The following is a 113,700-nucleotide window of genomic DNA, read 5'->3' on the forward strand; positions in this document are numbered from 1 at the left end:
TGAAGAAATAGAAAAGTAGCGGAAGCCCTGATAAACACTGGGTTTCCGCTACTTTACATTCATGAGCGTGCGGGGGCTCGAACCCCGGACAACTTGATTAAAAGTCAAGTGCTCTACCACCTGAGCTACACGCCCGCATCTTATAAAACTGGGCTAGTTGGATTCGAACCAACGAATGCAGGAGTCAAAGTCCTGTGCCTTACCGCTTGGCGATAGCCCAACAGCCCTGATGGGCGAAGGTGGATACAGGGATTCGAACCCTGGGCCTCCAGAGCCACAATCTGGCGCGCTAACCAACTGCGCTATACCCACCGTAAAACTATCTGTTACCGGGCCTTCACAAGGCACTATAGACTGACCCGCCGCAGACAGATGACATGTCCGCTGTGAACGTGTCAAACGAGCCTGGGGGGATTCGAACCCTCGACCTACGGCTTAGAAGGCCGTTGCTCTATCCAGCTGAGCTACAGACTCATTTCTCTTCCCCGGCCATCTGCGCGATGGCTCACGGAAAAGCGGGTGATGGGAATCGAACCCACGTATCCAGCTTGGAAGGCTGGTGTTCTACCATTGAACTACACCCGCACGATCGATCGGGGTGACAGGATTCGAACCTGCGGCCTCCTGGTCCCAAACCAGGCGCTCTAGCCAAGCTGAGCCACACCCCGGCAACCTCGATTTTTCATGCACACTCACGTGGCACGACAATAATTATATCCGAACCATTCTGCAATGTCAACAAGTTTTTCATTTTTTTGAAACGCCCCTACGGCAGGTACCGGATCTCATAGGCGGCCCGTCCGTCCGCGTCCATGTCCATCACGATGTAGCTGGGCCGGCGCCCCGTCTGCCTCGGGTAGGAGATGCTGCCCGGATTGAGCGTCACCAGGTCCGGCTCGATCGTCAGCGCCGGCTTGTGGGTGTGTCCGTACATGACGATGTCCGCTCCCCGCCCTCTGGCCTCCGCCTTCAGCCGCTCCTCATCCATGCCCACAAAGTACCCGTGGCCGTGGGTGATAAACACATGGTGCTCCCCGATCAGGAACTCCTCCTCCCAGGGGAGGTCGGAGAAAAAGTCATTGTTCCCGCTGACGATATGGACCGGGCACCCGGCCAGCGCCTCCACGTAGTCTTCCTTCCCTTCCACATCCCCCAGATGGATCAGCATATCGATCTGTCCCTCCAGCTCCAGGGCCCTCTCCAGGTTCCCGTGGGCCTTGTGGGTGTCGCTCACGATCAGTATCTTCATTTGCGTCCGCCAAGCCTCTCTTCCATGATCCTGCGCATCTTCCGAAGTCCCTCGCCCCGGTGGCTCAGGGCGTTCTTCACCTCCGGCGCAAGCTGCGCGCTCGTGCACCCGTACGCCGGGAGAAAGAAGATGGGGTCGTAGCCGAAGCCGTTGTCCCCGACGATCTCGTGTCCGATCTGGCCCTCCATGGTCCCCCGCACGACTTCCTCGCTGCCGTCCGGGAACTCCGCCGCGATGGCGCAGACGAACCGGGCCGTCCGCTCCTCGTCCGGCACCCCGGCAAGCCGCTCCAGAAGCGCGTTGTTCTTGATGTCGTAGGACGTGTCCGTCCCCATGTAGCGGGCGGAATAGATCCCCGGCTCCCCGTTCAGGTGATCGATCTCCAGTCCCGAGTCGTCCGCGATGACGACCGCGTCACGGTACGCCTCCATGCCGGCGGCAATGGCGCGCACGGCCCGGGCCTTGATCAGCGCGTTCTCCTCAAAGCTGGCCCCGTTCTCCTCCGGGTCCGCCTCGATGCCCGCCTCCTTCTGGGACAGGATCTCCATGCCCAGATCCGAGAGGATCTGCCGGATCTCCACCATCTTGTTCGCGTTGCCTGTGGCAAATATGATCTTCTTCATACTACTTACCGCTTCCTTCTGTCTTATTTTTCCGCGGCGGCTTCGGACCCGGGAACTGGTAGAAATAGGTCTTCAGCATGCCGTTGTATATCTTCCGGTTCTTCTGTGCCTTCCGCCCGAAATACCGCTGGGCATCCTCATAGCTGGTGATCATGTAGGCGGACCAGCTGTCCAGCCCGGCAAAACTCTCCCCGAACGCCCGGTACAGCTCCGGCAGGTCTTTTTTGTCCTCCAGCCGTTCCCCGTAAGGCGGGTTTGTGATGATAAACCCGTACTTCTTCGGGTGGCGCAGGTCCCGCACATCCCGCTCCTGGAAATGGATGAGATGGTCCACGCCTGCCTCCCTGGCGTTCCGCCTCGCCACCTTGATGACGTCCCCGTCGATGTCATAGCCCTGGATATCCGTCTCCACATCGGTCCGCACCCGGGAGGACGCCTCGTCCACCGCGTCGTACCAGGCCCGGCGGGGAAGCAGGTTCGTCCACGCCTCCGCCGTAAAGGAGCGGTTCATGCCGGGCGCGATGTCCGCCGCCATCATGGCCGCCTCGATGGGAAAGGTCCCGCTGCCGCAGAAGGGATCCACCAGGATCCGGTCCCTGTTCCAGGGCGTCAGCAGGATGAGGGCTGCCGCCAGCGTCTCCGTGATGGGCGCCTTGCCGGCCACCTCCCGGTAGCCCCGCTTGTGGAGGGACACGCCGGACGTGTCGATGCCCACGGTGACCACATCGTTCTTCAGGAACACCCGCAGCGGGTAGGCCGCCCCGTCCTCCGGAAACCACTCCCTGTGGTAGTGGTCCTGGAGCCGGCGCACCATCGCTTTTTTCATGATGGACTGGATGTCCGAGGGGCTGAACAGCCGGCTCCTTACGGACGCCGCCTTGGCCACCCAGAATTTCCCGTCCTCCGGTATGTAGTCTTCCCAGGGGATCTGCCTCGTCCCCTCGAAGAGTTCGTCAAATGTCCGTGCCGTGAATTCCCCGGCCTTCAGAAGCACCCTCTCTGCTGTGCGCAGGAAGATGTTCGCCCGGCTGATGCCGGCAGCATCCGCATAAAAGGACACCCTGCCGTCCTCGGTCCCGGCGATCTCATATCCCAGATCCAGGATCTCCCGCTTCAGGACAGCCTCCAGCCCAAAGTGGCAGGGCGCGATCAGTTCTATCGTCTTTTCCATGTATCTTCTCCATCCGCCCCGGCCGGCGCGCGTCCGAAGGGCCGTTTCTTCCACTAACATCTTAGGGTCAAACGCAGCTTTTGTCAATGCAGAAAAAAGGGAGGCCTCCCCTGCGGAAGCCTCCTGTTTTCTCCTAGTACCTGTCTGCCGTGTCCGAGCAGCCGCTCTCGGATGCCCTGTTCCCGGATGTGTTCTTTGCGGTGTTCTTCGCGGACGCGTTTCTGTCGTAGGCGCTCTTCGCCGCGTTCCTGTTGTACGCATTCTTTTTGGACTCGTAGGCGTTCTCAGCATTTGCCGTGTTCTTTGTGTTGCTGTAATTCTTTGCCATATTCCATTCCTCCTGTTCATTTGGTACAGCTTTAGTGTGTCCCGGAGGATGGCATTGTATGTATGGGAGTACACATTAAGAAATTTTTAATTTTTTCCTTGCTTTTTCCAGCTCCCTATATTATACTAAGTCATGTAGAAAGGACACTTTCTACAACCCCTTATTAATTATTTATACTCCCCTCAAAAGACCGATGGCTCCCCCATCGGTCTTTTACCGTTTCCGGGGGAGCCATCTTACATCTGTATCTTTTCTTTTTTCAATAACGGCCGGTCCGGCCGCACTCTCACCGTCTCGTCCCGCCCAGCAGCCGGAAGATGAGCACGATCAGAAGGAGCGGCACCAAAATGGGCATCAGCAGGCTGAAGATCCCGCCGATCACCGCGATCACGAGAAGGAAGATCCCGATCACGCCAAGCACGAGAAGGAGCTTCTTCCACCAGGTGTCGAAGCCAAAGACATGGACCGTTCCGCCGCTGCGGGCAGCGTCCTCATCCCTGGCGCCGTCACCCCGGCCGGATGTGCGGGGACCATCCTGATCCTGCCCGCGCTCTGCAGCCATGCTGATGATCGACCGGGCGATGACCCAGGGATCGCCCAGCTCGGCCGTCACATCCGCCTCTGTCCGTCCCTTTCCGGTCTCTTCTATAATATAGGAATCATAGTACGCCACATGCTCCTGCACAGTCCTCCGGTCCAGTTCGCCTTCCAGCGCCTCCCGCAGACCTGTCAGAAATTCCTGTCTCGTCATCTCCTTCATCCTCCCTGCCCGGTCCTGCCTTCCCGGTTCTACACTTCAAAGAGCAGATCGCCGTAGGACGGCATGGGCCATGCCTCCTTGTCCACGATCATCTCCAGTCTGTCCACCGGCGCCCGCAAAGCTTCCATGGCCGGGAACACCTCCTCGTGGTAGTATCTGGCCTGGGCTTCGCCCTCGTCCATGCCGGCAGCCGTGTCCGCCACTTTCACAAGCACATCCAGCGCCCTCTTTGTCTCTGCCAGCAGGCTGCTGATCTCCCCTAAGAGAGCCGCCTGTACGGACGGGTCCGCGCCCGCCTCGCGCACGGCGTTGACCGTGTCGGCCAGCGTCTTCGTGTACTTGATGACAGCGGGGATGAACTGCTTGCTGGCCATGTCGATCATAGTCCTCGCCTCGATGTTGATGGCCTTGGCGTAGTTCTCATACTTGATCTCCGCGCGGGACACAAGCTCTGCCCGCGTAAAGACGTGATACTTCTCAAAGAGCTCCACCGTCCCTTCGTCCACAAGGGCCGGGATGGCGTCCACCATGGAGCGGATGTTCGGAAGGCCTCTGCGGGCCGCCTCCTCCACCCACTCATCGGAGTAGCCGTTGCCGTTGAACACGATGCGGTAGTGCTCTGTAGCGTACTGCTTGATCAGGTCGTGGACTGCCTTTGGGAAATCATCCGCCTGCTCCAGAATGTCGCAGGCCCCGGCAAAGGCGTCCGCCACGATGGTGTTCAGCACGATGTTGGAGGCAGCCACGGAATCCCGGGAGCCCACCATGCGGAACTCGAATTTATTGCCCGTGAAGGCAAAGGGCGAGGTCCGGTTCCTGTCCGATGTGTCTTTCGCCAGATCCGGCAGGGTCCGCACGCCCGTCTGGAGTTTGCCAGTATTCAGGCTGTGGGTCGCCTCGCCTGTCGTGACAAGCTGCTCCAGCACATCCTCAAGCTGCTCGCCCAGGAATACGGAGATGATGGCCGGCGGCGCCTCGTTGGCCCCCAGCCGGTGGTCGTTGCCCGGGTCTGCCGCGGACTCCCGCAGGAGCGCCGCATGCTCGTCCACTGCCTTGAGGATGCAGGTGAGCACGAGGAGGAACTGGATGTTCTCGTGGGGCGTCTTGCCCGGATCCAGCAGGTTCTTTCCCTCGTCCGTTGTGAGGGACCAGTTGTTGTGCTTGCCGGAGCCGTTGACACCCGCGAAGGGTTTCTCGTGGAGCAGGCACTTCATGCCGTGCTCGGAGGCGATCCGCTTCAGGGTCTGCATCACGATCTGGTTGTGGTCCACCGCCACGTTGGCTTTGGCATAGATGGGAGCCAGCTCGTGCTGGGCCGGCGCCACCTCATTGTGCTGCGTCTTGGCCGTCACGCCCATCTTCCACAGCTCCTCGTTGACATCCTTCATAAAGGAAGCGATCCGCTGCCGGATCGTCCCGAAGTAGTGGTCGTCCAGCTCCTGCCCCTTTGGCGGCATGGCGCCGAACAGGGTGCGGCCTGTGTAGATCAGGTCTTTTCTCTCATGGAACTTCTTTGCGTCCACCAGGAAGTACTCCTGCTCCGCGCCCACGGAAGGCGTGACTTTCCGCGCCGTCGTGTTGCCGAACAGGCGGATCAGGCGCAGGGACTGCTCGCTGATGGCCTCCATGGAACGCAGGAGAGGCGTCTTCTGATCCAGCGCCTCGCCGGTGTAGGAGCAGAAGGCCGTGGGGATGCACAAGGTGGCTCCCGCCGCGTCTTTGCGCACAAAGGCCGGGGACGTGCAGTCCCAGGCTGTATAGCCCCTCGCCTCAAAGGTGGCCCGCAGGCCGCCGGAGGGGAAGGAGGAGGCGTCCGGCTCCCCCTTGATCAGCTCCTTGCCGGAAAAGCTCATCAGGACTTTCCCGTTCTCCATGGGGGCTGAGATAAAGGAGTCATGCTTCTCCGCCGTGGTCCCCGTCAGGGGCTGGAACCAGTGGGTATAGTGGGTCGCTCCCTTCTCGATAGCCCACTCCTTCATCTCGTGGGCGATGACGTCCGCAGTGGCAAGGTCAAGCTCCTTGCCCTCCTCGATCATCTTCTTCAGGTCCTTGTACACTTTCTTGGGCAGGCGCTCCTGCATGGTGGCGTCGTCGAAGACATTCTCGCCGAAGATCTCTGAAATGTTCACTAATTTCTCGCTCATAGACAATCCTTTCCTCCTCGTATTCTGGCCATAGGCATGCGGGAAACCCGTGTTTCGCACATGACTATGACCAGAAATAAAAAGGTACTCCGGCCCTCGCGGGCCGGAATGCCTTTCTTCCTGTGTCAGTGTATTGTTTTCTTAGGCTTTTCCTACAGAGCCGAACAGCTCCATCTTCTCCTTTACAGTCGCCATGATAGCGTCTGCGCCGGGTTTCAGGAGTTTACGCGGATCGTAGCCCTTGCCCTCGAGATCCTTGCCGGCCTCGATGTACTTGCGTGTCGCGTCCGCAAAGGAGAGCTGGCACTCTGTGTTCACGTTGATCTTGGCAACGCCGAGGCTGATCGCCTTCTTGATCATATCCTCCGGGATGCCTGTGCCGCCGTGAAGCACGAGAGGCATCTTGCCTGTCAGCTTCTGGATGGCGTCCAGCGTCTCGAAGCTCAGTCCCTGCCAGTTGGCCGGATACTTGCCGTGGATGTTGCCGATGCCTGCTGCCAGCATGGTCACGCCGAGGTCAGCGATCATCTTGCACTCGTTCGGGTCCGCGCACTCGCCCATGCCGATCACGCCGTCTTCCTCGCCGCCGATGGAGCCAACCTCAGCCTCAAGGGACAGGCCCTTCTCTGCGCAGACTGCGATGAGCTCTTTTGTCTTGGCAACGTTCTCCTCGATCGGATAGTGGGATCCGTCGAACATGATGGATGAGAAGCCGGCCTCGATGCACTTGTAGCATCCGTCGTATGTACCGTGATCCAGGTGGAGCGCTACCGGAACGGTGATGTTCAGCTCCTCGATCATGGCCTTCACCATAGCGGCAACGGTCTTGAAGCCTGTCATATATTTGCCGGCGCCCTCAGACACGCCCAGGATAACCGGTGACTGCAGCTCCTGCGCTGTCAGAAGGATGGACTTTGTCCACTCCAGGTTGTTGATGTTGAACTGGCCTACCGCATAGTGGCCCTCCACTGCCTTTTCAAGCATTTCTTTTGCTGATACTAACATGATTGTCTCCTCCAATTCTTATTTTGCCCCGCCCGCAGGCGCCCCCGCGGATACGGCGCAGACTTCGCTTTTTTCATTATAGCTCATCCGTAAAAAAATAACAATCTTTTTGTTAGCAGCACTGATGCGTTTAGGATTTCAATAATAGATCCCGCAAACCTCCCGTATTTCATCCATAGTTTTCATAATCGATATGCTTGCCTGGACCGGCATGATGGAATTGCTTTTCTCGCCATGTATATACGATTTCTGAAATGCTTCCGCCTCATATTGATAGCCATTCCCCTCAATGGACGATATATAGGTTTTCTTCAGATAATCTTTCATGGCTTCCCTGTCTTTTTTTACCCAAAACATCGTATCGGGTCTCCAGAAATACGGGATGACAAGTTCTCCACTATCTGTTATGATTCTGACACAGTTTGACAGTTTCTTTTCGATTGATACTGTCAGATCCACATCACATCCATTCGGATAATGCAAGGTCACAAATGTAGTTAGATCTATTCCATCTTCATTTTTCCTTGACCAACCATGTACCTCATCCGCATTTTCCCCCAATATCCACTGGGCAAAATTAACGCCATATACTCCGACATCCATCAGGGCTCCGCCGCCAAGCGCTTTTTGATATAGTCTCTTCTTGGTATAATCTGCTTTTTCGCCGAATGAAATCTGCATGTAATGCACTTTCCCGAATTCCCCTTTCCGCAGCTTCTCCTGCAGTTCGCAATTAAGCGGAATAAAGCGCATCCACATAGCTTCCATCAGCAGAACATTCTTCTCCCTTGCCTTCTCCTCCAAACAGCATAATTCCTTATAATTCATGGTGATCGGCTTCTCGCACAGAACCGCTTTCCCATTTTCAAGAGCCATTGCTATATTGCGAAAGTGCATGGTATGTATTGTACCTACATAAATGGCTTCAATGGCATCATCTTTTACCAATTCCTCATAACTATTATAGTATTTCCCAGCTTTAATTCCATATTTATTTCCGGACGCCGATGCAACCGCCCCGACTAATGCATCCGGAGTATTTTCTATTCCTTTAGCAAACTGCGAGGAAATAAACCCTCCTCCCATAATTCCCCATGTAAATTTCTCTCCCATGATACGCCTTCTCTCCTATATTGACTTGGTGTCATATCATACCAGATCTTAAAAAGCCGCGTAAAATAATTTTGATCTCTATACCCGGTCCTGCTCGCAATGTCACCAATGCTCATATTTGTGTAAATAAGTAATTTTTTCGCCTGAGCCATCCTTACTTTGTTTAAATATTCCATAAAAGTAATTTTCATATATCTCTTAAACATTTTACAGAAATAGGAATAACTTAGAAAAACATATTCCGCCGCATCTTCTGTCGTAATCGGATACATATAGTTCTTATTCACATATTCAAAAACGCGTTTCATACGTTCTTCATCATTTTGGTTCCCTTCAACGCTCCTGTCCAGATCCGCCTCAAATTCCTCGGTTTTTCTGTAATACCACACGATCACCTTATAGAAATCCGCCTTAAGCATCATTTCATAGCCGCTTTTTTTCTCCTCTGCCTCATTTAATAATTCATGCAGGATAGAAATAAGATAGTCTTCTTCCCGGACATCTATGTACGTTGGATATTGTATCTTATGGTTAAGCAGAGCCGAAATATATTTCATTTCATGGCCGATCCCTCCAAGAGTATATAAAATATCTGCATCAAACTGGATGCACAATATTTTATGTTTTTCATGATTAATAAAATCCGTATAATGCTCCTCTCCCATATTAATAAAAATTAATGTTCCCGGCTCTGCAATTCTCTCCTGTCCATTTATAGAAACACGGACCCGTCCTTCCAAAATATACAAAATTTCCAAATATCTGTGCCAATGCAAAGGAGAAGAATATTCGTGCACAAAAATTTTAAATGACCCACTGTTATTTTCATTAAACACCAGACGTTCCTCAAATCCTTTTGGCATATATCTTCTCCTTATCAACCTCTCAAACTATAGTATTTTTTTCATTACACGCTCAATATAGCTCTTGGCTTCTCCTATCGTTTTTTCCGGTTCCAGATAATGGCTGAGTTCGAAGGAAACCGTCCCGTCAAAACCTGCTTGCTTCAACGACCGGAAAGTCGCCTCCCAGTTATTCACTCCCTTCCCCGGCGGCAGCGCATAATTAAACATGCCATCCCCATCTCTCATATGTACATGGAAAACCCGTTTCCCAAGTTTTTGAATGACAAGGGGCACATATTCCCTTTGAATCATGTGCCATGCAACGTCAACATTAATCCCAAAATCTTCATCCGGAATGTAATCGAACATCCTCATCATGGCGTCAGAGTTTCCAACTATAACATTCGCGTGTCCTTCGATATTAAATCTCATACCGTAATCCCGGCATATCTCCAGACACTTTTTTAATGTTTTCATGTACTGTTCCCATATTTTTTCACCATCATACTGTTCGGGCAGCTTCATATTCTGTGTCGCTTCCGCAAATGGCGCCCCTCCTGCAAACGGCGCCCAGTAATTCGGCACATAGGACACCTGACATCTAAAGCCGTTAATCCAATTCGAAACCATGTTGATCATAGGTGCACCTAACCGGTATCCGATTTTTACCATTTTTTCAAAGTCCGCAATACTTTTCCTCCTGACTGACTCTTCCATACTTGCAAGTCCCTGCGTCAATTCTGTATAAATTGCAAATTGGGAAATTTCCATATTGTATGACTGGATCAGGTCCTTCAGACCGCGGATTGTATCATCCGTATAATATTGCTGTACGTCATAAATATTATGTGCGATCAGTTCTATCGCGTCAAAGCCCATCCTTCCTATTATGCGTACAGCATCTTCATAGGGTGCCTGATACTGTGGAGCCGTAAAGCACCACGCGGCACATCCGATTTTCATATCTGACACACCTCCTATAATACCTGTCTCTCGCCAGTTGAAGCACTTTTATAAGCAGCAAGGATCGTCTCTACAGACTTTATACCATCATAACCGTTTGTTACCGGTTGAAGGTTCTCCAATACACAATCTGCAAAATGCTTTTGCATCGCATAAAAGCCGTCTATTTCTTCATAAGGGTAGTCCTTCCACTGTGTTTCCCCTTTACGCACAATCTGAAATCTGGGTGCCGCATCCTTAGCCCAGGTAACAAAAATCGTCCCCTCATCGCCATAGAGCTCAAATTTGTCATAGCATACTCCTTCCGGGGCAATCGTGGAAAACGACCAATGTCCTTGCGCCATCACACCATTATGATATGTAATATTTACGATTGCGTTTTTTTCCGGACCCGATCCCACTTCCACATCTACCTGCGCGTCTATCGCCTTCACTTCCGAGCCGGCAAGCCATCTCATCAGGTCTAAATGGTGTACTCCCAGATCAGCCAGCGCTCCCCCTCCTGCAAGAGAAATATCGCCAAACCATTCTGTTTTGGGATGATAAAAATCTCCTATCCCAGAGTGAGACATCTGTGCTTTCATCATTTTTAAAGTTCCGATATACCCTTCATCTACACAGCGCTTCATAGCCTGACAATATCCACGGAACCTTTCAAAAAAGCCCGATTGCATAATAACGCCGTTTTCCTCAACCGCTTTACACATCTCTTTTGCATCTTCCATCGTTATTGCAAAAGGCTTCTGAGTCAGAATATGTTTGCCTGCTTTCGCCGCGTCTACAACAATCTGCTTGTGCATATAATTGGGAGTGCAATTATAGATCGCATCAATATCTTCCTGCTGCAGCAAAAGTTTGTAATCTGTAAACACTCTTGGTACATTATATTTTTCCGCAAAGCTGTTAACATTGTCCTCAACGCGGTCGCATACCGCTACTAACTGTGTATTTTTCAATTGACTCGCCGCCATTGCCTGGCTTTCTGCAATCGTTCCGCACCCTATAATTCCTACACGTAATTTTCTCATTTTTTACCTCTCACTCTTTAATCGCTCCCATGGTCAGTCCCTGGGTTATATTTTTTTGAAATGCTATAGAAATAAATACAGGTATCACTGTCGCTATGCAACCTGCTGCCATCATCATCCCGTAATCAATTCCAAATTTGGAAGTAAACTCTGACAGGGCTACTGTGATCGTTTTATTGGATTGAGAATTCATAAAAATCAGCGAATACATAAATTCATCCCACGCCATCAGAAATGCCAGGATGCCGACAGCCGTCAACCCAGGCTTTGCCACCGGTATAATCACCCGGACATAAGCTCCAAACCTGGAACAGCCGTCCACCATCGCTGCCGCCTCCAGATCTCTGGATATAGAGCGGAAATATCCACTCATAACCCATATGGTATATGTCAACGTAAAGGACACATACACCAACACAAGGCATATAAGGTGATCGATCACTCCCATTTTTCTAAACATAATATACAATGGTATTAACAACGAGATAGATGGTAATAACTGGAAAAACAAAATTAACATTAAAAGCTGGTCCCTGAATTTAAAAGCAAGCCGTGCAAATGCATATGCCGCCATACTTCCGACGACAAGCGAGACCGCTGTTGTAATACCGGAAACGATAATACTGTTAAAAAGCGCCCTTTTAAAGACTGCTGCCGGCGAAGAGACGATGGTGCCTTTATTGAGTATTGTCTCTGAAAACATAATATCTTTATATCGTTCCCAGGTTGGTTCATCCGGGAACCATGATGCTGACATATCCAGCAGATGACTCGTAGAGCTTATACTTGAAATAAACATCCAGATCAGCGGCAGCAGAGTCCACGCAAGAAAGACACAGCTTCCTAATATTAATAAAAGTTTTCTTATATTTTTCTTAGCAAAACTCTTCTTCATACCTCATCCTTCTCAGTAGATATTGTCTGCATTAAGTAGCTTTTTATAAATTATGGCAATTCCCAGTGTGATCAGCGTTACTACCATTGCCAGCGTTGAGCCGTATCCAAAATCCAGGGCGCTGAATGTCTGGTAGTATGTGTAATAACTGATGGTCATTGTGCTGTTGCTCGGACCGCCCTGCGTGAGAACATACACAATATCAAATACCCGGATCGCCTGCGCTGTTCTCATGATCAATACAACCAGCAGCATTGGTTTTAAAAGCGGGAATGTAATCTTACAGAAAGATTGCCAAAACGATGCTCCCTCCAATTTCGCAGCTTCATAATGTGACGGCGGAATAGACGACATGCCGGCAAGCAGCATAACCACAAATAATGGAAGCATTTTCCATGTGTCCGCTACGATAATTACATTGAGCGCCAGCTTAGGATCACCAAGCCATACAATTGGATCTTCTATCACCCCAATCCCAAGCAGAAGTTTATTCAGCGCCCCATAGCTGGCATTCAGGATCCAGTTCCACAACTGCGCGTTTACAACAGTTGGTACAGCCCACGGTGCAAGCATAACAGCCCGCAGGATCCGCTGACCTCTAAACGGGATATTTAAGAAGGTAGCCACGGCAAAACCCGCAATTGTCTGAAGTAAAAGCGAACCTGCCACAAAGTACATTGTCACTTTTATAGCATTCCAAAATTTCGGGTCTGAGAACACTTCGACATATTCCTGTACTCCGACAAATCCTTTGTTTATCCCGGTAAACACATTATAATCTACTAACGTCAGATAAACTGTATAAAGCAAAGGGTACAGCATCAGGCCAATAATTATAATCAGCGCCGGGGATATCATGAATATCCCCAGCCGCGCTTCTTTTGTCATCAATCTCCTTTTGTTCTTCATCCCGGCCTCCCCCGCAGTCTTTCCTTACTCCGTGATCTGACTTGTCACCTTCTGCTGCAGTTCCTCCATGACATCCTGCGGTTCTGCCCCATTCGCCATCACCTCATGCAGCGCTTCCTGCACCATGGTACTCCATTCCTGATACTGCACCAGGATCGGTCTGAAATGCGCAAATTCATACTGTGGATAAGCCATCTCCAGTATAGGGAACTCGCCAACCAGTTCTTCATCTGCATAGAGATCTTTAAGCGTAGGCATCTGCGAGACACCGCTCAGGAAATCTTTTTGTACATCCGGATCGCATAATAATTTCAAAAATTCAACTGCCCATTTTTCGCTTGCGGTAGTAGACACAACTGCAAATCCACCCCCGCCTGCAACACTTCCGCTGACAGCGTTTTCTGATCCGGGAAGCATCGTCATTCCAACTTTCCCTGCTACTGCGGATTCTTCCTCGCTGTTAGTTGTCGTCCAATAGGAAGACCAGCCTGTGACAAAGGCAACATCCCCAGCCATAAACGTATTCATTACATTTCTATCGGTATACGTGATAGATGCCGGATCCAAAACTCCGTTCTGCAGAGATTCTTTTAACCAGTTGACTGCCGCTACTGCGCTCTCCGAATCCAGTTGCCACTCTCCGCTCGCTTCAGCATCGTTTTCCCTGTATTGTCCTCCAAACCCGTACAAAAGGGAAGTAAAATCACATGTCAGACCTTCCGACTGGCTTGCTCCCAGTGCCAGTCCATATTTTACAAGGCCCTTTTCCTGCATATCCAGCGACATTTCTGTCAGTTCATCCCATGTACTTGGCGGCTCGCTGTATCCGGCTTCTTCCAGAATTTCTTTGTTGTAATACAACCATTTAGCATCATTTCCCGTCGGGATCCCGTATTGCTTGCCATCATACCTCAACTGATCCCATGCAATGTCTACAAACTGACTGCCAAAATCATCATCCAAATAATCGTCCAGCGGAAGGATCAATTCTGAGTTGGCAAATTCAGCCGGCCACACGGTATCAAGAGACACAATGTCCAACTGGCTGCCTCCAGCTACCATGGTCATGATTTTGTTATGCATATTGTCATACGCTTCGGAAAGGAGTTCAATCTCAATTCCCGTCTCCTCTTCAAAGGCAGCAACCGCATTTTCCATAGGACCTGTACCTTCAGAACTCATAAGAATCACCAGCTTGTCAGGCTTGTCATCAGGATCTTCTGTTTCCTGTGTATTGTCTGTCCCGCCGCATCCCATGCACATTCCGCATACAAATGACGATACTAAAAATACCGATATAATCCTCTTCTTCATACGCCTCTCCTTAACTTATAGAATCTTCTCTACTTGTTACAGCCTTATTTCATCTACTGACAATCCAGATGAAATAAGACATTAATTCAGAAAGCTTTCTTTATCTGCTTTTATTATAGCAATCGCGTTTTATGACTGTCTATTTACTTTCATATCCCTTATTAGCACTGTACTATCCTGTTTGTAGTTTTTTTCTCTTGCATTTTCATTGTTAATTATTTATTTTACTGTTTTTCGTCTTTTATTCATCGATATATTATTTTTTTTGTTTTTATCAGTTAATTCCAGCCATTATATTCCTAATTATTATCACTGTATTTTCTCACAAAAAAAACATCCTCTCCTGTGGCTAAAGAGCCACAGAAGAGGATGCATGAAAGAATCCGGTTATTCTCTTATCAGATTAGCTGTTGTATACGTTCAGATCGATCTCTTTCTCCTTCGCGTTTACGATGACGTTGGTCGCCGCGTCGCCGATTACGTTCAGCGGCAGGAGCGCCATCTCAACCGGCCGGTTGATGGCTACGACAAGGGCGTAGGCGATCATGCACAGGTCGGATGTCCAGCCCATACCGGAGAGGATGGTCACGATCAGGGTCGTGCCTGCGATCGGGATGGCCGGGCAGCCCATGGCCGCGCAGATGGAAAGGAAGGCCACAACGATCAGGTTGGCAGGCGTCACGTCGATGCCGGCGCTGGTCGCGATGAAGGTCACGGCAAACATATGCATGACTGTCGTACCGTTCATGTTGATGGTCATACCTGTCGGCAGAACAAAGCTTGTGATCTCCTCACTGCAGCCCAGCTCGTCCAGGTTTGTCCTCGTATTCAGGGGCAGGGTAGCCGCAGAGGAGTTTACAGAGAACCCAAATACGCCGACCTTGGCGATCTTCTTTAAGAACTTGATGGGGTTCAGTCTTGTGGTGAGCCAGATACCGATGGGGTACAGCGTCACAACGAGAACGAACAGGGTGATCATGGCGCCCACGATGTAAGCTGCCGCTGGTGCCAGGTACTCTGCGCCGTAGATGGCGAAGGTGCGGGATACAAGGCAGAAGATGGCAACCGGGCCCACCTTGTTGATGAGGAAGGTCAGGTAGAAGTTGATGACCTCGCTGCCGGCCTCCAGCACGTGTTTCAGGGGATCTGTCTTCTCCCCGAGCACGTTCATGCAAAGGCCGATCACGATCGCCACGACTACGACTGCCAGGATGCTGTTGTTGCTGCTCATGGACTCGATGATGTTGGACGGAACGGCTGTTATGATCGTTCCAAGCGGGTTGAACTGCTCGATGGTGGCCGCCTCGGTGACCGCCTCAGCAGGCAGCTCTACGTTGAAAAGTCCGGCCGTCTTCATAGCATAGGCCACAAGACCTCCGAAGAAAGCGCCCACAACGTAGAAGCAGACGAAGCCGAGTACCGTGCGCCCCGCGATCCGGCCCAGCTTTGTGGAGCTGGAGATGCTGCACATGGCAAGGCTCAGGGAGCACAGTACAAGCGGCACGATGGCTGCCTGCAGGCCCCGCATGAAGAGCTGGCCGATGATGTAGAAAAGTCCAAGGGCGGCAGTGCCGTCCGCTGCGGTGATATCCTGGAACAGGATCTTGTTGATGATGTCCCATGTCCCCTCATTGCCGGAAGCAAGCATGCTGCTTCGGATAAACATGAAGATAAATCCAACGATCAGTCCGCCGACCAGAGCGATCATCATCTTCTTGACAACGGACATCTGTTTCTTCTGTGTCTGTGTATTACTCATATTTTCTTCACTCCTTTACGATACGTAGTTTAGAGATGTCTGATCTCAATTCCCTCCTGCGCGAATCTCTCGCGGATCCTCTGTACAAACGCCAGGGCCTTCGGGCCGTCGCCGTGCACGCAGAGCGTGTCGCCCTTGATGTCCAGCTCTTTTCCGTTGATGGACGTCACTTTGCCCTCCTTGATCATGCGCACGCATCTGTCGATGGCGATGTTCTCGTCTGTGATCATGGAGCCCTCCATCTTCCTCGGAACCAAGGAGAGATCGTCCATGTAGGCCCGGTCCGCGAAGATCTCGGACGCGGTGCGAAGTCCCCTGCTCTCGGCGATCTGTCCCAGGACAGCGCCTGCGCAGTAGTACACGATGAGGTCCTTGTCCACCTCGCAGATGGCGTCCACGATGGCTGTGGATACCTCCTCGTCATACTGGCACTGGTTGCCCATGGAGCCGTGGGGCGCCACGTGCTGCAGCTTCATGCCGTAGGTCTTTGTGAATGCAGAGAGCGCGCCGATCTGATACTTCACGTAGTTCTTGATCTCAGCGGGCGCCAGCACCATTTTCCTGCGGCCGAATCCCATCAGATCCGGATAGCCCGGATGCGCGCCTACCATGACGCCTCTCTCGCTGGCCATGCGGACCGTCCTGTCCATGACCATGGGGTCGCCTGCGTGCCAGCCGCATGCCACGTTGGCAGTTGTCACGTACTTGATGATCTCTTCGTCTCCGCCCAGCTTGTACGCGCCGAAGCTCTCGCCCATGTCACTGTTCAAATCCACCTGATACATAGTTTTTCCACCCTTTCTTTTTGTGATTTTTGTGATTGATTTATGCATTGACCACGTTCTGTGGTTTGCCTTCTACATAGCATTTCAGATTGTCCACCGCAATGTTCATCAGCCTCTGCCTTGACTCCTTCGGGGCCCAGGAAATGTGGGGCGTGATGATCACATTCTTCGCGCCGATGAGCGGATTGTCCATCCGGATGGGCTCTGTGGAGACCACGTCCACCGCGGCTCCCGCCACTTTTCCGCTGTCCAGTGCGTCGCGCAGATCCTGCTCCACCACGAGCGGTCCTCTGGAGTTGTTGATGATCATGACGCCGTCCTTCATCTTTGCGATGGTGTCCTTGTTGATGATGCCTTCCGTATCCGGGAAGAGCGGGCAGTGCAGGGCGATCACGTCAGACTCTGCAAGGAGTGTGTCCAGATCCACGTAGTGGCATGTCTCTGTCTCCAGCTCCGGGCGTTTGAACGCGTCGTAAGCCAGCACCTTCATGCCAAGGGCCTGGGCGATCTTGCCCGTGTCCTGCCCGATGCGGCCGAAGCCGATGATGCCCATTGTCTTGCCGTCCAGCTCCACGAGAGGATATTTCCAGAAGCACCAGTCCGGATTGCTCGTCCACTCGCCTGCCTTCACCGCGTCGGAGTGCTCGCCGATGTGGTGGCACAGCTCCAGGAGAAGTCCGATGGCAAACTGGGAGACAGCCGCCGTCCCGTAGGTCGGGATGTTGGATACCGGGATGCCTTTTTCCTTGGCCGCCGCGATGTCCACGATGTTGTAGCCCGTGGCCAGCACGCCGATGAATTTCACATTCGGGCATGCGTCCAGCGTCTCTCTTGTGATGGGGGTCTTGTTCGTGTAGACAACCTCCGCGTCGCCGATGCGGGCCACCACGTCCTCGGCTTTTGTCCGGTCGTACACAGTCAGCTCTCCGAACGCCTCCATGCCCTCCCAGGAGATGTCTCCGGGATTTAATGTGTAGCCGTCTAATACTACGATCTTCATACTCATTTCTTCCTTTCTTCTTTCTGCTTGGTTGATGGGTGTCTGTATATAAAACTCACTACAGTTCATAGTGCCTGTCTATAAAATCCGTGCTGAACATGCCGCTCTGGAAATCCGGATGGTTGAGCACGTCGTAGAGGAAATCCAGGTTCGTCGTCACGCCCTTGATCCGCAGCTCGCCCAAGGTGCCGATCATCTTGCGGATGGCGCTCATGCGGTCCCTGTCGTAGGCGATGATCTTCACGATCATGGAGTCATAGTAGGGCGGGATGGTGTAGCCCGGATAGATGGCTGTATCCATTCGGATCCCCGCTCCTCCCGGCAGGTGCGCCTTCTCGATCTTTCCCGGGCAGGGCATGAATCCGTGGAGCGGATCCTCCGCGTTGATCCTGCACTCCAGGGCGTGTCCCCGGAAGACGATGTCCTCCTGCGAGACGCTTAAGGGAAGTCCTGCCGCCGCGCTGATCTGTTCCCGGATCAGGTCCACGCCGGAGACCAGCTCGCTGACCGGATGCTCCACCTGGATCCGGGTGTTCATCTCCATGAAGAAAAACTCGCCCGACTGGTCCAGCAGGAACTCGATGGTCCCGGCATTCTCATAGCCCACCGCCCTGGCCGCCGCCACGGCTGTGGCGCATATCTCCTCCCGCAGGGCCGGCGTGATGAAGGCGCAGGGCGACTCCTCGATCATCTTCTGGTGCCGTCTCTGGACGGAGCAGTCCCGCTCTCCTAAGTGCACCACATGTCCGAACCTGTCCGCCATGATCTGCACTTCGATATGTCTGGGGGACTGGACGTACCGCTCCAGGTACATGCTGCCGTCCCCGAAGGCGTTCACCGCCTCCTGCTTCGCCGCATGGAAGAGGCCCGGGAACTCCTGCCTGTTCCAGGCAAGACGCATGCCCTTTCCGCCGCCTCCGGCCGATGCCTTGATCATCACGGGAAAGCCGATCTTCTCCGCCTCCGCCAGGGCTTCCTCCTCCTCGTAGACCGGGAGGTCCGTCCCCGGCACCACCGGGATGCCGGCCGCCTTCATGGTCCGCCTGGCCTCGGATTTATTCCCCATCTTCTCGATCAGGGCGCCGGACGGACCGATAAAGGTAATGCCGTACTCCTCACATTTATCTGCAAACTGCGCGTTCTCAGAGAGAAAGCCAAACCCCGGATGGATGGCCTCCGCTTTTGTGGCAAGGGCCGTGCTGATCAGCCGGTCCATGTCGAGATAGCTGGCCGACGGGGCCGCCGCCCCGATACAGACGGCCTCATCCGCAAGCCTCACATGCATGGCGTCCGCGTCCGCCTCCGAGTACACTGCCACGGTCCGGATGCCCATCTCCCGGCAGGCCCGGATGACCCGCACGGCGATCTCTCCCCGGTTTGCAATCAGTATTTTCCGAAACATAGCCCGCTCCTTCTTATCCTTCGATCACGAAAAGCGGCTGCGCGTATTCCACCAGATCCCCGTCTCTGACCAGGATCTCCGACACAACGCCGTCGCATGCCGCCGCCACATCGTTCATCATCTTCATGGCCTCGATCGCGCCCAGCACCTGGCCCTGCTGCACCCTGCTCCCGACTGTCACGAGGGGCTCACTCCCCTCCTTGTCCGAAGCATGGAAGATGCCGACCAGCGGCGAGCGGATGATGGTTCCCTCCTGGATGGACACCTCTTCCCTCACCTGCGCGTCCTGTGCAGGCGCTTCTGCCTGCGCCGGCGCCGCCGGAAGGGGTGCGCCCGGGGCGGCCGCTTTCCGGATCGTCAGGCGGAAGGCGCCGTCCTGCACCTCGAGCTCCGTCACGCCGGATGCGTCCACTTCATGGAGGAGTTCTTTGATCTTTTCCAGTTTCATCGCTTCCCCCTCCTTTTCCTACTGTCCCAGGTACCGCTCCAGGCCCTTCAGCTCCTTCTGCTTCCGCAGGTACAGCTCCTGCGCCAGCTGGATGCCGACCCGCACAAAGTGAACCCTGTATCCGGGCTGCGCCTGTGCCAGCTTCGGCAGGTCCACAGAGATGACTGTGCCGATCTTCGTGTAGCCGCCCGTCGTCTGCCGGTCCGCCATCATAATGATGACCTGCCCGTTGGTGGGCACCTGGATGGAACCGAAGGCCACGCCGTCTGTCAGGATGTTGCCGTCCTTGATGTGATGCAGGGGCTCCTCCCGCTCCAGGCGGATGCCCATGCGGTCCGACTCATTGGTGACCGTGGCCCCGTACCAGAAAAATTTTCTCACTTCTTCTTCCGTAAATGCGCTGTCCTGGGGGCCCGTCACAACCCGGAGGGTGATCTCCTTCTCCGGGAATTTCTCCGGCTCCAGCCTGCGCAGCTCCATCTTCGGGAGGCTTGTCTTCGGGTTGCAGAAGCCGATCCGGTCTCCCTTCTCCAGCTTGCGTCCCTCTACGCCGCCCAGCTTATTGCGCATCAGCGTCGCCTTGCTGCCCATGACGACCGGCACGTCCAGGCCGCCGGTAAAGGCAATATAGGCGCGGCTTCCGCCGCTGGCTACGCCGAAGGCTAGGGTCGATCCCGCGCGGACCAGGACTGCCTGGTACATGGGGATGGGGGCGCCGTCCACGGTGGGGGATACGTCCGCTCCCGTGACAGCGATGATGTTATCTTTCTCAAACTTCAGCGAAGGCCCCATGAAGGTGATCTCCAGCGCGCTCTCGCCTCTCTTGTTTCCTGCCAGTATATTCGCCAGATAGAAGGACTGGGTGTCCATGGGCCCTGCCGGCGATACGCCGAACTGCTGGTACCCGAAGCGCCCCTCGTCCTGCACGGTGGTCTGTATGCCCGGATTTTCCACGATAATTCCCATACTATTTCACCGCCTTCTTCACATATGTCTCCAGTTTATAAGTTCCTTTCTCCACGTCCGCCCGGATCTGGTCGTACTCCTTCCGGCTGACCGGCTGGTACTTCACCCAGTCGCCTGCGTTCACAAGGAAGGGCTCCTCCTTGGAGTAGTCGCAGATGTTGCAGGGGGTGCCGGCCACGATGTTCCAGCCGCAGGGCTGATCGAAGGGGATCAGGTTGGACTGGTTCTCCGCCGCCACGATGGAGCGGCCGTTGATGTGCACCCTCGGCTCCGTCCTTCTCTTAAAGTGGAACGGCTCCTCAAATCTCGCCATGTATGCATGTCCGGGCGCCACGCCCAGCATGTATGCGTAATACTCATGGGAGGAATGCATGCGGATGAACTCCTCCACGGACACGTTCTCGAATGCCGCGCACTCGTCCAGATCCCACGCGAACTCCCTGTCGTAGCAGATGGGGAGCACCTTCACGATCTGGGATACTTCCTCCTTCTCCCCGCCCGTCTCACTGAGTCTCTTCTTTACCTCTTCCACCAACTGGCCGTAGAGGATCTTCTCCGGTCTGTAGTGGATCATCAGCGTAGCGTAGGTGGGAACCATCTCCGCGATGCCGTCCACGGGATCCGCCTCCAGTTTCTGCATCAGGCTTTTTACCCTTCCATTGACTTCCAGGCTGATCTCATCTCCAAGTTTTACATACAAAGACTCATCTCCGCCTGTCAGGAATTGTGCCTCCATGCCCTTCACTCCTTTCACTCATTTTGTTTTCTTTCGTTTTTGTGCGTTTTTACTATCTAACGCTCAAAAAATTTACGTTTCTTTATTGATTACAGCCAGTATAGCACACGGTTTTTTATGAGAAAAACAAATAATTTCTCTATCATATATTAACATTTTCTATTTTACGCCCCTGTTGTCAGGCAAATTCCCGGGACATATGCACAGCGCTCCCCTTTTCTCCTCTATTTGGACGATATCGTCCGCGTTTTCTATCATTTCTCCCAAAAACATGCCGCAGGCAAAAAAACAGCGCGCGGTTCCGCGCCCGCGCGCCTGCCATTTCCCGGTTATGAATTATTTCAGTAACAAATATTCATTGTTTCTATATCTTATATCTATCGCTTCCTCTTCTCCAGCTCGCCCCAGTTCCTCGCCTCCAGGTACTTCTCCAGCTTCTCCTCAAAGATCTGCACCGCCTTCTGGGTGGCCTCATTTGGATACCTGTGGCGTATCCGGTAGATTGTCCGCTCCGGCGGCGGGACGTCGTTCTCGATCCTGCTGATGTAGATCGGCTTCAACTGTGAGATCTGGTCTGCCACCGACGCCGGCATGATGGCCCACACGCCGTCCTCGTCCAGCATATTATAAAGAAGGGTAAAGCTGTCCACCCACACCTTGGGCTGCTCGCCCCGGCCGATCCTCTGGTCATGCCAGATGCGGAAGTTGCCGTCCCAGCTCAGGAAGATCTCCTCCGACGGGTCCAGCTCGTCCGTGTGGATCGAGAGCTTCTTGATCCTGGCGTCCCGGGGCTGTACGATGTACATCTTTTCCCGCAGCACCGGCTCCGCGATGATATTCTTGAAGTGGAGGTGGTGGTAGACAAACCCGATGTCGATCTCGTGGTTCTCCAGCATGCTGTACAGCTCATAGGAGTAGTGCGTCTCCGTGTGAAGGTTCATGGCCGGGTCGCTCTCCTTTAAGATCTGCCTGTACAGATCCATGAGGACCGCATTCATCGTATCCGTGCACCCGATCGTGAGGTAGAGCCTGTCCTCCCGGTGCTTCAGAAGCTGCATCTCCCTCCAGATGGAGACCCAGCGCTCCGCGATGGGGATGAACTCCTCTCCCTGGCTCGTGAGCTCGATCTGCTTGTAGCCTTTCTTCCTTGTGATGAGCTTGACGTCCAGCTCCTCCTCCAGGGATTTCAGACGGTGGCTCACCGTCGGCTGGGAGAGAAACAGGTTCTCCGCTGTCTTGCTTATGTTTTTTGTTTTTACGATCATCAAAAATGTCTCAATCTCTGCTATGTTCATCTGGTCTCCCATCGCCCTACCGGGCTTCTTTCTTATATTTTCTCTACTATATATGACGACACGGATTTCTCCGCGCTTCGCGCTCCCGAAATCCTGCGCCCTCCATCTATTTTTATATGATGACACGGATTTCTCCGCGCTTTGCGCTCCCGAAATCCTGAAAATATTCGAAATCCGCCCTGCCGGGCTTCTTTCTCATATTTTCGCGGTTGCCAAGGCCATGCGCTTTCATGTAAACATGAAGCGCACGGCTTTTGCAACCTGTCATCATATATAAAATATATTAATATTATACAATGAAATTCTTCATTTCACAATTTCTTCTGTGCATGTTATTATAAGGCCAAGCTAAAAACGATGGTAAATTCCTGACAGAAGGAGGAGAAACTTATGAACACAGAACATGGAATGTTATTCCCCGAGGAATATCAGAAACATCTGAAATCACAGTTCTGCTACGCGGACACGGACCCGCTCTACGGCCCCCGCCTCTTCTTTGAGAACTCCGGCGGATCTCTCCGGCTGCGCGCTGCCGTCGAGGCGAAAGCAGCCTGCGAGCAGTTCCCGGACTGCCCGGAGCGGAACTACGCGAGAGGCCTGAAGCTGGCCCACTACGTGTCCGAGGGCACAAAGGAGATCCTGGAGGTCATCTTTGGCGCAAAGAGCGGCGCTCTCGTGACAGAGCTCTCCGCTTCCCAGACAATGTTCCAGATCGTAGACGTGATCCTGGAGAATATCAAATGGGGTAAAAACGCCGTCACATCCTGCCTGGAGCATCCTTCCGCCCACGACGCGGTTGAGTACGCCTGCGCAAAGACAGGCAGGGAGTTCCGCGAGGTTCCGGCCAATCCGAAGACCGGCGGCATCGATGTAGACGAAGTCATGAAATACGTAGATAAGGATACCTGCCTTGTCAGCATCATGGCAGCTTCCAATATCTCCGGCAACATCATGGATATCAAAGAGCTTGTCCGCCGGGTAAAGGAAGTCAATCCCGAGATCTATGTGATCTCCGACGCAGTACAGCACGCCCCCCACGCAGTAGTGGACGTAGAGGACTGGGGCGTGGACGCTTCCAACATTGCCCCCTACAAGTTCTTCGGCGTGAGAGGATGCGGATTCGCCTATGTATCTGACCGCGTATCGACCATGATGCATCACAAACTGACCCTGAAAGACGCCAACGTATGGGCTCTGGGGACACCGACCCCCGGCAACTTTGCAGCCATGATGGCTGTCATCGACTATGTGTGCTCCATCGGCGAACATTTCATCCACAGCCAGGACAAGCGTGAACTGTTTGTGGAGGGCATGAACCGGATCCACATGCAGGAGAGAGCGCTCCTGTACCGCATGCTGGAAGGCACGCCGGAAGTACCGGGCCTGCGCCACATCCCTGGCGTGGAAGTGTACGCAGACATGGAGGATCTGACATGGAAGGATCTGATCATCGCCATGGGCATCAAGGGCATCGACTATCCGGAGTGCGTGATCGAATACATGAAGCGCGGCGTCACCGTCTTTGAGCGCGTGCGGAGCAGCATCTACTCCAAACGCATCGTAGATACACTCGGCATCCCGGGCGCGATCCGCGTATCCCCGCTCCACTGCCACGGCACAGAGGACATCGACAAGTTCCTGAAGATCACAAAGGAGATCTCCGAGGCAGTCGGAAACTAACATACGCTCCACTCTTTACTCATTTCATGATATACAAAAGGAAAAGCCGCAGGTGGGTGAAACCATCTGCGGCTTTTCCTTTTTATGTATTTTGCTTCTTAAATCTGTCTTACGCCTCTGCCTCTTCCGGAATCTCGGATGTGCAATGCGGGCAGCGCGTCGCTGCGATGTCGATCTCGCTCATGCAGAAGGGGCACTTCTTTGTCGTGGGAGCTGCGGGCTCCTCCTTCTTGCCAAGAGACACCAGCTTGTTCACACCTTTAAGCAGGCAGAACAGAACGAATGCCATGATAAAGAAGTTGAACAGGGATGAGATAAACGCGGAAGCGAATCCGGCCACATCCTGCAGGGTGTACATCTGTCCGCCTGTGCAGACATTCAGGAGCGGGTTGATAAAGTTATCTGTCAGCGATGAAACGATTCCGGAGAAAGCACCTCCGATAAGAACACCGACTGCCATGTCCATCATGTTGCCGCGCAGGGCAAAGGTCTTGAACTCTTCAATAAATTTCTTCATTTTTCTCCTCTTTCTTCCTTATATATTATACTAATTTGTCTATATTCCTTATGCGTATGTATACTCTCGCTCAGTCCGCATACCACTATACCGCAAAGTTGTTAAAAAAACAACATTTTTTTACATTATTAAGCATACAAAAATCAGCAAAATACAGACGCCTGCTTTTACAAATCTGTCAGAGTTTTTGTTGACTCTTTTATTTAATTATCATTGATGATACCTTCAGCATCTATCTCATCCACCGTATATGTCTTTCCGGATTTCAGAGATTCCATCCCTTTCATAAGTTCTGCATCCAGTTGCTCACGATTCATACCTCCGGCAGCCACGGGTTTTCCAGTCGGGAGACGCAAATCAAAGGGCATTCCATTTCTCAGGACAATCTGACTGTAAAGCATTTGGATAGCGCTGGACGGAGAAATTCCAAGCTTTGACAGGATCCCCTCCGCATTTTCTTTCAATTCTTTATCAATACGTGCGTAAATTGCAGATGTATTTGCCATATAAATCACACTCCTTTGAGTATATTATATATGTCATCGCTTGCAATTGCAAGCAAATGCAAGCATTTAGATCATATCAATTTTTTCCAGACCCTCTCCACCTTGCACATCCACCACGCCGTCACCCCGTTTATCACGATCAGCCCGCCGAGCAGAAACAGCATCTCCGGCACCGGCCAGTTAAATACAAAATATGAAAGCTTCTGCTCCATATAATACCGGACCGGCAGAAATGCCGCCATCCCCGCAGTCAACAGGAGCCCGGCCGTAAACAGACAGTAATAAGCGCCTTCATCCGCGATCAGCTTCCGTTTCTGTCTCTGCGTCATACCGATGCTTTCCATGATATCCAGTTCCCGTTTCCTGGCCAGGAAGCCTGTCACCATGATATTAAAATAATTGGTAAACCCGGCCAGCAGAAGCACGGCGCTGATGCTTCCCAGGATCATCCGGCTGCCCCGGATATAGGAAGACACCTCGCTCATCAGATCGGATTTACTGATGCAGAAGATCCCGGCTTCCCCGTTTTCTTCTTCCTCAAAGGATGTTTCCGTCATCCGGCTCCGTCTCTGATTCTCTTCCGAGATGATCCTCTGGACCGCAGCGTTTACCGCCGGCTCCTTTCCCGGATCAGCCGCCAGTTCCATGTACAGCGTTTTCTTTTCGGTCGGTATGTTCGCAAATCCTTTTTCGCTGATCAGAATATACAGGCTCCCTTCCGCTCCGTGCCAGGTCTGCCGGATATCCGGGAAACCATCCGCCCGGTTATCAAGATAGCCGCACAGGGAAAACTCTTCCGACTGCTTCATCGGAAAATCGCCTGTTTCCTCCTGCTCCGTCCGTTCCTTTGCTGTCATGCGGTTCCATCGGATCCGGTCTTCTCTCGACAGCATCGTCTCAAAGTAAATCGGCTCTCCCACGCTTTCCTGCGCCAGGTTTTCCTGCGCAGAGGACAATGCATGGTCATGGAGGATCAGGGCGCCCGTGCCGTTCTCAAAAGAATCCATATCAACCGCGAGATTCTTTTCCTCCACATAGTTTTTCAGGGACCGGATCTCCTCTTCTTTCAAAATCTGCACCACATCCGGCGACCACGTCTCGATCATTTCATGGTCATCTGCATTTTCGTGTGAGCTATCTTTTTCAAGGGGCCGGATCCCTTTTCTGGAAATCACCGGATAAAGGTAAGCACCCTCCATGATATAGGACTCTTCCGGCTTCACTCCATCCAGACTCATCAGTTCGTCTCTGACATCGGCGGAGATCGGCGAAAACTCGTCATAATCATTATCGTATAGGAGTTCAAGGCAGCTTCCTCCTGTCAGCATTGGATCCTGACCGGCGTCCCGCGTCTTATATTCTTCTCCGTATCCATTTTCGCGCCCCCAGGCACTGAACCGCCCGGCGATCAGGAAGTCCGGGCGCTGTTCGATCACATGGGAGTAATCGCTCCCTGAAGTGACCACATCCGCCCAGAGAAATGTTTCCAGCCCAAGGAAAAGGGAGAGCACAGTCAGGATGAACCGCTTCCTGTGACCGGCAATATTTCTCCCTGCCAGATAGCGCATTTCCCCGGCAGGGCTCCGTTTCTTTTTTATGAAGACAGGGTCTTTTTCCCGGTGTTTCCTGCTGTTCCGGACAGACGCATCTGTATATCCGACGCTCTCCCGGCAGGACATCCCTACCGTCCTTCTGATCACCCCGGCGGATGCCGCCAGAACGATCCCGTCCGTGAAAAGGATCGACAGCAGAAGGATCGCCGGATGGAAAATATGCAGTCCTTCCGCTCCCCCGGTCTTTTCCAGATATTCCCCGCCCAGAACTGCCGGGATGATCCCCGCCAACAAAACAGCGGACAGCGCCGCTCCGGCCGCAGAACCCGGAATTATGATCCGCCGGATCTGGCTGTAATAGATCTTTGAAAGCTGCTTCTGTGTCGCGCCGATCGTATGCAGAAGCCCTAGCTGCCGGATGTCGCCCGCCATGGAAATCTGCAGTACATTGTGGCACAGAAAGAAAATGCCGCACAAAACGATGACCGCTCCAAGGGCCGCCATCCCATAGCCGCCCACCATACCGGACACCGCCTGATGCGCCGCCGTGTCGCTTACTGTGATCTTCTGGCCCGGATCGCTCATTTGCAGATCTTCATACAGACGGGTTTCCGTTTCCTGCCAGTCCAGCCGGTCCGCCTGGCGGAAGATCAGGTCCGCCTCTTCATCGGGCCGGATCCCCCAGTCACTCAGTTTTTTCTCCGAAACATACCCCGGCACAACCTCCCCGCCGTGATCGGTAAACCATCCGCTCAGTCGGAATGTTTCTTCTGTGCTCTGAAAAAGACCATAATAAACCCGCAGAGAAATCTCCATTCCCTCCTCTGGATCTGTAATCCCCAGGGTTTTCAGCGCACGCCCGGACAGCATGATCTCCTGTACCTGCTCCGGGTAGTTTCCATGAATCTCCGTATAGGCCGGGCAAAGGAGCGTCTCCCAGGCGTCCGCATCCGCCCACCGGATCGAACACACCGTCTCTTCGGTCTCCGCCGGTCCCACGGTCACGCATCTTCCGGCCTGCCTGATATAGCCTGCCGCCTTAAGCGCTGCATACTGGGAAGCATTTCCGTCTTCCACGACTCCGGACGCCGCCGTCCCGGCTGTCCGGATGGCATTCAGTTCTTCTGACCGGATCTTCCCGCAGGTGATCCCAAACACCATCGTCAGGGCGACGATACACAGGATCACGGTCCCGAGAAGAATCCGGTTTCTCCCTCTGGCGGTTCCAGCATACCGAATGGAAAGAAGGCGGATTGCACTGCGGGTGTCATTGGGGGTAAATTCTCTTCTGCGCATCGTCTACCCCTCCTGTCCGGAATCCCCGCCGTCACTGCAGATACGCCCGTCCGAAATGCGGATGATCCGGTCCGCCATCTGCGCCACCGTCTCCTGATGCGTGACCGCGATCACCGTCTGACGGAACCGGGACGCACAGGATCGCAGAAGTCCGGTCACTTCCATCCCGGTAACCGAATCCAGGCTGCCGGTAAATTCATCGGCCAGCAGGACAGCCGGGCGTGGCAGCATGGCTCTTGCGATGGCCGCTCTCTGCTGCTGCCCGCCCGAGAGGGTGCCAGGCAGCCTGTCCAGCTTATCCGCAAGACCCAGAAGATGTGTGATCTCTTCAAAAAGTCCCTCATCCACACCCTGTCCGTCCAGCCTCAGCGGAAGGACAATATTTTCATACACAGAAAGAGACGGGATCAGATTGTACTGCTGAAAGACAAATCCGATATTCCGTCTCCGAAATACGGTACGCTCCTCCCGGTCCATATCCTTCAGACTGCTCCCCCGGATCCAGACCCCGCCGGAATCCGGCACGTCCAGGCCGCCCAGCATATTCAAAAGCGTGGTCTTGCCGCTGCCCGAAGTCCCGACCACCGCGAGGAATTCCCCTTCCTCTGCCGTCAGCGAGACGCCGTCCAGCGCGCGGACTTCATACGTATCCGTACTATAATATTTCTTCAGATTTACTGCCGTTACCATATCCATAGCTGATCTCCCCGTTCATGTTTTTTTCTCAGTATACACAGCAAATCTTACAAAGTACTGACAACATGGTGACTGTTCACCGTCCCTGACGCCGCGTGCTTCACAGAGGCAGATTCACTTCGATCAGAAGTCCCTGCTCCATCCGCTTTGCCGTCACAAAGCCTCCGTGGAGACGGATGATCTCCCTTGCAAGATACAGGCCGAGCCCGAAGCCCTCCTGGACAGTCACCCGTCTGCCCCGGTAAAACCTCCAGAAGATCTGGTTTTCTTCCCCCGCCTCGATGCCAAGGCCATGGTCACGCACCTGAAACTTCGTAAACATTTCGTTCTGCTGCAGGGTCACCTCGATACTGCCGCCCGGTTTGCTGTATTTCACCGCATTATCAAGGATATTAAAAAGCGCTTCCCCCAGCCAGTTCGGATCATGGGCGCAGACTGCCCGCTCCGGCATACGGATCTGGAACCGGATCCCTTTCTCCTCCGCCCGGTTCTGGATCTGTCCAAAGACGTTCTGAACCGTTTTCAGCAGATCCGTTTCATCTTTGCGGATCTGAATGATATGCTGTTCCAGACGGGCCATCTTCACAAAACTGTCCACCAGGAAATGAAGCTTCCTCTCACTTTCTTCCAGTGCGGCCAGGTACTGCTGCCGTTCCTGACCAGTCTTGTCAGGTTCATCTCCCGCTTCTGTATTTTCAGCCGCGTCTCGTAAAAGACAGGTGTAGCTTTCAATATTGGCCAGAGGCGTCCGCATCTGGTGGGCGATCTCCGAGATCAGCTTCTGGATCTCATCCCTGCTTTCCTCCGCCTCTTTTCTCCTGCCGTCCAGCATCTCCTGGATCCGCACAAGCTGATTTTCAATCCGCGCCAGCAGAAGCTCATCCCCCGGAGCTGACACGCACAGTTTCCTGTCCGCTAATATATCTTCCGTCATAGCCGCCGCTTTCCCGAGTTCCTCCATGCGCAGCTTCCGCTGCCGAAGATACAGGATGCTTCCGCCCACGGCAAGTCCGGTCAAAAATGCAATGCATGCTATTATATACATTTTCCTATTCTCCCATACGGTAGCCCAGACCGAAGACATTCTTAATATACGACTGTCTTTCGCCCAGCTTTTTCTTCAGCCGGCTGATGGTTACGCTCACGGTATTTTCTTCGATAAACGCCCCGTCAATCCCCCAGATCCTGTCCAGGATATTTTCCTTTGTCAGCACCTGATCCTGATTCTCCATAAACAGTTCCAGCAGTTGATATTCCTTTGCGGTCAGAGCGATCTCTTCATCCCCGGAAAGCACCTGCTTCTTCTCCGGATACAGCGTGATATCCCCGCAGGTAAGCATGCGGCCTTCCCTGTTCGTTTTCAGGATCCGCTCGATCCGCTTAAGCAGCACCTTCATGGAAAACGGCTTTACCACATAGTCCTCCGCTCCCATGTCAAAAGCCCGCAGCATATCCCGTTCCTCATCCCTTGCCGTCAGAAAAACAGCCGGGACCTTTCTCACAGCAGTCAGTTCCCGGTATAGATCAAGACCGTTCCCATCCGGAAGGCCGATATCAATGAGCCACAGATCCAGATGATCCGCGGCCGCAGCAAAAGCGTCCTTGCCGGAATGCGCGCAGACAGTGTCATAGCCATTGTCTGTCAGAAATTTATTTAATGCCTGGTTCAGAAGGCGGTCGTCTTCAATAATGCCTATTGTCATAGTAATGAACTCCTCGCTTTGTCTGTCAATCAGACTCATTATACTTCAGGTAAATACTTATTTTTCCAGTATCTGCGGATCAAGAAGGAAGTCATAAATGTTCACAGTCAGGATACCATACTCATCGTAATATGGCTGAACGATGTCTTTAGTAACAATGATTTTCTTGAAAGAATCATCAATTTTTCTGAACGGTCTGATTTCCTGAGTACGCTTCGCTTCATCTGGCAGCGAGTATGCTGACTGGATATAGTATCTGGCAGAACCAAGATTGCATACAAAATCAACTTCAAGTTGTTTGCGGATAACCTTACCGTCCTGATCGCGCTCTGCAATCGGTATTACACCTACATCCACGCTGTAGCCGCGCATGCGCAGTTCGTTATAAATTACATTCTCCACAGAATGGGTCTGCTCGAACTGACGGAAATTGATTCTGGCATTGCGAAGCCCAAGATCGGAAAAATAATATTTCTTAGGAGTTGCAATATATGCCTTCCCTTTAATGTCATATCTTTGCGCTGATTCAATCAGGAAAGAGTCCTCAAAATAATCCAGGTATTTTTTAATGGTAGCAGAAGTGATTCTGGATTTCTTTACAGTCCTGAAGGTATTCTTCAATTTTTCCGGATTGGTCAGCGAACCAATGGCAGAAGAAAGAATATTCAGCAGATCTTCCAGTTCCCCGATGTTCTTTACCCGGTTACGTTTCGTAATATCCCGAAGATAAATCTCATTGAACAGATTCTGCAATGTAACCGCCTTATCATTTGCTTCCTCACGAAGAACCACAAGAGGGATCCCGCCATATAGCATATATTCAGACAATCCCATGTACTTATCCCCGTTGTAAATGGTCATAAACTCGGAAAAACTCAGTGGATACATATGAACCTCGTCGCCACGACCGGCGAACTCAGTAGCTATATCTTTGGATAGAAGTTTTGCGTTGCTTCCGGTCACAAATACATCCATATTATCTTTACGGAGATAACCATTCAGAACAGCTTCAAAACAATCCAACATCTGAATTTCATCAAGCAGCAGATAATACATTCCTTCACCTGCGACTTTAGAACGGATATATGCCATGAATTTTTCAGGATCAACTCCACGCTTTTCCCTTTCCATCTGAATAAGGCTTTCGCCAATCAGATAAAGATCATCTGCCGAATCGAAAGCAAAGCGAATGATATGATCAGCATCGACTCCGCTTTCCAGCAAGTGATGATAAAACAGATTATTCAGTAAATAGGATTTACCACATCGGCGGATACCGGTAATTACCTTGATCAAACCATTGTTCTTTCTTTTTATCAGTTTATCCAAATAAAAATCTCTTCGTATCTCCATCATCAAACCTCTCTGCGAAAGATTTTTGCAACATGTTGCACTTTTCTATTCTATTATATTTAAATGAATTTCAAAAATCAATATATCGGAAGGATATTAAAATAGATTTTTGCAACATATTGCATTTTTCTATTTTACAATCATATTATACGCTTTAACAGCAAATATTATCCCGCATTGTAAACATCCCATTTATCAAAGTGAACTCACAGTCCCCTTGTATTTAAGCCGATTCTACTATGCGTTGAGTGACTAATTTGCTGTTTGGTGATACAATAACCTCAATCAGGAGAAAGGCGGTATGTATGGACAATCAGAAATTTGGACAATTCATTCTCTCACTTAGAAAAGAGAAAGGTTGGACACAACTTGAATTAGCTGAAAAGCTCAATGTAACCGATAAGGCAGTGTCAAAATGGGAACGCGGGGTATCACTTAGATAAAGATACCACACTAATCCCACGCTGACTTTTGCTCAACTGATACAGCCGGAGGGCTGGATAACAAGAAAAGGCGGTATGCGCCCCGTGGAGGGGTAGCGTACCGCCTTTTCTTGTGGGGGTTTCCAAAGGGGGCAACGCCCCCTTAGGCACACGACTTTGCTTGCAAAGTGTAGTGTGTTATACCTGCTGGCGTGGCTGGCGGGGGAAACGGGGTGCGGTGCTTCATGCGCCCCGTTTGCTCCGGCAGGAAAACAGGCTGAATTTTTGCGAATGGGAATGAGCAAAAAATCGGGCTGTTTTCAGAGAACGGCGGCAGGTATATGAAAGCCCCCGTCCCTCGTCCTTCGCTCCGACTTGTGGACAAAGTGTCCCGAAGTGTGGCCACACTCCCGGAAAAGTAGCAGGACAGCAGGCAACCGTCAAGGCTGAAATGAACGGGTTTACACCCGGCCTTGACCGCCGCCTGCCGTCCCGCTGAATGGGTGAACAAGGCGGCCAATCCCTCAAAGTGCTTGGCCGCTCTCTTTTTGATTTTGGAGCATTTCTTTTCCCAAAATTGAAATGGGCGGGGAAGCCATTTTAGGGCTTTCCCGCCTTGATTACCCTTTAGCAAAGACGGGCGGGGCTGTCAACGGCGGCGCATGAAATGCGCCGTTCATCTTGACCGTTGACTGGCTCGGCTGGCTTTGCTATTTTTATCGAATTGCATATTGGTAAATTGCATTGATATGTACTTGGGTTTCCGTCTACAAACGGATGATTTTTAACAAGTCCAAAACATAGTCTTGCTGCTTTCTGTTGTAGAGACGGATATACATCCTCCCCGCCAAACGTCTGAAACGGAGTATTTAATGCGGACTCCAACAGCCCCTCATCTCGAAGGCCTGATGCTCCGCCCGTCTCTTTTATGAGTTGTTTATGAATCATAATAACCTGTGCTTTGGATAATCGGATCATTTAGCAAGCACCTCATAAGCCTGACGGTTCTTTTCAATCAAACGTCTGGAGATATCCATGACATCCTCATCCGATGCCATCTGCTCTTCCTCTGCTAATGAAAATTCCACTATCATATAACGCGGCACATTATTCTTTAATATCACAACCGAACCCTTTTCATCTACAAGCCGGGCCACTTTGGAGAAATTCTGGTTTGCTTCTGTAATGGAAATCAAATTATTTGTATCAACAATCATATTAATCCCTCTTTTCTTAATATTCTAACTATATTATATGCAAAAATAGGATAAATACAACCTATTTTTTAATCTCTAATCATCTAACCGCAGGAGGTATGCCCTGATTGATTACAGTCCTTTCTGGGAAACATCAAAGAAATCAAACAAGTCAACATATACATTGATCAACAAGCATCATATCTCCAGTTCTACGATTGATAAGCTGCGGAAGAACAAACCGTTGAATACTACAACGCTGAATAATCTCTGCCGTATTCTGGATTGTGATATTCAGGAGATTTGCAGATATATTCCGAGCGATACAGACAAGTCATGATAAAATTCATTTTACCAGCAAAAGCCCTGACAGTTTTACTGCTCATCAATCTCTTTCCATGCTTCCTCTATCGTCTGCACTCTGCCAGCCTCCATATCATGAATGGCATCATCCAGTTTTGTAAGAAGAATATCCATTGTATCATCCAATGTATAATTTCCTCCTTAAGTATTTTTGATTCCTCAATATCCAAACATATGTTTGATACACCATTTGATACACTTTTGTTTTCCAGACACGAAAAAAGCCCGTAAAAACGGGCTTTTCAAGTGACTCCGAGGGGAATCGAACCCCTGATTCCAGCGTGAGAGGCTAGCGTCTTGACCTCTTGACCACGGAGCCATTTTTTCACTGCCTGATTATAATATCAGACATCCAATCAGATTGCAAGTGTTTTTTTTATTTTTTTCAACTTTTTTCCCGGACCGTCTCCGGCAGGGAAAAGGGAGTCCCTAGGACTCCCCCTCCGGTCCGCCGTTTTCTTCGGATGCTGCTTCCAGCTCGCCGATGTGCTTCCGCGGCACCATGATCTCCAGCCGTTTCTGCAGGTTGCGGATCTCCACCACATCGTGGTCCCCGCCGAACTCGCCGTCCAGTGTCCACGGGATCTCCTCCAGCGACTCGAATGTCAGGTGCCCGCTCTTAAAGGAGTACATGTGCTTGCTGTCCGTCTGCTCCATCATCAGGGCTGTGATGATCTCCTGCAGCTCGATCGGGTTCTTCGGCATCTTGATGAGCGTCACCTCGAAGACGCCGTCGTCAAAGGCCACATTCTTCCCGACCATGTTGCGGAAGCCGCCCACGGACCGGGAATTGGTCACCATGCCGTAGATGAACTCATCCTCGATCGTCTCCCCGTCATGGGTCACTTTAATGCGGTAGGACGGGATGTTGAAGAGGCGCTTCGCCCCCTCCAGCACGTAGGCCAGATGTCCCAGCACATTCTTGGCCGTCTGGTTGGTCTGGTAGGACACGTCCGTAAAAAGTCCGAACGCCGCAATGTATACGAAGATATCCTCGTTAAACTGTCCCACGTCGCAGGAGAACGGCACGCCGTTCACCGCGTTGTCCGCCGCCGCCAGGATATCCCGGGGGATGCGGAGGCTGTGGGCGAAATCGTTGGTCGTGCCCGTGGGGATATAGCCCACCGGCATCCGGTGCTCCCGCGCCATCATGCCGGTCACCACCTCGTCGATGGTCCCGTCGCCGCCGCTGCACACCACCAGGTCATAGTCTTCTGTAAATTCCCGGATCTTCCGGTAGGCGTCGTGGTACGCCTGGGTCGGGTAGGCAGTCACCTCGTACCCGGCTTTTACGAAGATGTCAAGGATGTCGGACACCTTTGGCTTCAGGGCCCCCTTCCCCGCGTGGGGGTTGTACACAAACAGAAGTTTCTTCATCTGATCTTCTCCTCCTCACTCTTTCTTTATACGCATGATTTTATCTATAAAAAGAGGGCATCCTGCAATGCCCTCCCGTGTTACCTGTGTATGTATCTATGCCTGCTCTGAGAGAAATCTCTCCACACCGGCCACGGCTTCCGCCTCGTCCTCGCCCTCCGCAACAACTGTGAACTCTTCGCCTTCACCCATGCTCAGGCTCATCATGCCCATAATGCTCTTGGCGTTTACCTTCTTGTCAGCCACCTCAATGTATACACGGCTGGCATACTGGCTGGCTTCCTGCACAAGCAGCGCGATCGGTCTTGCGTCAAGACCGTCTCTCAGTTTCACGGTTACTGGTTTCTTGATCATAATGGTACCTCCTTGCCTTCCCTTAACTTGTCTGCCATTTCACTCAGCTTCCTGAGCCGGTGATTGACTCCGGATTTGCCGACCGGCTCCTCCAGGAGCTCTCCCAGCTCCTTCAATGACGCGTCAGGGTATGCGAGGCGTGTAAGGGCAACGTCGCGCAGGCCCTCAGGCAGTCCTGAAAGTCCCACCGTGTCGCGGATGTACGCAATGTCATCCCGCTGTCTGACCGCGGCGGAAACTGTCTTGTTAATATTGGCTGTCTCACAGTTCACCTTCCGGTTCACATTGTTGCGCATGTCCTTGAGAATGCGGACATTCTCAAGCTCCATCAGGGCAAGGGGCGCGTCCATCACATTCAGCACATCGACGATGCGGTCGCCCTCCTTGAGATATACGATGATATTCTTTTTTCTCCTGACGATGCGGGCGTCCAGTTCAAAGTCCTGCATCAGCCCGCACAGATACTGCGCGCGTTCCAGCGTATTACAGACAATCTCAAAGTGATAGGATTTCCCGGGGTCGCTCATGGAGCCCGATGCCAGGAAAGCGCCTCTGAGAAACGCTCTCTTGCAGCAGACCGCCTGCACGTTCGCATGGCGGACGGCCCGCAGACAGTCCCCGGACGCATACAGGAAGTATGCGCTGCTGTCCCGGTGCAGATTTCGGCGCACTGCTGTCCGGACAGCGATTTCATTTCCTATATTAAATGTTTTTTCGAGCAATGTAAAGCATTTTCTCACAACGGCAATATTTTCCGAGCGGACGCAGACGCGCGAAACGCCGTCCTCCCGGGTCTCCCACTCCCCGCTCATGTCCATGACCGCGGCCAGTTCCGCCAGCCGGCAGTGCCTGGCAGGCGGGCATGTCCTTGCCAGTTCTTCCTTTACTTTACCTGAAAACGACATAGCTATCTCCCTTTTGTCACTGCATCCTTGCCGATATCCCGGTGTTCGATCCGGATCCCGTAGTCCTTCTCCTCCTTGGCCAGCTCACCGTAGAGGGCGTTAGCCAGCGTGACGGACCGGTGCTTGCCGCCCGTGCAGCCGATGGCGATGACGAGCTGGGTCTTCCCCTCCGACACATAGTTGGGGATCAGGAAGCGGATCATGTCCGTCAGCTTCTCAAGAAACTGCCGGGCCGTGTCATTTGCCATGACATAGTCCCTGACCTCCGGGTCATTGCCGCTCTTCGGGCGCAATTCTTCTATATAGTAAGGGTTGGGCAGGAAGCGCACGTCAAAGACGAGGTCCGCATCCCCCGGGATCCCGTACTTGAACCCAAAGGAAAGCACCGTGATGTAGAGGTTTTTGAAGGCCTGGTTCTCCACAAAGATCTTGTGCAGTTCCGCCCGCAGTTCCCGGGTGAGCATCCGGCTCGTGTCCACAAGGTAGTCCGCCCTCTTCTTCAGGAAGGCCATCTGCTCCCGCTCCCGGCGGATCCCGTCGTCCACGCGGCCGCTGGCTGCAAGCGGATGGCTGCGCCTCGTCTCCTTGTACCGCTTGACCAGCGTCTCATCCGAGGCTTCCAGGAACAGCACCTCATACTTGATCCCCATCTGATCCAGCGCATCCAGGGACTGCTTCAGGTCCTCGATCCCCTGCCCGCTCCGGATGTCCATGCCAAGCGCGATCTTATTCAGTTCCGTGCCGGGCACCACGAGCAGTTCGCCCAGCTTCGGCACAAGCAGCGCCGGCAGGTTGTCCACGCAGAAATACCCCGCATCTTCCAGCATCTTCAGGGCTGTGCTCTTGCCCGCTCCCGACATTCCGGTCACAACGATACATCTCATGTCTAAAATTCTCCCAGTCTTCTCACTTCCGGCTCCAGTGTTATGCCAAAGTCCTCCCGTACTTTCTCCTGCACCAGGCGGATCAGTCCGTCCACATCCGCCGCCGTGGCGTTCCCGCAGTTGACGACAAAGCCGCTGTGCTTCTCGGACACCATGGCGTCCCCCACGCGCAGACCTTGCAGGCCCGCGTCCTGGATCAGCTTGCCTGCAAAGTATCCCTCCGGGCGCTTGAACGTGCTGCCCGCGCTCGGGTACTCCAGCGGCTGCTTGTCTGTCCTGCGCTGCTTTAAGTCCTCCATCTTTGCCCGGATCTCCTTCCCGTCCCCGCGCGCCAGCTCAATGGCCGCTCCCAGGACAATCCAGCCCTCCCGGGACGCACGGCTCGTCCGGTATCCCATATCCAGTTCCTCCCTGGGGATCTCGCGGATCTCCCCGTCCTTCGTCAGCACAGTGACAGCAAGGAGCACATCCTTCATCTCGCCGCCGTAAGCCCCGGCGTTCATGATGCAGGCGCCTCCCAGCGTGCCCGGGATCCCGGCCGCGAACTCAAACCCGGCCAGCCCGGCCCGCAGCGCCTCCGCTGCGATCTTCGCAAGAGATGCCCCCGCCTGGGCACGGATGCGCGTTCCTTCTATATTAATATCACTGAATTCTTTAAAGAGCTGGATCACTACGCCCCGGTATCCTTTGTCGGAGACAAGGAGGTTGCTCCCGTTTCCGATGATATAGTAAGGCGCCCCCTCGCTCCGGCACAGGCGCACCGCCGCGGCCGCCTCCTCCTGGGTGCGGGGGATCACGAAAAACTGCGCGGGCCCGCCGATGCGGAACGTGGTGTGGAGCCGCATGGGCTCCTCCCTTAAGATCTGCTCTTTCCCCAGTATCTGTTCTAATTTATATGCAAATTCCTGACTCATCATACAATACCTTCCCTGTGTCTTTCTGTTCTCTACTGCCCGTCCTCAGGCTCCTCGCCCGCCAGCTTCAGGATGTCCCGGATCTCATCCTCGGTCAGTCCCATCCTGCCGGCCACCTCTTCTACGTCCACCTTGCGCCCCAGCTCGTCCGTCATCTGCCGGATCGTCTCGTCCAGACGGGATACCTGCTCCACCATCCGGCGGTCCCTGCGCTTCATCTCGATCTGGGACGTGAGAAGCGCCTGCATGGCGCCGCGCGCTGCTTCCACCGCCCGGTCTTCCCCCTCCCGGGATCCGGCCATCACCTCCGCGAGAGCTGCATTCCCCTCCTGGATCAGGTCGCCCAGAAAGACCTCCGCCCGGTGCATCCGCACCGCCTCGTCGGCCACAAGCTGCAGGCAGCGCGCAAAGCGCTCCTCCTCCGGCGTCTCTGTGCGCATCTGCCTGACCTGGGCCAGGTAGCCGTCCAGATACGTCCGCTCCTCTTCATCCAGCTCGTCCTGCTGCCGCGGGGCCTGCTGCGCGGTCCCTTTCTCCGCCTCCCGGATGACACCGGGCCGCCTTACATAGCCCTGCACAGCCACCTTCTGGGAGAGGAGATAGTCAAAGACCAGGTCCATCTGCTCTTCGGAGAGATGATCCTCCGCAAAAAACGCTCTTGTCTCCCCGGCCGTCAGCCGCATGCCGCGCTCCTTTGCCAGCTTCATGATGCCGGCCAGCTTCTGCTGAAACCCTGTCCTGTCTGCCATATCCCGTCTCCTTCCAGATCTGCGGTGTCATGTCCGCTTCGTGGACATGATACCACAAATCTGCGGGAAATGCCAGCTTTACGAGACGATCACCGTCGGGTACCCGGCCCGTTTCAGCCGTTTCTCCATCTCAGCCGCCTGATCCAGCGTCCCGAACTCCCCCACCTGGACACGCTGGAAACCGTCCCCCTCCCGGATGTAAGCCGGGAAATCCTGCTCCAGCAGTTCGTTCCGGAGCCGCTGCGCATAGGCCCCGCTCCGGAAGGCTCCGGCCTGGACCCGGTAGAGGGGCCGGGCGTTCTCCGGCGGCTCCTCCTCTTCGCCGTTTACGCGGGTCTCCTCCACCAATCCGTTCCGGATCAGGGTGTCCAGGATCCCCTCCGCGATGGCCAGGGCGATATCGTCAAAGTTCTGGTCAAACAGCGCATTGTCCGCATCCGAGTTGATGAAGCCGGCCTCCACGAGGACCGCCGGCATCTTTGTCCGTTTCAGCACGACCAGGTTGGGCCTCGCCTCCACCCCGAGATCCGCGAACCCCACCGTCGCCAGCTCTTCGTCGATGGCCTCCGCGATCTCCAGTTTCAGGCCGGACAGGTCATAGACAAGGGACTCCACGCCGGACACCTCGTTATCGGCAGGAAAAGAATTCCTGTGGATGGAGATAAAGAGGTCCGCCCCGGATGCATTGGCCTCCATGGCTTTCTCGTAGGGCGTCTCATAGATATCCGTGGTCCGCGTATACTCCACGTCCACGCCCCGCTCCTGCAGGATCTCCCCCACCGCCAGGGCAAGGCGGAGCGTGTCGTCCTTCTCCTGCCGGCCCTTGTAGACAGCGCCGGGATCCCGGCCGCCGTGGCCGCTGTCCATCATGATCGAATAAGGCATAAAAATACCTCCTGCGTATGCTTTTTTGTTCCAGCATATGCAGGAGGGCCGTCTCCTGTTACGCGATCACAAGAGGCACTTCCATCTCTTTGGCGATCGCCACATTTTCTTTCGTTACTTCCCGGTCTGTGATGATCCTGTGCACTGCGTTGATGGGACAGATGACGGAGAGGTAGCCGCCGCCGAACTTGCTGCTGTCCGCCAGCACGTAGACTTCCTTGGAAGCCCGCAGGATGGCTTTCTTCACCTCCATCTGCGGTGTGGCGATGGACGTGAGCCCCGCCTCAAAGTTGATGCCGTGAACGCCGATGAAGCCTTTGTCCACATGGAAATGCTCCATATTCTCCACCGCGGTCTCCCCCATGCTGGCCGGCTGGTAGCCGCCCACATAGCCGCCGATCATGTACAGCTCCACATGGCCGAGACCCGCCAGCTCGTTGCCCACGAGCAGGGAGTTGGTCACCACCGCGATCCGCTTCTCCGGATGGCTCTTGATATGGAGCGCCAGGTAAAAGGTCGTGGAGGCGTCATCGATGATGATGGTGTCCCGGTCCTCGATGTAGCCGTAGGCTTTTCCCGCGATGGCCTTCTTGCGCTCCACATGGCGGTAGACGCCCTCGGCCCTGTACTTGCGGGCCATGTTCTGCTCCAGGCTGACCGCGCCGCCGTGGGTGCGTTTCAGCAGGCCCTCGATCCCCATATTTTTAATGTCGTTGCGGATCGTCACCTCCGAGTAGCCCAGCTCCCTGCTCAGATCCGCCACCCGGACTTTCCCCTTTTCTTCCAGTTCCCGCAGAATTGCCTGCCTGCGCTCTTCCATATCCTGTTACCCCCTTGCATGACATAGAATATATTTCCCCGGCTTTTTTACTGGGTCAGACGCACATTGTTGAGCCCGATGTGGCGCACCACCATGGTCATGACCGGCACGAACCGGCTGCCGAAGGCCTCCTTCGGGATGATAAACGCCTCGTCCTTCCCGTAGTAGATGCCGATGGTCTTGGGCGTAGTCACCGTGCGCTGGATCCGGCTCCAGTCATACTTTGTCTCCTGCTCGCCCTGCACCACGCGGATCCCCTCCTCCTCCGAGAAGATGTACTCTCTGGGATCCCGGTACTCCGGGTTGACTTTCATCTGCTTCTTTGCCCGGATCTTCAGCAGGATGGGCGTGTACACAAGAAAGGCCACGCCGGCGATCACGTAGAGGACGAACTGCGTGAAATTAATCCGTCCCGTGAACTGCATGACCGCGCCAACCACGATCACGCCCATGCCCAGCATGTTGACGAGAAAGCCGGACGCCTTTGAAAATGTATGATACAGAAGGAAGTCAAAGAGATGCTCCTTCGTCAACTGCACGTTCAGTTTTTCCATAAATACCTACCTCGTTTTTATTTTAAGAAAGTCCTCTTGATATGCACAATGCTATTGTATCATATCAGAGGACTTTTTTCACTTTTTTGTAACGAATTATGTGTGATTTTTTTCGTTTAGTTTCGTTTTTGCTTACTCTGCTGCCGGTGCCGGAACGCTGGAGTCAACTTTGTAGCGTGCCCAGCCCTCGGGTGAGTAGATACCCTTCTGCTTCTTCTGCATGTACTTGTCGAAGAAAGCTGTGATGAACGGGCAGAGGAACAGGGTTACAACAGAAGCTGTCGCGCACTGTGCGGTAGCCATGTCCACATACTGTGCCATAGTCGGATCTGCCTCGCCGACTGCCGCCGGTGTCATGGCGGAGTTCAGAGCTGTTGTTCCGATGGCTGCACCCATGGCGTTTCTCTCCTTCTTGGGAAGAAGCAGGTTGTTCGTGAAGAAGAAGATCACGGCTGTCGCTGCGGATACAAGGCCGAGAACGATGCCGGCCGCGCCCGCTGTGATGATGGTGTTCACGTCTGTCTTCGCGCCGATGGAGATCGTCATGAAGAAGGTGACGATGGGCTGTGCTGTCGCGCAGGCCTTCCGGAATCCGGCGTCTAAGTTACCCCAGATGAAACCGATGAGCAGCGGAACAAGCACTGCGATCAGGGAATCGAAGGGGATGGATGCAAGTCCTGTCGCTCCCAGGGCGATCAGTGTGAAGAACGGTCCGTCGTTCAGGGACAGGATGGAGATGGCTCCTGTGTCTGTCGCATTACCGAACTGGGCGGACAGGGAGATGTACAGGGATCCGTTGGAGTTCGTGATGGTTGCGATCCATACGAACGGGGCAATGCCCAGGAATCCTTCCGGTCCGCAGATCGCGCCTACTGCAAGGCCGATGATCACACCGAGGATAAACTTGGTGGCTGTCAGGGTCACGCCCTTATAGAGAGGCATGCCCACCTGCTTGATGTTGATGGCGGAACCGCAGACGATGAGGAAGAAGCCCATCATACAGGAGTTGCCTTCATAGAACAGGGCTGTCACATAGCCGCCGATCTGGTATGCCTGCGGGAAAAATGTGGCGATCAGCACCGCCAGCACCAGCGGGATGATGACAAGTCCGCCGGGGAGTTTTTTCATTTTGTTCAAAAGATCAAGATCTTTTGGCTTGTTTACTTCATTGTTTTCGCTCATAGCACTTTCCTCCAAACCTTACTTTTTTCTCATTTCCTTACTTTCTTGCCGCCTCCCGGAACAGACGGTCCACGATATCGCATGCCGTGTGGTCGTTTCCGGTGAGACCGCCCTTGCCGACGATCGGGAGCCCGTCGTAGCTGCCTACCAGCCTTCCGATGTCTGTCTGGGCAATCACATAATCCATTACTTCTATGCACTCTACACCAAGCTGGTAACACACATTGACCATGGTGTCGCCACCTGTTGTATAAAGTCCTGCGATCTTGTCTCTGCCGCAGATCTCCAGGATCCTGGAGATGATGCTTCCGAGTCCGGCATTGATCCGGTTGGCGCTCATGCCGCCCGCGTAATGCCGCTTGTTGTCCTCCTTGTCCAGGTTGAGGAGTTCGCCGTGGAGGGCTGTCTCAAAGAGGATGGCCCTGGGCTGGTCCGCGCTGTTCAGAAGCTCCACCGCTTTGCCCACTGCCTTCTCCACTTCTTCCACTGCGATGTCGCCGCCCTCGATCAGGCTGACCGGGTCTACGCTGACGCGCACATGCCGGGGATCCTGACAGAGCACCTCCATCTGCTTCTTCGTCACAGGCGTGGCGCTTCCGGCTGCGATGAGGACGGTCTTGCCCGTCTCGTCCGCCTCCGGCGGGATGTTGGGCTCCTCCTCCTGGATCAGGTTCCGGTAGTAGGCCAGCTTGGATGTGAACGGGCCGGGATCTACCGCCACCACATTCCACTTCAGTTCAATGCAGGCCTTGGCGATCTCTTCCACGTCCTCGATCGTGATGCCGTCCACGACGATAACCTCGCCGCCGGCTTCCCTCGCCTCTTTCAGGGCGTCCCGGATGGCCTCCTCGCCCTTCAGGACTTTGTCGAGGGTCACGAGTTTTACCTGGCGCCTCGTCTGTCCGGACAAAAGCCGCGGTATGTAGTTCTCCCTCACAGGCGTGCGCACATCCTGCGCCACCGGCGTATTGATGAGAGCCACGCCGTCAATGACGGAGTAGCCGCCCACCAGGATCCGCCTGGACTGGGGCATGGCCGGCACAACGACCGCCACGCAGTCATCGTCCACCACATCCATCATGGCGTCGATCTCCACGCCCACGCCGCCCCGGAGGGTGGTGTCGATCCGCTTGGAGAAGTATTTCACGCCCATGCGCTTCAGCGCGCTTGTGGCTGATCTCACTTTGTCATACGCCTCGTTTGCCGGAAGGGAGCGGCTGTTGCTGCTGATGAGGATGGCGTCCAGCTCATTGACTCCCTCTCCCTTTAAGGCTGCCTCTTCATTAAAAAATACTGCTGTCCTTGCTTTTGACCTTGCAAGAAGTACACCTGTTGTTGTCGCGCCCGTCAGGTCATCTGCCACTGCTCCGATTAATGGCATTATCTCTCTCCCCTTTCGTGCTGTTTTGCCGCGTACTCTGCTACAACCTTCGTGGACTCGATCAGGCTGACGCAGCCGGCAATGCCTTTTCCTGCGATGTCAAATGCCGTGCCATGGTCCACGGAACTGCGGATGAAGGGAAGTCCGAAGGTCAGTGTTACGGATTTCTCAAAATCAAGTGTCTTGCAGGCGATGTGTCCCTGGTCGTGGTAGAGGGACAAGATCGCGTCATACTTGCCGGATTTTCCGATGTGGAATACGGAGTCCGCCGGGCAGGGGCCCACACAGTTGATGCCTCTCTCCTTCGCAGCCTCGACGGCAGGTCCGATCTGCGTGATCTCCTCGGTTCCGAACAGGCCGTGATCCCCGTTGTGGGGGTTCAGGCCAGCCACCGCGATGAGCGGATTCTCAATGCCGACTTTCCGGAGTTCCTTGTCGATGTTGATCACATCCTCCAGGATCACATCCTTTGTCGCATAGTGGCAGGCGTCCACAAGAGACATGTGGCGGCTCACGAAGAACACGCGCAGCTTGTGGCAGGAGAACATGGTCAGCGCATACGGGGAATGGGTCGCATTCTGATAGATCTCCGTATGTCCGGGCTCTTTTACACCCACCAGCTTGATGGCGCCCTTGTGGATGGGAGCGGTGGACACGGCGTCTACTTTCTTCGCCATGCCGAGCTCGATGGACTTCATGATCCAGTCCACAGCCATCTGGCCGGCCAGCTTCTGCTCCTTGCCCCACTCGATGGAGTCTGTGTCGTAGTCGCCTGTCTCCAGGATATCCACTGTGCCGAACTCGTACTTCGCCTCAGCGGGATCGCTGATCTTGTTGTACTTCAGTTCCTTGCCGAGTACTTTGGCGGCCCTCTCCATGATAGCCTGGCTTCCGATCACAAAAGGACGGCAGCATTCATGGATCTCCTTGTCCAGCATGGTGCCGACAACGATCTCCGGTCCGATACCCGCCGGATCCCCCATTGTAATTGCCGTTACAGGTCTGAATTTCTCACTCATTTTCCTCTTCCTTTCGTTTAGGTTTCGATTACCTTTTGTTTATGGTTTTATTTTATTCCTCTGCATTTTCTTTTTCAACACCTTTTTGTATTTTCAGTACAAATATATATTCTGCTCTTTCCCTTTTTGTGCATAATTCATAAGGTTTTTGCCCTGTTTTTTCGTTTTCTTTCGTTTCTTCGTTTTGTTATTTTTTTGACATGTTTTATCGGGTAAAATGTTGCTCTTTTCTTTCATTTCATCTATAATAAAGGCAGCAAGGATTTCAGAAAGAAAGGATGTAAGACATGAAAAAGAAACTGTATTTCGGAAGCAACTTAAAGATGTACAAGAACATCCAGGACACGGTCTCCTACCTCCAGGACCTTGTCTCCCTCACAAAGGACATCAGCCGGGACGAGATCGAGCTCTTCATCATCCCCTCCTACACCACGCTGGAGAGCGCCACGAAGAACGTGGACCGCTCCTTCGTGAAGCTGGGCGCCCAGAACATGTGCTGGGAGGAGCAGGGGCAGTTCACCGGCGAGATCTCCCCTCTCATGCTGAAGGAGCTGGGGCTTGACCTCGTCATGATCGGCCACTCCGAGCGGCGCCACGTCTTCGGCGAGACGGACGCGGAGGAGAACCTGAAGGTAAAGGCAGCCCTCTCCCACGGCTTCACCGCCCTTCTTTGCATCGGCGAGACGGCGCAGGAGAAGAATTTCGGCATCAGCCCGGAAGTGCTGCGCACCCAGCTGAAAGTCGGCTTCCACGACGTGGATCCCTCCCTCGCGCCCCGCATCTGGGTGGCTTACGAACCGGTGTGGTCCATCGGCGTGAACGGCACGCCTGCTTCCGCCGACTACGCGGAAGAGATGCACAAAGTCATCAAGGGCTGCCTCCTGGAGATCTTCGGCGACGCGGGCGCTGACATCCCGGTCCTCTACGGCGGCAGCGTGAACCCGGGCAACGCCAACGAGCTCATCGTGCAGCCCTCCATCGACGGCCTCTTTACAGGCAGGGCCGCATGGCAGGCGGACAAGTTCGATCGTCTGATCCGGGATGCAAAGAAGACATTCGAGGATACGTACGGAAAATAAATACTGCAGCGCAAAAAAGGCGGCCGGCCAGGGGAACCACATCCCTCTGGCCGGCCTTTTTCTACTCTCTCATCGCATTCTCCACCGCGTCCATCCTGCCTAAGATCTTCTCCCGGACTTCCTCGGAAAGAAGCCTTTTGTTGTACTTCCAGTACATGTCGCAGTCGTTCTCCTTCAGATACTGGACGCTGTAGTAGTTGGTGTTCAGCTCCGTCACAAAGGAGACCATCTCCTGGCTGTCGCCGAACGCCTCCTCCATAAAGTAAAAGGCGTTGTCAAGCGCCCGGCCGGTCCTCTCCACGATCTCCTCCCGGACAGCCGTCTCCTTTTCAAACTCCTCTCTCACCCGCTCAAACGCCCGCTCTCCGTCCGCCGGGCCGGTCAGATGCTCCTCCTTCAGGATCTGCACATATCGGTCCAGGGCGTCGTTCACCCGCCGCAGCATGTGGTCCGCCTCCTGCGTAAGCCTCTCCTGCCGCCGCAGCTCCCGCCACTCAGCCGCCGCGCCGTCCGCCGCTTCCCGGAGGCTTCCGCCTGCTTTGTATGCCTTCAGCCATCCGAAGAGCTTCGTCACATACCGGTCCGCCAGATAGCTTTCCCTGAACAGGCCGGCCAGCTTGCCAAGGAGCATGCCCACCACGCTGAGCCGCTCGTCAAAAGCCGCGTATCCGAGCTTTTCGATCGTCTCCCGGCTGTACACGCCCTCCAGGATCTTCTCCAGGCCGTAATCCTTCCTGTACTTGGCGAAGAGCTCCAGATAGTTTGCAAAATCTTTGGCGATCTTCCAGTGCTGGATGTACTGGTGGACCACCTCCCGGTCCGCCTTTTTCCCCACCGCCTCGCAGGCTTTCAGAAATTCGGACAGATCCTCCCAACCGCGGGCCGTGGCGAACACGCGGCCGTCCACCGTGGTCTCCATCCGGTAGAAGCAGTCCTTATGGATCTCCAGGTAGGCGAGGATCGCCGGATGGATATCCGCCTCGTAGGCGTACTCCCGCCACACACGGTAGTTCTCCTCCACATCGATGCGCCGGATCCGGTCCAGGGTCACCACGTCGAACTCCCGCACGGATTTGTTGTACTCCGGCGGGTTCCCGGCCGCCACGATGATCCACCCCTCCGGCACCTTCTGGTTGCCGAACGTCTTGCACTGGAGGAACTGGAGCATGGTGGGGGCCAGCGTCTCAGAGACGCAGTTGATCTCGTCAATGAAAAGGATCCCCTCCGAGAGGCCCGTCTCCTCCATCCGCTCATAGACGGAAGCGATGATCTCACTCATCGTGTACTCGGTCACGGAATAGGTCTTCCCGCCGTACTCCTTCTCCCGGATAAAGGGAAGACCGACGGCGCTCTGCCGGGTGTGGTGTGTGATCGTGTAGGACACAAGGGCGATCCCGCACTCCCTGGCGATCTGCTCCATGATCTGCGTCTTGCCGATGCCCGGCGGCCCCATCAGAAGGATGGGCCGCTGCCGGATGGCGGGGATCCTGTACGCCCCGTACGCGTCCTTTGCCAGATATGCCTCTATGGAATCTTTGATCTCCTGCTTTGCCCTCTTTATATCCATGCCTTCTCTCCTTTTTCTCCGGAATGTATGATATCCTCTTCCTCCAGGACCAGCTTCACCGCCCAGGGCGGCACCTCCCGGTCTTCATAGTCCTCCCCCAGGAAGACGAACGCCGTCTGATAGGGCGGCATCCCGGACGGGTAAACGCCCCGCCCGTCCGTAAAATAGAGCAGCCCCTTAAGCTGCCGGAACTCCTTTCTTTTAAGCAGTTCCCCCACGTAGGCGAAGGCGGGCCGGAAGTCCGTGCCGCCCTCCCCGTGCAGTTCCAGGTGCTCCATATATTCCTGCAGCTCCTCCCGGCACGTGATCTTCCGGTCCGACCGGACCTCGTCGTCGCACTGGATGATGTGAATGTTCACATGCCTGAAAAAGCTGTCCGCCTCGCTCAGCACCCCGTACGTCTCCTCCAGGAATTTTTTCACCAGCTCCCCGGAGCAGGACATGGAAGTGTCCACGACAATGACAAAATCCTCGATCTTCTTCGTCTCCTTCCACTCCTGGGGCTCGATGAGGGGCATGTTCCCGTAGAGGGACAGGCCGTAGCTGTAAAACACATAGTCAAAGGAATCCGGATCCACCGAGACCTCCTCCCGCAGCACGGCAAATTTCCGCAGGAACTCCCGGTAGTCGCAGCGCTCCCTGTTCTCCACCTTCAACTGTCCCAGGAGTCCGCCCGCGGCAGAGGACGCCTCTTTGGAGAAGGTCTCCAGCTCCGTCTCCATCCGCTCCGCCTGGTCCTGCCAGCGGTTCTCGATCTCCTGCTTCCGCTCCGGATCCTCATCCGCCGGCCAGTACCGGTGGGTATCCGCCCGGAACTCCCGCTCCAGATCAAAAAGTTTCCGCTCCGGCAGAGCCTGCCGCTCAAGCAAGGCGCAGATCTTCTCCGCCGTCAGCACCGCCATCTCCTCCCCGAGACGCCGGTATGTCTCCCGGCGCAGCCAGGATCTTCCCCTCCGGACCGCGCGCACATCCATGCTGTCGATCACGGACTCCGCCGCAATGTCGCAGGCCAGGTCCCACAGGCGCTCATCCCGGCCTCTTCTGCGGGTCAGGTGGCGGAAGATGCAGTGCAGCGTCATGTGCAGGTACAGCCTGCGAAGCTTTACGCAGTCCTCCCGGTAGAGGCCGCCGATGGGGCCCGGATCGTAGTACATGACAAAGCCGTCCGTCCCCGCCGGGTCCGCGTCCGCATCCATCTGAAAGACGAACGCAGACAGGGACACATCCAGAAAGCGCATGGCAAAGAACAGCTCGTTCCTCGTCCAGGCGAGGATCTCCCCGCCGATGCCGGCCAGCCGCTCCCGGATCTGTCTGTCCTTTTCTTCCCGTCTGCTCACGCTTCCATCCGTCATAGCTCAAACACCTTTTTTTGCCCCGGAAAGAGCCGCCTGCGCTCATCCAGCAGAAGTCCCAGGATCTCTGTCTTCTTCTCCCGGGCTGCCGCGTCCACTGTCTCCTCCAGTCCGCTTTTGTCCCAGTAGCCGGCCCGCCCGAAGAGCCGGAGAAGCCCTGTCTCCTCCCGCTGCACGCAGACCCGGCCCGCGCAGGAGATATGCTCTCTCACATAGGTTTCATACTGCTCCTTCGCCCCCGCCGACAGCCGGCAGGGCCACCCGAGCCGCAGAGCTGCCAGCCAGGCTGCGTCCGCCTCGCTCTCCTCGGCAACCGCCCGCGGGAAAAGCCGGTCATAGGCCGCAAAATCCAGTTCTTTGTTGTAGAAGCACTGCCGGTAATCCCCGCCGGAGCCGTGGTAGTGCGTCTCCAGGATCCGGGCAGGCGTGTTCTCCACCGCCTCCTCGAAGTGCTCCGGGAAAAAGACCCGGGCTTCCCCGGCATCCCCCTCCCCGCGAAACACCAGCCGCACATCCAGAGCGTACCTCTGTTCATCCAGAATAAACTTGAGGGCTGATCTCATCCCGTCACGGAACCGGATCTCCAGCCGCTCCAGCCGGCAGCCGTTGAAGGCGCCGGATCCCACGTCCGCCAGGGCGTCCGAAAAAACCAGTTCCCTCAACCGAAAGCATCTGTAAAAGGCATAATTCCCGATCTGCTCCATAGAGCCGGGCAGGCACACCCGGACCGCCGCAGTCCTGGCGAAAGCATAGGCCGCCGCCCACCGGACCGGCTCACCGCACACCTGCTCCGGGATGCGGATCTCCTCCAGGTCCGGCGCCTGCTCCAGCCGGACGCCTCCCTTCTCCCGCCTGTAGCGGGCTCCGTCCAGGCAGATACCGTCCTGCCCGGGCACTGTTACTGTCTCCATCTGTCTGTCCCTGTCTACTCCTGCTCTTTTTCCTTCTTTTCTTCCATCTGCCTGCGCACCGCCTCATGCTCCCGCACCAGCTCATCGTGGAGCTCCAGGGAATTCCAGTGCATATTGGTGGGCGTCAGGGCCGCCTTCAGCGGGATCCGGATCCCCTCCCTGCGGAAGTAGGCAAGCATCTGGTCCATCTGCGGATCCGTCAGGCCGCAGATGACCAGCATCTCCCCGTCAAATCCTTCCCCGTCGTAGACCGCGTCCGTCCGGCTGATATCAGCGATGCCCGACATGGCCCCCACCGGCTGCAGGTAATCCTCTTTCCGCACAGACCGGATCTTGATCCCCATGAGGACGAAGATAAATTTTACCTTATCCGCCCGCTCTTTATCTGTAAAATTGTATAACAACACACTTCCTCTTACTGCCATAACACAACGCCTCCCTTTGCGTCTTATGCTGTTCCATCTGCTGCTTTCCCTTCCGGCATGCGAAAAGGCGGATGCATACTCTATATGATGTATGTACCCGCCTACTAGTATAGCAGATATTGCGCCTATGTGAAGGTTTTTTTGATCCAGTCCTGCAGGATCCGCGGAAGATCAGCGCCGGGATTTTCCAGAACCCCCAGGGCTTCACAAACCTTCGCCCCAGGACAGAGCCTTGCGATCTCCCGGCCAAAATCGCAGGACACACCGCCGCAATGGGAATAAAACGGCATAATCATCTTACCAGATAAATCATGTTTCGCCAGCCAGGACGCCAACGGCGGTGCTATATGGCCACACCAGTTTGGAGAACCCGCAAAAATTACCGAATATGGTTTTGGATTACTGGTCCCCGGCAATAAACGCGGATGATATCCTGTCTGTATTTCCTTTCTGACTTGCTCAAGCAGTTCCGGAAACGCCATCGGATATGGCTGCCAGGGATAGATCTCGCACCAGTCTGCGCCTGTAAGCGTTTGAATTTCCCGTGCGATCCGGTGTGTATGGCCGGTGTAGGAATAGGATACTATAAGATATTCCTTCATTTTTTCTGTTTCCTGCCATAAGACATACACTTACCGATGACATCGCCGGTGCGCAGGTACTCGTAGGTGGGCATTTCAAAGAGGACTGGTTTGAGGGCGCGGTAATTGATCCTGCCAGCTTCGTCCAGCACATTCTCCTTGGCATAGGTGGCGTCGATCGTGCAGATAAAGCTCTCAAACCCTTTGGTCTCATACACATTCTCCACACTGCATACCATGGTCACCGGAGCCGCCTGGATCATCGGCACACCGGTGTCGTCTACCACATAATCAAACAACGTGGATTTGTCCTCCTTGCTGCCGCTGACGCAGCCGGAGTAGTCCGCCTCCGGCAGCAGGGCTTCATCCACAAGATTGATGGAGAGTTTCTTATTTTCCTTGATGCCCTTGTTTGTATAGTGGGAGCTGGCCAGGCTGACCATCACATGGTCGTGACCGATAATGCCGACATGGCCGGCCAGCAGCCAGTTGGGCTTGCCGTCCACCATGGCTCCTACGATCACAAGGGGCGTGGGATACAACGCTACTGCATTTCCGATTTTCTGTTTCATGATCTATATTCCCTCCTGAAACATATGTGTTTTTATAGAATACTTTTTGATTTACGACAGTTCCTTGTTTTCATCCCGTAGTAGACCAGAAAAACAAAAGTCCCCATCATAGCAAGATAATCCAGATAAAACAGCAGGATCGGTTCGCTGAAATCCAGGAACACAAACCGGGTGCGAACCAGCATATACGTGAGCAGATCACGCCGGACAAATGCGGTCAATCCGTAAAGCGCAACCCCGCCGCTTAAAACAGGCAGGAGCACCTGCCGGATACGGGAAGGCTGACGCAGGCGCAGAACTTTGCCTGCAAGGCCCACGAACATTCCCCAGTGCAGACCAAAATGGAACGCCATCAGCACAAAACCCCAGTGGGACGCCGCCATGTGCAAAAGCCTGGCAAAGGACATCCCGGCCCCGGCCCACTCGTGCGCCGCATCGCCCCAGAACTGGTAGCCCATCAGGAACAGCAGCGCAAGCGTCATCAGAATGTCTATGCAGATTTTGCAGATTGCTTTTGGCTTCACTTGCATATCCTCCCGCTCCTGCTGTTATTTCAACCGGTTCCCAAGACTGTACGCCTGCTGGGGATATTGGGAGTGCTGCGTCATGGAAGGCGTGCCGCAGCCATAGCCAAGCACCATGCCTATATCCTCCAGGTTCAGATAGCGCACCAGGGTTTTATAATGGGCTTCCAGCGCCTCAAAGGTCCAGTCATCACTGTTCCAGGCCGCTGTCAGCAGGGCAGACTTCATGTGTTTGCGCTGGAGGGAACTGTTGAACGCGCAGAAGCGGTCGATCATGGTTTTTAACTGGGCGCTCATCCCGTAGTAGTAAAGGGGCGTGACAAACACCAGCATATCCGCGGCAAGGATTGTTTTGCGGACGGCCTCCACGTCATCCTTCTGCACGCAGGGTCCCTCATATCCGCAGTGGATACACCCCGTACAGGGGTGGATATCAGCGTGGGCTGTGTCCACGATCTCCACGCTGTGCCCGGCTTCCTCCGCCCCCTGACGGAAGCAGTCCGCCAGCAGATTGGAAGAACCGTTTTTGTTGGGGCTGCCCTCCAAAACAACGATTTTCATAGCAAGTGCCTCCTTTACTTCATTTCCTTTTCCCAGTAACGGATCACATCCAGCTTCATCTCATCAGCCAGCCGGTCCATCCGAATAATTTCATTCTCAGACAATGCTAATTTCGCTGCCCCGGCTGCATCCTTCACTTGATACACTTTGGTAACACCGATGATGGGCAGAGTTCCCTTAGCAATGGCCCATGCCACCGGAATCTGCGCTGCCGCCACATCGTGGGCGTCTGCGATCTCTTTCAGACAGGCATTCAGCTTTTCCAGTTTGGACAGCATAGGATTATAGACTGCCCCCCGGTCAGAATCTGCCGGGAAGGGATGCGCCGTGTCATATTTGCCGGAAAGCGCCCCCTGTTCCAGCACCATGTAGGCATAAAAAGTGATGCCTTTCTCCTTGCAGTAATCCAGAATGCCGGAGGTTTCCGACGAACGGTTCAGCAGGCTGTAATGGTTCTGAATGGCCGAAATTTTCAGCCCCTCCGCCTCCAGAATGGCCGCAGCCTCCTTGATCTCCGCAAGGTTGTGGTTGGAAAGGCCGATCTGCCCGATTTTTCCGGACTTGGCAAGGGGGATCAGTTTGCGGGTCCATTCCGGTGCGCCCACTGGGTTGTGAATCCAGTAGACGTCCATCGTCTCCACCCCCAGCAGGGCAGCGCTGGTGTCAAACATGGCCGTCACTGCGTTCTCGGCACCCGGATCGGCGCACTGGGGCGTGAATTTATCCGAAATAAGGTAACTGTCGCGGGGCACCGTGCGCAGAAACTCACCCAGCACTTTTTCCGAAGTGCCCATACCATAGGCATAAGCGGTGTCCCACAAATTCAGTCCTTCTTTCATCGCCGCATCAAAGACAGGGCGCAGGTCGGCAGCCGTCAGACTGCCTCCAAAGGTGCCATCGTTTCCCCAGGCCCATGCACCAAGGGCGATTTTAGGAAATATTTTTTTCTGTTCCATATGTTTCCCTCCGATTTGGTCAATTTTCTTTTAACAGGTTTTTGCATGTATTCAGCGCATTAAACAGACGGGGAATACCCATATAGCCGCTGGCATGGACCAGGGCGCAGACCATTTCCTCTTTGGTGTTGCCTGCTTTCAGCGCGCCCTCCACATGACTTTCCAGTTGCACCTCCGCGCCGCCCAGGGCCGCCAGCAGCACCACGGTCATCAGTTCGCGGGTCTTGCCGTCCAGGCCGGCGCGGGTGTTAAAATCCCCAAAACACAGTTCGGTAAGGAACCGTGGCACAGCTTTGGCAAACTCGCCCGGCAGCCAGGTGTAGCGGTCGGCGATCTCGTCCCCATAGAGGGGCGCCTGGATTTCCAGCCCTTTCTGATAACGCTCATCCTCTCTCCCGCCGGTCAGTGTCTTTTGACTGGGCAGCGGCAGCTCAATGCCGTTCTCCGCGAACACTCCGTTCATGGCGCTGATGGCGTTGAGCGTTTTGGGAAAGCCGATAAAGGGCGCGCACTGGTAAACCGCCTCCCGGATCTCCACCGGCGTGCAGCCGGCGTTGAGGCTGGCCTGCACGTGGGCTTTGATCTGGGGCAGGGCACTAAGCGCGGTCAGTACGGTGACTGTGACCAGCTCTCTCATGCGGTTGTCTAGGCTGCCGGTATAGCAAACATCTCCAAAAATGTAGCCCTGCAGGATCTGCATAAATTCGCCGTCCGTTCCTTCATCCCCAGCGGCATGGCTGTGAAACAGCTCCTGCATTTTCTGTTCTGTTCTTTCTTTTCGGTTCATGATAGATTCCCTCCTATTGTTCTGCAATTTCAATCGTGATCGTTCCGGATATGATCCCAGACTGTTCACCCAGGACCGGATCTCCTCTTCCTTGCTTTGTTTTCTGCTTTTATTATAGGAGCCCCTATCTTTAATGTCTAATGCTTATAATACATGCTTATCCATGTATTTTTCGCATGGATAATGCAAAAAATATCCAGGTGGGTTGCTTGGCCAAAACCTCTGAAAAACAGAGCAAAAAACCATGAAGTTACAATGCAACTCCATGGTTTCTTTTTTTTCTGATCCTTAGAGGGAACATCTGTGACAGCATCCGATCCGAGTGGTTACAGATCCGTTTCAGGCACGTAATCCGCAGCAACATTTTCTTCCACATCATCCTCCGTAGAATACTCCTGCACCGGCATCCGGCTCTTGGCAAAGCGGAACAGATACTCGATCCGCCGCTTGACCGATCCTTCGATCGCGCGGATACGGGCTTCATCCATATACTCTTCCGCTCCTTCTGCGGTCAGTACACTCTCAATCAGTCTGTCTGCATCTTCCAACCGGTCAAAATCAATCCAGCTAAAATCAGACACCAGCTTTAACTGCTCTGTATGGTGATTCTTGAAAGGCTTACAGACTACATCCTTCTCCGCGTGTATCTGCATGGGCGTCTTATCATAGCCCAGGGATGAACCGCTGTCATAAATTGGTGCGAAACCAATCCATTTCAGGGTTTCCGCCTCCCTCAACATACCGAAATTGTTAAAATGCCGGTCTTCATTGGCGATAATATAGTCCAACACGATCATGCGGTCAAGAAAGGGAATGGCATCCTGAATGCCAAGCTCTTCGCAGCAGTTTATAAAATGCTGATACACCGAGACATTGTTGCTCTTTTTCTGCGTCTTGAGGATGCGCCATGCCGGAACCAGCTCTGTATCTCTTGTAATAAAATCTTTGCACACACTGTACGGCGCACCTCTGTTCCAGATGACTTCATACGATACATGAGGAATGCCTAGGCGTTCCATAATCCCGGCAGCAATAACCTCATTAAAGGGTTGCTGCCTAAACGGGTTACTTCCGCCTTTTACCAGGCACCGTTTCCCGTCTATAATCTTCCAGCGTTTTTTCAGATTACCGTCTGAAGTATTATCCGGAGATGAAAAATCCAAAACATCTGCTTTCTTTTCCGCTCCGAACAGGACATCGCCAATATCGTCTGAAAAACCATGATCAAAAAAATTGACGGAGTCCCAGGTCAGGCTGGCGTCTTCCGGACAGATCCAGTACTGATCCGACAGGCTCAGTCCATAACAGCGCACCAGAAGCATTTTTGTGCTGGTTATCTCCAAGGTTTCCAGCGCCTTTCGGACACCGGACCGGCTGGCCGGGATAGACCGGTCTGCCCACCACTCATTTAACGCTGCACGGTCAACAACACCTTTTTTGACTGCAATTCCAACAGGGAAATGCTCTGGTACATAGACCCTGCCAACCTTTTGTATAAAACCGGTAGCGTCATCCAATTCTATCTCCGCCACAGCGATCCGTTTATGCATGAAAGTACACTTCAAACCGCTCACCTCATTTCGCTTTCTGAACATTGATGATAATAGATGGATTATACCCTCTTTTGATCCCCTCCGTCAACGGAGTGATCCACACAAATAATCATTCCATTTTCGCCCGCAGCAGGTTGATCTCCTGAATAAACAGAGAAGCCGCCGGGGAGAACAGGTTATTCTTTTTCCACACAAGCACACTGTGGGTCATCCGCCGCGGCTCCAGCGGGATAAAGCGCAGATGGGGATCGCTGCGGATCGCCAGCGCGCCATCCATACAGAACGCACACCCCAGTCCTTCCGCCACCAGCAGGGCTGCATTGGAAAGCAGCGTATAAAACAGCGGAATTGTGAGTTCCTTTTCTTCCCTTCCCAGCCAGTGGAGGATCTCCACGCGGATGTTCTCCCGCAGCGGCAGGATAAGCGGATACGGCGCAACATCCTCCGCTGTCAGAGACTGCTTTTGCGTCAGCGGGTGATCATCCCGCACAAGAAGCCCCCAGGTATCCTGCTGGGACAGACGGACATAATCGAACTTTGTCACATCCACAGGTTCCAGCAAAAGACCGATATCCACCAGCCCTTTATCCAGCCGGTCCCTGATATTATCCACGGTCTCATTGTAGAGGGTGAACTGCACCGCAGGGTATTTCTGCGAAAATTCTTTGATGAGCTTTGCCAGCGTCTGGCTGCCCACCGCTTCCGACGCGCCGATCACCACCATGCCGCCGATATCGCTGTGCCTCTGTGTGAAGTTCTTTTCCAGACGGTTCGCCAGTTCGATGATCTCCTGCGCCCGCTGGCGGAAGAAAATGCCGTCATCGGTCAGGGTCAGTCCGTTTTTGCCCCGCTGTACCAGCGTCACGCCAAGTTCCCGCTCCAGATCCATGATCTGCCGGCTCAGCGTCGGCTGGGTCACATGCAGGATGTCCGCCGCTCTTGTGATATTCTCTTCCTGCGCCGCCGCCAGAAAATAGCGGAGTGTACGAAGTTCCAAAGTTACACCTCCCCGCGTCTGCGATTGGTTTCTTTTTCAAATCTGTCGTCTATCTGTATATCATACCAAATTCCGGGCGGAATTGACAGACCTGTTTCCCTGTGATCCAATCACCGGGTGCAGGGGTGCAGATACCTTTGTCTCCACAACCGTCTTTTACGAAAGCCGGTCGTATTCCTCGTCCGTCACCGGCTCCAGCCACTCATTGGACATGTGCTTGTCCAGGGAGGCCTTGAGCGATTCCACGGTCTCTGCAATCACGATCAGTTGCTCTTCCGTGCAGGAGTCGTGCACCTCGATTGTCTACGATACTACGTTCGGAGGCTTTCAGGGACTCGCCACCGTAGTCGAGGATGTGACAACGGAATTTACGTGGAACACTGTCGACACTGAGGGAATCGAGGTAGGGGTAATCCACTTTGTCGGTGTCATGACAAAACGATTTAATCCAGCCTCATTTTTAACCGCCTCGAATTGCACACGGTTAAAATCTGGATTATGCAATTCTTCCCATACGCCTAAAAACTCAATCGTATTTCTATTTCGCATCCAGTTTTGAATCACAAATCGCGGGTCGTCCTCATTTCGATATTTTGCAATATCCGTTAATGAAATAAATTCATTTTCAAAATTTGTAGTATAGTTTCCTATGTCAATACCTTTTGCATGGATAGTCTCCTTAACAATTTTCGCCATAAGTATCCTCCTCTCCCCACATTTCCCGATATGCTTCGATGTAAAACCTAATACAGTCAGGATATACATCCAAATACTTTCTGCATACCCTTTTGTACAATCCCAGCATTTTTTCATCACACACAAAGTCCAGCAAATAATCCAACAAATGTGACAATTCATCTTCCGACACCGTTCTGCTGCACACATCTTCGACCAACGGCAAATAAACCTCATAGGCTTTCTGATGTAATTGGACTATCTGCTCTGCAATCCGGTAAGTATTTTCATCCATTAGATTACCTCAAAATGCTTAAGCGCCTCCGTTATCGCTTCTGTCTTTTCTTTCGCCGGACGTTTCCTCGGCTGTTTTAACTCCTCTGTCGCATTGGGCGCACCATACATTGTCAGTCCCAGAGACCTTTTCACTTCTGCAATCGCATCCAAGGATATCTTATCATCGCCTTATCCAAATTCTACTTTTACACCGTCTGGAGATTTGTGGGACAAAAGCACTACCGTCTCAATATGATTATCATTGTCCAAACTCGTATTTAGTCTAACTATTCCCTTTTTCCTTCGCTATGCTTTGAATATTTTTAATGCTTTCCAAATATTCCTCTTCAACCGGTGACAAATTCTGTGCCTGATATTTTCTATACTCTTCTGTTGCCTTCTCAATTGCCTGCGCATGGCTGATTGTACCTGCACCCTGCAGCACCTTTTCCCCTGTAGTTTTCAAAACATTATCAAGATGCTCCACATAATCTGACATATACATAGGATGATGACGCATAGCCTGAATTTCCGCGAAATCAAAATATCCTGATACAATATTATTCAATATTTTTAATTCTTCATCATTAAGGTAATTCTTTGCAATGCCTATATCCTTTAAAGCAGGAAAGTCACCAGAAAAACTCTTTAATCCCATGAAAGGCTGACTCGCATCCGCACGCTCGTATACAACCTCTGCTGCTGTATGTCCGTGTGCTGCATAATGCAATTTGTTCTGCACCATTTTAAAAAAAGCAATAGATTCACTACTCTTAGGATCATAGTCAACACTCGTTGCATAAAGGTCAAGAACCTGCCGGTACATCACCTTTTCAGACGAACGTATATCCCGTATGCGGTCTAACAGTTCTTTCCAGTAGTTACCGCCGCCCAGACTTTTTAGCCGATCATCATCCATTGTAAAGCCTTTTATCATATATTCTTTTAGGCGTTCAGTAGCCCACCGCCGAAAATTTGTAGCAATTTTTGATTTTACTCTATACCCAAGAGAAATAATCATATCAAGATTATAGTGTGTTGTATTATAGTTTTTCCCATCAGCCGCAGTTGTTCGGAATTTCCGAACAACTGAAGATTCCTCTAGTTCACCCTCTTCAAAAATGTGTTTAATATGCTCACTGATATTAGATTTACTCGTTTGATAGAGTTTGCATAATTGCGCCTGTGTAAGCCAAACGGTTTCATCTTCAAATTTAACATCGATTTTTGTATGACCATCATCCGTTTGATATATGAGGATTTCGCTTCCAACAGTATCGAAACTGCCTTTTTTGTCCTCCACCATTCACTCCTCCATTTCATTAATTTCTATCGAGTTCTCCCATTTCCAATTCCACTTCAATATGTTTATCCGATTTAAGTTTGGAAAGCAACACTACCGTCTCCACATGCACCGTCTGCGGAAACATATCCACAGGCCGCACTCTCGTCAATTCATACCCGTTCTCCCGCAGGTATTTCACATCCCGCCCCAGGGTTGCCGGATCGCAGCTCACGTACACGATCCGCTCCGGCTGCATGCGGACCATTGTCTCCAGCACGATCTGCTCACAGCCCTTCCGAGGAGGATCCACCACGATCACGTCCGCCGACACACCGTACTTTGCATACTGATCCGGAAGCACTTCCTCCGCTTTTCCCACGTAGAAGGACGCATTTGTGATCTCGTTGAGCGTGGCATTCTTTTTCGCATCCTCTATGGCCTGGGGCACGATCTCCACACCGTATACCCGGCCGGCCCTCTGCGCCAGGAAAAGCGAGATCGTGCCGATGCCGCAGTAGAGATCCCACACCGTCTCCTTCCCGGTCAGGCCGGCGAACTCCAGGGCCGCGCCGTAGAGTTTTTCCGTCTGTACAGGATTGACTTGGAAGAAGGAAAGCGGTGAGATACGGTACCGGATGTCTCCGATGAGGTCCGTGATATAATCCTGCCCCCATACCGTGCGGATGTCTCCTCCCATGATCACATTCGTGCGCTCCCGGTTGATACTGTATGTAACGCTCGTCATGCCGGGAATCCGGCACAGCCGCTCCGCCAGCACACTGCTGTTTGGAATGGCAGCGCCATTGATGACAAGACAGACCATGATCTCCCCGGTCCGGAACCCCTTGCGGATCAGGATGTGGCGCACCAGTCCGCTGTGCGTTTCCTCATCGTACGGTTGGATCCCGTACTCCTCCATAAAAGAAAGCACCACCTGCAGGATCTCCCGGTTTTCTTTTGCGCCGAGCGCGCAGTCCATCTCCGGGAGGGAAATGATCTGGTGAGTCCTGCCCGCATAGAATCCGGCTGTCAGGCGTCCCTCCCGATCCCGCCCGACAGGATACTGGGCCTTGTTCCGATAGCGGAAGGGTTCCTCCATTCCCACAATATCTTCCATCACCGTATCGAGCAGATCTTCCGGCACCCCGCCCAGCCGCAGGAGACTGTTCTTCACCTTGGCCTTCTTAAAAGCAAGCTGCTCTTCGTAGGCCATCTCCTGGATCTGACACCCGCCGCACCGGCGGGCCTCCGGGCACCTGGCATTTTGGCGTGCCATCGAAGGCGTAAGAATATTCAGCAACTTTGCATAACCATAGTTCTTCTTCATCTTCATGATCCTGGCTTCCACCACATCGCCAATAATCGCATCTTTAATAAAAAGAGCGCATCCGTTTACCTTCCCGATGCCCTCTCCGCCAGCGCCCATGTCCTCGATCTCCACAGTCACCAATTGATTCTTCTGCATACACTCTTGCATAAATATACCTCATAACATCACTTTTACACACCAGTTGTATAAATTTAGGACGTAACACTTTTTAATTTTGTTACGTCCCCATATACAATTTAAACATCCGTTCTTCTAATGTTCGATTCAAACAGCCGGTTGTATCCAAGCCACTCCCTGCTGCCGCGCTTGTCCTTGAGCGCCTCCGTCATCGTCTGCATCTTGGCGTCTGTGCAGTCCGCGAAGTTGAGCGCCATCGCCTCAGCCAGCGCCGGCTTCTTCGGGGACCCGTATTCCAGCTCCCCGTGGTGGGAGATCACGCAGTGCTTGAGCTCGCTGGCCAGCACCTCCGGGAAATCCGGGATCGTGCGGATCGCATCGCTGATCATCTCCACGCCGATGATGATATGCCCAAGGAGCTGCCCGTCATCTGTGTAGTCGTTGGCCGGGAAGGAGGAGAGCTCCCGGATCTTCCCGATGTCGTGGCACATGGCGGCTGTATACAGCAGGTCCCTGTTGAGGATGGGGTACGCCCCCACCATATATTCGCAGAATTTCACCACGCTTAACGTATGTTCCAGAAGTCCGCCCGCGAAACCGTGATGCACGGTCTTTGCTGCGGAATGGTTCCGGAACTTCCGGATGAAGTCCGGATCCTTCTCAAAGTAGTACTCGATCACCCCGCGCAGGTACGGGTTCTTCACCTGGCGGCCATAGGCCAGGAGCTCCTGGTACATGGCCTCCGGATCCTTCTCCGTGGAGGGCATGTAGTCCGCCGGGGTGTACTCGCCTTCCGCGGCTTTGCGGATCTGTCTGATGTTGAGCTGCAGGGCATTGTTGTAGCTGATGACCTCGCCGTACACCTCAATGAAATCCATCTCCTCGTACTCCGCGATGCCGCTGGAATTCGGATCCCAGACCTTGCCGTCCAGGGTCCCTGTCTTGTCCTGCAGGATCAGATTGTCGTATGGTTTCCCGTTTCTCGTCTCAGCGGAGCGTTTCCCCTTGCAGAGGTAAATGTTCCGGATCGTCTCTCCCTCGCAGAGAGTGTTGATATATCTCATATGCATGCCTCTTTCTGTCTGTTCTGTTTTCTCAAAATCGTCTTGTTTTCTTACCCTTTACTTCCTACGGTCACGCGGAACGTGATGTCCACATACCCGCCGGTTCCCTGCCGCTGTCCCCGGATGCGGATCTCGTCCCCCTCCGCCAGTTGCATCAGGGCGCTGCTGTAGCCCGAAAGGGTCGTCACCTTGCTGCCGTCCACCTGGGTGATCACGTCGCCGCTCTGGATGCCTGCCGCCATGGCCGGGGAGTCCGCAGCCACTTCGCGCACATACACGCCGGAGGGGATCCCCTGGCCGGACGTGAGCTCCTCTGTCACCGTGACGCCGTATACGCCAATATAGGGCACTGCCTGGTTGTTGGAGAGAAATTCCAGGGCGTCCTTCAGATCCGAGATCCCGTACGCTGTCACAGGTCCTGCCTCGCCGCCTTCAAAGAAACGCTCCTGGTCGATCAGACCCACGATCTCCCCCTCTGTATTGGCAAGCACGCCTGTCCCCGCGCTGCTCCCGCCGATATCCGTGCAGAGCAGGCTGTAATCCCCGTCGGCCCGGTCCACGCTCTCCCTGTTTGACGAGATAATGCCAAACCCAAGGCCGCCGTAATACCCGAAGGGGCTGCCGGCAGCAATGACCATCTCTCCTTTGGACATCCCTCCGGAGCTGCCAAGGGCGGCCGTCTGTATCTGTCCCCAGGCCGTGTCAGGCAGCGCGTTCTTTGCGATGGCATAGACGGCAATGCCAAGATTCGTATCCTGCCGCTTCACCGTGATATTATAGCTCTTCCCGTCTGCCAGCCTGGCCTGCAGCGCGCCTTCTTCCGGCACGGATATGCTCCGGCCCGCGACAAGAAGCTCTGCCCCGTTATCCTCGAAAATAACGCCGGCCACGCTGTCCTCATCCAGAAATCCCCCTTCTGTATCTTCCAGTTGCGGAACCTGGACGGATATCTCCACCATGCTCCTGTTCAATGTGTTCGCCACATCCACAAGAGCGCGGTTCATCTCCCTGTAATCATCCACGGTCAGGACAGGGGACGGCTCCTGAGGCTCTTCCTCCTCGTTCTGCGCCGTCTCCTCCTCTTCCTCCTCCGGGATGGTGATCTTCTCCGGACTGCCGGAGAACTGCTCCTCCGCCCACGGTTTGAGCGCGCAGAACCCCAGGCTGGCCGCCAGTCCAAACAAAAGGCCCAGCCCCGCACACCTAAGGACCGCCGCGCGGACCTTTCTGTACCCGCCGTTCTCGTCCTTAATGGTCTCCTGGATAAAGGAAAACTCTTCCTCACCTACATCCTGGTTTTCCTCTTTTTTCTTCTCCGGATCCTCGCGATACTCCATGCCGCATCTTCTCCTTGTGCAATCCTTTTTTCAGTATACAATATCCCCCCTCAATGTTCAATAATTATCCTTTCCTTTAAATTGCGTATGCGGTATAATAATTGCACAAATGATTGCACAAAGCAGAAAAAACAGGTGAACAAAATGAATCATAAAACACTGACAAAACTGGAATTTGACAAGATCGTGGAACTGCTCACCGCCCAGGCCACCTGCCCGGGCGGCGTGCGCGCCTGCCGGTCTTTAAAACCATTTACCGATATACAGAAGATCGAGACTGCCCAGGAGCAGACCGAAGCGGCTTTTTCAAGGATCGTAAAAAAAGGCCGCCTTTCCTTTTCCGGCTGCGATCCCGTCAGCGACTCCCTGAAAAGGCTGGAGATCGGGGGCGTCCTGGGCGCCGGGGAGCTCCTGCGGATCTGCAAGGTCCTGAAGGCCGCAGGCCGGGCAAAAGCCTACGGCCGCCACGAGACGGCAGAAGAGCTGGCCGACTGCCTGGACGTCTATTTTGACGCCCTTGAACCCCTCACAAACCTGTCCTCCGAGATCGAGCGCTGCATCATCAGCGAGGAGGAGATCAGCGACGAAGCAAGCCCGGGGCTGAAGCACATCCGGCGGCAGATCAGCATGGCCAACGACCGCATCCACGCCACCCTCACCTCCCTTGTGAACGGGTCGCTCCGCAATTACCTGCAGGACGCCCTCATCACCATGCGGGGGGACCGCTACTGCATCCCCGTGAAGGCGGAGTACCGCAGCCAGGTGCCCGGCATGATCCACGACCAGTCCTCCACCGGATCCACCCTCTTCATCGAGCCCATGGCCGTCGTCAAACTGAACAACGACCTGAAGGAGCTCTACGGCAGGGAGCAGGAGGAGATCCAGGTCATCCTTGCGGACCTGAGCAACGAGGCCGCCGGCTTTACCGGGGCGATCCGGGCGGACTACAAAGCCATGACCGAGCTGGACTTCATCTTCGCCCGCGGGGCGCTGGCCCTCTCCATGAACGCCAGCCGCCCGCTGTTTAACCAGGACAGGCGGATCCGGATCCGCCAGGGCCGCCATCCCCTGCTGGACCCGAAAAAGGTGGTCCCCATCTCCCTCACGCTGGGGGAGGACTTCGACCTCCTCATCGTCACCGGCCCCAACACCGGCGGCAAGACCGTCTCCCTGAAGACGGTGGGCCTCTTCACCCTCATGGGGCAGGCAGGCCTCCACATCCCGGCCCTGGACCGCTCCGAGCTGGGTGTGTTCTCCAACGTATTCGCAGACATCGGGGACGAGCAGAGCATTGAGCAGAGCCTCAGCACCTTCTCCTCCCACATGACAAACATCGTGTCCTTTTTAAAGCATATCACGCCGGACAGCCTGGTCCTCTTCGATGAGCTCGGCGCCGGCACGGATCCCACGGAGGGGGCCGCCCTCGCCATCGCCATCCTGGAGCACCTCCACCGGCAGGGCGTCCGCACCATGGCCACCACCCACTACAGCGAGCTGAAGGTCTTCGCCCTCACGTCCGAAGGCGTGGAGAACGCGTCCTGCGAGTTCGATGTGGAGACGCTGCGCCCCACCTACCGGCTGCTCATCGGCATCCCGGGAAAGAGCAACGCCTTCGCCATCTCCAGCAAGCTGGGCCTTCCGGACTACATCATCGACGAGGCGAAGAAGCAGCTCTCCGACCAGCAGGAATCCTTTGAGGACCTCCTCACGGACCTGGAGCAGAGCCGCCGCACCATCGACCGGGAGAAGGAGGAGATCAGCGCCTACCGCCGGGAACTTGAAAAGCTGAAAAGCGAGACCCGGACCCGCCAGGAGAAGCTGGACGCCCAGCGGGAGCGCATCCTGGACGAGGCCAACGAGAAGGCCCGGGCCATCCTGGAGGAAGCCAAGGAGATGGCGGACGAGACCATGAAGAACTTCCGGAAGTTCGGAAAGGAGAACATCTCCGCCTCCGAGATGGAAAAGGAGCGGGAGCGCCTGCGCAAAAAGATCGCGTCCACCGGCTCCGGCAAAAAGCTGGAGGCGCCAAAGCCGCACCGGCAGCACAAGCCCGGCGACTTCAAACTGGGCGAGTCGGTCCGCGTCCTGAGCCTGAACCTGAACGGCATCGTCACATCCCTCCCCGACGCGAAGGGAAACGTAAACGTACAGATGGGCATCCTGAACTCCCAGGTCCACATCTCGGATCTGGAGATCATTCCCGACGAGCCGTCCTACAGCGCGGCGAAAAACATGCGCCGGACTTCCCAGGGAAAGATGAAGATGGGAAAAGCCATGTCCGTGAGCCCGGAGATCAACCTGCTGGGAAAGACTGTGGACGAGGCCATAGCCGAGCTGGACAAATACCTGGACGACGCCTACCTGGCCCACTTAAGTCCGGTGCGCATCGTACACGGCAAAGGCACAGGCGCCCTCCGGGCAGGCATCCACAAGTACCTGCGCCGCCAGAAGCACGTAAAAGATTTCCACCTGGCCGCCTTCGGCGAGGGGGACGCCGGCGTAACGATCGTGGAATTCAAATAGAAAGTTAAGGGAGGATCTTATGGTAAACAAGCAGAAAATACTGATCGTAGATGATGATGAGAACATCGCGGAGCTCATCTCCCTGTATCTGGCAAAAGAATGTTTTGACACAATGATCGTGCACGACGGGGAGGAGGCGCTGAGAGCTTTTGACCTGTATCACCCGAACCTCGTCCTCCTGGACCTGATGCTTCCCGGCATCGACGGGTACCAGGTGTGCCGGGAGATCCGCAGCCGTTCCCAGACGCCGATCATCATGCTCTCCGCCAAGGGCGAGGTGTTCGACAAAGTGCTCGGGCTGGAACTGGGGGCGGACGATTACATCATGAAGCCCTTCGACTCCAAGGAGATGGTCGCCCGGGTGCGCGCCGTCCTGCGGCGCTACCAGCCTGCGAGGCAGGAGCAGGCAAAAGAGGAAAAAGGAAAATGCGTGGAGTATCCGGGTCTTGTCATCAACCTGACAAACTACTCCGTGCTCCTGGACGGCAAAAATGTAGACATGCCGCCCAAGGAACTGGAACTTCTCTACTTTCTCGCCGCCTCCCCGAACCAGGTCTTTACAAGGGAGCAGCTCCTGGACCAGATCTGGGGATACGAGTACATCGGGGACACACGCACCGTGGACGTGCACATCAAGCGTCTCCGGGAAAAGATCAAGGACCATCCCTCCTGGGCGCTTTCGACCGTGTGGGGGATCGGCTACAAATTTGAGGTAAGGTAATGGCATTCCGGCGCGGTAAAACAAAAAAAGACAGCCTGCCCCTGAACAGCACGCTGTATCTGAAATTCATAGTCGTCTATATCATCCTCGGTTTCCTGGCTCTCTTTGTGTCCGCCACACTGGCCTCGGGCCTCACCTACAGCAGCCTGAAGTCCTCGGAGGCGGACCGGCTCTACGCGCAGGCCACTGCCATGGCCAACGACTATCTGCCCGGCTACTTCAGCGAGGCGGTGTCCGGCGCGGAGGTGACCATGCAACTGCGCGGGCTCTCCTCCTACATGGGGGCCGCCGTCTGGCTGGTGGACCAGGAGGGAACTATGCTCTTCAGCGCCCGCCGGGACGGCTATCCGGCCGCTCCGGGCCAGGTGCCCGGCTTCAACCCCGCCGAGAGCGGGAGCGCCACCTACCAGGAGGGGGACTATCACGGCTGCTTCGCCGAGGACGTCATCACTGTCAGCGCCCCTGTCGTACAGGGGTTTTCCACAAAGGGGTATCTGCTCATCCACAAGTCCGTCTCGGACCTGACAGACTTCCGGGATATGCTGATGCGCTCCGTCTACGCCACAGTGATCCTCATCTACCTTCTCTCCTTCCTGGTGCTGCTGGCCTTCCAGTTCCTCGTCTACAGGCCCCTGCGCCGGATCACGGAGGCAGCCACCCAGTATGCCTCCGGCAACCTGGACTATGAGATCCCCGTCACCACCCAGGACGAGATGGGATACCTGTCCGCCTCCCTCAACTACATGTCCGCACAGTTGCGGGATATGGAGGATTACCAGAAGAAATTCGTGGCGAACGTATCCCACGATTTCCGCTCGCCCCTCACATCCATCAAGGGATATGTGGAGGCCATGGCGGACGGCACGATCCCGCCGGAAATGCAGCAGAAATACCTGAACATCATCCTCTTTGAGACCGAGCGTCTGACCGACCTGACCCAGGATCTGCTGACCCTGAACGAGTTCGACCGCAGGGACCTGATGCTGGACAAGGAGGTCTTCGACATCCACGAAGTCATCAAGAACACGGCCGCCTCCTTTGAGGGGATCTGTACAAAGCGGCGGATCTCCATCGAGCTTCTCCTGGCTGCCCGCCATCTCAACGTGTACGCGGACCGGAAGAAGATCCAGCAGGTACTCTACAACCTCATCGACAACGCCGTCAAGTTCAGCGACGCGGATTCCAGCATCACCATCGAGACGACGGACCGGGGCGACAAGGTCTATATCTCCGTCAAGGACTACGGCATCGGCATCCCCAGGGAATCGCTGAACAAGATCTGGGAGCGCTTCTACAAGACAGACACCTCCCGCGGGAAAGACAAACGCGGCACCGGCCTTGGACTGTCCATCGTAAAGGAAGCGATCCAGGCGCACGGTGAGAACATCAACGTCATCAGTACGGAAGGTGTCGGATCTGAATTTATCTTCTCCCTGCCGAAGCGGGGAAATTAAAACATGTCTTCTAATAGAACATCGCGGCCACAGACGGGTCTTCCATGTTGTCTGCATCGATCCAGGTGTAGCCTGAGCTGATCTGCGCCTCGTTGCCGAGCGCCAGCACGGACCGGGAGCAGGCCACGACCGTGGCGTACCCCATCCCGTACGGATTCTGGGCGATCAGACCGTCCACAAGACCCTCCTCCAGGGCTTCCTTCTCCTCGCCCGTCGCGTCAAAGCCGACGATGCGCATCTCCTCCTTCTCCAGCCGGCTGCTGTTGTCCACTGCGCTCATGACCGCATCGCCGCTTGTCCCGTAGATGGCCGCGGCGTCCGGATTCTTTGCGAAAATGTAGTCCATGATCTCCTCGTCCGAGATATCCTCCGCTGTAAGCTGGCTCTCCTCATCCGTGACAGGCGCCGGGGTCTCACCCTCTTTCGCGTAGGTGCCGGCATTGATCTCATCCGCAGCCGTCTGCTTCAGCTCGTCCAGCTCGTCCAGATAGTAGATGTTCCCCACCGTCACCTGGGGATGCTCCGCCTCCATCTTCTGCACGAATCCGTCCACTCTCTCCTGCGTTGTCAGGGAGCGGGAATCGTGGGCGAAGATCATGACCTCCCCCTCGTCCTGCATGGCCTGGGCCAGCCGGTCCGCCGCCTCGCCGGCAGCCGCGTCGTTGTCCGTGCTGATCTTCGCCATGATATTCTGGTAATCGCTCAGGGAGTCGTACGTCACAACAGAGATGCCGTTCTCCGCCGCCAGATCGAACTGCACGTCGCAGGACTGGGAATCTATGATGGAGATCCCCACCGCCTGCGGATACCTGGCCAGCTCCTCGTCCAGAATGTTCACCTGCTCATCCACGTCGCCTTCTTCGGAGGGGCCGCTGTACACCATGCGCACCCGATCATTCCCCTTATATCTGAGCGTGTCGTTGATATCCGAGACAGCCTGCTTTGCGCCTTCCTGCACCTGGTCCCAGAACTCCCCGCCGGACGCCTTCCCTATGATGGAGATGTAAGTCCCGGCTTCCAGGGGAAGGCCTTCCACATTCCCGTACGCGGAGGGCTCCAGCGCATCCAGGCGCACCGCCTGGACATCCACCTTCTCCTCCTTCTGCGCGCCGGTCCCCTGGGCTTCCTGCCCGCTTCCTTCTCCAGCCTGTCCACAGCCTGCCAGCAAAAGAGCCGCGCCCGCCGCGAGCGCAGCTACTCTCTTTATCTCTCTCATTTTCTCCACTCCAAATCACTGAATTTCTGACTACAAACACTATACACCAAAAGTTTGAAAAAGTGTTGAAAAAAATCTTAAATTTAAAATTGAAAATGATCCTCAACCTCTTGTGCTTAATTTAGAACAACTTCAGGGCTTGTATATTTGAGACATTTGTATTATGATATGAATAAATAATTGACAAAGGTCAAAGGAGGAAGATATCATGGCACATGTAATCAGTGACGAGTGTGTAAGCTGCGGTGCTTGCGAGGCTGAATGTCCGGTAGGCGCTATCTCTCAGGGAGCAGATCACTATGAGATCGATCCGGATGCCTGCGTAGACTGCGGAGCATGCGCTGCTCAGTGTCCTACAGGAGCTATCTCCCAGGGTTAATTCCGGAGTATTTCCATAGAAGGCATACGAACATAGCAAAAGACAGGCCGTCTGCAGATTGTTGCGGGCGGTCTGTTTTTTTGTCGCCCCGTGCCGCTGCGGGGCTGAAATTTGCGCACGCCTGCGACTGCTTCCGACAGTCTTGTCCGCCCGTCCATGCTATACTCTGAAAAAAGGGGGTATGGATATGGGAAATGCACTGAACACACTGAGCAGCGCGACAAAAGAGGATACAAAGCTGTACAACTGCATCCGGGAGCTGTACGAGCAGGGCGTCCCGTTCGATGAGCTCAAAGCGCTCATTCCCGATATGAAGCGCACCCGGGAGCAGTTGCGCATCAAGCGCATGCTGGAGAACAACAACGAGGTGCTGACTGCCATGATCGCAAAAGAAATGTCCTTCCTTCTGGACGCGCGGGAGCGGCAGGAGGAAGAACAATTTAAAAAGCTGGACCAGCTCATCCGGCAGCAGCAGTCCTTTCGAAGAGAGACTGCGCAGCAGCCGGGAGCGGCCCAGCGTCTGAAACGCCTGTTCCTGCCGGGATGATATCCCGCAGACGGTTACTCTTTCCAGGTCAGGTTCGCAAACTTCGTGTAATCCGGCAGCCATGCCAGGTGAACGGTCCCTATGGGGCCGTTTCTCTGTTTTGCGATGATGATCTCCGCCTGGTTCGGCGTCTCCGTATCCTTGTTGTAGTAGTCGTCGCGGTAGATGAACATGACCACGTCCGCGTCCTGCTCGATGGCTCCGGACTCGCGCAGGTCCGAGAGCATGGGCCTGTGATCCGGCCTCTGCTCCACCGCACGGCTGAGCTGTGACAGGGCGATCACCGGCACATTGAGCTCCCTGGCGATCCCCTTCAGGGAACGGGAGATCTCGGAGATCTCCTGCTGCCTGGACTCGGACCGTCCGCCCACCCTGCCGCTCATGAGCTGCAGGTAGTCGATGATGATCAGGTCCAGCCCCTGCTCCAGCTTGAACTTGCGGCATTTGGAGCGCAGCTCCGAGATGGAGATCCCGGGGGTGTCGTCTATGATCAGGCGGGACTGTCCGATGATGCCCGCGCTCTCGATGAGCTTCTCCCAGTCGTCGTCCTTCAGGTTGCCTGTCCGGAGCGCCTGGGAATCCACCTGGGATTCCAGGGAGAAGAGACGGTTTACAAGCTGTTCCCTGGACATCTCCAGGCTGAAGACCGCCACGGTCCGCTCCGCCTTGAATGCCACGTGCTGGGCAATGTTCAGCACAAAGGCCGTCTTTCCCATGGAAGGCCTGGCGGCCACCAGGATCAGGTCCGACGGCTGCAGGCCGGAGAGCTTGTAGTCCAGATCCAGGAACCCTGTCGGGATGCCCGTGACGGTCCCTTTTGTCCGGGACGCCCGCTCGATCCTCTCCAGGGCGTTCAGCACGATCTCCTTGATCGGGACATAGTCCCCCGTCGTCCGCTTCTGGGCCAGCTCAAAGATCCGCTTCTCCGCCGTCTCCATCACGGCCTCCATGGACTCGCCGCCCGCATAGCAGGCGTTCGAGATCTCCTCGTTCACCCGGATGAGCCTGCGCAGCATGGATTTCTCAAAGACGATCTGTGCGTAATACTTTACATTTGCAGATGTGGGGACCGCGGTCACCAGATCCCGGACAAACTCCAGGCTGGAGATCTCCTCCGGCACATTTTTCTCCTTCAGCCTCTCCTGCAGGGTGATCAGATCCACCGGCTTGCCTTCATTGAAGAGCTCCGTCATGGAGTCAAAGATCACTCCGTAGGACGTCTGATAAAAATCGCTGCCGCTGATGATCTCGGAAGCAGTCATGATGGCGTCTTTGTCCATCAGCATGGCGCCGACGACCGACTGCTCCGCCTCAATGCTGTGGGGCGGTACCCGCTTGATGAGAGCTTCCTCCATATCCGGCATGTTCCTATGCCTCCTCTGTCACTTCTACTGTAAGCTCCGCCGTCACTTTCGCGTGCAGCTTCACCGGCACATGGAATGTGCCAAGGGACTTGAGCGGGTCTTTCAGTTGTACTTTCTTTCTGTCAACCGTAAGGCCGAGCTGCTCCTGCACCGCCGCCGCGATCTCCTTGGAGGACACGGACCCGAAGGCCCTGCCGCCCTCGCCGGTCTTGATGGACACCGTCACCTTGCTGTCGCCGAGCTTCTTTCCCAGTTCCTGCGCAGCTTCAAGCTGTTCCTGGGCGATCTTGTCCTCGTTTGCCCTGTGGAGCTTCAGGTCGTTCATGTTCCTGCTGTTTGCCTCCACGCCCTTCTTTGTCTTCAGAAGGAAGTTTCTGGCATATCCGTCGTTTACTTCTACGATGTCACCCTTTTTGCCAAGGGATTTCACATCCTGCTGCAAAATTACTTTCATCTATAAATCTCCTTTTTCTGTCATTTCATCGATCACACGCTTGAGGACCGTCACGGCCTCCTCCATGTTGGTGTGGTCAAACTGCGCGCCGGAGGCGTTCATATGTCCGCCGCCGCCCAGCTTCTCCATGATGATCTGGACGTTCACCTCGTCGATGGAGCGGGCGCTCACATAGATCCTTCCGTTGTAGGACGTAAGGACAAAGGTAGCTTTGATCCCGTCGATATCGAGAAGCTCGTTGGCTGCCTGGGCACCGATGATCGTCGGGCTCTCGATCTGCAGGTTCTCACCCCGCGCGATGGCGAACCGCTCCCGGTACACCTCCGCGCTGCTGATGATGCCGGCCTTGGCCTGGTAGGACTTCATGTCGTCCCGGAGCATCTTGCGCACGAACGGGATATCCGCGCCGCACCGACGCAGGAACGCCGCCGCCTCGAAGGTGCGCACGCCTGTCTTGTTCATGAAGTTGTTTGTGTCGATCACGATGCCCGCGTACAGGCTGTTGGCCTCGATCGCCGGGATCCGCACATCGTCCACGATGTACTGGAGCACCTCGGACACCATCTCGCAGGCCGAGGACGCGTAGGGCTCTATGTAGGACAGAAGCGCGTTCTCAATGTTGTCGCTCCCCTGCCTGTGATGGTCAAACACGACGATGGTCTTTGTCATCGTCAGAAGCTCCGGGCACTCCGTCATGCCCGGCCGGTTCGTATCCACCACGATGACCAGGGCGTTCTCATCGATCATCTCCTTCGCCTCCCCGGATGAGACGAACAGGTCGTCCGGGTAGAAGGGATGTTCCACAAACTCCTCGTACAGCGGGCGGATCGTGGCGGAGATGTCGTTGAGGACGATATGCGCCTTCTTCTCAAGCGCAGCGGCGGCGCGGTAGATGCCGATGGCCGCGCCGAAGGAATCCATGTCCGTCATCCGGTGTCCCATGACAAGGATCGTGTCGTTGACCGTGATGAATTCCCGCAGGGCTTCCGCCTTCACCCTCGCCTTCACGCGGGTGTTCTTGGAAGTCTGCTCCCGTTTGCCCCCGTAGTAAGTGATGCCGTCCGAGTCCTTGATGACCGCCTGGTCGCCGCCCCGCGCCAGCGCCAGGTCGATGGCCGCCCGGGCATAGTTGTAGCTCTGCACATACGCGTTCCGGCTCAGTCCCAGGCCGATGCTTAAGGTGGGCGGGATGCTGTTGCCGATGTTGATGGCCTTCACGTCCTCCAGGAGGGAGAAGCGGTCCGCCTCCAGCTCCTTAAAGCAGGATTTCTTGATGACGATGAAGTACTTATCCGTCTCCATCTTCTTCACGATCCCGTCCATGCGGGCGATATACTGGTTGATCTTCCTGTCGATGAGGGCGACCAGAAGGCTCTGGCGCACCTCCTCCACGCTGTCGATCATCTCGTCATAGTTGTCAATGTAGATGAGGCCTGCCACCAGGCGCTGCTCCTCGTTCTGCCGCAGGGCCGTGTTCAGCTCCGTCACATCGGACAGGTAGACTGCCACGAAGTACTCCTTCTCCTCCGGCATATCCAGAAGGCGCTCCGAGTCGCTGAAGCCCTCCACAGACACCTTGCGCAGCTCGGCCCGGTATTCCCTGGAATTAAAGTAGACCTCCATCTCCACGGTCTGCTCCTCGTCCTTCGGGAAGATGCTGCGGTTCAGCTCCGGGATGTACCGGCTCAGGACTGCCTCCCCCTTCACTTTGTTCCCCAGGATCTCCCGGAACTGCTCGTTCATCCACATGAGCCGCCCGTCCTCCAGGAGGATGGCGTAGGGCACGGCCAGCTTCTTGAGCAGCGTATTCTGCACAATGCCGTACTGGGCCGCAAAATCCACCAGATCTTTCATGACCAGGGACTTGTTGTAGAAGTACATGATCCCCACGATCACGATATAGATCAGGACAAAGATCATCATCAGGAGCCCGGCTTTCCTGTCCAGCCTGTAGATCCAGATGTTCATGGCCACAAGAAGAATGGACATGAACGCCGGCCACTGCATGTAGAGCTTCAGTTGCCCTTTCAGGCGCACGTTCTGTTTTGCTTTCTTTTTCATAATCTGTTTCCTCAAAAAACTAAAAGCTGCTTTCCGTATTATAGCACTTTTTCCCGCTGATGAAAAGACAAAAGGCAGGGATGCCCCCGCCTTTTGCGAAGGCCCCTGCCCTCCTGGCCGCGCCAGAGCGGCGGCCTCTTATTTTTCATATCCGTTCGGGTTCTGGGACTGCCATCTCCATGTGTCCTCGCACATCTCGTCCAGTCCCCTCTGTGCCTTCCAGCCGAGCACCCGGAGCGCTTTGGCCGGATCCGCGTAGCACATGGCAATGTCGCCGGCGCGGCGCGGTTTGATCTCGTAGGGGATGTCCCTGCCGCAGGCTTTGGAGAACGCCTTCACCATATCCAGCACGGAGTAGCCCTGGCCGGTTCCCAGGTTGATGACATCCAGTCCCGGATTGGTAAAGATATAGTTGATGGCCTTCACATGGCCGATCGCCAGATCCACCACGTGGATGTAGTCGCGCACGCCCGTTCCGTCCGGGGTGTCATAGTCGTCGCCGAACACGCCCAGCTTCTCGAGCTTGCCTACCGCCACCTGGGAGATGTAGGGCATCAGGTTGTTGGGGATCCCCTTCGGGTCCTCGCCGATGCGGCCGCTCTTGTGGGCTCCCACCGGGTTGAAGTATCTGAGGAGGATGACGTTCCAGGAGGGATCCGCCTTCTGCACGTCGGACATGATCTGCTCCATCATGGACTTTGTCCAGCCGTAGGGGTTGGTGCACTGTCCCTTCGGGCAGTTCTCCGTGATGGGCATCTCCTCCGGGCTTCCGTACACGGTTGCGGAAGAGCTGAAGACGATGTTCTTCACACCCACCTCGCGCATGACCTTCAGGAGGGTCAGTGTGCCGGCGATATTGTTCTGGTAGTATTCCAGCGGCTTCTGCACGGACTCGCCCACTGCCTTGAGGGCCGCGCAGTGGATGACCGCGTCGATCTTCTGTATCTTAAACATCTCAAGGAGCGCCTCCTCGTCCTGCACATCCCCCTCGTAGAAGCGGATCTTCCTGCCGGTCAGCTCCTCCACACGCCTGATGGACTCCCTGGAAGAATTGCACAGATTGTCGTACACAACAACGTCATATCCCTCGTTTAACAGCTCCAGAGCCGTGTGGCTTCCGATATATCCGGCTCCACCTGTGATTAAAATCGTCATCTTCGTCTCCTCCTTGTCTGGATCATTTTTTCATTTCTACTGTAATTATAGTAGGGCCTGCGCCCTTTTTCTATAATAATAATTGCGTGAATTATAAAAATCCTGCGTTTTTCTACCTCTTCTCCCAGAGGTGCTGCGGGTAAACGCCCTCGTCCTTCAGTTTCTGGATGGCCGCCATGACGACCGGCTTGTCCTCCTTGTAGGTGACGCCGTACCACTTGTCCGCAGAGTGAAGAACGCTCACGGCCGCCTTGCCTTCGCCGATCAGCTCACTGACGACAGAGGGGAGGAAATACTCGCATTTCAGCGGGTTTGCCTGCAGCCCCTCCTCAAGAAATGCGGGGAAGCCCGCCCGGATCTCATCCAGGATGCTCCTCGTAAAGCCCCACATGTTCATGGAGACGGTCGTGTCGGCCGGGACGGATACCCAGGTCGCGCCGTCGTCCTCGGAGTAGGCGATGCCGCCGTCCCGCTTCTCGATGCGTGTCCTCTCCTGAATGCCTGTCAGCTCACCGGCGCTGTTCATCTCGCACAGGCCGCGGGCCACGTGGCCGTTGTCCGTCACGGTATTGCCAAGCTGGTATCCCACCATCGTGTAGCGGTACTTCTCGTCGTCCTCGTGGGTGGAGAGGTAGTCATAGATCTTCTGGAACGCTTCTTTCCCGTAGTAGTCGTCCGCGTTGATGACCGCGAACGGTCCGTCGATCAGGTCGATGGCGGAGAGAACGGCGTGAGCCGTCCCCCAGGGCTTCACCCGCCCCTCCGGCACGGCAAAGCCGTCCGGGATGTTGTGGAGATCCTGGTAGGCATACTCCACTTCCATGATCCCGCTCATCCGGTTCCCGACGGATTGTTTGAAATCTTCCTCGATCTCCTTCTTGATGATGAAGATCACTTTCTCAAAACCTGCCCTCCTGGCGTCGTACATGGAGAAATCCATGATGATATGTCCTTCCTGGTCCACCGGATCGATCTGCTTGAGGCCGCCGTACCGGCTTCCCATCCCTGCTGCCATGATCACTAAAACTGGTTTTTTCATTGTATTCCTGTCCTTTCCCCACCTGTGTGTGGCTTGTCTCTTTTTCAAATCGCTACGCCTATTGTAGTATATCTGTTTCCAAAAATCTTTATCTGATTTTGTGATTGATTTGTACAATCTGCATTTTACTTTTGCTTTTTCTGCAAAAGTAGGCTATGATAGAAAGCAAAACAGGAAGGAGGCGCGCGTATGCCCTATATCGGGATAGACCTGAAGGATTCCATCACCGTGGGAAAGCTGTACAGCATCCACTACTTTGAATATATGAGCGATTTCAAATTCCCCGGGGAATCCCACGACTTCTGGGAGTTTGTCTGCGTGGACAAGGGGGATGTGGCTGTGACGGGCGGAGACCGGCACATCATCCTGAACCGGGGCGAGGTGGCCTTCCACCAGCCCGGGGAGTTCCACGACGTGCAGGCCACCGGCCACAGCGCCCCCAACCTGGTGGTCGTCTCCTTCCAGTGCGACAGCCCCGCCATGGAATTTTTCCGGGGAAAGATCCTGCAGGTGGATGAGACGGAGCGGAACCTGCTGGCGGATATCGTGATCGAGGCGCGCCGCTGCTTCGACTGCCGTCTGGACGACCCCTACCTGCAGAATATGCCCCGCAAGGAGGCGGAGCAGTTCGGGGCCGAGCAGCTCATCCGCCTGTACCTGGAGCACTTCCTGATCCATCTGCTGCGCCGGGCCGCGCAGCCCATCTCCCTGGAGAAGGCAAGCATCCGGCCCCGCCCCCAGAAATCCACAAAGAAAAAGAGCGACATGGAGCTCTTCAACCGGGTGGCCGACTATCTGGAAGCGCACCTGGACGGGCATGTGACCATCGAGGAAGTGTGCCGGGAGAACCTGATCGGCCGTTCCCAGCTCCAGAAGATCTTCCGCGAGCAGAGCGGGCTGGGGATCATCGAGTACTTCTCCCTGATGAAGGTGAACGCGGCCAAACAGCTCATCCGCACGAACCGGATGAATTTCACCCAGATCGCGGAGCAGCTCGGATACACATCCATCCACTACTTCTCCCGCCAGTTCAAAAAGGTCACAGGCATGACTCCGTCGGAGTATGCCTCCTCCATAAAAGCAATGGCAGACGGGGACTTTCAGCCGTAAGTCCCGTCTGCCATTCTCTTTTTACACGTTATTTCTACACTTCGCCGCGTCCGAATACCAGCTCTTTAAAGTAGTCCCCCCGCTCCTCGAAATTCCGGAAGATCCCGTAGCTGGCCGCCGCCGGGGAGAGGACGCAGGCCCCGCCTTCCTCTCCGAGCCGGATGGCAAGCTCCACCGCGTCGTCCAGGTGCTCCGCCAGCTCCAGGCGGCCGCTGCCGGCCAGGGTCGGATACTGCTCCTGTATCTCCCTGTAGATCCGCTTCCCGGTCTCTTCCATCAGGATGATGTGGCGCACGCTGCTGCCCGTCAGGTATGCTTCCAACTGGCTGTAATCCACCCCCCGGTCCATGCCGCCGATGAGGATGCTGTCCACGTTCTTGACGCTCTCCAGCGCCTGCACGGCCGTCTCCCCTATGGTGGAGATGGAGTCGTCATAGAAGCGCAGCCCGCTCTTTGTGCCCAGGTACTGGAGCCGGTGCGGGAGCGTCTGGAACGTCCGGAGTGCCCTGAGGAACTTCTCATCCGTCATGGAGAATTCCTTGCAGATGCCGTACACGACGCCGATATCAAAATAGTTGTGGTGCCCGAAAAGGGAGATGCCCTCCTCCGGGATCCGAAGGCCGCTGCCCCGGTAGCGGACCGCCGGTCCGGCCACCTCGATGTCCCCCGCGCCCGTGGCTTTCTGCCCCTCCGGCACAAGGACGGCGGAGATGATCTCCGAGCGGCAGGGCACGCAGGCGCTCGCCTCTCCCGCGCCCGCGATCACCCGCCCCGGCATCACGTCCACGTTGCAGAACAGGATGTCGTCCTCTGTCTGCCAGGCATAGATATTCTGCTTGGCGCGCACGTATTTCTCCATGGTCCCGTAGTGGTCCAGATGCTCCTCATAGAGATTGAGGAGGACCGCTATGTGGGGGGACACCTTCAGGTGCTCCAACTGATGGCAGGAGAGCTCCAGCACGATGACCTCCCCCGGCAGGATGTCCTCCGCGATATCAAAGACCGGGATGCCGATATTCCCGGCCAGAACGGTGTCCTCCCCCGTCTCCTTCAGGATGTGACAGAGAAGGGAGGACGTGGTGCTCTTTCCCTTCGTCCCCGTGATCCCCACGATCTGATCCCGGAACCGCTCGATGAAAAGCCCGGTCTGGGAGACAAAGCGGCAGGCGTATCGTTCCGGCTCCATGGGCAGGACGATCCCCGGCGTCTTGAACACAATATCAAAGGAATCCAGCACCTCTTTATCCATGTAATGGCTGCCGGTGATCAGCTCCACCTCTGCGCTGCCGCCTTCCCGGCCTGGATCCACCTGCGCCTGGTCCGCCACCGCAAGGGCTGTCCACCCGCCGGCGCGGCTGACAAGCCTGAGGGACGAGCGGCCCTCCCTTCCAAATCCGAGGATGAGCACCCTCTTCCCTTCCACTGTCTGACGTATCTTATCCAGCATCCTTCTTTCTCCCCTCTACAAACACTTTTCTTTTACAAGCGCCCCGCAGGCTGCAGGAAGAAGGTTTTCCTCGTCATAGTAAGTAAAGAAACGTCTGCTGTCCGGATCCTCCTTCCTGTAGAGTCCGGCTTCCTTATAATAGCGGAACAGCTCCGGCAGCGCCTCCCCATCCTGTTCCAGGCGGTTGATGGTGAGATTGACAGCCGCATTTACCTCATCCCTGCTTCCCACGCACTCGAAGGGCTTCTCCTTCTCCATGCCGGTCAGCTTGCGGAAATCTTCCAGCATATCCGGGTCCTCCAGCATGTCCCGCCCGAAGATGTCCGTGATCTCCTTCCGGGAGAGGAAGGGCGAGAGGATCAGGCACACAAAGAGGCACTTGGGGCAGTGTCCGCACCACTTGTCCTCCTTGCTGCCTGCATTGCAGCTTCTGAAAATATCGTGGAACTGCCTGCACGTCGCAAAATACCTGGCGATCTGGAACTCGCTTAAAGGCCGCAGCATGCTGAAATAGTACGTGCCGCTCGCGATGTACGCCTTCTCGTAGTCATGGAACGCCTTCTCAAACCGGAAGCTCTTGGAGTACTGGTGATTCACCGTGCTCCCCTCCACCGTGCTCTCGTTGGCGCTGGACTCATTGGAGAGGGCAATGTACCGGATCCCCCGCATGTAGGCGGCGATCGTCGCGGAGAAGGCCACGATCGCCGAGTAGGGCGTGTGGCCGTTCAGAAAGCCCTGCCGGTTCAGCTCCAGCATGTTCCGGTCCAGCGTGCGCTTCGCACAGACAAGCCTCTCTTCCCCGTAGCCGGCCCGCTCCACCGTCTTCAGCGTGGCGCCCCGGGGATTGATGATATAGCAGCAGTTCTTCTCCTTCTCCCCTTCCAGAAGGGACAGCGTCACAGCTGAATCCTTGCCGCCGCCCACCGGCACCAGGTAGCCCTGCGCCTCCGGGCCAAGGGGCGCGTCCTGCGCCTGCTCCAAAGCCCCCGCCGAACGGATCTCCATGAAGTCCTCCTGGTTCTCCTCAATGCCGTTCGTATAGTAGAATTCGCCCAGACCGTTAAAGTAGAGGTCCTTCCACCACAGGATCTGCTCCCCGTCAAGACTTCCCGCCTCCACCGTCACGACCGGCGGGCACGCCGTCTTCCAGTAGCTTATAAGCTCCACCATGCCGAGGGAGAAGGCCAGCTTCCGGAATGTCCCGTTCTCCCGGAAGCATCTTGTCTCGCCCGGCTTTTTCGGAAACTCCCACGTGGGGTGGAAGGATGCAAGTCCCGGGATCTCAAAGTCGTACACGATCCCCACCCTGCTGTCGTCTTCCCCGATCTCATACCCGTGGTATACAAACTCCGGATATTTTTTTCTTAAGTCCGTATATGAATACATACATGCACCTGCCTGTCATTCTTTTATCTTTGTCTATCTTATATCATTTCCGGGCTTTTCTCAAGTCATTCCGGGCAGTTGTCATCCCTTTTGGTGCAGGATCCCGCTTCAATTAACGCAAAATTTTTTATATTTTTCAGAAAAGATTGACAATTTTCCTCCCCTGTGCTAATGTCTCTATAAACTGATAAGGAGTGAGAGCCATGGCAGAAGAAAGAAAAATCCCCTATAAAATCTATCTGGAAGAGAGCGAGATGCCGGACGCATGGTACAATGTGCGCGCGGATATGAAACACAAGCCAGCACCCCTCTTAAACCCGGTCACTCTGCAGCCGATGACGGCGCAGGAGCTCGGAGAGGTATTCTGCGAAGAACTTGTGAAACAGGAGCTGAACAACGACGACCGCTACATCGAGATCCCTAAAAAGATCCGGGATTTCTACCGGATGTACCGGCCGGCTCCCCTGGTGCGCGCCTACTGCCTGGAGGAGAAGCTGCAGACGCCGGCAAAGATCTACTACAAATTTGAGGGCAACAATACAAGCGGCAGCCACAAGCTCAATTCCGCCATCGCCCAGGCCTTCTACGCCAAGGACCAGGGCCTTAAGGGCGTGACCACCGAGACAGGCGCCGGCCAGTGGGGCACAGCCCTCTCCATGGCCTGCTCCTACCTGGATCTGGACTGCATTGTGTTCATGGTCAAATGCTCCTACGAACAGAAGCCTTTCCGCCGCGAGGTCATGCGGACCTACGGGGCCAGCGTCACGCCCTCCCCCTCGGAGACGACCCGGATCGGGCGGCAGATCCTGGCCGAGCATCCGGGCACGTCCGGAAGCCTGGGATGCGCCATCTCCGAGGCTGTGGAGGTGGCCACCCACACGGAGGGCTACCGCTATGTGCTCGGCAGCGTGCTCAACCAGGTGGCGCTCCACCAGTCCATTATCGGCACGGAGACAAAGATCGCCATGGATAAGTACGGGATCCGCCCGGACATCATCATCGGATGCGCCGGCGGCGGTTCCAACCTGGCCGGCCTGATCGCCCCCTTTATGGGAGAGAAACTCCGCGGGGAGGCGGATTATCATTTCATCGCTGTGGAGCCGGCCTCCTGCCCCAGCTTCACAAGGGGCGTGTACGCCTACGATTACTGCGACACAGGCAAGGTGTGCCCGCTTGCAAAGATGTATACCCTGGGGAGCGGCTTTATCCCGTCGCCCAGCCATTCCGGCGGCCTCCGCTACCACGGCATGAGCCCGGTCCTCTCCCAGCTCTACCACGACGGTTACATGGAGGCGAGGGCCGTGGAGCAGACCTCCGTGTTCGCCGCGGCCGAGCAGTTCGCACGGGTGGAGGGCATCCTGCCCGCCCCGGAGAGCAGCCACGCCATCAGGGTGGCCATCGATGAGGCCATGAAGTGCAAGGAGACCGGCGAGGAGAAGACGATCCTCTTCGGCCTCACCGGAACCGGATACTTTGACATGTTCGCCTATGAAAAATACCACAACGGCGAGATGACGGATTACATCCCATCCGACGAGGACCTTAAGGCCGGCTTTGACGGCCTGCCCGCATTCCCGGGAAACGGGATATAGACAAACGCGCGCGTCAAGAGGCCCCCTCAGATCCTGCTGCGATCTGAGGGGGCCTCTTTTCTCTGCCTTTAGTCTTCTTTTGTCGCCTCGTAAAACTCTTCCAGGAGATAGACCCGCAGCCGCTCCAGAAGCTCCGGCGCCTTCCCTCCCACCTGCCTGCCGTCGATCTCGCAGGCGGGCAGGCACAGGTTGCTGGAGCTCGTCACGATCACCTCCTGGGCCGCAAAGAGATCATCCAGCGTGTAGGGCGTCTCGCTCACCGGTATGTTCAGCGCCTCGCAGGCCCGGATAAGGTGGGCTCTGGCGATGCCCGGAAGGATCAGGTTGTCCGCCGGCGCTGTCACCAGCTTCCCGTCCCGGATGATATGCACATTGCTGTGGGCGCATTCCGTCACGCGGCCGCCCGGGCGGTAGAAGACCGCCTCCTGACAGCCGGCCTGCTTCGCCTTCTCCGATGCCATGCAGGACGGGATCAGGTTCAGCGTCTTGATGTTGCAGTGCAGGAACCGGGTGTCCTCCACCGTGATCAGCCGGACCGGCTTCGTTCCGTCCGAGATCTCCGCCGGCCGGAGCGCGATCCACAGATTGCCCGGCCCTTCCGTAAACACGTGGTTACGGATGCCGGTCCCCCGGGTCACCTGGTAGTAGACGAACAGGTTTCCCGTATCCATCTTGTTCACCATCTCCTGCAGGATGGTCTTAAGTTCTTCCTTTGTCACCGGCATCTGAATATCCAGCAGTCCGGCGCTGTTAAAAAAACGGTCCACATGCTCGTCCAGCGCAAAGATCTTGTAGTTCCGGGACGGGCCCGCATCGTACACGCCGTCTCCGAACCAGCACACCCTGTCGTTCATGGGGATCATCATCTCGTCCAGTTCCCCGTATCTGCCGTTGTAGTACCCTAATGTCTTCATTTTGCCTCTCCTTTTTTCATACCTTTCTCACACTTTTTACTCCGGCGCGCGCCCGAGGAATTCTTCCCGTACGCTCTGCGGCACAAGAGAGCCGCCCGTCGCCCACACGATATGGGACGCCTGTCCCATCCTGTCAGCAAGGCCGTGCGCCTCCGTGTACGCGCGGCACACCTCCTCCCGCTCTATGCGCTCCGGCCCCGCAAAAGCCGCGCAGGAGCTGGGCTCGATAAAAAAGCCCTCCGTGTCCAGCAGCTCTTTCATATAACTATACAACGCATCGTCCTCCACTGTAAACTCCCCGGCGAGAAGATGCTCCACTGTCTTTCCCACAAATTTGGACGGTCTCCCGACAGCCAGTCCGTCCGCCTCCGTCAGGCCGGTCAGGCCGATGTCCTGCACGCAAATCCCGTCGTGCAGCCCTGTGGCGATCCCCAGGAGCATGCAGCAGGCCTGCACGGGCTCTGCATAGAACACGTGCGCACTGTCCCCGTACACCAGCTTGAGACCGAACGTGATGCCGCCCGGCGCGCCGCCCACGCCGCAGGGAATGCAGACAAACAGCGGATGCTCCTCATCCACCGGCACGTCCGCCTCCTCAAGCTGCCGGCGCAGGCGCAGCGCTGCCACCGCGTAGCCGAGAAACAGGCTGACCGAGTTCTCGTCATCCACAAAATACCCCTTCGGATCTTTCTGCGCCTCTGCCCTGCCATTCTTCACCGCCTCGCCGTAATCTCCCGCATACTCTACGACCCGGACGCCTTTGGACCTGAGCAGATCCTTCTTCCACTGTTTGGCGTCCTGCGACATGTGCACAGATACCCGGAAGCCCAGGGCCGCGCTGATGATGCCGATGGACAGCCCCAGGTTGCCTGTGGAGCCCACGTGAACGGCGTAGTTGGAGAAGAATGCCCGCATCCGCGGCTCTGCAAAGGCTTCGTAGTTCTCCCCCTCCCGGATCACTCCCTCCTGCAGAGCCAGGTTCTCCGCATGTTCCAGAATTTCATAGATCCCGCCCCGGGCCTTGACGGAACCAGCCACGGCAAGCTCTGAATCCATCTTCAGGAGCAGCCGCCCCTGCAGCCGTGCCCCGTGGGCCCGGTTCAGCGCCTCCTTCATGCGGGGGATCTCCCGCAGCGGAGACTCTATGATCCCGCCCGCGGACTCTGTCCCGGGAAACGCTTTTGCGATAAAAGGCGCGAACCGCCGGAGCCTGGCGTCCGCTTCCTCCACGTCTTTCATGGTCAGCCGGATCTTTTCCAGCGCGTCCTTCGCCCTCTCCAGCCGGGGATTGATCCAGCTTACCTCCTCTGCCCGCCGCAGACTTCCTGTGACCGGAACTTCCCGCTCCAGTTTTTCCATATCGATCATCGCTTTCTCCTCTCTCAGAAGCCGGCAGACGTCTGTCCGGCTGTATGAAAGAGAGGCAGACGGATTTCCGTCTGCCTCTCACACATCATCTGCTTAGTCCTGCACGTACGGCATCAGCGCGATGTGACGTGCTCTCTTGATCGCTACAGTGAGCGCTCTCTGATGCTTTGCACAGTTGCCTGTGATCCTTCTGGGAAGGATCTTGCCTCTCTCAGAGATATATTTTCTTAACTTTGCTACATCCTTGTAATCGATCTCATTGTTCTCTTTTCCGCAGAATACGCAGACTTTTTTTCTTCTGCGTCCGCCTCTTCTCTTGAAGCCGCCCTCCGGACGATTTCCCTTCTCGAAAGCCATGGTGGTCTCTCCTTTCTACACTTACATATCACAAAAGTGTTCTGCTCTAGTTAAACGGTAATTCTTCATCTATTCCGTCCGGAATATTCATGAAGCCGTCACCTGCCGGAGCGGCCGGTGCCGGTTGGGGAGCTGACTGGAAGCCGCCTCCTGTATGAGCGTCGCTGGCCGCTTTGCTCTCAGCGAATTCCTGTTCTTCCACTACAACCTCTGTCGTATATACCTTCACGCCGTCCCTGTTGGTGTAGCTGCCCGTCTGGATCCGTCCGCTCACAACGATCTTGATGCCCTGTCTGTAATATCTCTCCGCATGCTCGGCCTGCTTTCCGAAAGCAACGCAGGAAATAAAGTCTGCCGTCTGCTCTCCGTCGCGTCTGAACCTGCGGTCGACAGCCAGGGTAAATCTGGCGATCGCCAGCGGATTGTCCCCCTGTGAATATCTCACTTCCGGGTCTCTCGTCAAACGTCCCATCAAAATTACTTTATTCATTCTTTTACCTCTCTTCTTCTATGCCTCTTGTTTCACGCATAAATATCTGAGTACGTTGTCCATGATGCGGACTCTCTGCTCGATCTCGCCTGGAACTGTAGCATCAGACTCGAAGTGGATGAAGTAATAGTATGCTTCGCGCATTTTCTGAATCTCGTAAGCCAGTCTCTTCTTACCCCATTCGTCAACGTCTGTCACATTGCCGCCGAAGCGTGCGATCATCTCTTTGATCTTCTCGATGACCTGTGCTCTCTCGTCGTCTTCGATTTTTGCATTGACTACAACAGCTAATTCGTACTTGTTCATGTAGCTTGCACCTCCTTTTGGTCTTTTGGCCCCCGGTCCATGCCGGGAGCAAGGATACCCTTCCGGATCGGCTCCGGTCGGATACTAATATATCACGAGTTAATATGATAGCATAGAGGTCAAGCTATTTCAAGCCTTTTTTCGCAAATCCTTCGTGTTTTTCTCCACCAGTTTTCTCGCGATCATGATCTGGTGTCCGCAGCCCAGGCACTTGAGCCTGAAATCCGCCCCGACGCGGAGGATCTCCCACTCGAAGCTCCCGCAGGGATGCTTTTTTTTCAGTTTTACGATATCTCCCACTTCATACGTGTACGGTGTCATTTCTCCTCCTTCTCCTTTACGCCGACAACGACCATCCTGTGCTCGTCGCTGGCTTTGGTGCAGGTGGACAGGGTCACCACCGTGTCCGCCATCGTCACCTCCACGCCCGTGTCGTAGGCCGAGGCCTGCTTCGTGTAGTCGAGGAACGCCTGGTAGGCCGCGTCGTCTGCGAACTCCGTCAGATAGGTGTCCGACGTCTCCGTCACCTGGCCGGCCGCATAGATGTGATAGGTGATCTCCCGCCCGTCCGGCGTATAGATATAGAAGTACGGGTTGGACTCCCAGAAGGATCTCTCCTCATATTTGGCCAGATCGTGGAACATGGAGTTGTCATTCATCCGGTGGCCGTATATGATCGTGTTCCTGTCGTTGAAATCCGGGTTGTTGTATGTATTTACGAAAATGGCCCCCACGGTGTTCTCGCTGGCCGAGAACGTCTTGTTCAGATAGGTGCTGTTGTCCGTGGTCTGCACAAGGGGGTAGCTGATCTGCGCCGGCTCCGGGTCAAAGCGGATCCACCCCACCGTGTCCGGGTTGATCCCTTTGAGGGTGTCAAAATCTACCGAGAAGCGGGCCTTTTCCCCGTCTCCTTCGCCCTCCTCCGTGACCGCCAGCGCCTTCACCTCGTCGTACTCTTTTCTTCCCTCATGGTAGCCCGAAAGGATGCGGAAAAACTGGAATGCGGACACGCAGAACACAAGGACCGCCAGGACCAGGATGATATTGCTGACAATGCGCCCCTTCCCGCCGCTCTTTTTCTCGCTCTTTCCGGGAGTTTTCCCTTTCTTTTTCCCGGCGGCCGCCTTGCCTCCGGAACCAGCTCTTCTCTTCCCTTTAGCCTTCACCTGGTCCGGTGTTCGCAGATCCTCATCTTCCTCCAGATCGATCCAATCGTTCTCCCAATCTTCTTCCGGCCGTTTCTCCACCTGACGCGCAGCCCTTTCCCGGCTGCTGTCCCGGCTGCTGCCGCGGCTCCCGGCCGGGCCGGAAGAGCGCCTTCTCCCTCTATGGTAATGCTTCTTTTCGCTCAATGTCTTAACTCCTTTTCTCCATAAACACACGTCTTATTGCACGATGCCTGTTCTTTCCTAGTATACCACATCAAAAGATGCGCTTCTATATATTTTATATATTTTTAATTTCCAGTTTATTGACTTTGCCGGCATCGGGAGTATGATTGCAGATAGGAGGATGAGAAAATGAAAGAAAAACTGATACGATTTATGGCCGGGCGCTACGGCTTTGACTCTTTTGGAAAGGCGACCCTGATCGCCGCTCTTATCGTGATGGTCCTGTCCGGTTTATTTGAGAGCGCCATCCTGTCGCTCCTTGCCTGGGCTCTGATCATCTACACATACTTCCGGCTGTTTTCCAGGAACATTTACAGGCGCTCTGCCGAGAACCAGGCCTATCTGAAAAAGACAAGGGGCATCCGCACCTGGTTCAACAGCCAGAAAAGCCTGATGGCCCAAAGGAAAACGCATCATATATACAAGTGCCCCACCTGCCATCAGAAAATCCGCGTCCCCAGGGGAAAGGGACGGATCGAGATACGCTGCCCCAAGTGTCAGACGCGCTTTATCAAAAAGAGCTGATATCAAGATATCAATGTGGATAAGAAAGAGAAAGGAAACCATATATGTTGGATTATTTAGTTTTATATAACAGCCAGTCCGGAAATACAAAAGGCGTGGCGGCCGCCATCTTCTCAGCCCTGCCCGAGGGCTCCCGGGACCTGGTCGATATCAACGGAGGAAATCCCATCCCGAAGGCAGCCACCTATTTTATCGGCTTCTGCGTGCACAGAGGCTCCTGCTGTATAGAGGTAAGTGATTTCATCAGCTCCCTGGAGGGCTGCAGCATTGCCCTTTTTGGCACCTGCGGCATGGGCAGCTCACCGGAGTACTACAAGCTTATCGAAAAAAATGTCAGCGCCTGGATCAACAGCAGCTGCCGGTATCTGGGCTGCTGCCTCTGCCAGGGAAAGATGCCCATGCAGGTCCGCCAGAAATACGAGAACATGCGCACCGCGGAAAACACGGCGCAGGTGGACGGCTTTATCCGAAACTTTGACCATGCGATGACCCACCCTGACCGCGAGGATCTGAAAAGGGCACAGGAGTTTGCACTGTCGTGCGTTTCCCGTGCCCGTGAACAGGTCTGATGCTATCCCTTTATGGAGCCCCCTGTCATCCCTCTCACAAGAAGCTTTCGGAAAACAAGGGCTGCTACGGCAGGGGGCAGGATGATCAGCATCCCTGCAGCAGCGGTAATCCCATAGAGCACCGTATCCTTCGTCATAAATTCTGATGCCACGATCGACACTGGCTTGGTATCAATATTAGAGGCCAGGATCAGCGGAATCTGGAACTGACTCCAGGCGCTCAAAAACATGATCAGCATACTTGCACATATGATAGGATAGGACACCGGAAGTATGATCCGGAAAAAGATCCGCAGCCGTCCACAGCCGTCCACAAGGGCGGCTTCTTCCAGTTCTCTGGGGACTGTTGAAAAGTAATTATCCATCAGCCAGATACTCATAGGGAGAAAAGAGCTGGCATACACCATGCTCAGCCAGAACGTACTGTTAAGCATCTGCATTGCCGAAAACATCCTGTAAAGGGGAATAATCGTGGCAAACACCGGGATGACCATTGTGATCAGTATGGCATTTTTAATGATTTTCTTCCCCTTAAACTCCATTCTGCTCAGCGTATAAGCCGTGATCGCAGCCACCGGTATCCCTATGACAAGCGTGCATGCCACTGCCTTCAGAGAATTTTCAAGCCCTCTGAACAGCCTGATATGCTGCTGACTGACCGAGTCAAACAGGGCAAGATAATTATCCCACGTAATCTCCTTCGGAAACATATTCATAGTATTTTTAAACATCTCATACTCCGGTGTGACCGAGATAGAAAAGGCCCACACAAAGGGCCCCACCGTAAGCACGAGAAACAGGAGAACTGCCACCCAATAGAGGGGCGAGATTTTCTTTTTCAAAATTCCACCTCCCGATTCAGGCTCTTGAGATAGAAAATCCCAAGCACCGCCGCCATAAGCATGATCACATATGTCAGAGCACTTCCCCTGCCGAAATCCAAGAAGGAAAAAGTAGTGAGGTAGCTCTCTATGAGAAGATTCTTCCCCAAATCTTTATACCCCGCAAGGGCCACGATCTCATCAAAGATATTGATGGCTGTAATCGATGCAGATGTGATCCCGATACCAATAAATGGCATCATGAGAGGAGCCGTTATATAGCGGAACACAGCTATCCGGTTCCCGCCGTCTATTCGGGCCGCCTCATAAAGCTCCTCCGGAATCGCATGGAGCCCCGACAGGCAGACAATGGCACAAAATGGAATACTCCTCCAGGCCACCACAATGGCTACGATCAAAAGCAAAAGCCATCGGTCCGTCAGCCACATAACAGGCTCATCTGTGATATGCAGCCCGATCAGAAGCTTGTTCATAAAGCCGTATCCCGGATGAAAGATAAAGCGCCATATAATACCGTTTACAATGGGCGGCAACGCCCATGGAAGGATGGCCAGCGCCATCAGAAGTCCCGATATTTTTGTATCCACGTTGAGCAGAAGTGCCACTCCAAAGCCAAGGACTGTGGTCAGGACAACAACTACAGCCAAGAGAAACAGCGTGTTCTGCAGACTGTACTGAAAAGAATCAGATGTAAGGACATCCGCATAGTTGGATAACCCGACAAAATCCGTATCTTCCGGGCTGGTCAGCTTCATCTCCTTTAAGCTATATGAAAATGTCATGATCGTCGGATAAAACACCAACACGCCCATTATAAGAATAATGGGCGCCAGTAATGCATAAGGTAATATCTTACTTCTTTTCAATTAATTCATTCACTTTCGCATTCATCGCATCAAATGCCTCCTGGGGAGTCTGCTCTCCGAGAACCATCTGATTAATGTTATTGTACATAGTGTTGCTCATCTCAGAATAGTAGGAAGGAACGCCATTGGGAAAAACAGACTTGATCAGGTCTGCCTCGTCCAGCATGGCCCCTGCATTTTCAAATGTGCCATCTTCTACCATTTCTGCCAAGACTGAGTTTCTTGTCGGAATGGAACTGTTGACTGCGTACATTCTCTTCTGGACATCTGCTGAGCTGTACCATTTAACGAACTCCTGGGCTGCTTCTTTGTTTTCTGAGAAGGATGTGATTCCAACTGCTTCCGGAAGAGCCATTGTCTGCGGAGATGTTCCGGCTGTTCCCGGAAGAAGGATAGGAACAATGTTTCCAATCTCTGAGCACTGCTCAGGATCATTGCTGATACCCACAAACTTGGTAGGACCTACCATAAAGCTGGCCTCGCCCGATGTGATCTTGCGGTAGCAATCCATGCCATTGAAAGAAATCGATGCTGGATCCACAAATCCATCCTGAACAAGCTGGTTCTCGAATGTCAGGGCATCCATGACCGCTTCCTCGTTCAGGGTATCGTCATCATTAAAGACCTGTCCACTCCTTGAGAAGGCCATCCACATCATGGAAGTGGTGGCAGACTCATCCGCGTTCATCGGCATTGTATATGGATATTCCACAATCCCTGCCTCTTTTATCTTTGTCAGGGCATCATACACCTCATCCCATGTTTCAGGTACCTCAGTGATTCCCGCCTGTTCAAAATGATTCTTGTTATAGTAAGCTATCCGATAATCGTTTGCATAGGGCACAGCAAGAATTTCTCCGTCAATGGTAAAGGTCTCAAGCGTAGGCATGTCCTCCTTGTCCTCATCTGTCATCTCGATAGGCTCCAGCCATCCCGCGCTGTTCATCTCTCCTACCCATGACCAGTCTACCTCGATCACGTCAGCTGCTGCCTCTCCGCCGCTGGCCGCAATAGACACCTTATCCCGGATATCATCCCAGCTCACCTCATTAAAAATGACAGAGATACCTGTCTCCTCCGTGAATTCTGCCAGCAGCTCATCTCCCGGGTTTGCCCAGTCAGGCGCCATAAAAGTGATTTCCTTACTTTCACCGGAAGAAGAGCTTTTCTCTCCGCTTTCACTGCTGCTGTCCGAGCCGCATCCTGCTGTCAGTGTCGCTGCCATAGCAGCACAGAGCAGCATGCTCACCAGTTTCTTTTTCATAATTGTATACCTCCTAACATACCTTTTTCTCTGGTATCAAAGAAAGTATAGCAAGCAGGGAATTGGGCGTCTAATCGTTTTTTCACATGTATGATCCCACTTATCGTTTTCATCAATATGTCCTGCGGGTTTACTCTCTCGTAAGCTTCCGGATCCAGTTCCCGTAGTGGGACTCCAGAAAGGCCGGCACGCACTTGAAGATCTGGTCCGCATTGAGGCAGCACACCACCACCGCCGGCGACGCCTTGACTACAAACGCCATGACAAAGGACAGGGGGATGACGATCATCCAGATGCTGACAAGATCCATCCTGACCACGAACATGGCGTTCCCGCCGCCCCGGATGATCCCGTTGTTGGTCGGCATCTGGTAGGACATGCCCACGCAGACCACGCTCAGGATGACAAGGAATGTGTCCATCATATCCATCGCCTCCGGCGACAGATCATAGAGGGACATGACCGGGATCCGGATCAGGAAGAGCAGCAGGCCGGAGGCGAGCCCGATCACGACGAACATCCGCTGCATCACGCGGGAATAGTGTTTCACAAGCGGGATATTTCCCGTGCCGATCGTCTTCCCGATGAGCACCGACGCGGTGGAGGCCGCCCCCACCGCTGTGGATTTCACCAGCAGGAAGAGGGTGGACGCCGCGCTGTTGGCCGCGATGGCGGCGGCCGTCATATGCCCGAGGATCACGGTCTGCAGCGCCGTGTTAAGCCCCCACAGCCCCTGCACCACCAGCATGGGCAGGCACACGCGGAAGTAGTCCGCCGCAAGGACCCGGTCCACATGCAGATATTCTTTCAGTTTCAGATGGAGCCTGTCTTCTTTCCTGGCAATGTAGCACAAAAGGACAGCGCACTCCAGGATCCTGGCAGCCAGCGTTCCGATGGCCGCCCCTTCCGCCCCCATTTCCGGGGCTCCGAATTTCCCGTAGATCAGAACATAGTTGATGCAGCAGTTCACAAAGAAAGCCATGACCGAGAGGGCGAAGGCGATCTTTACCGTCTCCACGCTGCGCAGCGTGGCAAGAAGGATGGTGGTCACCGCGAAGAAGAAGTAGGTGAACCGCACGATCCGCAGATAGGACGCGCCCTCCCGGATGATGGCCGTCTCTGTCGTGAAAAGGCCCACCGCCTGCTCCGGGAAGAGGCTGACTGCCGCGAAGAGGAGGACCGCGATCAGAAGCCCGGCCTGCATGGCGGCCGCCGAGATCCTGCGCATCGGCTGCGTCTGCCGTTTCCCCCAGTACTGGCTGCAGAAGATCACCAGCCCGTCGCCCAGCGCCGTCAGAAGCTGCTGGTAGACGAACTGGATCTGGTTCACCGCCGCCACGCCGGAGAGCGCCGTCTCACTGTAGCCGCCCAGCATTACATTGTCCGCCAGGTTCACGCTGATGGTCACCACATTCTGGAGCACCAGCACGATATAGATCGAAAAGAAATTCCTGTAAAATGTTTTTTCTGTCTTTACCTGTCCCATGTATCCTGCCCGTCTTCCTTCTTCTGTCTGTTCCTGTACTCTCCCGGCGTGCATCCGATATATTTCTTGAACTGCCGGGAAAAGTAGTTCTGGCTGGAAAAGCCGTTCTCCATCGCGACCGAGTAGATAGACTGCCCGGTTCCCCTGAGGCTTTTGCAGGCGTTCCTAAGCCGGATGCCTGTCAGATAGCGCCCGACGGACGTGCCTGTATAGTCCCGGAAGAGCTGGTTCAACCTTGTCCGGCTGTAGCCGGACCACCTGCACAGGCCGTCCAGCGTGATCTCCTCCCTGTAATGCTCCTCCAGGTAGCGGACCACCTCCCGGGCCGTGCCGGACGCCGCCACCGGGAACTGGTGATGGTTGGCGATATAATCTGCGCAGACGCGGCACAGTGTGAGAAAGGTCTCGATCTCAGCAAGGTTGATGCGCACAAGCTCCCCCACGGCCTGCCGGATCTCCTCCGCAGTTCCCAGCCCCAGCCGCCGGGCTTCCCTCTCCACTTCCCTGGCGGCCCCCGGCCGGTCTTCCAGCATCTGCCCCGTCATCATGTAGCCGGCCAGCCGCCCGTAGTGGTAGAGGGGCATGGCCGCCTCGTAGAGGCCCATATGGCACCGGTAGATATGGACGCAGTGCTCCTTTCTCACTGTGGCAAAGGCCTCCTTATTGTCCCGCTCGCACCTTCTGCATCCCTCCGCGTTCCGGCTGACCAGGCTGCAGAAGGCTGCCCCTTTCTCGGGATACCGGGCGACGGACCGGCCTTCCAGGTCGTAGACGTCGATCAGGATCCCCGATATGGCGTACAGCTGTTTTAAGATTTCTCCCAGTTCTATCTCGTCTTTCATCGTCTTTCTCTCCTGTATTGCAGTTTCTGTCATGTGTGTCCGATCGTGCTAATTATGAACTCATTATACATTGTTTTTTCCATTTATGCCAGATAAGATATGATACGGAATCTATCCATACACTCACAAAACACGACAATACCGGAAAGGATATGATCTGTTATGAATTTTATGCAGGATATGACAAAAGGCTCTCCTCTCAGACTGCTTTTGTCTTTCTCCGTGCCGCTTTTGATCGGAAGCATCTTCCAGCAGTTTTACACAATGGCGGACTCTATTATCGTAGGAAAATTTGTCGGGGCGGACGCCCTTGCGTCTATCGGCGCCTGCTCCTCCGTGATCTATTTGCTGTTTTCTCTTTTTTTGGGGTTATCAGCCGGGATCGGGATCGTGATATCCCAGCATTTCGGCGCAGGTGACGGCAGGTCCGTGCGCAGGGGGATCGCAAACTCTGTGTACATCCTGCTGGCGGCTTCCTGTCTGCTGACTCTGACCGGCGTCGTTTTCGCCAGGCCTATCCTCACCATCCTGGGGACGCCGTCAGAGATCATGCAGGACGCTGCCGCCTACTTTCAGATCACAAGCGCCGGCATCATAGCCGTTGCCTTCTACAACGGTATCTCCTCCATCCTGCGGGCTCTGGGGGACAGCCGGACGCCGCTGATCTTCCTGGCCCTGGCAGCCCTTCTCAATGTGGGGCTCGACCTTCTCTTTGTCACGGTCTTTCACATGGGTGTGACCGGCGCTGCGCTGGCGACTGCCATCGCGCAGTTTGCCTCCGCCTGCGCCTGCCTTGCCTTCTCCCTGAAGGCAAACCCGTATTTCCATATACGGAAGGAAGAATTCCGCCCCGATACCGGCCTTATGCGGCGGATGATGCACATCGGACTCCCTCTGGCCCTGCAGAACGCCATGATCGCCTTCTCCTGCGTCATGCTGCAGACAGTCATCAACTCCTTCGGCGCCATGATCGTGGCTGTCTTCACTGCCACGAACCGCATCGAGAACCTGGTCAACCAGATCTACATCGCGGCCAACACCGCCCTGTCCAACTACACCGCCCAGAACCTGGGCGCCGGGAACACGGACCGGGTGCGGGCCGGGACAAGGTGCTGCCTGCGCATCACCGCATGTTTTTCCTTCGCCATGATCCTGGTCATGTATGTGTGCGGCCGCCTGTTCATGAGCTGGTTTGTCACGGATCTGCAGGTCATTGAGACCGGCGCCCGGGCGCTGAAGCTTATCAGCCTGTTCTTCCTCTTCTGGGGCGCCCTCTACGTGTTCCGCGGGACGCTCAACGGCGCGGGGAACGCAAGCTTCGCCCTGATAAGCGGCGTCCTGGAAGTCGTGGGACGTATGGGCTGCGCTTTCCTTCTCACAGCGGTCCCCTTTATCGGGCAGTGGGGGATCTGGCTTGCCGAGGGCGTCACCTGGATCCTGGTGGCATCGGCAGGCGCCATCTGCTACATGCGCGGAAGCTGGACGAAGACGCATCTGACCGGAGCCGGCCGCGCGGCAAAGGTGTGCACGGAACCGTAATATACAGCCGACAACTGCATAAATTGTAAGCGGTCGCCAAGATTTCGGGCAAGCCCGGACTTTGGCTCGTCGCCAGTACAAAAAAAGAGAAATGCTGATCACATTTCTCTTTTTTATGTCACATCACCCTGCGTGAAATGACTCCAAAGTGACTCCGACGGGAATCGAACCCGTGTTACCGCCGTGAAAGGGCGATGTCTTAACCTCTTGACCACGGAGCCGGATATTCTGTACCCGGCCAGCTTCTGAGCGCTGGCCGAGTGATATCGTATCACACTCCGTTATAAAATACAAGGTGTTTTTGTGTTTCAACTCCGGATCTTTCATATACCTCAGCCCCGGCCAGGCCTACAAGTTGCGGGCCTTTTCCACTTCCTCCTCCGTGACACCGGCGAGGCGCATGATCTCTTCCGGGCTGGCGCCTCCCTCCAGCATCCGGCGGACTATGGACAACCGGCCCTGTGCAACGCCCTGCTCTCTTCCCTCCTGCAGCCCCCTGTTCCAGGCGCTGCTCATGATGGCCTCGTGGTCCCGGATCGCCTTCTGCCGGGCCTCATACTCCAGCCTGGCTCTCTCGTCTGCGCTCATCCTCTCCAATTCCCTGTAGGCTTCTTCTATATATTCACTTCTGCCTACCATGTCCTCGAACTCCTCCCCATTGCCACAGTCTTCTCCTTTCCTGTAAAGCTGTGCAGGAATGGGGCATGACTGCATGACTGTATATCCGGTCCGGATATCGGAGGCACGGCCCGCATTTCCTGCTCTGTTCAGTTGTGCAACACTCGGGTCATGCCTGGAAATCAGGCTCCGAATAGACAGATGCCGCCGCATAGATTCAGCAGCGCGCTTGATATGTATGCCAGGCGGCAGATGTGCCGCCCCGGCATATTTAGAATAACATAATTCACTTTGAACTGCAATAGATATTTTATTTTGCTTTTTACTTTTTTCCTGCTTCCTCCCATCTGCGCATCTTCAGCTTCAGGAGCGCAAGCGCCCGGCGGGCGTCCATCTCTGTCACCGTGTTCTCGGCCAGCACCTTCGTCTCGTCCCCCGGCTGTTCCATGCGGTCCAGCGACTTATAGTAGCACACCACGCCGTCCAGGTGGTTGTTCTGTACCACAAAGTCTTTGGCCGGGCACTGGCTTAAAACCGCTGTGGGAACACCCCGCTTCTCCGTCTCCTCAATGGCGTGGGCATAGTCCACATGGTTGTTGCCGATTCCGTTGCAGGAGAAGACCGCGCCGTCCACCCGCATGCACTCCAGGGAGACGCCGACCCGCTCCGCGCTTAAGTATTTATCCTCATTCTTATCCGGCGACCCCACGATCAGGATCCCCCGCAGGTTCACATCGCTGTCCGCTGACAGCACCTCCACAAGCGGATCCCGGTAATAGTGGAGCGTCGTCTCCTTCATACTTGTCCCGATTCCCATGATACCAGCTCCTTCCTAATCCATGGCATGCATGATGCCGTCCCTGAATTCATTGGGCGTCACGAGCAGGGGCATCCAGCCCATGTCGATGACGGATCTGCCGCCCTCGTACCCGCAGGGCTCGCTGCCGAACAGCCTCGTATCGTACACCGCCCCCTGGCCGGAGACTTCCTTTACGATCACCACATCCTTGCGGCCCGGCTCGTACGTCTCCTGGAACACGTGCTTCTCCGTGCACTTGTAGCCGTTGAATTTCTTCATCTGCTCCCGAAAGATCTGGCAGAACGCATCGCAGGCGCGGTGGATCGCCTCCGGGCCCGGGCGGTCCGCCCAGGTTCCCTCCTTAAGGACCACGTCAAAGGAGATCAGCGTGTCGCTCTCCAGCGGCGTGCCCGGCCTGCCCCAGCAGATCTTGTCTTTCAGGATCCCGTCGCTGGCGCCGAAGTTGCACACCTGCCTGCCGCACTCATCCACGCCGGTGAGGATCACATAGACGCCGGTGAGCGTGTGGGTGATGCCGTCCCCCACCTTCCCCAGCACCTTGGTGGAGAGGGGGATCACATCCATCACCGTATTCGTGTGCTGCTCATGCTCATCCGGCCGGATGATGCGGATCCGGATCTCCCGGATCAGGGGCTCCCTCTCCATGAGCTGCGCCGCGACATCCGGGCACACGGTCAGAGAACCGTCCACGCAGACCCGGTTCTCTTTCCCGTACTCCACGGACCGGACATGATAGGCCCGCACAGTCAGTCTTGTTCCAACATCCATAAGATATCCCTCCTACTCTTCCTGCTGTCTGTAATATGTAAGGATCAGTTCCACCATCCGGTCATAGCTGGCCACGCCGTCCGCCTGGCCGTTCGCCTTCAGGTAGGTGTCGTTGATCCGGTCTGACACTTCCGCCACCGCGCCGTCATACCTCTCCCAGAAGGCGCTGTTTGCGGCAAGATCCGCCTTTACCCCCTCCGACAGTTCCCCGTACAGCTCCCGGTATGCCTCCTCATCCACCTGGAAGAGGGCGTTGGTGCAGTTGATCCACCCCAGCAGATAGCTGCTGTAGCTGAGCTCCGGGCTGTCCGCGCCGGTCCCGGCGAGAAAGGCGATGAAATTGGCCTCCTCCTCCTGCATGAACCCCCGCAGGTGGGCCAGCTCATGGCAGGCGGAAAAAGGTATGTTGTAGGGCGTCATATCCCCGTTGTAGTTGGCCTCGATGGTGAAAGGCGAGTAGATCCCCGTCAGCTTCTGGACGGACAGGATCCAGGAAAATGCCAGCTCGTTCGGCTGGGGGTAGTACCCCTGCAGGCAGTCGTACTGAAGGGCCGCCTTCTCCATCGCCCGCACCGACTGGGAGGACACATCCTCCGCAAGCCTCATCACGCCTCCCTCATCCCGGTGCACCTGGGCGCCGGCCAGATTGACTTCCGAGGTGAGATGCCCGCACACCTCACGCAGCTCCTCCACCGTAGCCCCCTCCCATTCAAGGCCGCTCTCCCGGGCAAAGGAGGTCCGGTGATAGTTCACGCCGCAGAACGCCGCATACAGGAAGAAGAGGATGGCCGCCGCCAGGAACAGGCCGGAGAAAAAGGCGGCCAGCGCCTGGCCCGGCTTCCGCCCGGCTGTGCAGCCGTACACAGCCTTCACGATCTGCCACAGCAGGCAGACGGCGCATACATAGAGAAGCAGCTCCGACGCCGAGAAGGCAAAGATCCCGAAAAAACGGCCCAGCGTCTTCACAAAAAAGGCGTACACGCGGGTCGTATACCACTGGGCAAACCCGTCTGCCAAAGAGGCGGCAAAAAGAAGGAGGAAGGCGGCCGCAAAAAGAACAGTACCCGCGGCGGCGCGCCGGCATGCATCCGTGTATACCGTCTTCTTTCCGGTCCGGATCTCCCGGACTTTTTCCTCTTTTGTTCTCACGTACGTCTCCCCGTAAATCTTTTTTGTTTCCTTATAAAGGATTATACACCCCGCCTGCCCCCGCCGCAAATACAGAACGCGCTTTTTGCTCGATTTTCCTGTGGTTCCATAGTATAATAACCGGGAGACAGTTTAACTTTGACACAGGAAAGGATCCATCTTATGAAACGACCAAACATTCTCTTTTTACTCGCGGACGACATGGGACACTGGGCGATGCGCAACGCCGGGAACACGGATATCTGCACCCCGAACCTGGACCGGCTCGCCGCGCGGGGCGTAAAGTTCGACAGCTTCTTCTGCGCCTCCCCGGTGTGCTCCCCGGCCCGGGCCTCCATCCTGACCGGAACCATGCCGTCCTGCCACGGCATCCTGGACTGGCTGGACGGCGGCAGTCTTGACCACAATTGTCTTTCGGAAGAAATGAAATCCTATCTTCCGCACGAGACAATCCCGATCCAGTACACAGACCACCTGACGGCCTACACCGATATCCTGGCTGACAACGGCTGGCGCTGCGCCCTGTCGGGCAAGTGGCATATGGGGGACAGCATGACGCCCCAGCACGGCTTCACAGACTGGTACACCATCGGCGGCGGGGGCGTCCGGTACTTCGATCCGGACGTGATCCGGGACGGCCGGTTTGCCGCTGAAGAGGGCTATATCACAGACCTCATCGCCGGCAACGCGCTGGAGCGCCTGGAGGCCTTCGCCGGACAGGAGGACCCATTCTATCTGAGCGTGCACTTTACCGCCCCCCACAGCCCGTGGGAGGAGACGGACCACAAGAAGGAATTCCTGGATCTCTACCGGGACTGCGGCTTCACCGCCACGCCGGATCTTCCCTACCATCCCTGGCAGGTCTTCACCTGCCCCCACGGGCAGGGAGAGCGCAGAAAGGAACTGCTGCGGGGCTACTACGCCGCCATCACCGCCATGGACCACCAGATCGGCCGGCTCCTCGACCGGCTGGAAGAGCTGGGGCTCACGGAGGACACCATTGTCATCTTCACCTCGGACAACGGCATGAACCTGGGGCAGCACGGCATCTGGGGCAAGGGCAACGGCACCTTCCCCCAGAACATGTACGACAGTTCCGTCAAAGTGCCTTTCATCGCCTCCTGGCCCGGGCACTTTGCGCAGGGCGCCGTGTGCAGCGAACTGTTCAGCCACTACGACATCCTGCCCACCCTCTGCGATCTGTGCGGCCTTCCGGTGCACACGCGCCAGGCCCTCCCGGGCCGCAGTTTCCGGCGCTGGCTGTGGGAGCCGGATCTGGCGGACAGCCGGCCGGTCGTCGTGTTTGATGAGTACGGCCCGGTGCGCATGATCCGGGACAGGGAGTGGAAACTGGTGCTCCGCTATCCCTACGGACCGAATGAGCTGTACCACATAAGCGCCGACCCGGACGAGACAGAGAACCTCTTCGGGGATCCGTCCCAGGAGGAGCGGATCGTAGCCATGCGCCGCCAGATGGAGGAGTGGTTCCTCCGCTACTCGGACCCGGACCTGGACGGACGCAAGGAGGGCGTCACCGGCACCGGCCAGTACTGCCGGGCCGGGAGCCGGGCACATCTGGCTGAGAAATACGGGCCCATGCCAAAGCCTGTAAAGGGAGAATAAAGCAAAAGAGGAGCGCTGCCTCACTATCGGATCACGATAGCGAAGCAGCGCTCCTGTCTTTCTTATATACAGCCTCAGGCCGGATGCACTCTTAGCCCTTGATACCACCGCCGGTAACACCGGAGATGATCTTCTCGGACAGGAAGATGTACAGAAGCAGCGTCGGCAGGAAGACGATGACAACGGCTGCGAACAGTCCGCCCCAGTCTCCTGTGTACTGCATGGATGTCAGCACGCTCTTCAGTCCGGGTCCTACAGGCATGATGTCTGAGGACGATGCGAAGATCAGGGAAATGAAGTACTCATTCCAGATGTTCATGAAGATGAAGATCCCGACCGTGATGATGCCCGGCTGTGCCAGCGGGAACATGATCCGCCAGAATGTCATCATCGGCGTGCAGCCGTCGATGGCGGCCGCCTCCTCGTAAGTCCTTGACAGGTTCTGGAAGAACGTCATCAGGAAGGTGGTCGTGTAGGGGATCTGCATTCCGATGTACAGGAACATCAGAAGTCCTCTGGAACCGTTGATGTCAAGCTGGATCGCGATGGACATCAGCGGCAGCACGATCATGATCTGCGGGATACTCATGGCAATCAGGAATCCGGAACGGATCGGCTTATTGCCAAGGAAGGTGAACCTGGACAGCACGTAGGCCGCCGGCGCGCTGATGATGACAGCGCCCACCATGGTCACCACTGCGTACAGCAGGGAGTTCAGGAAGAACGTCGAGATGCTGTTCGCCTGCCATGCCCGGATGTAGTTATCCGGGTGCAGTCCTGTTGCAAACTTAAACACCTCGCCCTTCATGATCTCGGGAGCTGTGGAAAAGCTGGCTGCCAGGATCCACAGCAGCAGGAAGATCGTGAAGAACACCCAGATCGCCACGATGATGTAACCGGGCAGGAGTTTCGCTTCCTTGCGGGGGTTAAACGGCTCTCTGACCTTTTTTTCTTTATCTTTCTTTTTTCCAAACATAAAGCCATCCCCCTTTCTAGAATTCCAGATCGTCGTCTTTGACGAGCAGGTTGACAAGTCCGAATACAACAAGCACGATCACAGCCATCAGGATGCCGACGGCAGCGCCCACGCCCGCGTCACGGGATGTGCTTCCCGTCGTTCCGAACACGGCGTTGTACATGTATACAACCGGCGTGATCGTCGCGTTGTCGGACGGCTGCGGGGATGCCCACATCTGGGACCATACGAAGAAGCCGATGACAGCGATGGTCCAGAATGTCGTACAGGTCTTGAACACGCCCTTGATGAGGGGCAGTGTGATAAATGAAAACTGTTTCAGCTTGTTTGCTCCGTCGATGGTGGCCGCCTCATAGTAATCTGCCGGGATCCTCTCGATACCGCTGATGAAGATCAGCATGAAGTAACCGACAGATCCGAAACAGAAGGCGATGAGCAGGGACCAGAACTTCCATTTACCGTTCATGTAGTCTATGCTCGCCAGATCCTCCAGCCCAAGCGCAGTGAAAAAGCTGTGCAGGAGACCGAAGCGCTTGTTGAATACGTACTGGATCCACATCGTCGCGATGGCAACCGCGTTGATGATGTTCGGCACGTAGATAACGGCTCTCCAGAAAGCTTTGAAGCGGACGCCGCTTGTCAGGATCACCGCGAAGAGAAGCGCGATCAGCATGACAGCGATGCCGCCGATGATGAAGATCTTGAGCATGTTCATCATGGATGTGCGGAAGAGCTGCGTCTCGATCAGCTTCTGGTAGTTGCCGATCCCGTTGAACGACCACTCGCTCATGGGATCACTGACTCCTTCTACGTTAAAGAAACTCATAATGATCGTACGGATGATCGGGTACAGATACATTACGATGAAGAAGAAAAGCGCCGGAGTCAGAAAGCAGACGATCATTTTTTTGTTTTGTTTCAAGATGATGTCCCCCTTTCTCTCAGATATGTAAGTCCGTCATATGGAAAAAAGGTATGGCGGCCATAAGCCGCCGCTTTGCCGCCATACCTCTCCATTTCAGGATGTCTTTACTGTGCTGCAGAGATTGCAGAGATGAACTCATCCGGTGTGCTCTCACCCTTGATCAGTTTTACAACGTTCTCGTTGATGATCGGTGTGAAGTCCGCGTTCGTCTCCAGACCTACCGCCCAGTCATAAGCCTTTGTCATTTCCTTGAAGTAAGGCTCTGCATCTGCGATAGCTGCCGGCCACTCTGTGTTCTCTGTGTCAGAGGGGATGGAGTTAACGGAAGATGCCATCTCAAGGTCGTAGTCGCCTGTAGCGATCATGGTTGCGAAGTCAAATGCCTCCTGCTGCATGTCGCTCTCTTTGTTGATGCCGTAGCCCTGTGCTCCTACCATGGAAGCCTCGGCTCCGTCTACACCGCCCTCAACTGACGGCCACGGGAAGAAGCCGAACTCAAGGTCTGCCTGCGTGTTTACATTGATCTCGTTCGGGATCCAGGATGCGTTGAGAACCATGCAGCTCTCGCCAAATCCGATCTCGTTCTGTCCGTCCGGATACTGTGCCGGAGCGTTGGGTGAGAAGTATCCAGCGTCTACAAGCTCAGCGATATCCTCTGCTGCCTGCAGGGCTGCGGGCTCGTTTGCCCAGTCGCCGTTGTTGAAGCACTCAAGAACTGCTTCCTGTCCGATGTATCTTGCCATCTGGAAACCGTAGATCAGGTTTACAGAGTCAGAGTTACATGTCAGCGGGTTGTAGCCAGCGTCTTTGATCTTCTGGCAAACTTCCTTGAACTCCTCGAAGGTGGTCGGCTTGTCATCCTCTGTCAGGCCGGCTTCCTCCCACATATCCTTGTTGTACCATACACCTGTTGTGTATACCTGGTAGGGAACTACATAGAGCTTTCCGTCGCCCCATGATTTTGCCTTATCAAGGATAACCGGCATTACATGGCTCTCAAACTCTTCCTCGCCCTCCAGTGTGGACAGGTCTACAAGGTAGTCCTTTGTGTTCATAACGACACGCATATAGTCGTCGTCGAAGAGGTCGATGTCCTCGCCGGCCTCAAGAGCTGTACCGATGAGGGTCTTCATGTCACGGCCCTTCCACTCGATGTTGATGTGGATGCCTGTCTCCTCCTCGTAAGCGTCCGCTGCCTCCTGGATCACCTTAGCCTGGGACTCTGTGGAGTTCCACATGGACCAGTAGGTCATCTCCTTGCCGGAACCGCCCTCGTCAGATCCGCCATCGCCGGATCCGCCGTCGGATGATCCGCATCCGGCTGCCATTGTGGCAACCATAGCTGCCGTCAGTAACACGCTAACCAATTTCTTTTTCATAATGTTACCTCACCTTTCTTAAAAAATTTGGTTAATCAGTTCTGCTTTTTGGGTCGGGCAAAGCAGGCCCCGATATCAGGACGGATGCCGGTGTGTTCTTCAAAGAAGTCTAGTCCGGCCTCCCCTTTTATCCGTTTTTCAGCTTCCGCACTGTCCGCGGTCACAGCCTCCCCGTCGTCATCGGGGACGTTCGCGTAATTACAGTACAGGTTTGCGCGGTACACAGCCTTCTTGGTCTGGTGGTGCCAGTCCTCTGTCCTGGCCTCCTCTCCCGCGTGTATGATCAGATTATTTTCTACCAGCATCCCGCCCTCAGACATACCGGTTCGGATGAACGGAACGCCGTCTGCTATGATGAATGTGTTGTCGTGAATGTGTGCGTCCTGATTGCGCACCGGCGTGATCACACCGGATTTCGCCAGCCCGTCATTCACACTGATGTTATGACGGAATATATTGTTGATACTCTCTCCCTCACAGAACATCACACAGCCGCCCTCGTTGTCATGGCTGTAATTGTACTGGTACACTGTGCCGTCTCCCGAGTCGGCGTCCCAGGCTTCCCCATCCTGGTTGAAGCAGGTGTGCGCGGCTTCGTTGTACTGGAAGAGCGCGTCCTTGCACTTCCACGGCCAGATGGCCGCCGCCACCATGCCGCCTCTGTCGCCCGGCTCCGCGTACACCGCAGGGTTGATGTCCTGCGCCACGTGCTCGGATACATTGTACTGTACCAGAGGCCGGAAGCAGTACATGGGAGTGATCGCGTCCCCTCCGATCTCCCGGAGGCGGTTGTGCTCGATCCGCACATCCACAGACCCGTATGTCTGCGCGATCTCGTCCGGGATCTCCAGGGATGTGAATTCGCCGTGCCGGTAGGTGTAGCCGGCTGCGATCCCCCACCTCCTGCACCGTTCCACTGTGCAGTGATGGATGTAAAGTCCCTCGTACCTTGCGATCCCCGTCTTCTCCTCGTCTGCCGGCGCAAGCGCCGACGCGTAGATACCGCCGTTGTTCATGTGCTTGTCATAGACGTTGCCGGACACATCGTGGACATACAGCCCGTCCAGCTCGATCTGGTGGAGTGTGCCCGCGTCCTTCGCGATCACGCTGACGCCTGTCCGGTTCATCAGATCGCCCTGGTTGTAGTACTCGCCCTGAAGCAGGACCCGGTTCATGATCTCCAGGTTCCGCACCGCGATGTACTCGGCGTCATACAGAAGGACTGCCGACGACACGTAGCCGCGCCACACATGGGTGGGCGCATCCAGCGGCGCTCCGTAGTTCTGATACCACAGGCCGCTTCCCGCAGCGTCGATCCGGGGCAGATCCCCTTCCCCGTAGGCGTCGATGACAACAGGCGCTTCCTTGCTGCCGCCGCCGAAGATGTGAAGGTATTCCTCCTCAAAGACGGATCCCCTCTCCAGAAGGATCACATCGCCGGGCTTCCTCTCCTGCCGGTTGATGCTGCGAAGCGTCCGGAAGGGCGTCTCGGCCGATGTGCCGTTATTCCTGTCATCTCCGCGAAAAGAGCTGACGTAGAAAGTTCTCTTAACGTCCATACTGCCTCCTGCTGTTTTTTTCTGCCCATGAACTACTTGTATTATAGCTTCCCCTGCCAGCTCTTTCTATCTTTCTTTTGCTTCATTTTTTAGCAATCTTGCTTTTTTTGTGCATTCTATTTACAAGATTAAATTTTTTTCGTCATTCTACACTACATTTTACACAATTACACGCCTTTTATATTGGCCGCGCTGACGATATTTTCCCACAAATTGCACTTAACCGGCTCGGTTTTCCCTTCTTCGTTCGTGTAATATGGAAGCCGCTCCTCCGCCAGCTCCTCCAGGGCGTCCGTCCTTCCGTCCAGGTAGGAGAGGATCCTTCTTTGCGCGGACTTCAGCCGCGCTTCCACGCCGGACAGGCGCACGTCCAGCACCTCGTACCCGTTCGGCTTGCACTCCGCCATCCAGAGCTCCTCCCGGAGCCGGTGCAGCTTCTGCACTTTCTTCCGGAGAGCCGGGATCTCCTTTCCGGCGATCCGCGCAAGCGCCTCCCGGTCGCCCGCAAGGTACGCCTTTCGTATCCCTGCCCCCAGCTCGCATTTCACCGCGTCCGCCGAGGCCAGGAGCTGGTAGTAGCGGAACAGTCCCGCCATGGCGCCGGCCCGCTTCCGGGCTTTCTTAAGGAGCGCGGCGGTCTCCCTGTACCAGGCGTCCAGCCCCGCGCCCGCATACTGGCCGTCAAAGACGCCGGTCAGCGGATCCTGGTAGAAGACAGCCTTGGACGGATTGGCGAACTTCGCATTGTACAGGCCTGTGCCGGGGATGTGGTCCAGCCTGTCAAAGAGGAGCATGTCCTGCCAGGATTCCCCGCACAGCATGCGGAACCAGCTCTCCATCTCCTCCCCGTCTGTGGACTCGCCGTACACGCACCGGCTGTAGAAGGCCATCATGGGAAGGCCCGCCATCATGGGCGTCTCCGCCCCGTTGTCCTGCCAGAGGGTGAGGAAGCTGTCCTCCACGCCCGTGTCCTCCAGGCCCAGGAACGCCGCCTTCGTGGCATCCATGGCCTGGGCGTAGTTGGGCGCCAGCCCGTTCCAGATCCAGGCGCCGCCGGCGAAGCAGACCCGGTCCGTCAGCTTTTTGTGGAGGCGGGCCATCCGCGTGTACCGGTCCTCCTCATGCCCCTCGTAGTCCCAGTATACAAGAGTCACCCGGCGGTCCGGCTTCTCGTTTTCCGGCCACTCATAGTCCGCCGGGACATTGTAGTAATCGCCGCCCCCCGGCGTGACGAAGAACATGTCGCTCCAGATCATGGGATCCAGGCCGTATACTTCGCACAGCTCCATGACGCGGTCCAGGTGCCGGCGGATCAGCTCGCCCTGCTTCACGTCCCCGTGGATCCGGCGGTAGTTGCCGTACCCCAGGTAAAACGCCTCGTCCATGCCAAGGTGGACGCGCTTCGAGCGGTACATCCCCTTCACGGAGGCGAGCATGGCCCCGATCAGCTCATAGGTCCGCTCCTCCTCCGCCAGCAGGATGTCCTCGTCGTCCCGGTACGCCTCCATGGACGGCCAGCGCAGCGCCGTGCGCAGGTGGGCCAGCGTCTGGATGCAGGGGATCATCTCCACGCCGAACAGGGCGGCGTAGGCGTCGCACGCCCGGATCTCCTCCTTCGTATACCGGCCCCGCAGCGACCCGAAGTACGGGTATCCCTCCACTTCATAGGTGTCTTCCGTGTACAGGAGGAACCAGTCCAGGCCCATGAGCGCTGTCTGGCGGATCAGCTTTTTGACAGCCTCCACCCGGAGCACGCCGTTCCTGGAGCAGTCGAACATGAACCCCTTATGGCCCCTGACGCCCGGATTCTCCTCTCTCCACTTCCCGGCCCGCACATGCTCCAGCGCCTTTCCGAGCGCCCGGAACGCCTCCGGCAGGCTGTGGTATTCGATGCAGACATCCTCCCCGTCCTTCACCGCCCGGTAGCCGGGCGCATCTGTCCGGAAAAAATGGAGGCACACCTCTGCCCCCTCCCCGCTCTTCACAAGCGTATGGCCTCTCTCCTCCAGGATATCGCGCACGGCCTCCTTCCGGATATCCTGCGCGTCATTGATGGTAAATCTCATAGCGGTCTCCTCTTCTTTGCTCTTGCTTTTCTCTTACATCTATTGTAATGTTTTATCATGTTATCATGGTTTTGCCACAGGTTCAACCAAAAACGCAAAGGAGAATGACAATGAATAAAAACGGTACGATCTGGCACGATACAGAGGGAAACACCATCCAGGCCCACGGCGGCATGATCCTGGAGCACGAAGGCATGTACTACTGGTACGGGGAGAACAAGAACGGCCCCACTTCCACCGCCCCCTCCGGGGATATCCGGGTGGACTTCATCGGGATCTCCTGCTACTCCTCCGCCGACTGCATGAACTGGAAATACGAGGGGCTTGCGCTGGCCGCCTCCGACGAGCCGGGCCACGACCTCTACAGAGACCGGGTGGGCGAGCGCCCCAAGGTGCTCTACAATGAAAAGACAGGCAAATTCGTCATGTGGTTCCATCTGGACTCCGCGGATTACACAGACGCACGGGCAGGCATCGCCGTGGCCGACCATCCCGCCGGCCCCTTCCGCTATGTGAAGGGGATCCGCCCGAACCGCTCCGACTGCCGGGACATGACCCTGTTCAGGGACCGGGACGGATCCGCCTACCTCATCCACAGCTCCGACTGGAACAAGACGCTTCGCATCTCCCGCCTGACGGAGGATTACCTGGACGTGGACGGCGTGTGCGGCAAGGCCTTCATCGAGCAGGAGCGGGAGGCTCCGGCCATTTTCTTCCAAGAGGGCTGCTACTACATGATCACATCCGGCTGCACCTGCTGGGATCCGAACAGCGCCCTGTTCGGCACCTCTTCCACGGTCCTGTCCGGCTGGAAGCTGATCGACAACCCCTGCGTGGGCGAGCACGCCCGGCAGACTTTCTTCGGGCAGAGCACCTACGTCTTTGAGAAGGACGGCGCCTTCTACCTCATGCTGGACCACTGGAAACCGGAAGACCTGAAAAATTCCGGCTACAGCATCCTTCCCATCGAGATCAGCGACGGGCACCTCACCATCCCCTTCCGGGAGTACACAGACTTTTCCAAATAGCGCACATACAGCGAATGGCCGCCTTCTCAGGCGGCCATTCCAAATTTAACGGCATTGAAGATGTTGATGAGGACGATCACCGCCATCAGGAAGATGAACAGCTTATCCACACCGCTGTCACTGATCTTCCTGTTGATCCGACTTCCGATGGTGCCCCCCAGGATGCCCCCCGCGATCATGAAGACAAGGTAGGCCGCCTCCACATCCGGGATGGTCCCTGTCACGCAGGTCTGCACGAAGCTGGTGATCTGGGAGAACAGGATGATGTACAGGGAGGACAGGGCCGCCTCCTTCGTGGTCATGGAGAAGAAGTAGGCCAGCACCACCAGGTTGATGGGGCCGCCCCCGATCCCCAGGAAGCTGGACATGACGCCCAGCACAAGGCCGATGGCCACGCACAGCCAAAGCTGCGTGCAGACCCGCGTCCGGATCTTATGCTTGTACAGGGTGTACACAAGCGTCCCCAGCGTGATGACGATGAGGACGATGGCCTGGGTCATGCCCACCAGATTTTCATCGCCCACCGCGTCCTTCAGCCCCTGGAACATGGACTTGCCGGCCACGCCCCCGGCAGCCGCACCCAGCGCCAGCGCCGTGGCGATGCGAAGATCCATCTTCGCCGTGCCCGCCCGCATGTTCCTGTACACGGAGACGAGGGACATGCAAAGCACCGTGCACCCGGAGAGGAAGCTGATGCTGCTCACGCTCATGATCCCCGTGGCGTCCAGGACCGGCTTGATGATGACGCCGCCGCCGATCCCGCAGATGGAACCGGCCGTGCAGGACAGGATACTCACTGCAAAAAAAATACCTATCATTCCCATATGATCACTCACTCCTTATCACTGTATCTGATTATACTCTGATTTTCCCGTTTCATCTACCTCTATTGCTTTTCCCCGGAAATTGTATTATGGTAAAGGCAGCTTATGAAGCAGCATGCATCCGGCAAGGAAGGAGATACTATGAAACAGCCTAATCTTATTTTACTGATGACCGATCAGCTCCGGGGCGACGCCCTCGGCTACGCGGGACACCCAGACGTGAAGACTCCCTACCTGGACACGCTCGCCTCGCGGGGCGTTGTGTTTGACCGGGCCTACAGCGCGTGCCCAAGCTGCATCGCCGCCCGGGCCGCCCTGCACACCGGCATGGAGCAGAGCCACCACGGCCGGGTGGGGTACGAGGACAACATCCCCTGGAGATATGAGCACACCATGGCCGGCGAGCTGGCGAAGGCCGGCTACTACACCCAGTGCGTGGGCAAGATGCACGTCCATCCCCTGCGCAACTACCTCGGCTTCCACCACGTGGATCTCCACGACGGATACCTCCACGCCGCGCGGTACGCGGGCGTGCCCTACAGCCAGTCCCAGTTCGTGGCGGACGACTATTTCTACTGGCTCAAAAAGGAGCTGGGAGCGGACGCGGACGTGACGGACACGGGCATCGACTGCAACAGTTGGGTGGCCCGCCCCTGGACCCACGAGGAGAAGTACCACCCCACCAACTGGGTGACGGACCGGTGCCTTGACTTCCTGCGCAGGAGGGATCCGGACCAGCCCTTCTTCCTCATGGCCTCCTACCTGCGGCCCCATCCGCCCTTCGACGCGCCGCAGTACTACTTCGACCTGTATAAGGACAAAGACCTGCGGGCGCCCTTTGTCGGGACATGGGAGACGGACGAGTACCTGAAACGGGACGGACGCATCTTCGACTCCAAGACAGGACCTGCTGACCCCGAGCTGATCCGCCAGGCACAGATCGGCTACTACGCCTGCATCACCCACCTGGACCACCAGATCGGCCGGCTCATCATGGCCCTGGTGGAGCAGGAGCTGTACGATGACACCATCATCCTGTTCACCGCAGACCACGGGGAGGAACTGTGCGACCACCACATGTTCCGCAAGTCCCGCCCCTACGAGGGAAGCTGCCGCATCCCCTTCTTCATCACCGCCGGGAAGAACACCGGGATCCCTGTAAAGGCCGGCTCCACCTGCCACGCGGTGGCAGAACTGCGGGATGTGATGCCCACCCTTCTGTCCGCCGCCGGCGCGTCCATTCCGGACAGCGTGGACGGCGCGGACCTGCTGCCTCTTGCGCAGGATCCGCAGCAGACGGTGCGGCCCTGGCTGCACGGGGAGCACGCCTACGGGCCCTTCTCCAACCACTGGATCGTGACGGAGACGGACAAGTACATCTGGCACGCCGCCACCGGGCAGGAGCAGTATTTCAACCTGGTGGAGGATCCCCATGAACTGACTGATCTTATAAACGATAACATGTATAAAGAAAGGATTTCATTTCTCCGTTCCTGCCTGATCGAGAGCCTGAAAGACCGTCCCGAAGGATTTGCGAGGGAGGGCTCCCTCCTGCCGGGGCAGCCCTATCCGGAGACAATGGAACACATCAAAGCCATCTGATGCAAGGAGTATATCTATGAGCCACCGACAGTACGCAGTGACACATACGGATATTGAAAAACTGAACGCGCGCCTGCTATCCATCTCCCTGTCCAGGGATGAGAGGGACTGGCAGAGCGTGTTCCACACCCACCACTTCACGGAGCTCTTCTTCGTCGTCAGCGGGGAGGGGAACTTTCTCTTCCGGGAGAAGCTGTACCACATCAAGACAGGCGACCTGGTCATCATCCCGCCCTACATGGAGCACACGGAGCAATCCATTCCGGACACGCCCCTGGAGTACTACGTGATCGGCGTGGACGGAATCTCCTTCCAGCCGGCCGGGGAGCAGACGTGTGTGCAGGTCTTCTGCAACGTCAGCAACAAGGCGCTGGTGGAGGAGATCTTCTCCCAGATGCTCTACGAGATGCGCAACCCGGCCTACGGCTCCGATAAGATCTGCCAGGATCTGCTGGAGATCCTGATCCTTCGCATTATCCGCAGCCAGCACGTGATCCCGGTCCCCATCGCCTCCACCTACATGACAAAGGAGTGCGCGCGGATCAAGGAGTACCTGGATTCCAACTACTCGGAGCCCATCACCCTGGACACGCTGACAGACCTGACGCACATGAACAAGTACTACATGGCCCACTCTTTCGCCAAGTACACCGGCAAGTCGCCCATTCAGTACCTGAACGACCGGCGGATGCAGGCGGCCTGCACCCTGCTGCGGGATACGGATCACTCCATCTCCGCCATCTCCGCCTCCGTGGGCTTCTCGTCACAGTCCTACTTCACCCAGGCCTTCCGGAAAAAGTACGGCATGACGCCCATCCGGTACCGGCAGTCCCAGGCCGGGGACGATGCGGCGAACGGCAGCTAACAGACGGCTGCCGTTCTTCTTTTACCCTCTCACACGCCCCGCCAGCATCTCCAGGCGCCCGATGCTGCGGGCAAAAAATTGCTGGTAGGCCTCGCAGTAATAGTTTTTCTGCCCCCCGTCCTGCGCAAAGCAGTCCCGGCGGCAGCCGCCCCGGCACAGGGGGTACCACCTGCAGGAGCCGCACCGGTCGTCCCGCCTTGCCGGCTCCCGGAAGAAGGGGTGTCCGCCTTCTTCCGCCAGCTTCCAAAACGTCTCAAAGTCCACCTCCGGGTCGCAGATGTTTCCCATCTCATAAGCGTCCAGCGCGTAGAAATCACAGGGGTAGACCGTCCCGTCGCTCTCGATCACGTTCTGCATGCTGCATTTCCCATACATGCTGCAGGCCTCCGGCCGGCCGCCTCTGAGCATGGCCACGTAATTCTCAAACTGCCGCAGGTACACCGGCCTGCCGGCCGTCACATCCGCAAACCACAGGTCGAACAGCTCCTGCAGGGCCTCTCCGTACATCTGTGGGGTCAGGGAGAAGGGCTCTTCCCCCCGCCTCTCTTCCAGGGGATCCAGGCAGGGGATGTACTGCTGGTGCAGAAATCCCTTCCGCCCGAAGAACCGATAGATCGCCCCGATCCGCGGCGCCGTCTGCGCGTTCAGCACGCAGAGCACATGAAAAGGGATCCCCGCCTCCTGCAGCCGCTGCGCAGCGCCAAAGACACGGGAGAATGTCCCCTCCCCCCGGTGATCCGGCCGGTTCCCGTCATGGGATCGCCGGACGCCGTCCAGCGACAGTCCCACAAGAAACCGGTTCTCTTTTAAAAAACGGAACCATGCCTCATCCAGCCCAAGCCCGTTCGTCTGCAGCGTAAAAGCAACTTCCTGCCCCGGGCTTTTCCTCTCCTGCGCATAGGCTACAACGTCCTGAAAAAAGGGCAGACCTGCGAGGGTCGGCTCCCCTCCCTGGAAGCCGAACACGCAGGTCTGCGCTGCCGCAAGCGCCTTGTCTATGACAATCCGCATGGTCTCTTTTCTCATTTTCCCGCGATCGCTCACAGCGCGGCCTGCTGCCTCATCCTTGTAAAAGCAGTACCTGCAGGCCATGTCACAGGCGCAGGAAGCGGGCTTGATGAGGAGCTGCAGCTCTCTCATCATCCGCATCTCACCTCTTAAATCTCGTACCAGTAGATGCCGTTTGCCTCCAGGTCAAGGTCGAAGCTCGTGCCGTCTCCCTTGTACACAGTCGTGCTCTGCGGCTCATAGGTATTGTTTACAACACAGTATTTTCCGTTCTTCACGTAGGCGTGCACCTCTACGTTGTAGTTGGTGCTGAACCACTTGTGGAGCTCGTCCTCATCGTGGGACGCCCACAGGATGGAGCGGTACAGAAGACGGCTGTTCTCGAAGCTGTAGGGAAGGCCGCTGATGTAGACCGTGCGCCCCTCTCCGAAGTCGTTGACAGCAAGCTGCACTTCCTTCTCTTTCTGCTTCAGGATCGTGGTGCCCTCGTAGGCGTAGATATTCTTCTTGCCCTCGCCGAAGTCGATCTCCCCTCTGCAGTCCTCTGTGATGAAGTGCTCGTGCTCATCCCAGTTGTACTTGTCCATGTTCAGCGTGAAGCCGTTCTCCTCCTCCACGCCCATGACTGTGGCGAGCTGGAAGAAATGGCCCTCGTGCTGGTGGGCCGCCGGCTCGCCGACGCCGATAAATCCGCCGCCGTTGTAGATGAACTTCTTCACGGCAGTCACCACCTTCTCGTCCGTCCAGTTGGCCCCGCCGGTGTAGGCTGTGTCCGCGTCGCCCACGTTGAGGATCACGTCGATGTCGTCCAGGATGGCCGGGTTGCTGCGGATGTCGTCAAAGCTGATCCACTGCACGTCAAAGGGCGCGCCGCTCAAGGCCTCGATGATGCCCGCGTAGGAGTAGTTCTGCTTGTAGTAGATGGCGTGGTGCACCATGTGGTTGCCCCAGGCCCTCATCCTGCCCCAGCAGTTCAGGACAGCCACTTTCTTCACGCAGTAGGGCGTCGTCCCCTTGATATTGTCATACAGGGTGCGGAACTCCTGGCACACGCTCTCCACGTAGTCGATGAACTCCGGGAACTGCATGGCCAGCTTCAGGTAGCCGCCGTACCCGATCCGGTCGATGGGGCTCCGGAGGATGGCGCGCCTTGCGGTCACCCAGTTCACCTTTGCCTCCTTCACCGGGTCGCCGCCCTCGTGGAACACATCCGGGAAGAAGTAGGGAAGCAGTCTTCCCTCTGTATATTTTACACCTTTGATGTCGCTGATCAGGCGCAGGGTGGAGCCGTTTCCGACACTGCCCACGACAGCGTCCAGACCCACGTTCTTAAACTCGTCCATGAAGGGCTCCATGCCGATCCAGTGATCGCCCAGGAACATCATGGCCTCCCTGCCGCACTCGTGGGTGATGTCCACCATCTCTTTCGCCAGCTTCGTGACTTCCCTTCTCTGGAAATCCTGGAAATCGCGGAACTCTTTAGAGGGGATGCGGTACGTATTGTTCATGTAGCCCTGGTCGATGATGTACTCGGGGCGGAACCTGTAGCCCACCTCCTTCTCGAACTGCTCCAGGATGTAGGGGCTCACGGATGCGGAGTATCCGTACCAGTCCACATACTTCTCCCTCGCCAGCTCGTCAAAGATGAGCGTAAACTGGTGGAAGAAGGTGGTGTAGCGGATCACGTCCACATGGGGGTTGTCCGCGATGAACTTCCTGAGCCTCTCCATGGAATAGGCGTGGGTCTTGGGCTGGCGCACATCAAAGGTGATCTGCTTCTCAAAGTTGGTCCAGCCGTTCGTCACCGCGTTGTACATGTGAACCGGATCCCACATGATGTAGGCCAGAAAGCTCACAGTATAGTCGTGGAACGCCGCCGCGTCATGGATCGTCACGTCGCCCGTCTCCCCGTCATAGCTCCACTTGTCTGTGGGAACGACCTCCCCTGTGGTCCGGTCGATGACCTCCCACCAGCGGCTGATGTCGTCACGGTCGTTCACCTTCAGCATATCCGGGTACAGGTGGTTCATCAGATGGATGGACAGCTCGCTCTCCACCGCCGTGTAGAACGGCGTCATGATGTACATCTGCTGGATCTCCTCCGGGTTCGCCTTCGCCCAGGCATTGTCCTTTCTCGTCGTATAGTATGTGGAATACACTTTCGCGTCTACATGCTTCAGTTCTTCCGGATAGTCCGTCCCGTCGCAGTCGCGGATGGCGTCAGCTCCCCAGCGCTCCACCAGCTTCAGCGTCTCCGGCACAACGTCCACGTCCGTGGGTATGGTCA

General features: G+C 55.5%; 112 protein-coding genes and 8 tRNA genes (1 of these 120 only partly in view). 18 read left to right on the forward strand and 102 right to left on the reverse strand.

The window, feature by feature from the left end; translation table 11 throughout:
• Positions 1-62: 62 nt before the first annotated feature.
• The 28 genes from H6A20_RS00005 to H6A20_RS00140 form a co-directional block, all read right to left on the reverse strand.
• Positions 63-135: transfer RNA gene (locus tag H6A20_RS00005), tRNA-Lys, on the reverse strand.
• Positions 136-148: 13 nt separating this feature from the next.
• A tRNA-Gln gene (locus tag H6A20_RS00010) sits at positions 149-220 on the reverse strand.
• Between the two features lie 18 nt (positions 221-238).
• A tRNA-His gene (locus H6A20_RS00015) sits at positions 239-312 on the reverse strand.
• 88 nt (positions 313-400) lie between these two features.
• Positions 401-474, reverse strand: a tRNA-Arg gene (locus tag H6A20_RS00020).
• A 40-nt stretch (positions 475-514) separates the two neighbouring features.
• Positions 515-585: transfer RNA gene (locus H6A20_RS00025), tRNA-Gly, on the reverse strand.
• Positions 586-593: 8 nt separating this feature from the next.
• Positions 594-668 (reverse strand) — tRNA-Pro (locus tag H6A20_RS00030).
• 98 nt (positions 669-766) lie between these two features.
• Complete coding sequence (locus tag H6A20_RS00035) at positions 767-1,249, reverse strand: metallophosphoesterase family protein (RefSeq protein ID WP_204905118.1); 483 nt, start codon at positions 1,247-1,249, stop codon at positions 767-769.
• Positions 1,246-1,872, reverse strand: coding sequence for an RdgB/HAM1 family non-canonical purine NTP pyrophosphatase (gene rdgB / locus H6A20_RS00040; protein ID WP_204905119.1), 627 nt, complete (start codon positions 1,870-1,872; stop codon positions 1,246-1,248). Before rdgB ends, H6A20_RS00035 begins: the two co-directional genes overlap by 4 nt.
• A gap of 1 nt (position 1,873) precedes the next feature.
• Entirely contained in the window at positions 1,874-3,043 is a 1,170-nt protein-coding gene (locus H6A20_RS00045; RefSeq protein WP_204905338.1) for a THUMP domain-containing class I SAM-dependent RNA methyltransferase, read from the reverse strand.
• 133 nt (positions 3,044-3,176) lie between these two features.
• Positions 3,177-3,371: a hypothetical protein gene (locus tag H6A20_RS00050; RefSeq protein ID WP_204905120.1), complete on the reverse strand. Its 195-nt coding sequence runs from the start codon at positions 3,369-3,371 to the stop codon at positions 3,177-3,179.
• Between the two features lie 286 nt (positions 3,372-3,657).
• The gene (locus H6A20_RS00055; protein ID WP_204905121.1) at positions 3,658-4,122 is read right to left on the reverse strand and encodes a DUF1700 domain-containing protein; all 465 of its coding nucleotides are present in this window, start codon (positions 4,120-4,122) and stop codon (positions 3,658-3,660) included.
• 38 nt (positions 4,123-4,160) lie between these two features.
• A complete protein-coding gene (locus tag H6A20_RS00060; protein WP_204905122.1) occupies positions 4,161-6,275 on the reverse strand; it encodes a glutamine synthetase III family protein in 2,115 nt (704 codons plus the stop codon).
• A gap of 141 nt (positions 6,276-6,416) precedes the next feature.
• A complete protein-coding gene (fba, locus tag H6A20_RS00065; protein ID WP_204905123.1) occupies positions 6,417-7,280 on the reverse strand; it encodes a class II fructose-1,6-bisphosphate aldolase in 864 nt (287 codons plus the stop codon).
• A 138-nt stretch (positions 7,281-7,418) separates the two neighbouring features.
• Positions 7,419-8,393: a Gfo/Idh/MocA family protein gene (locus H6A20_RS00070; protein WP_204905124.1), complete on the reverse strand. Its 975-nt coding sequence runs from the start codon at positions 8,391-8,393 to the stop codon at positions 7,419-7,421.
• Positions 8,324-9,256 carry an AraC family transcriptional regulator gene (locus H6A20_RS00075; RefSeq protein ID WP_204905125.1) on the reverse strand — a complete coding sequence of 311 codons (933 nt, stop codon included), beginning with the start codon at positions 9,254-9,256 and terminating at the stop codon, positions 8,324-8,326. Before H6A20_RS00075 ends, H6A20_RS00070 begins: the two co-directional genes overlap by 70 nt.
• 27 nt (positions 9,257-9,283) lie before the next feature.
• The gene (locus tag H6A20_RS00080) at positions 9,284-10,201 is read right to left on the reverse strand and encodes a sugar phosphate isomerase/epimerase family protein (protein WP_204905126.1); all 918 of its coding nucleotides are present in this window, start codon (positions 10,199-10,201) and stop codon (positions 9,284-9,286) included.
• A gap of 14 nt (positions 10,202-10,215) precedes the next feature.
• Positions 10,216-11,229: a Gfo/Idh/MocA family protein gene (locus tag H6A20_RS00085; RefSeq protein WP_204905127.1), complete on the reverse strand. Its 1,014-nt coding sequence runs from the start codon at positions 11,227-11,229 to the stop codon at positions 10,216-10,218.
• Between the two features lie 10 nt (positions 11,230-11,239).
• Positions 11,240-12,124, reverse strand: a complete 885-nt coding sequence (locus H6A20_RS00090; protein WP_204905128.1) for a carbohydrate ABC transporter permease — start codon at positions 12,122-12,124, stop codon at positions 11,240-11,242.
• Positions 12,125-12,136: 12 nt separating this feature from the next.
• The gene (locus tag H6A20_RS00095; protein WP_204905129.1) at positions 12,137-13,033 is read right to left on the reverse strand and encodes a carbohydrate ABC transporter permease; all 897 of its coding nucleotides are present in this window, start codon (positions 13,031-13,033) and stop codon (positions 12,137-12,139) included.
• Between the two features lie 24 nt (positions 13,034-13,057).
• Positions 13,058-14,347 carry an extracellular solute-binding protein gene (locus H6A20_RS00100; protein WP_204905130.1) on the reverse strand — a complete coding sequence of 430 codons (1,290 nt, stop codon included), beginning with the start codon at positions 14,345-14,347 and terminating at the stop codon, positions 13,058-13,060.
• Positions 14,348-14,750: 403 nt separating this feature from the next.
• Positions 14,751-16,106 carry a dicarboxylate/amino acid:cation symporter gene (locus tag H6A20_RS00105; RefSeq protein WP_204905131.1) on the reverse strand — a complete coding sequence of 452 codons (1,356 nt, stop codon included), beginning with the start codon at positions 16,104-16,106 and terminating at the stop codon, positions 14,751-14,753.
• Between the two features lie 29 nt (positions 16,107-16,135).
• Positions 16,136-16,891: a LamB/YcsF family protein gene (locus tag H6A20_RS00110; protein ID WP_204905132.1), complete on the reverse strand. Its 756-nt coding sequence runs from the start codon at positions 16,889-16,891 to the stop codon at positions 16,136-16,138.
• Between the two features lie 40 nt (positions 16,892-16,931).
• A complete protein-coding gene (locus H6A20_RS00115) occupies positions 16,932-17,891 on the reverse strand; it encodes a D-2-hydroxyacid dehydrogenase (RefSeq protein WP_204905133.1) in 960 nt (319 codons plus the stop codon).
• A 58-nt stretch (positions 17,892-17,949) separates the two neighbouring features.
• The gene (gene accC, locus H6A20_RS00120; protein ID WP_204905134.1) at positions 17,950-19,293 is read right to left on the reverse strand and encodes an acetyl-CoA carboxylase biotin carboxylase subunit; all 1,344 of its coding nucleotides are present in this window, start codon (positions 19,291-19,293) and stop codon (positions 17,950-17,952) included.
• 13 nt (positions 19,294-19,306) lie between these two features.
• Positions 19,307-19,741: an acetyl-CoA carboxylase biotin carboxyl carrier protein gene (gene accB / locus H6A20_RS00125; RefSeq protein ID WP_204905135.1), complete on the reverse strand. Its 435-nt coding sequence runs from the start codon at positions 19,739-19,741 to the stop codon at positions 19,307-19,309.
• Between the two features lie 18 nt (positions 19,742-19,759).
• Entirely contained in the window at positions 19,760-20,707 is a 948-nt protein-coding gene (locus H6A20_RS00130; RefSeq protein ID WP_204905136.1) for a 5-oxoprolinase subunit C family protein, read from the reverse strand.
• 1 nt (position 20,708) lies between these two features.
• Complete coding sequence (locus H6A20_RS00135; protein ID WP_204905137.1) at positions 20,709-21,443, reverse strand: 5-oxoprolinase subunit B family protein; 735 nt, start codon at positions 21,441-21,443, stop codon at positions 20,709-20,711.
• 377 nt (positions 21,444-21,820) lie between these two features.
• A complete protein-coding gene (locus H6A20_RS00140) occupies positions 21,821-22,750 on the reverse strand; it encodes a LysR family transcriptional regulator (protein WP_338106513.1) in 930 nt (309 codons plus the stop codon).
• 378 nt (positions 22,751-23,128) lie between these two features.
• On the opposite strand from H6A20_RS00140, the gene H6A20_RS00145 reads away from it, so the two are divergent.
• Positions 23,129-24,418 carry an aminotransferase class V-fold PLP-dependent enzyme gene (locus H6A20_RS00145; RefSeq protein WP_204905139.1) on the forward strand — a complete coding sequence of 430 codons (1,290 nt, stop codon included), beginning with the start codon at positions 23,129-23,131 and terminating at the stop codon, positions 24,416-24,418.
• Between the two features lie 109 nt (positions 24,419-24,527).
• Here the strand turns inward: H6A20_RS00145 and mscL are convergent, their stop codons facing one another.
• From mscL to H6A20_RS00180, 7 genes are all read right to left on the reverse strand, one after another.
• On the reverse strand, positions 24,528-24,935 hold the full coding sequence (mscL, locus tag H6A20_RS00150) for a large conductance mechanosensitive channel protein MscL (protein ID WP_204905140.1): 408 nt from the start codon (positions 24,933-24,935) through the stop codon (positions 24,528-24,530).
• A 203-nt stretch (positions 24,936-25,138) separates the two neighbouring features.
• The gene (locus H6A20_RS00155) at positions 25,139-25,441 is read right to left on the reverse strand and encodes a type II toxin-antitoxin system RelB/DinJ family antitoxin (protein ID WP_204905141.1); all 303 of its coding nucleotides are present in this window, start codon (positions 25,439-25,441) and stop codon (positions 25,139-25,141) included.
• A 71-nt stretch (positions 25,442-25,512) separates the two neighbouring features.
• Positions 25,513-28,290 carry an ABC transporter permease gene (locus H6A20_RS00160; protein WP_204905142.1) on the reverse strand — a complete coding sequence of 926 codons (2,778 nt, stop codon included), beginning with the start codon at positions 28,288-28,290 and terminating at the stop codon, positions 25,513-25,515.
• A gap of 3 nt (positions 28,291-28,293) precedes the next feature.
• The gene (locus tag H6A20_RS00165; protein ID WP_204905143.1) at positions 28,294-28,986 is read right to left on the reverse strand and encodes an ABC transporter ATP-binding protein; all 693 of its coding nucleotides are present in this window, start codon (positions 28,984-28,986) and stop codon (positions 28,294-28,296) included.
• A 100-nt stretch (positions 28,987-29,086) separates the two neighbouring features.
• Positions 29,087-30,031 (reverse strand): sensor histidine kinase, encoded by a 945-nt coding sequence (locus tag H6A20_RS00170; RefSeq protein ID WP_204905144.1) that lies wholly within the window; start codon positions 30,029-30,031, stop codon positions 29,087-29,089.
• A 4-nt stretch (positions 30,032-30,035) separates the two neighbouring features.
• On the reverse strand, positions 30,036-30,689 hold the full coding sequence (locus tag H6A20_RS00175) for a response regulator transcription factor (RefSeq protein ID WP_204905145.1): 654 nt from the start codon (positions 30,687-30,689) through the stop codon (positions 30,036-30,038).
• Between the two features lie 57 nt (positions 30,690-30,746).
• Positions 30,747-32,042 (reverse strand): ATP-binding protein, encoded by a 1,296-nt coding sequence (locus H6A20_RS00180; protein ID WP_204905146.1) that lies wholly within the window; start codon positions 32,040-32,042, stop codon positions 30,747-30,749.
• Between the two features lie 305 nt (positions 32,043-32,347).
• On the opposite strand from H6A20_RS00180, the gene H6A20_RS00185 reads away from it, so the two are divergent.
• Positions 32,348-32,485, forward strand: coding sequence for a helix-turn-helix domain-containing protein (locus tag H6A20_RS00185; RefSeq protein ID WP_204905147.1), 138 nt, complete (start codon positions 32,348-32,350; stop codon positions 32,483-32,485).
• Between the two features lie 606 nt (positions 32,486-33,091).
• Here the strand turns inward: H6A20_RS00185 and H6A20_RS13825 are convergent.
• Both H6A20_RS13825 and H6A20_RS00195 read right to left on the reverse strand, forming a co-directional pair.
• Entirely contained in the window at positions 33,092-33,442 is a 351-nt protein-coding gene (locus H6A20_RS13825; protein ID WP_338106514.1) for a type II toxin-antitoxin system death-on-curing family toxin, read from the reverse strand.
• The gene (locus H6A20_RS00195; RefSeq protein WP_204905148.1) at positions 33,439-33,681 is read right to left on the reverse strand and encodes a type II toxin-antitoxin system Phd/YefM family antitoxin; all 243 of its coding nucleotides are present in this window, start codon (positions 33,679-33,681) and stop codon (positions 33,439-33,441) included. The genes H6A20_RS13825 and H6A20_RS00195 overlap by 4 nt, the downstream gene beginning before the upstream one ends.
• A gap of 163 nt (positions 33,682-33,844) precedes the next feature.
• Here H6A20_RS00195 and H6A20_RS00200 point away from each other — a divergent pair, with 163 nt between their 5' ends.
• On the forward strand, positions 33,845-34,000 hold the full coding sequence (locus tag H6A20_RS00200) for a helix-turn-helix domain-containing protein (RefSeq protein ID WP_420846565.1): 156 nt from the start codon (positions 33,845-33,847) through the stop codon (positions 33,998-34,000).
• 270 nt (positions 34,001-34,270) lie between these two features.
• Here the strand turns inward: H6A20_RS00200 and H6A20_RS00205 are convergent.
• The 13 genes from H6A20_RS00205 to pdxA form a co-directional block, all read right to left on the reverse strand.
• Positions 34,271-34,342: transfer RNA gene (locus H6A20_RS00205), tRNA-Glu, on the reverse strand.
• A 110-nt stretch (positions 34,343-34,452) separates the two neighbouring features.
• Positions 34,453-35,400 (reverse strand): diacylglycerol/lipid kinase family protein, encoded by a 948-nt coding sequence (locus tag H6A20_RS00210; RefSeq protein WP_204905149.1) that lies wholly within the window; start codon positions 35,398-35,400, stop codon positions 34,453-34,455.
• Positions 35,401-35,496: 96 nt separating this feature from the next.
• Positions 35,497-35,754, reverse strand: coding sequence for an HPr family phosphocarrier protein (locus H6A20_RS00215; RefSeq protein ID WP_204905150.1), 258 nt, complete (start codon positions 35,752-35,754; stop codon positions 35,497-35,499).
• Positions 35,751-36,659: a DNA-binding protein WhiA gene (whiA, locus tag H6A20_RS00220; RefSeq protein ID WP_204905151.1), complete on the reverse strand. Its 909-nt coding sequence runs from the start codon at positions 36,657-36,659 to the stop codon at positions 35,751-35,753. Before whiA ends, H6A20_RS00215 begins: the two co-directional genes overlap by 4 nt.
• A 2-nt stretch (positions 36,660-36,661) precedes the next feature.
• Complete coding sequence (gene rapZ / locus H6A20_RS00225; RefSeq protein WP_204905152.1) at positions 36,662-37,543, reverse strand: RNase adapter RapZ; 882 nt, start codon at positions 37,541-37,543, stop codon at positions 36,662-36,664.
• Between the two features lie 2 nt (positions 37,544-37,545).
• The gene (gene murB, locus H6A20_RS00230) at positions 37,546-38,457 is read right to left on the reverse strand and encodes a UDP-N-acetylmuramate dehydrogenase (RefSeq protein ID WP_204905153.1); all 912 of its coding nucleotides are present in this window, start codon (positions 38,455-38,457) and stop codon (positions 37,546-37,548) included.
• 32 nt (positions 38,458-38,489) lie between these two features.
• Positions 38,490-39,206, reverse strand: a complete 717-nt coding sequence (locus H6A20_RS00235; protein WP_204905154.1) for a sigma-70 domain-containing protein — start codon at positions 39,204-39,206, stop codon at positions 38,490-38,492.
• 78 nt (positions 39,207-39,284) lie between these two features.
• Positions 39,285-40,091 carry an N-acetylmuramoyl-L-alanine amidase gene (locus H6A20_RS00240; protein WP_204905155.1) on the reverse strand — a complete coding sequence of 269 codons (807 nt, stop codon included), beginning with the start codon at positions 40,089-40,091 and terminating at the stop codon, positions 39,285-39,287.
• Positions 40,092-40,149: 58 nt separating this feature from the next.
• Positions 40,150-40,911 carry a DeoR/GlpR family DNA-binding transcription regulator gene (locus H6A20_RS00245; protein WP_204905156.1) on the reverse strand — a complete coding sequence of 254 codons (762 nt, stop codon included), beginning with the start codon at positions 40,909-40,911 and terminating at the stop codon, positions 40,150-40,152.
• A gap of 47 nt (positions 40,912-40,958) precedes the next feature.
• Entirely contained in the window at positions 40,959-41,465 is a 507-nt protein-coding gene (locus tag H6A20_RS00250; protein ID WP_204905157.1) for a YcxB family protein, read from the reverse strand.
• A 132-nt stretch (positions 41,466-41,597) separates the two neighbouring features.
• A complete protein-coding gene (locus H6A20_RS00255) occupies positions 41,598-42,647 on the reverse strand; it encodes a 2-keto-3-deoxygluconate permease (RefSeq protein ID WP_204905158.1) in 1,050 nt (349 codons plus the stop codon).
• A 37-nt stretch (positions 42,648-42,684) separates the two neighbouring features.
• On the reverse strand, positions 42,685-44,028 hold the full coding sequence (locus tag H6A20_RS00260; RefSeq protein ID WP_204905159.1) for a four-carbon acid sugar kinase family protein: 1,344 nt from the start codon (positions 44,026-44,028) through the stop codon (positions 42,685-42,687).
• The gene (gene pdxA / locus H6A20_RS00265; RefSeq protein WP_204905160.1) at positions 44,028-45,047 is read right to left on the reverse strand and encodes a 4-hydroxythreonine-4-phosphate dehydrogenase PdxA; all 1,020 of its coding nucleotides are present in this window, start codon (positions 45,045-45,047) and stop codon (positions 44,028-44,030) included. The genes H6A20_RS00260 and pdxA overlap by 1 nt, the downstream gene beginning before the upstream one ends.
• A 287-nt stretch (positions 45,048-45,334) precedes the next feature.
• On the opposite strand from pdxA, the gene tpiA reads away from it, so the two are divergent.
• Positions 45,335-46,126, forward strand: a complete 792-nt coding sequence (gene tpiA, locus H6A20_RS00270; protein ID WP_204905161.1) for a triose-phosphate isomerase — start codon at positions 45,335-45,337, stop codon at positions 46,124-46,126.
• A 61-nt stretch (positions 46,127-46,187) separates the two neighbouring features.
• Here the strand turns inward: tpiA and H6A20_RS00275 are convergent, their stop codons facing one another.
• From H6A20_RS00275 to H6A20_RS00365, 19 genes are all read right to left on the reverse strand, one after another.
• On the reverse strand, positions 46,188-47,693 hold the full coding sequence (locus H6A20_RS00275) for an AAA family ATPase (RefSeq protein WP_204905162.1): 1,506 nt from the start codon (positions 47,691-47,693) through the stop codon (positions 46,188-46,190).
• On the reverse strand, positions 47,684-49,045 hold the full coding sequence (locus tag H6A20_RS00280; RefSeq protein WP_204905163.1) for a vWA domain-containing protein: 1,362 nt from the start codon (positions 49,043-49,045) through the stop codon (positions 47,684-47,686). Before H6A20_RS00280 ends, H6A20_RS00275 begins: the two co-directional genes overlap by 10 nt.
• The gene (locus H6A20_RS00285) at positions 49,042-49,956 is read right to left on the reverse strand and encodes a leucine-rich repeat protein (RefSeq protein WP_204905164.1); all 915 of its coding nucleotides are present in this window, start codon (positions 49,954-49,956) and stop codon (positions 49,042-49,044) included. Before H6A20_RS00285 ends, H6A20_RS00280 begins: the two co-directional genes overlap by 4 nt.
• A 14-nt stretch (positions 49,957-49,970) precedes the next feature.
• Positions 49,971-50,381 carry a DUF3783 domain-containing protein gene (locus H6A20_RS00290; RefSeq protein WP_204905165.1) on the reverse strand — a complete coding sequence of 137 codons (411 nt, stop codon included), beginning with the start codon at positions 50,379-50,381 and terminating at the stop codon, positions 49,971-49,973.
• 125 nt (positions 50,382-50,506) lie between these two features.
• Positions 50,507-50,983 carry a flavodoxin gene (locus H6A20_RS00295; RefSeq protein ID WP_204905166.1) on the reverse strand — a complete coding sequence of 159 codons (477 nt, stop codon included), beginning with the start codon at positions 50,981-50,983 and terminating at the stop codon, positions 50,507-50,509.
• Positions 50,980-51,534, reverse strand: a complete 555-nt coding sequence (locus H6A20_RS00300) for a flavin reductase family protein (protein ID WP_204905167.1) — start codon at positions 51,532-51,534, stop codon at positions 50,980-50,982. Before H6A20_RS00300 ends, H6A20_RS00295 begins: the two co-directional genes overlap by 4 nt.
• A gap of 32 nt (positions 51,535-51,566) precedes the next feature.
• Positions 51,567-52,064 (reverse strand): DUF4405 domain-containing protein, encoded by a 498-nt coding sequence (locus H6A20_RS00305; protein ID WP_207750341.1) that lies wholly within the window; start codon positions 52,062-52,064, stop codon positions 51,567-51,569.
• Between the two features lie 18 nt (positions 52,065-52,082).
• A complete protein-coding gene (locus tag H6A20_RS00310; protein ID WP_204905168.1) occupies positions 52,083-52,619 on the reverse strand; it encodes a flavodoxin family protein in 537 nt (178 codons plus the stop codon).
• A gap of 14 nt (positions 52,620-52,633) precedes the next feature.
• The gene (locus H6A20_RS00315; protein WP_204905169.1) at positions 52,634-53,575 is read right to left on the reverse strand and encodes an aldo/keto reductase; all 942 of its coding nucleotides are present in this window, start codon (positions 53,573-53,575) and stop codon (positions 52,634-52,636) included.
• A 19-nt stretch (positions 53,576-53,594) separates the two neighbouring features.
• Complete coding sequence (locus tag H6A20_RS00320) at positions 53,595-54,362, reverse strand: carboxymuconolactone decarboxylase family protein (protein ID WP_204905170.1); 768 nt, start codon at positions 54,360-54,362, stop codon at positions 53,595-53,597.
• A 326-nt stretch (positions 54,363-54,688) separates the two neighbouring features.
• Positions 54,689-55,912: a HipA domain-containing protein gene (locus tag H6A20_RS00325; RefSeq protein WP_204905171.1), complete on the reverse strand. Its 1,224-nt coding sequence runs from the start codon at positions 55,910-55,912 to the stop codon at positions 54,689-54,691.
• Between the two features lie 112 nt (positions 55,913-56,024).
• The gene (locus H6A20_RS00330) at positions 56,025-56,912 is read right to left on the reverse strand and encodes a LysR family transcriptional regulator (RefSeq protein WP_204905172.1); all 888 of its coding nucleotides are present in this window, start codon (positions 56,910-56,912) and stop codon (positions 56,025-56,027) included.
• A 327-nt stretch (positions 56,913-57,239) separates the two neighbouring features.
• Positions 57,240-57,608, reverse strand: a complete 369-nt coding sequence (locus H6A20_RS00335; RefSeq protein WP_204905173.1) for a KilA-N domain-containing protein — start codon at positions 57,606-57,608, stop codon at positions 57,240-57,242.
• Positions 57,592-57,882 (reverse strand): hypothetical protein, encoded by a 291-nt coding sequence (locus tag H6A20_RS00340; RefSeq protein ID WP_204905174.1) that lies wholly within the window; start codon positions 57,880-57,882, stop codon positions 57,592-57,594. Before H6A20_RS00340 ends, H6A20_RS00335 begins: the two co-directional genes overlap by 17 nt.
• Entirely contained in the window at positions 57,882-58,034 is a 153-nt protein-coding gene (locus tag H6A20_RS13830; RefSeq protein WP_338106516.1) for a hypothetical protein, read from the reverse strand. Before H6A20_RS13830 ends, H6A20_RS00340 begins: the two co-directional genes overlap by 1 nt.
• A gap of 112 nt (positions 58,035-58,146) precedes the next feature.
• Entirely contained in the window at positions 58,147-59,169 is a 1,023-nt protein-coding gene (locus tag H6A20_RS00350) for a virulence RhuM family protein (protein ID WP_204905175.1), read from the reverse strand.
• Between the two features lie 16 nt (positions 59,170-59,185).
• Positions 59,186-60,625 carry a 23S rRNA (uracil(1939)-C(5))-methyltransferase RlmD gene (rlmD, locus tag H6A20_RS00355; protein WP_243426066.1) on the reverse strand — a complete coding sequence of 480 codons (1,440 nt, stop codon included), beginning with the start codon at positions 60,623-60,625 and terminating at the stop codon, positions 59,186-59,188.
• 89 nt (positions 60,626-60,714) lie between these two features.
• Positions 60,715-61,659, reverse strand: coding sequence for a 3'-5' exoribonuclease YhaM family protein (locus H6A20_RS00360; protein ID WP_204905176.1), 945 nt, complete (start codon positions 61,657-61,659; stop codon positions 60,715-60,717).
• A 50-nt stretch (positions 61,660-61,709) separates the two neighbouring features.
• The gene (locus tag H6A20_RS00365) at positions 61,710-62,996 is read right to left on the reverse strand and encodes a S1C family serine protease (RefSeq protein ID WP_204905177.1); all 1,287 of its coding nucleotides are present in this window, start codon (positions 62,994-62,996) and stop codon (positions 61,710-61,712) included.
• A gap of 144 nt (positions 62,997-63,140) precedes the next feature.
• On the opposite strand from H6A20_RS00365, the gene H6A20_RS00370 reads away from it, so the two are divergent.
• Genes H6A20_RS00370 through H6A20_RS00380 form a run of 3 tightly spaced genes read left to right on the forward strand, consistent with a single transcriptional unit; the run spans position 63,141 to position 67,694 of the window.
• Entirely contained in the window at positions 63,141-65,519 is a 2,379-nt protein-coding gene (locus H6A20_RS00370; protein ID WP_204905178.1) for an endonuclease MutS2, read from the forward strand.
• A 19-nt stretch (positions 65,520-65,538) separates the two neighbouring features.
• On the forward strand, positions 65,539-66,240 hold the full coding sequence (locus tag H6A20_RS00375) for a response regulator transcription factor (protein WP_204905179.1): 702 nt from the start codon (positions 65,539-65,541) through the stop codon (positions 66,238-66,240).
• Positions 66,240-67,694 carry a sensor histidine kinase gene (locus tag H6A20_RS00380; protein WP_338106517.1) on the forward strand — a complete coding sequence of 485 codons (1,455 nt, stop codon included), beginning with the start codon at positions 66,240-66,242 and terminating at the stop codon, positions 67,692-67,694. The genes H6A20_RS00375 and H6A20_RS00380 overlap by 1 nt, the downstream gene beginning before the upstream one ends.
• Before the next feature lie 10 nt (positions 67,695-67,704).
• Here the strand turns inward: H6A20_RS00380 and H6A20_RS00385 are convergent, their stop codons facing one another.
• A complete protein-coding gene (locus H6A20_RS00385; RefSeq protein ID WP_204905180.1) occupies positions 67,705-68,910 on the reverse strand; it encodes a substrate-binding domain-containing protein in 1,206 nt (401 codons plus the stop codon).
• Between the two features lie 208 nt (positions 68,911-69,118).
• Between H6A20_RS00385 and H6A20_RS00390 the strand changes: the two genes are divergently transcribed.
• Both H6A20_RS00390 and H6A20_RS00395 read left to right on the forward strand, forming a co-directional pair.
• Entirely contained in the window at positions 69,119-69,289 is a 171-nt protein-coding gene (locus H6A20_RS00390) for a DUF362 domain-containing protein (protein ID WP_081958046.1), read from the forward strand.
• Between the two features lie 187 nt (positions 69,290-69,476).
• Entirely contained in the window at positions 69,477-69,836 is a 360-nt protein-coding gene (locus H6A20_RS00395) for a hypothetical protein (RefSeq protein ID WP_204905181.1), read from the forward strand.
• A gap of 14 nt (positions 69,837-69,850) precedes the next feature.
• Here H6A20_RS00395 and dnaB read toward each other — a convergent pair whose 3' ends face one another.
• The 5 genes from dnaB to H6A20_RS00420 all read right to left on the reverse strand — a co-directional run bounded on the left by dnaB (position 69,851) and on the right by H6A20_RS00420 (position 75,909).
• The gene (gene dnaB / locus H6A20_RS00400; RefSeq protein ID WP_204905343.1) at positions 69,851-71,191 is read right to left on the reverse strand and encodes a replicative DNA helicase; all 1,341 of its coding nucleotides are present in this window, start codon (positions 71,189-71,191) and stop codon (positions 69,851-69,853) included.
• 13 nt (positions 71,192-71,204) lie between these two features.
• Positions 71,205-71,654, reverse strand: a complete 450-nt coding sequence (gene rplI, locus H6A20_RS00405; RefSeq protein WP_204905182.1) for a 50S ribosomal protein L9 — start codon at positions 71,652-71,654, stop codon at positions 71,205-71,207.
• Entirely contained in the window at positions 71,655-73,715 is a 2,061-nt protein-coding gene (locus H6A20_RS00410) for a DHH family phosphoesterase (protein WP_204905183.1), read from the reverse strand.
• A 138-nt stretch (positions 73,716-73,853) separates the two neighbouring features.
• Positions 73,854-74,870, reverse strand: a complete 1,017-nt coding sequence (galE, locus tag H6A20_RS00415; RefSeq protein ID WP_204905184.1) for a UDP-glucose 4-epimerase GalE — start codon at positions 74,868-74,870, stop codon at positions 73,854-73,856.
• Between the two features lie 112 nt (positions 74,871-74,982).
• Positions 74,983-75,909 (reverse strand): nucleotidyltransferase family protein, encoded by a 927-nt coding sequence (locus H6A20_RS00420; RefSeq protein WP_204905185.1) that lies wholly within the window; start codon positions 75,907-75,909, stop codon positions 74,983-74,985.
• Positions 75,910-76,098: 189 nt separating this feature from the next.
• Here H6A20_RS00420 and H6A20_RS00425 point away from each other — a divergent pair, with 189 nt between their 5' ends.
• On the forward strand, positions 76,099-77,019 hold the full coding sequence (locus tag H6A20_RS00425) for an AraC family transcriptional regulator (RefSeq protein WP_204905186.1): 921 nt from the start codon (positions 76,099-76,101) through the stop codon (positions 77,017-77,019).
• A gap of 34 nt (positions 77,020-77,053) precedes the next feature.
• On the opposite strand, the gene murD is transcribed toward H6A20_RS00425, so the two are convergent.
• Together murD and H6A20_RS00435 are read right to left on the reverse strand one after the other, a co-directional pair.
• On the reverse strand, positions 77,054-78,466 hold the full coding sequence (murD, locus tag H6A20_RS00430) for a UDP-N-acetylmuramoyl-L-alanine--D-glutamate ligase (protein WP_204905187.1): 1,413 nt from the start codon (positions 78,464-78,466) through the stop codon (positions 77,054-77,056).
• 15 nt (positions 78,467-78,481) lie between these two features.
• Positions 78,482-79,852 (reverse strand): MurL-like N-terminal domain-containing, encoded by a 1,371-nt coding sequence (locus tag H6A20_RS00435; protein WP_204905188.1) that lies wholly within the window; start codon positions 79,850-79,852, stop codon positions 78,482-78,484.
• Between the two features lie 203 nt (positions 79,853-80,055).
• Between H6A20_RS00435 and H6A20_RS00440 the strand changes: the two genes are divergently transcribed.
• Positions 80,056-81,444 carry a TrpB-like pyridoxal phosphate-dependent enzyme gene (locus H6A20_RS00440; protein ID WP_204905189.1) on the forward strand — a complete coding sequence of 463 codons (1,389 nt, stop codon included), beginning with the start codon at positions 80,056-80,058 and terminating at the stop codon, positions 81,442-81,444.
• A gap of 68 nt (positions 81,445-81,512) precedes the next feature.
• On the opposite strand, the gene H6A20_RS00445 is transcribed toward H6A20_RS00440, so the two are convergent.
• The 7 genes from H6A20_RS00445 to srtB all read right to left on the reverse strand — a co-directional run bounded on the left by H6A20_RS00445 (position 81,513) and on the right by srtB (position 86,231).
• A complete protein-coding gene (locus H6A20_RS00445) occupies positions 81,513-82,358 on the reverse strand; it encodes a D-amino acid aminotransferase (RefSeq protein ID WP_204905190.1) in 846 nt (281 codons plus the stop codon).
• A 36-nt stretch (positions 82,359-82,394) separates the two neighbouring features.
• Positions 82,395-83,726 (reverse strand): D-serine ammonia-lyase, encoded by a 1,332-nt coding sequence (locus tag H6A20_RS00450; protein ID WP_204905191.1) that lies wholly within the window; start codon positions 83,724-83,726, stop codon positions 82,395-82,397.
• Positions 83,727-83,819: 93 nt separating this feature from the next.
• Complete coding sequence (gene rpsR, locus H6A20_RS00455) at positions 83,820-84,083, reverse strand: 30S ribosomal protein S18 (RefSeq protein WP_204905192.1); 264 nt, start codon at positions 84,081-84,083, stop codon at positions 83,820-83,822.
• A gap of 46 nt (positions 84,084-84,129) precedes the next feature.
• The gene (locus H6A20_RS00460; RefSeq protein ID WP_204905193.1) at positions 84,130-84,573 is read right to left on the reverse strand and encodes a single-stranded DNA-binding protein; all 444 of its coding nucleotides are present in this window, start codon (positions 84,571-84,573) and stop codon (positions 84,130-84,132) included.
• A gap of 18 nt (positions 84,574-84,591) precedes the next feature.
• Positions 84,592-84,879 carry a 30S ribosomal protein S6 gene (gene rpsF, locus H6A20_RS00465; protein ID WP_204905194.1) on the reverse strand — a complete coding sequence of 96 codons (288 nt, stop codon included), beginning with the start codon at positions 84,877-84,879 and terminating at the stop codon, positions 84,592-84,594.
• Positions 84,880-85,008: 129 nt separating this feature from the next.
• The gene (locus H6A20_RS00470) at positions 85,009-85,200 is read right to left on the reverse strand and encodes a DUF951 domain-containing protein (protein WP_204905195.1); all 192 of its coding nucleotides are present in this window, start codon (positions 85,198-85,200) and stop codon (positions 85,009-85,011) included.
• On the reverse strand, positions 85,197-86,231 hold the full coding sequence (gene srtB, locus H6A20_RS00475; RefSeq protein WP_243426067.1) for a class B sortase: 1,035 nt from the start codon (positions 86,229-86,231) through the stop codon (positions 85,197-85,199). Before srtB ends, H6A20_RS00470 begins: the two co-directional genes overlap by 4 nt.
• 168 nt (positions 86,232-86,399) lie before the next feature.
• Here srtB and H6A20_RS00480 point away from each other — a divergent pair, with 168 nt between their 5' ends.
• Positions 86,400-86,795: a zinc ribbon domain-containing protein gene (locus H6A20_RS00480; protein WP_204905196.1), complete on the forward strand. Its 396-nt coding sequence runs from the start codon at positions 86,400-86,402 to the stop codon at positions 86,793-86,795.
• Between the two features lie 44 nt (positions 86,796-86,839).
• Positions 86,840-87,364 carry a flavodoxin family protein BilS gene (gene bilS, locus H6A20_RS00485; RefSeq protein ID WP_204905197.1) on the forward strand — a complete coding sequence of 175 codons (525 nt, stop codon included), beginning with the start codon at positions 86,840-86,842 and terminating at the stop codon, positions 87,362-87,364.
• A 2-nt stretch (positions 87,365-87,366) separates the two neighbouring features.
• Here bilS and H6A20_RS00490 read toward each other — a convergent pair whose 3' ends face one another.
• The 5 genes from H6A20_RS00490 to H6A20_RS00510 form a co-directional block, all read right to left on the reverse strand.
• The gene (locus H6A20_RS00490; RefSeq protein ID WP_243426068.1) at positions 87,367-88,206 is read right to left on the reverse strand and encodes a carbohydrate ABC transporter permease; all 840 of its coding nucleotides are present in this window, start codon (positions 88,204-88,206) and stop codon (positions 87,367-87,369) included.
• Positions 88,203-89,072 (reverse strand): carbohydrate ABC transporter permease, encoded by an 870-nt coding sequence (locus H6A20_RS00495; protein WP_338106519.1) that lies wholly within the window; start codon positions 89,070-89,072, stop codon positions 88,203-88,205. The genes H6A20_RS00490 and H6A20_RS00495 overlap by 4 nt, the downstream gene beginning before the upstream one ends.
• Positions 89,059-90,336, reverse strand: a complete 1,278-nt coding sequence (locus H6A20_RS00500; RefSeq protein ID WP_204905198.1) for a sugar ABC transporter substrate-binding protein — start codon at positions 90,334-90,336, stop codon at positions 89,059-89,061. The genes H6A20_RS00495 and H6A20_RS00500 overlap by 14 nt, the downstream gene beginning before the upstream one ends.
• 130 nt (positions 90,337-90,466) lie before the next feature.
• On the reverse strand, positions 90,467-91,822 hold the full coding sequence (locus tag H6A20_RS00505; protein WP_204905199.1) for an MATE family efflux transporter: 1,356 nt from the start codon (positions 91,820-91,822) through the stop codon (positions 90,467-90,469).
• Entirely contained in the window at positions 91,810-92,664 is an 855-nt protein-coding gene (locus H6A20_RS00510) for a PocR ligand-binding domain-containing protein (RefSeq protein WP_204905200.1), read from the reverse strand. The genes H6A20_RS00505 and H6A20_RS00510 overlap by 13 nt, the downstream gene beginning before the upstream one ends.
• A 162-nt stretch (positions 92,665-92,826) precedes the next feature.
• Between H6A20_RS00510 and H6A20_RS00515 the strand changes: the two genes are divergently transcribed.
• Positions 92,827-94,203 (forward strand): MATE family efflux transporter, encoded by a 1,377-nt coding sequence (locus H6A20_RS00515; RefSeq protein ID WP_204905201.1) that lies wholly within the window; start codon positions 92,827-92,829, stop codon positions 94,201-94,203.
• Between the two features lie 149 nt (positions 94,204-94,352).
• On the opposite strand, the gene H6A20_RS00520 is transcribed toward H6A20_RS00515, so the two are convergent.
• The 5 genes from H6A20_RS00520 to H6A20_RS00540 all read right to left on the reverse strand — a co-directional run bounded on the left by H6A20_RS00520 (position 94,353) and on the right by H6A20_RS00540 (position 97,558).
• Positions 94,353-94,424 (reverse strand) — tRNA-Glu (locus H6A20_RS00520).
• A gap of 127 nt (positions 94,425-94,551) precedes the next feature.
• Positions 94,552-94,842 carry a hypothetical protein gene (locus H6A20_RS00525; protein ID WP_204905202.1) on the reverse strand — a complete coding sequence of 97 codons (291 nt, stop codon included), beginning with the start codon at positions 94,840-94,842 and terminating at the stop codon, positions 94,552-94,554.
• 301 nt (positions 94,843-95,143) lie between these two features.
• Positions 95,144-95,638 carry a glycine/sarcosine/betaine reductase component B subunit gene (locus H6A20_RS00530; RefSeq protein WP_204905203.1) on the reverse strand — a complete coding sequence of 165 codons (495 nt, stop codon included), beginning with the start codon at positions 95,636-95,638 and terminating at the stop codon, positions 95,144-95,146.
• Between the two features lie 15 nt (positions 95,639-95,653).
• Positions 95,654-96,409 carry a proline reductase cluster protein PrdD gene (prdD, locus tag H6A20_RS00535; protein ID WP_204905204.1) on the reverse strand — a complete coding sequence of 252 codons (756 nt, stop codon included), beginning with the start codon at positions 96,407-96,409 and terminating at the stop codon, positions 95,654-95,656.
• A gap of 12 nt (positions 96,410-96,421) precedes the next feature.
• Positions 96,422-97,558: a DUF3810 domain-containing protein gene (locus tag H6A20_RS00540; RefSeq protein ID WP_338106521.1), complete on the reverse strand. Its 1,137-nt coding sequence runs from the start codon at positions 97,556-97,558 to the stop codon at positions 96,422-96,424.
• A 162-nt stretch (positions 97,559-97,720) separates the two neighbouring features.
• Here H6A20_RS00540 and H6A20_RS00545 point away from each other — a divergent pair, with 162 nt between their 5' ends.
• Positions 97,721-99,181 carry a sulfatase family protein gene (locus H6A20_RS00545; RefSeq protein WP_204905205.1) on the forward strand — a complete coding sequence of 487 codons (1,461 nt, stop codon included), beginning with the start codon at positions 97,721-97,723 and terminating at the stop codon, positions 99,179-99,181.
• A 91-nt stretch (positions 99,182-99,272) separates the two neighbouring features.
• On the opposite strand, the gene H6A20_RS00550 is transcribed toward H6A20_RS00545, so the two are convergent.
• The 5 genes from H6A20_RS00550 to H6A20_RS00570 form a co-directional block, all read right to left on the reverse strand.
• Positions 99,273-100,157, reverse strand: a complete 885-nt coding sequence (locus H6A20_RS00550; protein ID WP_204905206.1) for a carbohydrate ABC transporter permease — start codon at positions 100,155-100,157, stop codon at positions 99,273-99,275.
• Positions 100,158-100,173: 16 nt separating this feature from the next.
• Entirely contained in the window at positions 100,174-101,079 is a 906-nt protein-coding gene (locus H6A20_RS00555; protein ID WP_204905207.1) for a carbohydrate ABC transporter permease, read from the reverse strand.
• Between the two features lie 107 nt (positions 101,080-101,186).
• Positions 101,187-102,461: an ABC transporter substrate-binding protein gene (locus tag H6A20_RS00560; protein ID WP_204905208.1), complete on the reverse strand. Its 1,275-nt coding sequence runs from the start codon at positions 102,459-102,461 to the stop codon at positions 101,187-101,189.
• Between the two features lie 35 nt (positions 102,462-102,496).
• Positions 102,497-104,020: a polyhydroxyalkanoate depolymerase gene (locus H6A20_RS00565; protein WP_204905209.1), complete on the reverse strand. Its 1,524-nt coding sequence runs from the start codon at positions 104,018-104,020 to the stop codon at positions 102,497-102,499.
• A 167-nt stretch (positions 104,021-104,187) separates the two neighbouring features.
• Positions 104,188-106,086, reverse strand: a complete 1,899-nt coding sequence (locus tag H6A20_RS00570; RefSeq protein ID WP_204905210.1) for a beta-N-acetylhexosaminidase — start codon at positions 106,084-106,086, stop codon at positions 104,188-104,190.
• 110 nt (positions 106,087-106,196) lie between these two features.
• Between H6A20_RS00570 and H6A20_RS00575 the strand changes: the two genes are divergently transcribed.
• On the forward strand, positions 106,197-107,114 hold the full coding sequence (locus H6A20_RS00575) for a glycoside hydrolase family 43 protein (RefSeq protein ID WP_204905211.1): 918 nt from the start codon (positions 106,197-106,199) through the stop codon (positions 107,112-107,114).
• 26 nt (positions 107,115-107,140) lie between these two features.
• Here the strand turns inward: H6A20_RS00575 and H6A20_RS00580 are convergent, their stop codons facing one another.
• Positions 107,141-107,932, reverse strand: a complete 792-nt coding sequence (locus tag H6A20_RS00580; RefSeq protein WP_204905212.1) for a sulfite exporter TauE/SafE family protein — start codon at positions 107,930-107,932, stop codon at positions 107,141-107,143.
• Between the two features lie 147 nt (positions 107,933-108,079).
• Here H6A20_RS00580 and H6A20_RS00585 point away from each other — a divergent pair, with 147 nt between their 5' ends.
• A complete protein-coding gene (locus tag H6A20_RS00585) occupies positions 108,080-109,540 on the forward strand; it encodes an arylsulfatase (RefSeq protein ID WP_204905213.1) in 1,461 nt (486 codons plus the stop codon).
• 16 nt (positions 109,541-109,556) lie between these two features.
• Entirely contained in the window at positions 109,557-110,405 is an 849-nt protein-coding gene (locus H6A20_RS00590) for an AraC family transcriptional regulator (RefSeq protein WP_204905214.1), read from the forward strand.
• 21 nt (positions 110,406-110,426) lie between these two features.
• On the opposite strand, the gene H6A20_RS00595 is transcribed toward H6A20_RS00590, so the two are convergent.
• Together H6A20_RS00595 and gnpA are read right to left on the reverse strand one after the other, a co-directional pair.
• Positions 110,427-111,548 carry a radical SAM/SPASM domain-containing protein gene (locus H6A20_RS00595; RefSeq protein WP_243426069.1) on the reverse strand — a complete coding sequence of 374 codons (1,122 nt, stop codon included), beginning with the start codon at positions 111,546-111,548 and terminating at the stop codon, positions 110,427-110,429.
• Between the two features lie 14 nt (positions 111,549-111,562).
• Positions 111,563-113,700 carry the 3' portion of a 1,3-beta-galactosyl-N-acetylhexosamine phosphorylase gene (gene gnpA / locus H6A20_RS00600; protein WP_204905215.1) on the reverse strand. It continues 70 nt past the right edge of the window, so 2,138 of the gene's 2,208 nt are visible here — the last part of the coding sequence; the start codon falls outside the window, past its right edge; it ends in the stop codon at positions 111,563-111,565.

Origin of the sequence: Mordavella massiliensis, assembly GCF_016901695.1 — a bacterium.
Classification (GTDB): Bacteria; Bacillota; Clostridia; order Lachnospirales; family Lachnospiraceae; genus Claveliimonas; species Claveliimonas massiliensis_A.

Coding starts and splice junctions, on each gene's coding strand:
- H6A20_RS00035 (WP_204905118.1), bottom strand. CDS start 1,249: ATGAAGATACTGATCGTGAGCGACACCCACAAGGCCCACGGGAACCTG.
- rdgB (WP_204905119.1), bottom strand. CDS start 1,872: ATGAAGAAGATCATATTTGCCACAGGCAACGCGAACAAGATGGTGGAG.
- H6A20_RS00045 (WP_204905338.1), bottom strand. CDS start 3,043: ATGGAAAAGACGATAGAACTGATCGCGCCCTGCCACTTTGGGCTGGAG.
- H6A20_RS00050 (WP_204905120.1), bottom strand. CDS start 3,371: ATGGCAAAGAATTACAGCAACACAAAGAACACGGCAAATGCTGAGAAC.
- H6A20_RS00055 (WP_204905121.1), bottom strand. CDS start 4,122: ATGACGAGACAGGAATTTCTGACAGGTCTGCGGGAGGCGCTGGAAGGC.
- H6A20_RS00060 (WP_204905122.1), bottom strand. CDS start 6,275: ATGAGCGAGAAATTAGTGAACATTTCAGAGATCTTCGGCGAGAATGTC.
- fba (WP_204905123.1), bottom strand. CDS start 7,280: ATGTTAGTATCAGCAAAAGAAATGCTTGAAAAGGCAGTGGAGGGCCAC.
- H6A20_RS00070 (WP_204905124.1), bottom strand. CDS start 8,393: ATGGGAGAGAAATTTACATGGGGAATTATGGGAGGAGGGTTTATTTCC.
- H6A20_RS00075 (WP_204905125.1), bottom strand. CDS start 9,256: ATGCCAAAAGGATTTGAGGAACGTCTGGTGTTTAATGAAAATAACAGT.
- H6A20_RS00080 (WP_204905126.1), bottom strand. CDS start 10,201: ATGAAAATCGGATGTGCCGCGTGGTGCTTTACGGCTCCACAGTATCAG.
- H6A20_RS00085 (WP_204905127.1), bottom strand. CDS start 11,229: ATGAGAAAATTACGTGTAGGAATTATAGGGTGCGGAACGATTGCAGAA.
- H6A20_RS00090 (WP_204905128.1), bottom strand. CDS start 12,124: ATGAAGAAGAGTTTTGCTAAGAAAAATATAAGAAAACTTTTATTAATA.
- H6A20_RS00095 (WP_204905129.1), bottom strand. CDS start 13,033: ATGAAGAACAAAAGGAGATTGATGACAAAAGAAGCGCGGCTGGGGATA.
- H6A20_RS00100 (WP_204905130.1), bottom strand. CDS start 14,347: ATGAAGAAGAGGATTATATCGGTATTTTTAGTATCGTCATTTGTATGC.
- H6A20_RS00105 (WP_204905131.1), bottom strand. CDS start 16,106: ATGAGTAATACACAGACACAGAAGAAACAGATGTCCGTTGTCAAGAAG.
- H6A20_RS00110 (WP_204905132.1), bottom strand. CDS start 16,891: ATGTATCAGGTGGATTTGAACAGTGACATGGGCGAGAGCTTCGGCGCG.
- H6A20_RS00115 (WP_204905133.1), bottom strand. CDS start 17,891: ATGAAGATCGTAGTATTAGACGGCTACACATTAAATCCCGGAGACATC.
- accC (WP_204905134.1), bottom strand. CDS start 19,293: ATGTTTCGGAAAATACTGATTGCAAACCGGGGAGAGATCGCCGTGCGG.
- accB (WP_204905135.1), bottom strand. CDS start 19,741: ATGAAACTGGAAAAGATCAAAGAACTCCTCCATGAAGTGGACGCATCC.
- H6A20_RS00130 (WP_204905136.1), bottom strand. CDS start 20,707: ATGGGAATTATCGTGGAAAATCCGGGCATACAGACCACCGTGCAGGAC.
- H6A20_RS00135 (WP_204905137.1), bottom strand. CDS start 21,443: ATGGAGGCACAATTCCTGACAGGCGGAGATGAGTCTTTGTATGTAAAA.
- H6A20_RS00140 (WP_338106513.1), bottom strand. CDS start 22,750: ATGGGAGACCAGATGAACATAGCAGAGATTGAGACATTTTTGATGATC.
- H6A20_RS00145 (WP_204905139.1), top strand. CDS start 23,129: ATGAACACAGAACATGGAATGTTATTCCCCGAGGAATATCAGAAACAT.
- mscL (WP_204905140.1), bottom strand. CDS start 24,935: ATGAAGAAATTTATTGAAGAGTTCAAGACCTTTGCCCTGCGCGGCAAC.
- H6A20_RS00155 (WP_204905141.1), bottom strand. CDS start 25,441: ATGGCAAATACATCTGCAATTTACGCACGTATTGATAAAGAATTGAAA.
- H6A20_RS00160 (WP_204905142.1), bottom strand. CDS start 28,290: ATGCGCAGAAGAGAATTTACCCCCAATGACACCCGCAGTGCAATCCGC.
- H6A20_RS00165 (WP_204905143.1), bottom strand. CDS start 28,986: ATGGATATGGTAACGGCAGTAAATCTGAAGAAATATTATAGTACGGAT.
- H6A20_RS00170 (WP_204905144.1), bottom strand. CDS start 30,031: ATGTATATAATAGCATGCATTGCATTTTTGACCGGACTTGCCGTGGGC.
- H6A20_RS00175 (WP_204905145.1), bottom strand. CDS start 30,689: ATGACAATAGGCATTATTGAAGACGACCGCCTTCTGAACCAGGCATTA.
- H6A20_RS00180 (WP_204905146.1), bottom strand. CDS start 32,042: ATGGAGATACGAAGAGATTTTTATTTGGATAAACTGATAAAAAGAAAG.
- H6A20_RS00185 (WP_204905147.1), top strand. CDS start 32,348: ATGGACAATCAGAAATTTGGACAATTCATTCTCTCACTTAGAAAAGAG.
- H6A20_RS13825 (WP_338106514.1), bottom strand. CDS start 33,442: ATGATCCGATTATCCAAAGCACAGGTTATTATGATTCATAAACAACTC.
- H6A20_RS00195 (WP_204905148.1), bottom strand. CDS start 33,681: ATGATTGTTGATACAAATAATTTGATTTCCATTACAGAAGCAAACCAG.
- H6A20_RS00210 (WP_204905149.1), bottom strand. CDS start 35,400: ATGAAGAAACTTCTGTTTGTGTACAACCCCCACGCGGGGAAGGGGGCC.
- H6A20_RS00215 (WP_204905150.1), bottom strand. CDS start 35,754: ATGATCAAGAAACCAGTAACCGTGAAACTGAGAGACGGTCTTGACGCA.
- whiA (WP_204905151.1), bottom strand. CDS start 36,659: ATGTCGTTTTCAGGTAAAGTAAAGGAAGAACTGGCAAGGACATGCCCG.
- rapZ (WP_204905152.1), bottom strand. CDS start 37,543: ATGAGATGTATCGTTGTGACCGGAATGTCGGGAGCGGGCAAGAGCACA.
- murB (WP_204905153.1), bottom strand. CDS start 38,457: ATGAGTCAGGAATTTGCATATAAATTAGAACAGATACTGGGGAAAGAG.
- H6A20_RS00235 (WP_204905154.1), bottom strand. CDS start 39,206: ATGGCAGACAGGACAGGGTTTCAGCAGAAGCTGGCCGGCATCATGAAG.
- H6A20_RS00240 (WP_204905155.1), bottom strand. CDS start 40,091: ATGCCTTATTCGATCATGATGGACAGCGGCCACGGCGGCCGGGATCCC.
- H6A20_RS00245 (WP_204905156.1), bottom strand. CDS start 40,911: ATGGAAGAGCGCAGGCAGGCAATTCTGCGGGAACTGGAAGAAAAGGGG.
- H6A20_RS00250 (WP_204905157.1), bottom strand. CDS start 41,465: ATGGAAAAACTGAACGTGCAGTTGACGAAGGAGCATCTCTTTGACTTC.
- H6A20_RS00255 (WP_204905158.1), bottom strand. CDS start 42,647: ATGAGCGAAAACAATGAAGTAAACAAGCCAAAAGATCTTGATCTTTTG.
- H6A20_RS00260 (WP_204905159.1), bottom strand. CDS start 44,028: ATGCCATTAATCGGAGCAGTGGCAGATGACCTGACGGGCGCGACAACA.
- pdxA (WP_204905160.1), bottom strand. CDS start 45,047: ATGAGTGAGAAATTCAGACCTGTAACGGCAATTACAATGGGGGATCCG.
- tpiA (WP_204905161.1), top strand. CDS start 45,335: ATGAAAAAGAAACTGTATTTCGGAAGCAACTTAAAGATGTACAAGAAC.
- H6A20_RS00275 (WP_204905162.1), bottom strand. CDS start 47,693: ATGGATATAAAGAGGGCAAAGCAGGAGATCAAAGATTCCATAGAGGCA.
- H6A20_RS00280 (WP_204905163.1), bottom strand. CDS start 49,045: ATGACGGATGGAAGCGTGAGCAGACGGGAAGAAAAGGACAGACAGATC.
- H6A20_RS00285 (WP_204905164.1), bottom strand. CDS start 49,956: ATGGAGACAGTAACAGTGCCCGGGCAGGACGGTATCTGCCTGGACGGA.
- H6A20_RS00290 (WP_204905165.1), bottom strand. CDS start 50,381: ATGGCAGTAAGAGGAAGTGTGTTGTTATACAATTTTACAGATAAAGAG.
- H6A20_RS00295 (WP_204905166.1), bottom strand. CDS start 50,983: ATGAAGGAATATCTTATAGTATCCTATTCCTACACCGGCCATACACAC.
- H6A20_RS00300 (WP_204905167.1), bottom strand. CDS start 51,534: ATGAAACAGAAAATCGGAAATGCAGTAGCGTTGTATCCCACGCCCCTT.
- H6A20_RS00305 (WP_207750341.1), bottom strand. CDS start 52,064: ATGCAAGTGAAGCCAAAAGCAATCTGCAAAATCTGCATAGACATTCTG.
- H6A20_RS00310 (WP_204905168.1), bottom strand. CDS start 52,619: ATGAAAATCGTTGTTTTGGAGGGCAGCCCCAACAAAAACGGTTCTTCC.
- H6A20_RS00315 (WP_204905169.1), bottom strand. CDS start 53,575: ATGGAACAGAAAAAAATATTTCCTAAAATCGCCCTTGGTGCATGGGCC.
- H6A20_RS00320 (WP_204905170.1), bottom strand. CDS start 54,362: ATGAACCGAAAAGAAAGAACAGAACAGAAAATGCAGGAGCTGTTTCAC.
- H6A20_RS00325 (WP_204905171.1), bottom strand. CDS start 55,912: ATGCATAAACGGATCGCTGTGGCGGAGATAGAATTGGATGACGCTACC.
- H6A20_RS00335 (WP_204905173.1), bottom strand. CDS start 57,608: ATGGCGAAAATTGTTAAGGAGACTATCCATGCAAAAGGTATTGACATA.
- H6A20_RS00340 (WP_204905174.1), bottom strand. CDS start 57,882: ATGGATGAAAATACTTACCGGATTGCAGAGCAGATAGTCCAATTACAT.
- H6A20_RS00350 (WP_204905175.1), bottom strand. CDS start 59,169: ATGGTGGAGGACAAAAAAGGCAGTTTCGATACTGTTGGAAGCGAAATC.
- rlmD (WP_243426066.1), bottom strand. CDS start 60,625: ATGCAAGAGTGTATGCAGAAGAATCAATTGGTGACTGTGGAGATCGAG.
- H6A20_RS00360 (WP_204905176.1), bottom strand. CDS start 61,659: ATGAGATATATCAACACTCTCTGCGAGGGAGAGACGATCCGGAACATT.
- H6A20_RS00365 (WP_204905177.1), bottom strand. CDS start 62,996: ATGGAGTATCGCGAGGATCCGGAGAAGAAAAAAGAGGAAAACCAGGAT.
- H6A20_RS00370 (WP_204905178.1), top strand. CDS start 63,141: ATGAATCATAAAACACTGACAAAACTGGAATTTGACAAGATCGTGGAA.
- H6A20_RS00375 (WP_204905179.1), top strand. CDS start 65,539: ATGGTAAACAAGCAGAAAATACTGATCGTAGATGATGATGAGAACATC.
- H6A20_RS00380 (WP_338106517.1), top strand. CDS start 66,240: ATGGCATTCCGGCGCGGTAAAACAAAAAAAGACAGCCTGCCCCTGAAC.
- H6A20_RS00385 (WP_204905180.1), bottom strand. CDS start 68,910: ATGAGAGAGATAAAGAGAGTAGCTGCGCTCGCGGCGGGCGCGGCTCTT.
- H6A20_RS00390 (WP_081958046.1), top strand. CDS start 69,119: ATGGCACATGTAATCAGTGACGAGTGTGTAAGCTGCGGTGCTTGCGAG.
- H6A20_RS00395 (WP_204905181.1), top strand. CDS start 69,477: ATGGGAAATGCACTGAACACACTGAGCAGCGCGACAAAAGAGGATACA.
- dnaB (WP_204905343.1), bottom strand. CDS start 71,191: ATGGAGGAAGCTCTCATCAAGCGGGTACCGCCCCACAGCATTGAGGCG.
- rplI (WP_204905182.1), bottom strand. CDS start 71,654: ATGAAAGTAATTTTGCAGCAGGATGTGAAATCCCTTGGCAAAAAGGGT.
- H6A20_RS00410 (WP_204905183.1), bottom strand. CDS start 73,715: ATGAAAAAGAAAGCAAAACAGAACGTGCGCCTGAAAGGGCAACTGAAG.
- galE (WP_204905184.1), bottom strand. CDS start 74,870: ATGACGATTTTAATCACAGGTGGAGCCGGATATATCGGAAGCCACACG.
- H6A20_RS00420 (WP_204905185.1), bottom strand. CDS start 75,909: ATGAAAAAACCAGTTTTAGTGATCATGGCAGCAGGGATGGGAAGCCGG.
- H6A20_RS00425 (WP_204905186.1), top strand. CDS start 76,099: ATGCCCTATATCGGGATAGACCTGAAGGATTCCATCACCGTGGGAAAG.
- murD (WP_204905187.1), bottom strand. CDS start 78,466: ATGCTGGATAAGATACGTCAGACAGTGGAAGGGAAGAGGGTGCTCATC.
- H6A20_RS00435 (WP_204905188.1), bottom strand. CDS start 79,852: ATGTATTCATATACGGACTTAAGAAAAAAATATCCGGAGTTTGTATAC.
- H6A20_RS00440 (WP_204905189.1), top strand. CDS start 80,056: ATGGCAGAAGAAAGAAAAATCCCCTATAAAATCTATCTGGAAGAGAGC.
- H6A20_RS00445 (WP_204905190.1), bottom strand. CDS start 82,358: ATGAAGACATTAGGGTACTACAACGGCAGATACGGGGAACTGGACGAG.
- H6A20_RS00450 (WP_204905191.1), bottom strand. CDS start 83,726: ATGATCGATATGGAAAAACTGGAGCGGGAAGTTCCGGTCACAGGAAGT.
- rpsR (WP_204905192.1), bottom strand. CDS start 84,083: ATGGCTTTCGAGAAGGGAAATCGTCCGGAGGGCGGCTTCAAGAGAAGA.
- H6A20_RS00460 (WP_204905193.1), bottom strand. CDS start 84,573: ATGAATAAAGTAATTTTGATGGGACGTTTGACGAGAGACCCGGAAGTG.
- rpsF (WP_204905194.1), bottom strand. CDS start 84,879: ATGAACAAGTACGAATTAGCTGTTGTAGTCAATGCAAAAATCGAAGAC.
- H6A20_RS00470 (WP_204905195.1), bottom strand. CDS start 85,200: ATGACACCGTACACGTATGAAGTGGGAGATATCGTAAAACTGAAAAAA.
- H6A20_RS00480 (WP_204905196.1), top strand. CDS start 86,400: ATGAAAGAAAAACTGATACGATTTATGGCCGGGCGCTACGGCTTTGAC.
- bilS (WP_204905197.1), top strand. CDS start 86,840: ATGTTGGATTATTTAGTTTTATATAACAGCCAGTCCGGAAATACAAAA.
- H6A20_RS00500 (WP_204905198.1), bottom strand. CDS start 90,336: ATGAAAAAGAAACTGGTGAGCATGCTGCTCTGTGCTGCTATGGCAGCG.
- H6A20_RS00505 (WP_204905199.1), bottom strand. CDS start 91,822: ATGGGACAGGTAAAGACAGAAAAAACATTTTACAGGAATTTCTTTTCG.
- H6A20_RS00510 (WP_204905200.1), bottom strand. CDS start 92,664: ATGAAAGACGAGATAGAACTGGGAGAAATCTTAAAACAGCTGTACGCC.
- H6A20_RS00515 (WP_204905201.1), top strand. CDS start 92,827: ATGAATTTTATGCAGGATATGACAAAAGGCTCTCCTCTCAGACTGCTT.
- H6A20_RS00525 (WP_204905202.1), bottom strand. CDS start 94,842: ATGGTAGGCAGAAGTGAATATATAGAAGAAGCCTACAGGGAATTGGAG.
- H6A20_RS00530 (WP_204905203.1), bottom strand. CDS start 95,638: ATGGGAATCGGGACAAGTATGAAGGAGACGACGCTCCACTATTACCGG.
- prdD (WP_204905204.1), bottom strand. CDS start 96,409: ATGGATGTTGGAACAAGACTGACTGTGCGGGCCTATCATGTCCGGTCC.
- H6A20_RS00545 (WP_204905205.1), top strand. CDS start 97,721: ATGAAACGACCAAACATTCTCTTTTTACTCGCGGACGACATGGGACAC.
- H6A20_RS00550 (WP_204905206.1), bottom strand. CDS start 100,157: ATGTTTGGAAAAAAGAAAGATAAAGAAAAAAAGGTCAGAGAGCCGTTT.
- H6A20_RS00560 (WP_204905208.1), bottom strand. CDS start 102,461: ATGAAAAAGAAATTGGTTAGCGTGTTACTGACGGCAGCTATGGTTGCC.
- H6A20_RS00565 (WP_204905209.1), bottom strand. CDS start 104,020: ATGGACGTTAAGAGAACTTTCTACGTCAGCTCTTTTCGCGGAGATGAC.
- H6A20_RS00570 (WP_204905210.1), bottom strand. CDS start 106,086: ATGAGATTTACCATCAATGACGCGCAGGATATCCGGAAGGAGGCCGTG.
- H6A20_RS00575 (WP_204905211.1), top strand. CDS start 106,197: ATGAATAAAAACGGTACGATCTGGCACGATACAGAGGGAAACACCATC.
- H6A20_RS00580 (WP_204905212.1), bottom strand. CDS start 107,932: ATGATAGGTATTTTTTTTGCAGTGAGTATCCTGTCCTGCACGGCCGGT.
- H6A20_RS00585 (WP_204905213.1), top strand. CDS start 108,080: ATGAAACAGCCTAATCTTATTTTACTGATGACCGATCAGCTCCGGGGC.
- H6A20_RS00590 (WP_204905214.1), top strand. CDS start 109,557: ATGAGCCACCGACAGTACGCAGTGACACATACGGATATTGAAAAACTG.
- H6A20_RS00595 (WP_243426069.1), bottom strand. CDS start 111,548: ATGATGAGAGAGCTGCAGCTCCTCATCAAGCCCGCTTCCTGCGCCTGT.